The organism is Capnocytophaga granulosa ATCC 51502 (genome assembly GCF_000411115.1).
Classification (GTDB): Bacteria; Bacteroidota; Bacteroidia; order Flavobacteriales; family Flavobacteriaceae; genus Capnocytophaga; species Capnocytophaga granulosa.
Window position 1 is genome coordinate 173,015 of record NZ_KE150256.1, and the last position, 85,525, is coordinate 258,539.

90 protein-coding genes, 1 tRNA gene and 1 other RNA gene (1 of these 92 only partly in view) are annotated in these 85,525 nt (G+C 42.2%); 39 read left to right on the forward strand and 53 right to left on the reverse strand.

What is annotated here, in order from left to right:
• Nucleotides 1-888: the beginning of a suppressor of fused domain protein gene (locus HMPREF9331_RS09690; protein WP_016420773.1), read on the reverse strand. Its footprint begins 1,236 nt before the window's first position; the window shows 888 of its 2,124 coding nt (coding positions 1-888); the start codon lies at nt 886-888; the stop codon falls past the left edge of the window.
• Between the two features lie 53 nt (nt 889-941).
• Nucleotides 942-1,040: signal recognition particle sRNA small type (gene ffs / locus HMPREF9331_RS12855), an RNA gene on the reverse strand.
• A gap of 149 nt (nt 1,041-1,189) precedes the next feature.
• On the opposite strand from ffs, the gene HMPREF9331_RS09695 reads away from it, so the two are divergent.
• Entirely contained in the window at nt 1,190-1,612 is a 423-nt protein-coding gene (locus HMPREF9331_RS09695; RefSeq protein WP_009640703.1) for a nucleoside-diphosphate kinase, read from the forward strand.
• 211 nt (nt 1,613-1,823) lie between these two features.
• Here HMPREF9331_RS09695 and HMPREF9331_RS09700 read toward each other — a convergent pair whose 3' ends face one another.
• From HMPREF9331_RS09700 to HMPREF9331_RS09710, 3 genes are all read right to left on the reverse strand, one after another.
• The gene (locus tag HMPREF9331_RS09700; RefSeq protein WP_016420774.1) at nt 1,824-2,873 is read right to left on the reverse strand and encodes an endonuclease/exonuclease/phosphatase family protein; all 1,050 of its coding nucleotides are present in this window, start codon (nt 2,871-2,873) and stop codon (nt 1,824-1,826) included.
• 237 nt (nt 2,874-3,110) lie between these two features.
• Nucleotides 3,111-3,419, reverse strand: a complete 309-nt coding sequence (locus HMPREF9331_RS09705) for a hypothetical protein (protein ID WP_016420776.1) — start codon at nt 3,417-3,419, stop codon at nt 3,111-3,113.
• A gap of 68 nt (nt 3,420-3,487) precedes the next feature.
• Complete coding sequence (locus HMPREF9331_RS09710) at nt 3,488-4,243, reverse strand: hypothetical protein (protein WP_244911723.1); 756 nt, start codon at nt 4,241-4,243, stop codon at nt 3,488-3,490.
• Between the two features lie 119 nt (nt 4,244-4,362).
• On the opposite strand from HMPREF9331_RS09710, the gene ettA reads away from it, so the two are divergent.
• Nucleotides 4,363-6,054: an energy-dependent translational throttle protein EttA gene (ettA, locus tag HMPREF9331_RS09715; RefSeq protein ID WP_016420778.1), complete on the forward strand. Its 1,692-nt coding sequence runs from the start codon at nt 4,363-4,365 to the stop codon at nt 6,052-6,054.
• Nucleotides 6,055-6,120: 66 nt separating this feature from the next.
• Here ettA and HMPREF9331_RS09720 read toward each other — a convergent pair whose 3' ends face one another.
• From HMPREF9331_RS09720 to HMPREF9331_RS09745, 6 genes are all read right to left on the reverse strand, one after another.
• Complete coding sequence (locus HMPREF9331_RS09720; protein ID WP_016420779.1) at nt 6,121-7,242, reverse strand: hypothetical protein; 1,122 nt, start codon at nt 7,240-7,242, stop codon at nt 6,121-6,123.
• A 101-nt stretch (nt 7,243-7,343) separates the two neighbouring features.
• Nucleotides 7,344-7,784 carry a hypothetical protein gene (locus HMPREF9331_RS09725; protein ID WP_016420780.1) on the reverse strand — a complete coding sequence of 147 codons (441 nt, stop codon included), beginning with the start codon at nt 7,782-7,784 and terminating at the stop codon, nt 7,344-7,346.
• A complete protein-coding gene (locus HMPREF9331_RS09730) occupies nt 7,778-8,143 on the reverse strand; it encodes an ApeI family dehydratase (protein ID WP_016420781.1) in 366 nt (121 codons plus the stop codon). The genes HMPREF9331_RS09725 and HMPREF9331_RS09730 overlap by 7 nt, the downstream gene beginning before the upstream one ends.
• 13 nt (nt 8,144-8,156) lie before the next feature.
• On the reverse strand, nt 8,157-8,762 hold the full coding sequence (gene lolB2 / locus HMPREF9331_RS09735; protein ID WP_016420782.1) for a flexirubin biosynthesis protein LolB2: 606 nt from the start codon (nt 8,760-8,762) through the stop codon (nt 8,157-8,159).
• Nucleotides 8,740-9,357, reverse strand: a complete 618-nt coding sequence (lolA2, locus tag HMPREF9331_RS09740) for a flexirubin biosynthesis/transport protein LolA2 (RefSeq protein ID WP_016420783.1) — start codon at nt 9,355-9,357, stop codon at nt 8,740-8,742. The genes lolB2 and lolA2 overlap by 23 nt, the downstream gene beginning before the upstream one ends.
• 31 nt (nt 9,358-9,388) lie before the next feature.
• Nucleotides 9,389-10,363 carry an alpha/beta fold hydrolase gene (locus HMPREF9331_RS09745; protein ID WP_016420784.1) on the reverse strand — a complete coding sequence of 325 codons (975 nt, stop codon included), beginning with the start codon at nt 10,361-10,363 and terminating at the stop codon, nt 9,389-9,391.
• Nucleotides 10,364-10,525: 162 nt separating this feature from the next.
• Between HMPREF9331_RS09745 and HMPREF9331_RS09750 the strand changes: the two genes are divergently transcribed.
• The 10 genes from HMPREF9331_RS09750 (at nt 10,526) to HMPREF9331_RS12860 (ending at nt 17,165) form a co-directional block, all read left to right on the forward strand.
• On the forward strand, nt 10,526-11,002 hold the full coding sequence (locus HMPREF9331_RS09750; RefSeq protein WP_016420785.1) for a hypothetical protein: 477 nt from the start codon (nt 10,526-10,528) through the stop codon (nt 11,000-11,002).
• Nucleotides 11,003-11,303: 301 nt separating this feature from the next.
• On the forward strand, nt 11,304-11,927 hold the full coding sequence (locus HMPREF9331_RS09755) for a hypothetical protein (RefSeq protein ID WP_016420786.1): 624 nt from the start codon (nt 11,304-11,306) through the stop codon (nt 11,925-11,927).
• A gap of 4 nt (nt 11,928-11,931) precedes the next feature.
• Nucleotides 11,932-12,681, forward strand: coding sequence for a hypothetical protein (locus HMPREF9331_RS09760; RefSeq protein ID WP_016420787.1), 750 nt, complete (start codon nt 11,932-11,934; stop codon nt 12,679-12,681).
• Nucleotides 12,682-12,691: 10 nt separating this feature from the next.
• A complete protein-coding gene (locus HMPREF9331_RS09765; protein ID WP_016420788.1) occupies nt 12,692-13,000 on the forward strand; it encodes a winged helix-turn-helix domain-containing protein in 309 nt (102 codons plus the stop codon).
• Nucleotides 13,001-13,193: 193 nt separating this feature from the next.
• Nucleotides 13,194-14,567: a cell envelope integrity protein CreD gene (gene creD, locus HMPREF9331_RS09770; RefSeq protein WP_016420789.1), complete on the forward strand. Its 1,374-nt coding sequence runs from the start codon at nt 13,194-13,196 to the stop codon at nt 14,565-14,567.
• 165 nt (nt 14,568-14,732) lie between these two features.
• The gene (locus HMPREF9331_RS09775) at nt 14,733-15,260 is read left to right on the forward strand and encodes a DUF4199 domain-containing protein (RefSeq protein WP_016420790.1); all 528 of its coding nucleotides are present in this window, start codon (nt 14,733-14,735) and stop codon (nt 15,258-15,260) included.
• 90 nt (nt 15,261-15,350) lie between these two features.
• Nucleotides 15,351-16,130, forward strand: a complete 780-nt coding sequence (gene surE / locus HMPREF9331_RS09780; RefSeq protein ID WP_009640740.1) for a 5'/3'-nucleotidase SurE — start codon at nt 15,351-15,353, stop codon at nt 16,128-16,130.
• Entirely contained in the window at nt 16,117-16,410 is a 294-nt protein-coding gene (locus HMPREF9331_RS09785) for a hypothetical protein (protein ID WP_016420791.1), read from the forward strand. Before surE ends, HMPREF9331_RS09785 begins: the two co-directional genes overlap by 14 nt.
• 18 nt (nt 16,411-16,428) lie before the next feature.
• Nucleotides 16,429-16,833, forward strand: a complete 405-nt coding sequence (locus HMPREF9331_RS09790) for a hypothetical protein (RefSeq protein ID WP_016420792.1) — start codon at nt 16,429-16,431, stop codon at nt 16,831-16,833.
• A 17-nt stretch (nt 16,834-16,850) separates the two neighbouring features.
• Entirely contained in the window at nt 16,851-17,165 is a 315-nt protein-coding gene (locus HMPREF9331_RS12860; RefSeq protein WP_262482231.1) for a type II toxin-antitoxin system PemK/MazF family toxin, read from the forward strand.
• Nucleotides 17,166-17,668: 503 nt separating this feature from the next.
• On the opposite strand, the gene HMPREF9331_RS09795 is transcribed toward HMPREF9331_RS12860, so the two are convergent.
• The 9 genes from HMPREF9331_RS09795 to HMPREF9331_RS09835 all read right to left on the reverse strand — a co-directional run bounded on the left by HMPREF9331_RS09795 (nt 17,669) and on the right by HMPREF9331_RS09835 (nt 28,477).
• Nucleotides 17,669-20,713, reverse strand: a complete 3,045-nt coding sequence (locus HMPREF9331_RS09795; RefSeq protein ID WP_016420793.1) for a tellurite resistance TerB family protein — start codon at nt 20,711-20,713, stop codon at nt 17,669-17,671.
• A gap of 459 nt (nt 20,714-21,172) precedes the next feature.
• Nucleotides 21,173-22,369: a hypothetical protein gene (locus HMPREF9331_RS09800; RefSeq protein ID WP_144267033.1), complete on the reverse strand. Its 1,197-nt coding sequence runs from the start codon at nt 22,367-22,369 to the stop codon at nt 21,173-21,175.
• Between the two features lie 209 nt (nt 22,370-22,578).
• Nucleotides 22,579-24,195, reverse strand: coding sequence for a DUF4139 domain-containing protein (locus tag HMPREF9331_RS09805; protein WP_016420795.1), 1,617 nt, complete (start codon nt 24,193-24,195; stop codon nt 22,579-22,581).
• A gap of 45 nt (nt 24,196-24,240) precedes the next feature.
• A complete protein-coding gene (locus HMPREF9331_RS09810) occupies nt 24,241-24,648 on the reverse strand; it encodes an META domain-containing protein (protein ID WP_016420796.1) in 408 nt (135 codons plus the stop codon).
• Nucleotides 24,649-24,699: 51 nt separating this feature from the next.
• The gene (locus HMPREF9331_RS09815) at nt 24,700-25,173 is read right to left on the reverse strand and encodes an META domain-containing protein (protein WP_016420797.1); all 474 of its coding nucleotides are present in this window, start codon (nt 25,171-25,173) and stop codon (nt 24,700-24,702) included.
• 14 nt (nt 25,174-25,187) lie between these two features.
• Complete coding sequence (locus tag HMPREF9331_RS09820; protein ID WP_016420798.1) at nt 25,188-25,535, reverse strand: DUF4298 domain-containing protein; 348 nt, start codon at nt 25,533-25,535, stop codon at nt 25,188-25,190.
• A 328-nt stretch (nt 25,536-25,863) separates the two neighbouring features.
• Nucleotides 25,864-26,082 (reverse strand): hypothetical protein, encoded by a 219-nt coding sequence (locus tag HMPREF9331_RS09825; RefSeq protein WP_016420799.1) that lies wholly within the window; start codon nt 26,080-26,082, stop codon nt 25,864-25,866.
• Between the two features lie 23 nt (nt 26,083-26,105).
• Nucleotides 26,106-27,323 (reverse strand): ABC transporter permease, encoded by a 1,218-nt coding sequence (locus HMPREF9331_RS09830; RefSeq protein WP_016420800.1) that lies wholly within the window; start codon nt 27,321-27,323, stop codon nt 26,106-26,108.
• Entirely contained in the window at nt 27,320-28,477 is a 1,158-nt protein-coding gene (locus tag HMPREF9331_RS09835; protein WP_016420801.1) for a cysteine desulfurase family protein, read from the reverse strand. The genes HMPREF9331_RS09830 and HMPREF9331_RS09835 overlap by 4 nt, the downstream gene beginning before the upstream one ends.
• A 119-nt stretch (nt 28,478-28,596) precedes the next feature.
• Here HMPREF9331_RS09835 and HMPREF9331_RS09840 point away from each other — a divergent pair, with 119 nt between their 5' ends.
• Nucleotides 28,597-29,103, forward strand: coding sequence for a hypothetical protein (locus HMPREF9331_RS09840; protein WP_016420802.1), 507 nt, complete (start codon nt 28,597-28,599; stop codon nt 29,101-29,103).
• On the opposite strand, the gene HMPREF9331_RS09845 is transcribed toward HMPREF9331_RS09840, so the two are convergent.
• Nucleotides 29,100-29,492, reverse strand: coding sequence for a Cif family virulence factor (locus HMPREF9331_RS09845; protein ID WP_016420803.1), 393 nt, complete (start codon nt 29,490-29,492; stop codon nt 29,100-29,102). The genes HMPREF9331_RS09840 and HMPREF9331_RS09845 overlap by 4 nt on opposite strands.
• 150 nt (nt 29,493-29,642) lie before the next feature.
• Here HMPREF9331_RS09845 and HMPREF9331_RS09850 point away from each other — a divergent pair, with 150 nt between their 5' ends.
• On the forward strand, nt 29,643-32,006 hold the full coding sequence (locus tag HMPREF9331_RS09850) for a TonB-dependent receptor (RefSeq protein WP_016420804.1): 2,364 nt from the start codon (nt 29,643-29,645) through the stop codon (nt 32,004-32,006).
• A gap of 45 nt (nt 32,007-32,051) precedes the next feature.
• A complete protein-coding gene (locus HMPREF9331_RS09855; RefSeq protein WP_234945877.1) occupies nt 32,052-32,861 on the forward strand; it encodes a DUF4249 domain-containing protein in 810 nt (269 codons plus the stop codon).
• On the opposite strand, the gene HMPREF9331_RS09860 is transcribed toward HMPREF9331_RS09855, so the two are convergent.
• Nucleotides 32,854-33,180: a rhodanese-like domain-containing protein gene (locus tag HMPREF9331_RS09860; RefSeq protein ID WP_009640734.1), complete on the reverse strand. Its 327-nt coding sequence runs from the start codon at nt 33,178-33,180 to the stop codon at nt 32,854-32,856. The genes HMPREF9331_RS09855 and HMPREF9331_RS09860 overlap by 8 nt on opposite strands.
• Nucleotides 33,181-33,190: 10 nt before the next feature.
• Entirely contained in the window at nt 33,191-34,381 is a 1,191-nt protein-coding gene (locus HMPREF9331_RS09865) for a pyridoxal phosphate-dependent aminotransferase (RefSeq protein ID WP_016420806.1), read from the reverse strand.
• A 135-nt stretch (nt 34,382-34,516) separates the two neighbouring features.
• Here HMPREF9331_RS09865 and HMPREF9331_RS09870 point away from each other — a divergent pair, with 135 nt between their 5' ends.
• The 5 genes from HMPREF9331_RS09870 (at nt 34,517) to HMPREF9331_RS09890 (ending at nt 40,911) form a co-directional block, all read left to right on the forward strand.
• Nucleotides 34,517-35,314: an SDR family oxidoreductase gene (locus HMPREF9331_RS09870; protein ID WP_016420807.1), complete on the forward strand. Its 798-nt coding sequence runs from the start codon at nt 34,517-34,519 to the stop codon at nt 35,312-35,314.
• 103 nt (nt 35,315-35,417) lie between these two features.
• The gene (locus HMPREF9331_RS09875; RefSeq protein ID WP_040357434.1) at nt 35,418-35,735 is read left to right on the forward strand and encodes a hypothetical protein; all 318 of its coding nucleotides are present in this window, start codon (nt 35,418-35,420) and stop codon (nt 35,733-35,735) included.
• Complete coding sequence (locus tag HMPREF9331_RS09880) at nt 35,732-36,712, forward strand: NAD-dependent epimerase/dehydratase family protein (protein ID WP_016420809.1); 981 nt, start codon at nt 35,732-35,734, stop codon at nt 36,710-36,712. Before HMPREF9331_RS09875 ends, HMPREF9331_RS09880 begins: the two co-directional genes overlap by 4 nt.
• Nucleotides 36,713-36,764: 52 nt before the next feature.
• The gene (locus HMPREF9331_RS09885; RefSeq protein WP_040357403.1) at nt 36,765-39,293 is read left to right on the forward strand and encodes a DUF5686 and carboxypeptidase-like regulatory domain-containing protein; all 2,529 of its coding nucleotides are present in this window, start codon (nt 36,765-36,767) and stop codon (nt 39,291-39,293) included.
• Nucleotides 39,294-39,429: 136 nt separating this feature from the next.
• Nucleotides 39,430-40,911, forward strand: a complete 1,482-nt coding sequence (locus tag HMPREF9331_RS09890) for an ankyrin repeat domain-containing protein (protein WP_040357406.1) — start codon at nt 39,430-39,432, stop codon at nt 40,909-40,911.
• Nucleotides 40,912-40,972: 61 nt separating this feature from the next.
• On the opposite strand, the gene HMPREF9331_RS09895 is transcribed toward HMPREF9331_RS09890, so the two are convergent.
• Nucleotides 40,973-41,914, reverse strand: a complete 942-nt coding sequence (locus tag HMPREF9331_RS09895) for a hypothetical protein (protein WP_016420812.1) — start codon at nt 41,912-41,914, stop codon at nt 40,973-40,975.
• A 144-nt stretch (nt 41,915-42,058) separates the two neighbouring features.
• On the opposite strand from HMPREF9331_RS09895, the gene capB reads away from it, so the two are divergent.
• The 3 genes from capB to HMPREF9331_RS09910 all read left to right on the forward strand — a co-directional run bounded on the left by capB (nt 42,059) and on the right by HMPREF9331_RS09910 (nt 45,253).
• Nucleotides 42,059-43,324 carry a cysteate-C-fatty acyltransferase gene (capB, locus tag HMPREF9331_RS09900; RefSeq protein ID WP_016420813.1) on the forward strand — a complete coding sequence of 422 codons (1,266 nt, stop codon included), beginning with the start codon at nt 42,059-42,061 and terminating at the stop codon, nt 43,322-43,324.
• Between the two features lie 9 nt (nt 43,325-43,333).
• Nucleotides 43,334-43,879 carry an RBBP9/YdeN family alpha/beta hydrolase gene (locus HMPREF9331_RS09905; RefSeq protein WP_009642281.1) on the forward strand — a complete coding sequence of 182 codons (546 nt, stop codon included), beginning with the start codon at nt 43,334-43,336 and terminating at the stop codon, nt 43,877-43,879.
• An 87-nt stretch (nt 43,880-43,966) separates the two neighbouring features.
• Entirely contained in the window at nt 43,967-45,253 is a 1,287-nt protein-coding gene (locus HMPREF9331_RS09910) for a replication-associated recombination protein A (protein WP_016420814.1), read from the forward strand.
• Here HMPREF9331_RS09910 and HMPREF9331_RS09915 read toward each other — a convergent pair.
• The 4 genes from HMPREF9331_RS09915 to HMPREF9331_RS09930 all read right to left on the reverse strand — a co-directional run bounded on the left by HMPREF9331_RS09915 (nt 45,247) and on the right by HMPREF9331_RS09930 (nt 49,676).
• A complete protein-coding gene (locus tag HMPREF9331_RS09915; RefSeq protein ID WP_016420815.1) occupies nt 45,247-45,771 on the reverse strand; it encodes an acyl-CoA thioesterase in 525 nt (174 codons plus the stop codon). The genes HMPREF9331_RS09910 and HMPREF9331_RS09915 overlap by 7 nt on opposite strands.
• Nucleotides 45,772-46,173: 402 nt before the next feature.
• Nucleotides 46,174-47,307 (reverse strand): acyl-CoA dehydrogenase family protein, encoded by a 1,134-nt coding sequence (locus HMPREF9331_RS09920; RefSeq protein ID WP_172539823.1) that lies wholly within the window; start codon nt 47,305-47,307, stop codon nt 46,174-46,176.
• A gap of 23 nt (nt 47,308-47,330) precedes the next feature.
• Complete coding sequence (locus HMPREF9331_RS09925; protein WP_016420817.1) at nt 47,331-48,326, reverse strand: PLP-dependent cysteine synthase family protein; 996 nt, start codon at nt 48,324-48,326, stop codon at nt 47,331-47,333.
• Between the two features lie 6 nt (nt 48,327-48,332).
• A complete protein-coding gene (locus HMPREF9331_RS09930) occupies nt 48,333-49,676 on the reverse strand; it encodes a lytic transglycosylase domain-containing protein (RefSeq protein WP_016420818.1) in 1,344 nt (447 codons plus the stop codon).
• Nucleotides 49,677-49,890: 214 nt separating this feature from the next.
• Here HMPREF9331_RS09930 and HMPREF9331_RS09935 point away from each other — a divergent pair, with 214 nt between their 5' ends.
• Together HMPREF9331_RS09935 and HMPREF9331_RS09940 are read left to right on the forward strand one after the other, a co-directional pair.
• Nucleotides 49,891-50,835, forward strand: coding sequence for a mevalonate kinase family protein (locus HMPREF9331_RS09935; RefSeq protein WP_016420819.1), 945 nt, complete (start codon nt 49,891-49,893; stop codon nt 50,833-50,835).
• A 3-nt stretch (nt 50,836-50,838) separates the two neighbouring features.
• On the forward strand, nt 50,839-51,375 hold the full coding sequence (locus HMPREF9331_RS09940) for a TrmH family RNA methyltransferase (protein WP_009642253.1): 537 nt from the start codon (nt 50,839-50,841) through the stop codon (nt 51,373-51,375).
• 5 nt (nt 51,376-51,380) lie between these two features.
• Here the strand turns inward: HMPREF9331_RS09940 and HMPREF9331_RS09945 are convergent, their stop codons facing one another.
• Nucleotides 51,381-51,737, reverse strand: a complete 357-nt coding sequence (locus HMPREF9331_RS09945) for a hypothetical protein (RefSeq protein ID WP_016420820.1) — start codon at nt 51,735-51,737, stop codon at nt 51,381-51,383.
• Between the two features lie 10 nt (nt 51,738-51,747).
• Nucleotides 51,748-52,164 carry a tRNA (adenosine(37)-N6)-threonylcarbamoyltransferase complex ATPase subunit type 1 TsaE gene (gene tsaE / locus HMPREF9331_RS09950; protein WP_016420821.1) on the reverse strand — a complete coding sequence of 139 codons (417 nt, stop codon included), beginning with the start codon at nt 52,162-52,164 and terminating at the stop codon, nt 51,748-51,750.
• A 113-nt stretch (nt 52,165-52,277) separates the two neighbouring features.
• Between tsaE and HMPREF9331_RS09955 the strand changes: the two genes are divergently transcribed.
• The 8 genes from HMPREF9331_RS09955 to HMPREF9331_RS09990 all read left to right on the forward strand — a co-directional run bounded on the left by HMPREF9331_RS09955 (nt 52,278) and on the right by HMPREF9331_RS09990 (nt 61,923).
• Nucleotides 52,278-52,910 carry a DUF4290 domain-containing protein gene (locus HMPREF9331_RS09955; protein WP_016420822.1) on the forward strand — a complete coding sequence of 211 codons (633 nt, stop codon included), beginning with the start codon at nt 52,278-52,280 and terminating at the stop codon, nt 52,908-52,910.
• 3 nt (nt 52,911-52,913) lie between these two features.
• Nucleotides 52,914-54,224, forward strand: a complete 1,311-nt coding sequence (murA, locus tag HMPREF9331_RS09960; protein WP_016420823.1) for a UDP-N-acetylglucosamine 1-carboxyvinyltransferase — start codon at nt 52,914-52,916, stop codon at nt 54,222-54,224.
• A gap of 123 nt (nt 54,225-54,347) precedes the next feature.
• Nucleotides 54,348-54,421 (forward strand) — tRNA-Arg (locus tag HMPREF9331_RS09965).
• Nucleotides 54,422-54,726: 305 nt separating this feature from the next.
• Nucleotides 54,727-56,484 (forward strand): 30S ribosomal protein S1, encoded by a 1,758-nt coding sequence (gene rpsA / locus HMPREF9331_RS09970; RefSeq protein WP_016420824.1) that lies wholly within the window; start codon nt 54,727-54,729, stop codon nt 56,482-56,484.
• An 87-nt stretch (nt 56,485-56,571) separates the two neighbouring features.
• Nucleotides 56,572-58,509, forward strand: coding sequence for an LTA synthase family protein (locus HMPREF9331_RS09975; RefSeq protein ID WP_016420825.1), 1,938 nt, complete (start codon nt 56,572-56,574; stop codon nt 58,507-58,509).
• Nucleotides 58,510-58,593: 84 nt separating this feature from the next.
• Entirely contained in the window at nt 58,594-59,055 is a 462-nt protein-coding gene (locus HMPREF9331_RS09980; RefSeq protein ID WP_009642261.1) for a Fur family transcriptional regulator, read from the forward strand.
• Nucleotides 59,056-59,067: 12 nt separating this feature from the next.
• Nucleotides 59,068-60,339 carry an adenylosuccinate synthase gene (locus HMPREF9331_RS09985; protein WP_016420826.1) on the forward strand — a complete coding sequence of 424 codons (1,272 nt, stop codon included), beginning with the start codon at nt 59,068-59,070 and terminating at the stop codon, nt 60,337-60,339.
• 15 nt (nt 60,340-60,354) lie between these two features.
• Nucleotides 60,355-61,923, forward strand: a complete 1,569-nt coding sequence (locus tag HMPREF9331_RS09990; protein ID WP_016420827.1) for a DUF4270 domain-containing protein — start codon at nt 60,355-60,357, stop codon at nt 61,921-61,923.
• A 3-nt stretch (nt 61,924-61,926) separates the two neighbouring features.
• Here HMPREF9331_RS09990 and HMPREF9331_RS09995 read toward each other — a convergent pair whose 3' ends face one another.
• The 8 genes from HMPREF9331_RS09995 to HMPREF9331_RS10030 form a co-directional block, all read right to left on the reverse strand.
• Nucleotides 61,927-62,658: a polysaccharide deacetylase family protein gene (locus HMPREF9331_RS09995; protein WP_016420828.1), complete on the reverse strand. Its 732-nt coding sequence runs from the start codon at nt 62,656-62,658 to the stop codon at nt 61,927-61,929.
• Between the two features lies 1 nt (nt 62,659).
• Nucleotides 62,660-64,825, reverse strand: a complete 2,166-nt coding sequence (locus tag HMPREF9331_RS10000) for a PepSY domain-containing protein (protein WP_234945878.1) — start codon at nt 64,823-64,825, stop codon at nt 62,660-62,662.
• A gap of 94 nt (nt 64,826-64,919) precedes the next feature.
• Nucleotides 64,920-66,242: a DUF58 domain-containing protein gene (locus HMPREF9331_RS10005; protein WP_016420830.1), complete on the reverse strand. Its 1,323-nt coding sequence runs from the start codon at nt 66,240-66,242 to the stop codon at nt 64,920-64,922.
• Nucleotides 66,239-67,225 carry an AAA family ATPase gene (locus HMPREF9331_RS10010; RefSeq protein ID WP_016420831.1) on the reverse strand — a complete coding sequence of 329 codons (987 nt, stop codon included), beginning with the start codon at nt 67,223-67,225 and terminating at the stop codon, nt 66,239-66,241. Before HMPREF9331_RS10010 ends, HMPREF9331_RS10005 begins: the two co-directional genes overlap by 4 nt.
• Nucleotides 67,226-67,235: 10 nt before the next feature.
• Nucleotides 67,236-68,417: a hypothetical protein gene (locus HMPREF9331_RS10015; RefSeq protein WP_016420832.1), complete on the reverse strand. Its 1,182-nt coding sequence runs from the start codon at nt 68,415-68,417 to the stop codon at nt 67,236-67,238.
• Nucleotides 68,418-69,209, reverse strand: coding sequence for a DUF4129 domain-containing protein (locus HMPREF9331_RS10020; protein WP_016420833.1), 792 nt, complete (start codon nt 69,207-69,209; stop codon nt 68,418-68,420).
• Entirely contained in the window at nt 69,193-70,083 is an 891-nt protein-coding gene (locus HMPREF9331_RS10025) for a hypothetical protein (RefSeq protein WP_016420834.1), read from the reverse strand. Before HMPREF9331_RS10025 ends, HMPREF9331_RS10020 begins: the two co-directional genes overlap by 17 nt.
• Complete coding sequence (locus HMPREF9331_RS10030; protein ID WP_016420835.1) at nt 70,076-71,050, reverse strand: stage II sporulation protein M; 975 nt, start codon at nt 71,048-71,050, stop codon at nt 70,076-70,078. The genes HMPREF9331_RS10025 and HMPREF9331_RS10030 overlap by 8 nt, the downstream gene beginning before the upstream one ends.
• A gap of 24 nt (nt 71,051-71,074) precedes the next feature.
• Here HMPREF9331_RS10030 and HMPREF9331_RS10035 point away from each other — a divergent pair, with 24 nt between their 5' ends.
• Nucleotides 71,075-71,815, forward strand: coding sequence for an RDD family protein (locus tag HMPREF9331_RS10035; protein WP_016420836.1), 741 nt, complete (start codon nt 71,075-71,077; stop codon nt 71,813-71,815).
• An 854-nt stretch (nt 71,816-72,669) separates the two neighbouring features.
• On the opposite strand, the gene arsB is transcribed toward HMPREF9331_RS10035, so the two are convergent.
• The 9 genes from arsB to HMPREF9331_RS10080 form a co-directional block, all read right to left on the reverse strand.
• Entirely contained in the window at nt 72,670-73,710 is a 1,041-nt protein-coding gene (gene arsB / locus HMPREF9331_RS10040) for an ACR3 family arsenite efflux transporter (RefSeq protein WP_016420837.1), read from the reverse strand.
• A gap of 11 nt (nt 73,711-73,721) precedes the next feature.
• Nucleotides 73,722-74,522 carry a cation efflux transmembrane domain-containing protein gene (locus tag HMPREF9331_RS10045; protein WP_016420838.1) on the reverse strand — a complete coding sequence of 267 codons (801 nt, stop codon included), beginning with the start codon at nt 74,520-74,522 and terminating at the stop codon, nt 73,722-73,724.
• Nucleotides 74,522-74,950, reverse strand: a complete 429-nt coding sequence (locus HMPREF9331_RS10050; protein ID WP_016420839.1) for an arsenate reductase ArsC — start codon at nt 74,948-74,950, stop codon at nt 74,522-74,524. Before HMPREF9331_RS10050 ends, HMPREF9331_RS10045 begins: the two co-directional genes overlap by 1 nt.
• Before the next feature lie 72 nt (nt 74,951-75,022).
• Nucleotides 75,023-75,991: a permease gene (locus HMPREF9331_RS10055; RefSeq protein WP_016420840.1), complete on the reverse strand. Its 969-nt coding sequence runs from the start codon at nt 75,989-75,991 to the stop codon at nt 75,023-75,025.
• Nucleotides 75,992-76,096: 105 nt separating this feature from the next.
• On the reverse strand, nt 76,097-76,330 hold the full coding sequence (locus HMPREF9331_RS10060; RefSeq protein WP_016420841.1) for a thioredoxin family protein: 234 nt from the start codon (nt 76,328-76,330) through the stop codon (nt 76,097-76,099).
• Between the two features lie 33 nt (nt 76,331-76,363).
• A complete protein-coding gene (locus HMPREF9331_RS10065) occupies nt 76,364-77,071 on the reverse strand; it encodes an aromatic aminobenezylarsenical efflux permease ArsG family transporter (RefSeq protein ID WP_016420842.1) in 708 nt (235 codons plus the stop codon).
• Nucleotide 77,072: 1 nt separating this feature from the next.
• Nucleotides 77,073-77,516 carry a nitrophenyl compound nitroreductase subunit ArsF family protein gene (locus HMPREF9331_RS10070; RefSeq protein WP_009388535.1) on the reverse strand — a complete coding sequence of 148 codons (444 nt, stop codon included), beginning with the start codon at nt 77,514-77,516 and terminating at the stop codon, nt 77,073-77,075.
• A 9-nt stretch (nt 77,517-77,525) separates the two neighbouring features.
• Entirely contained in the window at nt 77,526-77,759 is a 234-nt protein-coding gene (locus HMPREF9331_RS10075; RefSeq protein WP_016420843.1) for a thioredoxin family protein, read from the reverse strand.
• A 77-nt stretch (nt 77,760-77,836) separates the two neighbouring features.
• The gene (locus HMPREF9331_RS10080) at nt 77,837-78,235 is read right to left on the reverse strand and encodes an ArsR/SmtB family transcription factor (protein ID WP_016420844.1); all 399 of its coding nucleotides are present in this window, start codon (nt 78,233-78,235) and stop codon (nt 77,837-77,839) included.
• Between the two features lie 578 nt (nt 78,236-78,813).
• Here HMPREF9331_RS10080 and azu point away from each other — a divergent pair.
• The gene (gene azu / locus HMPREF9331_RS10085; protein WP_016420845.1) at nt 78,814-79,308 is read left to right on the forward strand and encodes an azurin; all 495 of its coding nucleotides are present in this window, start codon (nt 78,814-78,816) and stop codon (nt 79,306-79,308) included.
• A 62-nt stretch (nt 79,309-79,370) separates the two neighbouring features.
• Here the strand turns inward: azu and HMPREF9331_RS10090 are convergent, their stop codons facing one another.
• Nucleotides 79,371-79,949, reverse strand: coding sequence for a fumarylacetoacetate hydrolase family protein (locus tag HMPREF9331_RS10090; RefSeq protein WP_016420846.1), 579 nt, complete (start codon nt 79,947-79,949; stop codon nt 79,371-79,373).
• A gap of 58 nt (nt 79,950-80,007) precedes the next feature.
• On the opposite strand from HMPREF9331_RS10090, the gene HMPREF9331_RS10095 reads away from it, so the two are divergent.
• Nucleotides 80,008-80,547, forward strand: coding sequence for an RsmD family RNA methyltransferase (locus HMPREF9331_RS10095; protein WP_016420847.1), 540 nt, complete (start codon nt 80,008-80,010; stop codon nt 80,545-80,547).
• Nucleotides 80,548-80,599: 52 nt separating this feature from the next.
• On the opposite strand, the gene HMPREF9331_RS10100 is transcribed toward HMPREF9331_RS10095, so the two are convergent.
• Nucleotides 80,600-81,067, reverse strand: a complete 468-nt coding sequence (locus HMPREF9331_RS10100) for a DinB family protein (protein ID WP_016420848.1) — start codon at nt 81,065-81,067, stop codon at nt 80,600-80,602.
• Between the two features lie 11 nt (nt 81,068-81,078).
• On the reverse strand, nt 81,079-81,645 hold the full coding sequence (gene purN, locus HMPREF9331_RS10105; RefSeq protein WP_009642258.1) for a phosphoribosylglycinamide formyltransferase: 567 nt from the start codon (nt 81,643-81,645) through the stop codon (nt 81,079-81,081).
• 107 nt (nt 81,646-81,752) lie between these two features.
• Between purN and coaD the strand changes: the two genes are divergently transcribed.
• Both coaD and HMPREF9331_RS10115 read left to right on the forward strand, forming a co-directional pair.
• Nucleotides 81,753-82,232 carry a pantetheine-phosphate adenylyltransferase gene (gene coaD, locus HMPREF9331_RS10110; protein WP_016420849.1) on the forward strand — a complete coding sequence of 160 codons (480 nt, stop codon included), beginning with the start codon at nt 81,753-81,755 and terminating at the stop codon, nt 82,230-82,232.
• Nucleotides 82,232-83,446: a bifunctional folylpolyglutamate synthase/dihydrofolate synthase gene (locus HMPREF9331_RS10115; RefSeq protein WP_016420850.1), complete on the forward strand. Its 1,215-nt coding sequence runs from the start codon at nt 82,232-82,234 to the stop codon at nt 83,444-83,446. The genes coaD and HMPREF9331_RS10115 overlap by 1 nt, the downstream gene beginning before the upstream one ends.
• A gap of 9 nt (nt 83,447-83,455) precedes the next feature.
• Here HMPREF9331_RS10115 and HMPREF9331_RS10120 read toward each other — a convergent pair whose 3' ends face one another.
• Entirely contained in the window at nt 83,456-83,686 is a 231-nt protein-coding gene (locus HMPREF9331_RS10120; RefSeq protein ID WP_009642252.1) for a ferredoxin, read from the reverse strand.
• A 101-nt stretch (nt 83,687-83,787) separates the two neighbouring features.
• On the opposite strand from HMPREF9331_RS10120, the gene HMPREF9331_RS10125 reads away from it, so the two are divergent.
• Entirely contained in the window at nt 83,788-84,357 is a 570-nt protein-coding gene (locus HMPREF9331_RS10125; protein ID WP_016420851.1) for a DUF3109 family protein, read from the forward strand.
• A 75-nt stretch (nt 84,358-84,432) separates the two neighbouring features.
• Here HMPREF9331_RS10125 and HMPREF9331_RS10130 read toward each other — a convergent pair whose 3' ends face one another.
• Both HMPREF9331_RS10130 and HMPREF9331_RS10135 read right to left on the reverse strand, forming a co-directional pair.
• Complete coding sequence (locus tag HMPREF9331_RS10130; RefSeq protein WP_394359934.1) at nt 84,433-84,999, reverse strand: 1-acyl-sn-glycerol-3-phosphate acyltransferase; 567 nt, start codon at nt 84,997-84,999, stop codon at nt 84,433-84,435.
• Between the two features lie 323 nt (nt 85,000-85,322).
• Nucleotides 85,323-85,525 (reverse strand): T9SS type B sorting domain-containing protein (locus HMPREF9331_RS10135; RefSeq protein WP_016420647.1); only part of this gene is annotated, 203 nt, incomplete at its 5' end.

The window sequence follows — 85,525 nt, forward strand, 5'->3', positions numbered from 1 at the left end:
ATGAGGGGTTACCCCTATGAGTTGCCCGAAGATACCATCCTCATCATTATCAAAATCAAAGCACAAGTAGCTATCCTTTTCTCCCTCTATATGCTGCATCATAAAAGGCACCCATTTGCGGTTAAAGAGCTGATTCTTCACCTCTCCTTCGTCAACGAACTCTTCCTCTGGGATTTGTTTGGTCTGCCAATCTCCTCCAAAGTGGTTCTCTAAGAAAGCGACGATATTTCTTTGGGCTTCTTCTATTTGGTCAAGATTTAAAAAGCGCTGTCCTACTCCAAAGAAAGGCCCATCACCCTGTTGCCCGCTAAAGGTTCTATGTAGCTGCTTGAACTCCTCAGGCAGCTCAAAACCTAAGCGCTGTTCGAAGCGCTCTATCTGCTGCTCTGTAGCGGGAGCACCTAGGCGTGATGCCATTGGGGGGGCATATTCCTTAAGGGTTTTTACAAAGTCCTCCAAGATATATTCCACCTCACCACGGCCACCCTTGACCGCCTCACGAAGTGAGATGCCTTTCTCATCGGCCAAGGCTATATAGTGTAGCAATTCTTGTGTACCAGAAAGTGAAGGGGCACGTTCTAAGTATTTGCGGGCATTGTCTATATCATTGAGATAGAAGTAAGAATAGCCAATACGGTAATTCCAACTTTCGGTATCTCCTATTTCTTCCTCCAGATATTTGAACACCTCCACCGCACGGCGCAAGTATTTTTCGTTCTCCTCAGAGGGATCTAACCAATACAAATTATTATAGGCACGTCCTAACTCACTGAGTACTTCAGTGGTTTTACTCTCATCGGGGAGCTTCTCTATGAAATCGATGATGGCCTGTATATGGTCATCTTCGTTCCATTTGTCTATTTTTTTTAGGATTTGTTGCTCTGTCATAATTTTTATTTATTTATCTATGAAGTAGTTATGATAAAGTATAGGCAAAAAAAAAGTGGCAAGCTACCTACATCGCACCGCTACAACCTTATACCTTTGCTGCGTTCCCACCCTGGAGGATTCTAAGGGAGCTGGTCGTGTAGGACTTGCCGAGTGCAAAGGTACAAAAAAATTTATAACTTCCAACTCCTATCACGAATTTTTTTTGTACTTTTACACAAAAATTTTCACCCCTTGCTCTTCTATTCAAAAACAGATTAGCAAAACACTGAAATACAGCAACTTATTTAATCTTTACCTTATGATAACCAACCAAACATTCACCATGATTAAGCCCAATGCCGTAGAAAAAGGGCATACAGGAGCTATTATTGACCAAATTATTAAAGGAGGCTATCGCATTTTAGCCCTCAAATATGTTTGGCTAAGCCAAAGAGAAGCTGAAGCGTTCTATGAAGTGCACAAGGAACGTCCCTTCTTTGGGGAGTTGGTCGCTTTCATGTCGCGCAGTCCTATTGTCGCCATAGCTTTGGAAAAGGACAATGCTGTGGAAGCCTTCCGCACCTTCATCGGAGCTACCGATCCTGCCAAGGCTGAAGCAGGCACTATTCGTGCCAAATACGGGGAAAGCGTAGGAGAAAATGCCATACATGGCTCCGACTCCAACGAAAACGCCCAAAGAGAAATAGCATTTTTCTTTTCTGGACGCGAGATATATAAGTGAAAAGTGACTAATGACTAATGACTAATGACTAATGACTAATGACTAATGACTAATGACTAATGACTAATGACTAATGACTAATGACTAATGACTAGTGACTAGTGATAAGTAAAAAGTGAAGAGTGGGTAACTATTGTTACTATTCACTCTTCACTCTTCACTTTTAGTTATTCACTTAATTCTCTTTTCGTTATTCACTCTTCACTTTTCGTTATTCACTTAATTTAATCAGGAAGAGATACACAGGGAAGTGGTCGGAATAACCACCTGTATAGCTACCATTGGCATAGCTGCGGAAAGGATAGCCTGCAAACCGTCCTGAAGGATTGGCTAGCTCTGGGCTATTGAATACGCCTGCTTTCCAATATTTGTACCCTTCCACCTGCTTACCTATATAGCCATAAGTAAGAACAAATTGGTCAAAAAGGCTCCAGCTATCGCGATAAGCCAAAGTACCCACCCCTTTCTTGAAGAGGTTTTCCATAGGATTGTACAAGTCGCCTTGGCTTACTTTTTCCTTATTTGCCTTAGTCTTGAGTACTTTCTTAAAAGCTGAGTTGGTAGGATCATCATTGAAGTCGCCCATACTGATGACCTTTGCCTTGGGATTGATAGCGGTTAAGGAATCAAAAATGTGCTTGTTCAGAGCCGCTGCTGCTTCCCTAAAGGGACGAGAGGCCGCTTCTCCTCCTGAGCGTGAAGGCCAGTGATTGATGATAAAGTGTAGCTCCTCCCCTTCCATCTGTCCTGAGACAAGAATTTGGTCGCGTGTATAGCGGGGCTTGCCTGTAGAAGGGTCTTTGATATCCAAAAAGTGCTTGGAGGTATGGGTAGGGGTGAATACATCTTTCTTGTACATAAAGGCCACATCTATCCCACGGGCATCAGGAGAATCATAATGTACGATGCCGTAATTGTAATCCTTGAGGGCTTCGCTATGGGCTAAATCCTCCACCACACTGCGGTTCTCTACCTCCGCAAGTCCCACAAAATCAGGCGCTGTACTTGTAACATCTCGTCCTATCTTGGCGATAGTGGAAGCTATCTTATGGATATGATCAAAGTAGTTGGCACTTGTCCAGTGGTCTTTGCCCTCAGGAGTACGCTCGTCATCAAACTTCTTCGGGTCATTGATGGTATCGAACAAATTCTCCACATTGTAGAAAGCCACCGTGCGGACTTTATACTGCTTGGTCTGCGCCTGCAAGGATAAGCTAATGAATATCAATGAGATTGATAATAATAAATAGATTTTTTTCATGTAAGTTTCTTTTATACAAAGATACGTTTTTTTCTTGAGATGAAACACTTTTATTTTTTAAGAGAAATAAATTCACCCACACATCTGAAACATTAGATACCCCTTTACACTATTTAGAGCGTATTATAGCCTTTTAAAATGCTTTTCTCTATAATGGGTAAAGGAAAATAAAGGTTTAGTTCTTTTATATTGTATTGATTAGCAAGTTGTTGAAATTTCAACAACACATCTGATACATTACCATAATTCTTCTCCATAAGTTTCTTTATAAAATATATTAAATAAAATAAAGAATTGAATAAGAGCTTCCTCTTCTGTTTTAAATATATAGAGAAGTATATCAGCCCAGCCTCTACTATCATTCATATTATATCTTTTACGTAACCATTCATAAAAGTCTGTGTATAAAATATCTGCCTTTACATCTTCATCTTCATCACGATAGTACCAACCATCAATAAATACTTCGAGGTTAAATATACTATGTTTTCTGATAAATAATATAGGAAAGGGTTTAATAAGTTTTATAAGTTCTATTATTGTCATAGTAAAAAAATATTAAAATTTAGTTTTTGTCTCTGTATACGTCACCCCCCCGCTAGGATTAAGCACTTTTATTTATAATGAAAAAGGAGTGCTTTTATAATTTCTTCATCAGGAACTTCTTCCTCATCAAATCTTTCTCCGTGTCCTCCATAAATTAACTCCCCTCCATCAATTAATTTATCAATTGCAACTTCTTTAGTTTCATCTTTAATAACTATAAATCGTTTTTTATTATTTTCCTTTTCCTCCTTTGGAAAAAATGATAGTATGTAAGCCTTAGGACAATCGGGATGCTCCTTATAAATCACACGTTTAAAATCAAGATTAGAAGGATTCGTAGGAACTTTGTGTTCTAAATCTACATTAAATTTTTCTCTACATAAAGCTACTATTTCTTCCAAAGGTGTAGAAAAATCAGCTTCATAATCTATGATACTCTCTACCTTACCCTCTTTTGTATAGGTGATTTCTTTGCCAATAGGAGTATCTCCTAACGCTGTTTTCTTGGTATATATGGTACCTGTATCTAGATAGTACCCACGATATACTTGATATCTGTTATAAGAGTTAAACCAATACAAACCTGCGTATTTATCACCTTTCCCAAATCTGTATACGTTTCCTTTTCCATCAGGATACTGCATTACATAATGCCTTCTCTTTCTTTTCCCTTCTGCTATAATCGTATCTACAAGTGTCTCTATTTCATCCAGACGAAGGAAAACGTCTCCCTTATACTCTCCGTTTTGATCAAACATGCCCTTTTCTGTGGGGTGAGTGGTATTCTTCTGTGCTGAACAAGAGAACGAGATGAGCAAAGTCATCCCTAAAATAATGGAGACTAAGAGAGATTTATGACATATATGGCACATGCTTGAATCCTATTTTTGCCGACAAATATACAAAATAATTCGTATATTTGCCCTTAATTTTTCACTTTATTATGGCAGACGATCAAAAGATTATCTTTTCCATGAATAAGGTCAGTAAGACCTATTCATCTACCAACAAACAGGTGCTTAAGGATATCTATCTGAGTTTCTTCTATGGGGCTAAGATTGGTATTCTGGGGCTTAATGGGGCGGGTAAGTCGTCCCTACTGAAGATCATCGCTGGGATAGACAAGAACTATCAGGGCGAAGTGGTCTTTGCCCCTGGCTATACAGTGGGTTACTTAGAGCAAGAACCCAAATTAGACGAGGAAAAAACGGTTATTGAGGTCGTTCGCGAGGGAGTAGCCGAGACGGTGAAGCTCTTGGACGAGTTCAACCATATCAATGACCTCTTTGGACTAGAGGAGAACTACTCCGATCCAGAGAAGATGCAAAAACTCATGGACAAGCAGGCGGAGTTACAAGACAGGATAGATGCGCTGAATGCTTGGGAGCTTGACAATCAGCTGGAAGTAGCTATGGATGCCCTCCGTACTCCTGACCCTGATACCCCTATCAAGGTACTCTCAGGAGGAGAACGCCGCCGAGTAGCCCTCTGCCGTCTCCTATTGCAACAGCCCGATGTACTACTCTTGGACGAGCCTACCAACCACCTTGATGCCGAATCTGTCCTATGGCTTGAGCAGCATCTCCAACAGTATGCAGGTACAGTGATTGCTGTCACCCACGACCGTTATTTCTTGGACAATGTAGCGGGCTGGATCTTAGAGCTTGACCGTGGGGAGGGAATCCCATGGAAGGGCAACTACTCCTCTTGGCTGGATCAAAAGGCCAAACGCCTTGCCCAAGAGCAAAAAGCAGAAACTAAGCGACAAAAGGTACTCGAACGTGAGCTTGAGTGGGTACGACAAGGCGCCAAAGGGCGTCAAGCCAAACAGAAAGCGCGCTTGCAGAACTATGACCGCCTACTGAGTGAAGACCAAAAACAATTGGAGGAAAAGCTCGAAATCTATATCCCTAATGGGCCTCGCTTGGGTACCAATGTGATAGAGGCGCGCCATGTAAGCAAGGCTTTCGGTGATAAGCTCCTCTATGATGACCTGAACTTTGTCCTCCCACAAGCGGGTATCGTAGGGGTGATAGGCCCCAATGGTGCAGGGAAATCCACTATCTTCCGTATGATTATGGGAGAAGAAAAGCCCGATAGCGGGGAGTTCCTCGTAGGAGATACGGTAAAAATCGCCTATGTGGATCAGACTCATAAGAATATAGACCCCGAAAAGAGCATTTGGGAAAACTTCTCCGACGGACAAGACCTCATTCTCATGGGCGGTCGCCAAGTGAACTCCCGTGCCTACCTGAGCCGCTTTAACTTCTCTGGTAGTGACCAAAACAAAAAGGTAGCCACCCTTTCTGGAGGAGAGCGCAACCGCCTGCATCTGGCCATGACTCTCAAGGAAGAAGGCAACGTGCTCCTCTTGGACGAGCCTACCAACGACCTGGATGTCAATACCCTACGTGCCTTAGAAGAAGGTTTGGAGAACTTCGCTGGTTGTGCGGTAGTGATCTCCCACGACCGCTGGTTCTTAGACCGTATCTGTACTCATATCTTGGCCTTTGAGGGGGATTCTCAGGTGTATTTCTTCGAGGGCAGCTTCTCAGAATATGAGGAAAACAAGAAAAAACGCCTCGGCAAGGAGGTTACTCCCACCCGTATCAAATACAAGAAACTCACCCGATAAAGTAAAAAGGTATCGCCCGAAAGCGATACCTTTTCTTGTCAAATAAAAAAAACAATAAACTCAATTTTAAAACTCTACTTTGATAATCACTACTCCATTAGCCCCTTTTTCCTTAAAGTCGGTAGTACGTGGAGCGCCTTTTTTGAAAACCGTAGTGGAAACGATTTTACTGATTTTGGCCAACTCACTCTGTGGGTAGTCCATCACATCTTTGTAATTGATAAGCACTAACGGATAGGCCTCTGTGCGTTTTTGGTTTTTCTTGATATAGGCTTGATAGTCGCGTAGGGACTTCTTTATCTTGGTCTTTAGGTTTTCGTCCAAGAGTTTTTCTCCGCCTTGTAGCGCCTCAGTGGACGTACCGCTACCTGTTTCGGCCAACTCTGTATTTACCACACGCTGACCGGTACGGAACTCCTCGGATTTGCGTTTTCTCTCCTCCTCTTTTGCTTTTCTTTCGGCCTCTTTCTTAGCGTTGTACTCAGCTACCTCGCGGGCATACTTTTGTTTGGCTTCCTCTTCAGCTTTTTTCTTGGCCTCCTCTTCAGCCTTACGCTTTTCTGCCTCTTTCTGCAAAGCAAGTTTGCGTTCTAGCTCCGCCTTTTCTTTCTCTGCTTTTTCCTTTTCCAGGCGCGCTTTTTCCTTTTCATATTCTGCATTTTTCTTAGCTATAGCCTCTTTTTCCTTAGCTTTTTTCTCTGCTTTTTCCTTCTCTGCTTTTTGCTGAGCGGCAAGTACCTCCTCATAATTAGCATCAAAGATAGGTTTACCTTCTGCCTTTCCAAAGTTATAGTTGAAATAGAAGATAGGGCGGCTATCCTTGGTTGGTTTTCCTTTTCCGAAATAAGCACACCAAGATGGATTTATCCTAAGATAATAGCCCCAGCCGTCGAAATAGCGGGTATAAGTATAGTTTTTGAAGTCAAATAACTTAGTGGCAAGGTTGTAAGTACCTACCTTAAAAGTTGGGCTACTGGTTTCTATATATTTGATTTTGTTACTCTTATCCACTCCCAAGAAATAATCTACCTTATTCACCGTTGTTTTTTCCTTTCTTAGGAAACCAAGGGGCGTTTCTAAGGTTTCGTTCAAGTGGTTATCCTTCCAAGAATCTTCCAACTTGGGTTGGGCAAAGCTAAAAAAAGCGGTACAGAAACACAGGGCTGTTAAAAAATACGATACTTTCATTTGTCTAATAATATAAAATTTTTGATTAAAACTAATTGTGGGGGCAAATATACAAAAAAAAGTAAAATAAAAAAACAAAAAAATCAAGAATTGGTCTCTTGTTACTTGTCCTTAAAATAGTTTTCTATATACTTTTTCAGTGGTTGTGGTTGCTGGGCAATATGTTCGTGAATATACTTTCTATCCTCTTCTATATCAGAACGGTACGGCACTATCTTAGGAAGATGTTCCTGCACACTGAGTCGTACCATACGAAGTTCTATATTTTCAGGTTCTTTCTCTATTGCGCTCTCTATGAGTGCTTTACCTTCTTTGAGAGACTGTCGGAGCCTACCCGATTGCTTGGCGTACATCATCAGGGCAGCCCCCTTATAAGCCTGCAAAAGGGGCGTATTTGTACTCACTCCTTGCATCAGTTGGTAGAACTGTGCTGTATGTTCTTTAGTAGAGGAAGCAGAAGTATAGGCCTTGCGTATCTCCTCCACTGATTGTCCATGTACAAAAAGTGGTATAAGGCAACACAACAAACAAAATCTTAGCATATCTTATAGGTATTGGTTAGTTTTAGGGCTATGGTATCACCAAAGGAAGTAATATTCTTTACTACAATCGTCTCTGGTTGCTCTATAAGTTCCATCTGTAGGGAGAGTTCGCCCGCTGTATGAGGATTGATCAGGGTCATAAACTTCACTTGGGAGGTCTTACTCAAGAAAAGTTTCTTTTGAGTGATCTTTTCTGTGAGTTCCTTGATAATCTGGAGCATACACACCCCAGGAGTAATGGGATTACCAGGGAAATGACCTGCAAAAATCGGGTGAGCAGGATTGAGAGTAATACGACAAATGTATTTCCCCTCGCCCTGAGGTGCTATCTGGTTGAGTGTATAAAAGTCGTCTAACATAAGGTATTTATTTTTAAGGCAATACGTCCAAAGTCATCTTCACAGGCAAGGTGTGATGCTCGATTACGATCTGTGAGAGTTCGCCCGTCTGCCTATAGTGAGCGGTAAAAGTAGTATAGGGTTTTGACTTTTTTGTATTGAGTTGCTGATATATTTTTTTATTTTGATTTTCAAACAGATACACCTTTCTTTTTCCCTCTGTTACTACATAAGCTACCTCTTGATTATGGATATATTTGTCCCCATACCTATCTGCTTCCAATAAATCCTCAAAATCCCGCTGGAGGAGCTTAATAAGTGGCTTCCTATCCAAAGGATCGGCTATATATTCCACTCGCCAGCCTTCTCCTCTTTTATAATAGAATTTTAAAAGTGTATTACCAAAATCGGTAGTTAGGGCAACTATATGAAAGTAAGTAGCGGTTTTTATGGCCAACACCCCATTGAAGCTATGTCCATAGGCCTCAATAGTAGCTCTTAGCTGGTATTCGCCTATGCCAAAATAGGGATTGGCTATATACTCCCCTGTCTTTTCCTTCTGGTAAGTATCAGGCAAGCGGTAGGAAGTGCCACAACTGAGGCATAGGAAAAAGATACTATAGTGTAAAAGCCGCTTCATCAATAGGGGTATTGAGTTGTTGGTGTGTAAAAGTGATTTCGGTATAGTCGTCGGTAGGTTCTATGAGCTTGACACGCCCTACAGTGGCATCAGGGGAGAAAAACAAATGTATTTCCTTAATGTACTTGAGCAAGGTCTTGTCCTTGGGCCGCAGTTGCGCCTTGGTATCTTTCCCTTCACTATATAAGGTGACAGCAAACTCTTTTTGGTCAAACATATTGCCACTTACCGTGCTTACAATCAGGCTATTAATCTTTTTGAAAATCTTATTATCCGCCTTCATTTGGGAAACCTTCCCCGCATCATTGACCTTGATTTGATCCTTTTGAAAGACAATCTGATACTGATAGGGGGTTGTATATTGCCAATTAAGCCTATCAGGAGCCGAAAAAAACATCTTCCCTTTGGTTTCTATATCGTTGGACATAAACTCCAAATGCTTCTTTTGAGTGAAAGCCGCTTGCATGGTCTTGATTGTCTTATTTTTTGCCATCACCTTCTCCTTGAAAGCCGTAGCTTGTGTCTGGGAAAGTGGTTGCTGCCCCCACAACACTGTAGAGACTAGTAGGAACAAAAGAAAGTATATCGCTCTCATAAATAGTTTTTTGTAGATCCTCTTGCAATAACTATGCCACAACGTCACCAAGACAAGGGCGAATAAAGCTATCTAGCTGGTCAAACTCTATCAAAAAGGCATCATGCCCATGTATGGAGTGTATCTCATGGTAAGTTACTTCCTTACCCATTTGCTTTAAAGCTTGGTAAGTAAGCCTATTTTCCTGAGGTACAAAATACAAATCGGTATCAGTGGCTATGATATGTATCTGGGTCGTTACAGGTACCATTACCTGCTCAAATCCTCCCCTATCTTTGCAAATGTCTATCGTTTTAACCAACTGATTCATTAGCTTATAAGCCTCAAGGGTAAATCGGTTTTGGAGTTTCTCTCCGTGATGGAGCAGCCAAGTTTCCGTATTGAAGAGGTTGCGTTCTATATTGACACTACGGTCAAATTTTTCCTTAAGCGAAGCAGGAGTTCGATAGCAGAGCATAGCGTGCATACGGGCATCGTGCAAGGGATTGTTGCCCTCCAAGAGTCGTTCTTGGACAAGACAGTTGGCTATTACCCAGTCCGTGGTTTTCCAGTCGGTAGCCACCGCAAAGAAGTGGGTTATATATTGGGGTGCCAAGGCCAGCATCTCCCAAGCAATACCGCCCCCTAAGGAACTCCCCGAAAGGATATCCACATGCTCCACTCCCAGTTGTTGCAAGCCCAAGAGGAAGATCCGCGCCACATCGCGGGCTGTCCATAGCTTATAGTCAGCAATCAGCGCCCCATTGCGATAGCCATTACCAGGGATATTAAAGCAAATCACCGTATGGGTAAGCGTATCAAAAGGCTTCCCCTCCCCTACCGTTTGGTTCCACCAGCCCTCCTTACCGATGACCTGAGAGTTTCCTGTAAGGGCATGATTCACTACAATTACAGGAGCCTCCCCCAAAGGCTGCCCAAAAAGTTGATAGGTCAGTTCCAAGCAAGGATATTCTTTCCCCAATAGGGTAGTAAAGTTATTGATTTCTATACACTTAAGTTCGTCCATAGTACTATCTTCTGTCTTTGCGAGAAGTATATTATACTTCTTTTTATATTTGAGCGCAAAATTAGGTTTTTATAAGGAGATAAACAAATTTTTATAGTTTTAAATCGGGTGTCAAAAAATGATATTTTACTTACCTTATCTTTGCCGAAAAACATTGAGCTTATGAAACCCTTATTACATTTAGATATGTTCAGCACCCCTAACCGACTTCTTGATGATCTCATAAAAGAAAGTTTAGAGGCAAGGCTTTCCTCCTTAGAACGGCTTCTTAAGGAGGCACAACTACCCATCATCAGGATAACTTGCTACAAATACAATCGATTGGAAGCCAATTGTCTTATTGCTCTAAGCCAAACTCTTGATTTATTTCTCTATACCCACATAAGAAAAGTACTTGAACGAAAAGCCATGATAATAAGTTTTCCTCCTTCCGCTACCGATATCCGAGAGATGTTTGTCCGATTACGTCATATTCACTTTCCTCCTAACTATGAAAATAGTGTGCAAGAAACACTTTACCAACCCCGAGAAGGAAATGTCTTTATCCGTAAAAGTACTTCTATAGTAAATGCCACGCTACTAACTCCCTCGTATGTTGAGGAAGAACTCCAAAGAATCGCCTCAAATTTCGATAAATAACGTGAGTTCGATATAACGAAAGCTCCCACAGATTTTCACGGATTTCACAGATTTTCTATATTTGTGTAATTGTGCTGTTGCGATTTACACAGATTTTTATAAGGCCTTTGGCCTTATTTATCCGTGGAAATTAAAGAGTTATACTTAGTTGTTGTGTTATTCTCTCTGTGAAAATCCGTGGAATCTGTGGGAGAAGAAATATAATTTTGCTTATGTCGAACTCACGTTAAATAAAAAAATCCAAAAAACATTTGGTTATATCAATTATTTATCGTTACTTTGCAGCTCAAAGTACTTTCTTATGGAAGAGCATAAATACTTAGATGATCTGAAGGAAATACGCCAGATGATGCGTCGCTCCACCCAATTTCTCTCCTTGAGCGGACTCTCTGGGGTATTGGCAGGAGTGTATGCACTTATTGGGGCTGGTTCTGCTTTTAAGATTTTGGAAGCACACCACCTGCAGGAGTCTTATGTGATTTTGGAGAGCTACACCTTTAAGAAATTGATAGCGATTGCCTTGGGGGTACTTATCGCTTCCATAGTTACCGCTTATTTGTTTTCCGCCTACAAGGCCAAACGCAATGGGGAAACTCTGGTCAATACCACTTCCAAGCGTGCCTTATATAACTTTGCTCTTCCGCTGCTCACTGGAGGCGTACTCTGTGTGCTGCTTCTAAGGAATGGCCATTATGGTTTGCTTGCTCCTATGACCCTGATATTCTATGGATTGGCGTGCGTGAATGTAAGCAAATACACCTTTGGTGATGTGCATTACCTTGGGATTACTGAAATCGTATTAGGTTTATTAGCTGCATATTTCCCTGGTTATGGACTTTTGTTCTGGACTTTAGGTTTTGGCCTATGCCATATCCTTTATGGAGGTATTATGCACTTCAAATACGAACGCAATAGAAAGAAATAAAGTAATGACAGAAGTTTTAAAGCGCTATATTGATGCTTCTAATGCTTTTCGCAAAGCAACAGACTATCATGAAGGAGCAATAGCTCTTTATGACTTGTTGTATGACTTGCAAGCCAAAGAAGAACGCACCTTAGAAGAGGAACGTATCCTTACTGATACTTACTCTTTACTAGGATACCATCTATCGGCTTATGAGACTCTCTTACGCATTGCTGACCCTACCAATTATAAGGAGAAAAGCAAGTTAGTCGTCTTGGAAGACAAAGCAAAATCACACAAAGATACTTTTTGTATCAAGGATATTCGCAAATTGAGAGTCAAACGAGCACAAAAACCTTTTAAGAAAGAGGATTTTGTTATAAAAGAAAAAACAACTTTCGGACATCAGTATAAGATACAGCGTGAAAAAATACTCATTTTCAATAAAGAGTTAGAAGGTAACAGATTTGAGTTATTTATTCATTCCAAAATTACCTTTGAAGAATGTTTTTCGAAAATAAAAGAATACTTAGAGTGGTTCGCTACCGCTAAAGAAGTTATTATCAATAGCTTTAACTATGAATTTAAAGACTATGATGTTTTCCCTAAAGCTGACGATAATTGGTATGACACCCTAGAAGTATATCGTATGAGAGTAGAAGTAGGGGAAAAAGGCATCTTTGCCAATGTGGAAGCAGCTGATATTTACACTGACCACTTGCTAATAATAGAATTTGAAGAAAAAGAAATCACCCATATGTGGTTAGACGGATAATTGAGACATTTTGAAAACGCTTTTAGCACATATCAATAAAGCCTTTGACCATCGTATTCGCTTGGCAATCATGTCAGTACTGATGGTCAATGAAAGTGCCGACTTTAACACCCTCAAGGAACTCTTGGGCGTTACAGACGGCAACTTGGCCAGCCATACCCGTGCTCTTGAGAATGAGGAGTATATCACCGTGGAGAAGACTTTTATCGGTCGCAAAACCAATACCCGTTACAAAGCCACTGCCAAAGGCCGCCAAGCCTTCCAAGAACACTTAGAAGCCCTTGAGAAAATCATTGTAGTGACCAGTGATAGTGACTAACGACGAGTGATTAGTGACGAACTGCTCCTATTATTTTTTTAGGTTTTTACTTTGAAATACAAAGCGCTTTTTAATAACGACTAACGACTAACGACTAACGACTAACGACTAATGACTAATGACTAATGACTAATGACTAATGACTAATGACTTGTCACTCGTAACTTGTAACTAACTAAAATTCTTTATAAAAATGAACACTCAGAAATCAACTTTTGCAAACCTATTGCAATCCAACACCTTCCGTATGTTCCTTGTTGGAACCTTAGCCCTCTTATTACTCATTCCACTATCCTTTGTCAAGGACTTGGTGCGAGAGAGAAACGACCGCCAAGAGCGTGTCATAGAGGAAATTGACGAAAAATGGGGCGGTGCGATCTACTTCTATGGGCCTATCCTAAAGGTTCCCTACAAGGCCTATTTGGATGCAAAACACACTACCTACACCACTTCCTATGCCTACTTCTTCCCTGAAGAACTCAAGAGCCACGCTCAGGTAAAAACCGAAGTGAAGAAGCGTAATAACTATGAATCCTCGGTTTTCAATGCTACTATGGATTTTACTGGTCGCTATGTGGCTCCTGATTTTTCCTCCAAAGGAATCGCTCAGGAGGATATAGAGTGGGACAAAGCTACCATTCTTATTCGCACAACTAACCTAAGTAGTATCAAGAACATCGTAACGATCACCTTGGCGGGAAAGCCTTATCCCTTTGAGCCTATCTATGACCAAGAGAACCCTGAACACTACCTTTGGAGAAACTCCATGTCCTACCGAGGAGATGACAACGAGTACTACGAAGGCCAAAGTAGTCGTATCTCCTCCTTACAGACCGCCTTTATTTCTATGGGAGAGTTAGACAAACCATTAGATTTCTCGCTTTCTATCACCTATGATGGTAGTAAGCACATCGCTATTGCCCCTATAGGCAAGACTACCGAAGGAACTATCTCGTCCAATTGGCAGAATCCGAGTTTTGTAGGAAACTTCCTTCCCTATGAGAAGCAGATCACGTCCCAAGGCTTTAGTGCTTCTTGGCGTGTACTATATCTGAACCGTCCCTTCTCCCAGCAGGCTTTCGGAGAGCTACCCCAAATCAGCGAATATGCCTATCAGGTAAATTTTGTAATCCCTGTTGATGAGTACCAGCAGAATGAGCGAGCTGCCAAGTATGGTTTCTTAGTCATAGGGCTAACCTTCCTTATCTTCTTCTTATTGCAGAGTATCAGCAAGATAAAGATTCATATTTTCCAATATGCGATGATAGGCCTAGCCTTAGTGCTTTTCTATACCTTACTCATCTCCTTTACCGAACATAGTAGTTTCGCCTTGGCGTACCTCATCTCTTCGGTGATGACCATCGGGCTTATCTCTCTGTATTCGGTAGCGATTCTCAAGAATAAGAGGTTTCCAGCCTTCATTGGTATTTCTTTAGCCGCCTTGTACGGATTTATCTATGTGATTATCCAGCTAGAAAACTATGCCTTATTGGTAGGTAGTTTAGGGCTTTTTGCTATCCTGGCGGTAGTAATGTATGCCTCTAGAAAAATAGACTGGAACCAATAATTAATGGTTAATGATTAATTACTTAAGTTTCGCAAGTTAAGTAACTATTTAGGTTATAGGACTTACGAAACTTGAGTTAATTAGTATTAATTATCAAACTTTATTCATGACATTATTTGGTATTCAAAAATAATTCGTATATTTGTGCTGTAAAATTTATAATTTATGGATACAGCATTCAAAAACATCGTTATCAAAAATGGGCTTTTCTTAGGTGCTGCCTTAATCGCCTTTGAGCTTATCAAGTATGCCACAAGGATTCTCTATACAAGCAATACAGGCTTGAGTATCCTCTTATGGCTGGTCAGTGTAGCTATTTATGCCTATTTTATCTTTGTGGCAGTAGGCCAATACAAAGCCTCTAACAACGACCAACTCACTGTAGTTGATGGTCTAAAAGTAGGAGCTGTTGTAGGAGTTATTGCAGGGGTACTACTAGGTATCTACAATGTTCTCTATACCACTGTCATTGCTCCTGATTACTATGAACAAGTAATGGCTTTAGCTACTGAGAAGTTAGGCCCAATGCTTGAGAACATGTCTGAAGATCAGGTAGCTATCATGCACGAAGAGATGCTTAAGGCAAAACCCTCTGTAGTGGCAACTTTCATCTATAGTATTATTGGTGGCGCTATAGGAGGCCTGATCGTTGGGGCTATTATAGGGTTTGTAAAGAAAAGCAAAAACAACTAAGGGCAATGACCTATGATAAAAATTAATCATTAATCATTATTGGCATTAAACATTAATTTTGTACTTTTGCACCATTATTTTTAAGATGATATGCAAAAGCCCTTAATTCTTATCACCAATGACGATGGCATTACTGCCCCTGGTATCCGTGCCCTTATTCAGGTGATGCTTCCTTTAGGAGAGGTAGTAGTAGTAGCACCCGACTCACCACAGAGTGGTATGGGACATGCTATTACAACTACCTCTGCCCTATTCTGCGAACAGGTACATACCCAAAGTGGCGCTCCTTTAGAATACCGTTGTAGTGGTACCCCTGTGGATTGTGTGAAGATAGCCAAGCACGAACTGCTTAAGCGTACCCCCGATCTATGCGTCAGTGGCATCAATCATGGTTCAAACTCCTCTATCAATGTGATCTACTCTGGCACCATGAGTGCAGCGGTAGAGGCAGGCGTGGGGGGGATTCCCGCCATTGGCTTCTCCCTATTGGACATGAATTGGAATGCAGATTTCTCCCAATGTACTGATTTTGTACGCGATATTACCCTAAATGTACTCCAAAATGGCCTGCCTCATGGGGTAGTGCTCAATGTAAATATTCCCAAGCTCAAGCGTGAAGAGATCAAGGGAGTGAAGGTATGCCGCCAAGCGCGTGCCCACTGGGAAGAGCGCTTTGACCATCGCGTCAGTCCGCATGGCCGTAATTATTATTGGCTTACGGGCAAGTTCGTCTGCGAAGACGAAGGCACTGACACTGATGTATGGGCACTGGATCACGGCTACATCTCAGTTGTACCCATTCATGCCGACCTTACCCATTACCCTACTGTAGAACAACTTAACACATGGAAACTCAATGAAATATCATAGAAGCCAGAAAGATGTCCTCATCGGTATTGCTGTAGGACTGATTGTCAATATCTTAGGGATGCTCCTTTGGTGGCTATTCTTCTCCAAATCGGACTTAGAGTCCACTTTTGTCTATGCCTATGAGGAAGGTATGCTAGGGGCTATCATAGGTTTGGGAGCTATTTTGAACCTTTTAGCCTTCTTTGCTTTTATCCGCCTAAGACAAGATTCCCGTGCCAAGGGTGTGCTGATCGCCACTTTTATCAGCGCCTTTATCATACTCTTTTTGAAATTTTGGTAATGTAAAAAATAGAACACCATGGTAACCACTATAAAAACTCATTTTTTTGATATCTTTGGTGCGATCAATACTTTTTCTCATCATAATTTCGCTTGGAGTCCCTACAAGGACTATGCCATACCCCGTATCATCAATTTCACCAAGGTTATACAACAGGCTGAAAAACAACGAAAATCCTTAACAATAGAACAACTCCAAGAAGAATTACAATTTGTTGAAGATTATCTTTTTCAACTTTCTGAAACAGAAGAACTGCTACAACATACCCAAGAGAATAACATAAAACATATAGCCTTAGATTTTATTGCAGCTGTAAGGCGTTACCAATCTGCCTTAGAAGACGAATTAGAGAACAAAGTCTTTTTCTATAATGCAAGACTCAATCAAGCACCTATTATCGCTAAATATTTAGAAGAACAATAAAATACCAACAAAGAGATATTGTAGAGATAAATTTTCTATTCCCGAATGGAGAATTTAAGCCCCATCCTGCTCTCATCATTTCTAATAACTACTTACAAGAAATAGAAGAAGGCTGTGTTTATTTGGTTCTGATTACCTCTAAGAGCTACAATGAAGAGTTCTGTTATCACCTTACAGAAGAGATGTTAAGTTTTAAAATGCTTAAACAGAGTTATGTGAAGTGTCATATCATTTCAGGAAATACTACCAGAGATATAGTCCGCAAATTAGGTTTTGTAAAACAACCTTATTTTGAGGAAATTAAAAACAAAGTCATTCTATCTATCTTTTAAAGAAATCTATATTTCTAATATAACGTGAGTTCGACGTAAGCAAAATTGTATTTTTTCTCCCACAGATTCCACGGATTTTCACGGAGAGAATGATACAACAACTAAGCGTAACTCTGTAACTTCCATGGATAAATAAGAGCTTTGGTTTTATAAAAATCTGTGGAATCCGTGTTTCACATACCCAGTTATGGACTCTCGCTGGCTTTGTGGAAACTTTCGTTATATCAAACTCACGTTAAGTAAGATCTCTCATTTATGCAAAAATGCCATTTCGTATAAATGACACCTTTCTCATTTATGCAAAAACCCTATTTCGTATAAATGACACCTTTCTCATTTATGCAAAAACATGATTTCGTATAAATGATAAAACTAACATGGAAAAAAATGCTATTTTTTTTCCATATTAAAAATTAGTCGTCAGTGGTTAATACTCACTGACGACTAATCTATATAAGGGCGAATTGTCTCACCTACTCTGCTTTCGCGGACTTTATCCCTGACTACCCCTTGTACTTCTCCTCTAATTCTGCAACTCTTTTGTCAGAGAGTTTTAAGAATCCTGCTAAGCGACTAAGTATACGGCGATCACGTTCATTCAAAACACCATCGCATAGAGCCGCCTTATATTCATTGACATATTCTTGTTCTTCAGGGGTAAGAGTACTGCTAGCCATTGCTTGCTCTTCTAGCTCCTTAGCTCGCGCCTGAGAGATACCAAAACGAGTGCGATAACGTTCCAATATATCCCGTTCTTTGTTATCTATCATGCCATCGTCTTGGAGCATGAAGTGTACTTCTTCCAAGTAGCGTCTTTCCTCGTCCGAAAGGGCACTTTGAGAAGCGGTGTAAGGTGCGGCCTTTGGTTCAGGTGCTGGGGCTGTCTCTGTATAAGGAATGTCTTGAGCGAAAGCATTCATTGGCTTAAAGGTTACATGAATACGTACAGCGTAGTCCCTATTCTTTTTTATCTTGCTTTCGCTGCGATAGCTACTGCTTGACTTTCGTGAAGAAGCCTCACTATGCCCCGCAGTACTGCTTTTATCCTCATTGTAGCTAGCCTTAAAGCCAAACTTTCCTATTCCTAACTTTCCACTAATGTCAAAGTGAGCATTGTTACTAGACACTTCCTCAAAGAGGTTATCCAATTCCTCATTGATAGAGGCTATTTCGGAGACACTGAGGGTTTCACTTTGGGAAGAAGAAAGGGTCTCGCTATGGCTGAGCATATTTCCATTAAGGCGCTGTTGGGCAATACGTTGCCAAGTATATTCGTTAGGATACCATATTAGGTCGTTAGGTACATAAGGTTTTTGCAACGGATCAAAGGTCTGGTTACGCCCCATTCTTAGGAAATTCCTAAGCGAAGAGTTCATCACGGCCTCTTGACTTTGGTCTTGCTGATAACCTCCTTCTCCATAGTTGCTACCGCTATTAGCATGGCTGGAGCTACCGCCTACTTCAGCATTGACAAATCCCAAATTAACTCCTGCACTCCCTCCGTATTGGTTATTATTGCTTCGTTCGTTATAGTTGCTATTTCGATTGTTCTGCCCATGGCTTTGTTGGCTACGAGAAGCCTGCTGGCTACTTTCGTCCTCCACTACTTCATAGGAGATAGAGGTAGCCCCTAAGCACTGTAGGAAGTAGAAAAACTCATTGAGACGGTCGTTCAATAGCTCATAGTCATAGTTTTCTATAGGTAGATAGCTATCCGTTTTGTAAGGGTGAACAATATAGGAATGGTTAATCTTAGGGTGCGACATAGGGAAATGCACCTGTGGGAGATTATCATAATTGAGCAAGGTCAGGTGATCGCTCTTAAAGAGCCTATCCGTTTTTGCTATGGTAATGATATTTCTGTCCTTTACTGGGATTTCCATAAAATGTGTCAGGAAGTTTTGGTAGTTTTCCTTTTGCCTGTCACGGTATCGTTCTACTATTTCAGGACGTTCTTTTTCTTTTTCTATAGCCACTACTTGTTCGTTATCTTGTGCCGCTAAGTAATATTGTTTGTCTAAAGTGTAGATAAGGGATCTTGCTTTAAGGAAAGCTCCTAGACAACTTTCTTGCTCTGATTCTTCAGCTTTTTCGATATATTCTTGAAAACGTTCGAACTCTCTAAAAGCATTTTCTCTTTGATTAAGTCCAACAAACGCACTGATTCTTAAAAAATAGTAATCAGACATTGCATATAGAGAAAGTAAATCTTCTTTTTGTATCCTTTCAAGAGTGTTTAATAACCTTTGATATTCTTTTTGTACAAAATATTGTTCAGCTTCTTCTCTATATGTATTTAATCTTCTTTCTTTTTCAAGTTTTTCTGGATTTACAATATAATCAATAAAGAAGTCTGTATAGAAACTAGCAAAATATAGAATAGGAATAATAACATCATTTTGTTTTTTGCACCTAAATAAATAAGCTCCTGTCTCTTCTGTCAAAGTAAAGGTAGGATCTTTTTCTAAAAGACCTGCTTGTTCTTTATTTATATTATTAACTGTAAAAACTCTTGCTATATCATCCCAATAAAGAGTATAATAAGAACAATAGTCTGTTTCTTTTCCATTAATTTCATCAATTCCACAAAAAGATATAAAATCACTTGTAATACAAGTAGAAAAACTATCCTTATAAGGACTTCCGTTATTAGTTTTGCCTTCATTACACTGATAATATATCGTATAGATAGGATAGTCCTGACTTAAATAGTGCCATTTACGCACTTTCTGTTCCAATTCTATAGGCATAGGGACTCCAAAACCATCTCTTAATACACCATCTAAGTTAGTATATATATTTTGCTCATTGGGATTATCTTCAAAAAACTCTCCCATTTGATTCATTCCTCGTATCTCTATAAGATTTCTTATAAACGCCTCTCTTTTCCTATTTCTCTCTGTACTTCTATAAAGAAGCTCAAAGGCAGGTTTGGGAGTTCTTAGTAACCCCCAACCAAACTGAGCAACTTCCTTGTTGATTATACTATTTAGAAAATCTGAAGCCCCATACCTCGCAAAATAGACTATAGGAATATTCAAAGACCAATTACTCCTGGTATAAAATGAAATACCATCACACTCATCGCATAACTGAAAAGCAGGATCATTATACATATTATTACTACCATTCTCGTATAATGTATTATCTTTTGCCTCTATTAGTGATTCTCTTCTGAGAAAATAAAATTCTCCTCTTTCTACTTCCTGCCCTCTTCTTTCTATCGTTGCTCTAAAAGAAAGTATATCTCTTGTCAAACAAGAGAAAAAGTGAAAATAGCCACTATCTCCATTATCCCACTCAACAGGATGTTTTCTATGAAAAATCACATAAGGAGTTGTGTCAAGATCTGTATCTCTTATTCTTTCTCTATTCCAATTACGGATTCTATTTTCTATGTTTTTAGGGATCGGATTTCCTTTTCTATCTCTTAGAGTACCATCTAAGTTGGTATAAATATAATCGTCCTCATTATCTGACTCCCATTTATCCACGCCATAAGCCTGAATATTAAGCCTAATAATTTCTTCCATTGAATAATTTGCCATTATTGTAAAGTTTAAAGATTTGTCTATTATAACTTCCTTTAACTCCTCCAGCACTTCAGCAATCGTATATAAACATAAAAAAGCGTAAACATTCCTTTTTATGCTTTTGTTATAGAAGCCCGACCAAAGGCTAACACCAAAAAGCAAAAGGAATGCCCACGCTAAAGGTAGGCATTTCCACTTTTACTCTCCCTGGTGTTTTTAAAAATTGGTCGTTTTCAGAAATCAGGAATTTGTAAAGCGAAACGCTATATGTCGTTTAAGTTATTGTATTTTATTTTCTATAATTTTATCTTATTTTTGAGATACAAAAGTACAACTATTTTTGTAAATTTACAATTTTTAAAAATGAATATTTATGTTTGTCCTTGTTAAAAAATATAATATCCACAGATACAATACTATAAGGTTTGACACTCTCTGGCTTTCCTTCTCTAAAGCATAGGCATCTACATAAGTCTATTGATTAGAGAACTGACTGACTATATCATTCAAAAAATCATATATTTGGTAAGTAAGGAGAGCAAAGTAAGGAGGCGTAATTATAACTTCCTCCCCTGCCTTGAGAAAGAAAATATTTGCAGGTACTTCTGCTTCTCTCCATATAATAAAAGTAGGATCATCTAACAAGAGATTAATATTGTCTTTCTGTACTCCCTCAAGAACTTTTATTTCCTTGATAGCATCCCAAGAAAGTCTATAGAAGGGAGAAAAAACTGTATCTTGTTCCCCATTTACTTCAAATATAGCTCTAAAAGAAATTGCTTCAGTTGTGATACAAGTAGAGAAATTAATGATAATTTCTTTATTTTCCGATTGAAAACAATAACTAAATACTACATAAGAAGGAACATAAGGGGCTAAGCAATGCCAATCATACAAGCGATTTACTTCTTGTAGGGGCATTGTATTTCCCTGATTATCCTTTAGCTCCCCATCTAAGTTTGTATATAGATTGCTATTTTCTAAGACAATATACTTATCAAGATTGTGTTTTTCAATACATTCTTTTATAATGGTTTCCCTTATCTTATTGGTTTCTTCTACATATTCTTGCTTAGGTATAGGTGTGCTTTTACTACCCCATTCTACAGAAAAATTTTCCTTATTGATAATACTATTGAGAAAGCCTTTTGCATTAAATCTTGAAAAATAAATTGTAGGAACATTCAGTCTTCTATCTTTGGTATAGAATAATGTCCCATCAGAATTTTTGTATAGCAAAAAAACAGGATCATCCTGCATATTATAAGGATCTCCTTTGCATACTTCAGTCTCTTCTACCCCTATGAGTTCTTCCCATGTAAAATAATAAAAAGTTCCCCGTTTTACTTCTCGTTCATTTTTATCTATTGCTACTCTAAAAGAAATTGTTTTTTCTGTTAGGCAAGTAGAAAAATGACAAAAACCAGTCCCTCCATCTTGGTAAGTCACAGATTTCTTTTTATAGAATAGGACATAAGGAATTGTAGTTGTATCCTGCAAAATATCTTTATGCCATTGGCAGACTCTAACCTCTAATTCTTCAGGGATTAGCTCACCCTTTACATCTTTTAGACTCCCATCTAAGTTGGTATAAATACAATCATTTTCATCATCCGTCTCCCATCTATTAACATTATAGTTCTTTATATTAGTCCTAATAATTTCTTCCATTGAATAATTCCCCATTTTTTCATTTTTTTAGTTGTCAATAATTAGTTATGCAAATCAATTAAAAACTTATATTCCCTATTTCATTAAGACACAATAAATTGCGTCTCTACGGATGACTATGCTCATCAGAAGTTGTCTTAGCCAGCGTTAGGGTAGAGACGCAATTTATTGCGTCTTAGAAAGTTAGCAACTAATATTTTAACTAACCCCTAATTCACTATCATATCCTTAGGGTATTTTAGCTTATAGCTGATTCGGAAAGTTTTGGTCTCGTTGGGCTTGAGAGAGACCTCCCAAGTGAGGATATGGGTTTCTTCAGCTACAGAAGCATGAGAACTTTCTAAAAGTTCTACCTCTATACTCTTTTCAATAGAAACTGGATATTGGTCTTTGAGAACAAGATTTACAGGCTCTTTCTTGTTGTTGCGCAAGATAATATCATAGGTAAATATCTGTTCTTTGTTGGCTGAAATAAATTTCGTCTGAGACTTATCCACTACTTTTTCACGTTTTACACTAATCTTCTTGTCATTACCCATGGTTATATTGAGTGTTTCAGTAGTTTGGTTAGGATCTATATAGGTTTTTCCTACATATAAGCCCTCAAAGACAATATTTGCCTCCCCTGGCAAGAGATTATACTTAGAATAATCCTCTATCGCAGCCACTAGATACACTTCCTTATCCACTCGTGGGGCAGTATAGTACTTATAGGCAGCTTTGAGCTGTAACTCTTGTAGGGAGATACTATGTACCTTACCATTGGAAAGGATATCGTAAGGCGTATCTATATCAAAGGAAATATTGAGTTGGTTTTCTGAAAGTGCTGTATAGTGTGCCATAGTGGATTCTTCCATATTAACCTCTTCATCTTTGGCAATTTTCTTTCTAGAGAGGTCAGCCAAAGGAGCCGCATTAGAGCGCAATTCCATTCTAGCATTACTGAAATCACGAGGACGTCCAGTCTGTACAAACCAAGTTTTCAGTATAGGAAATTGGTTGCTTTTGTTAGGGTTGCCGCTGGAGAGGGAGAGCTTGATCCCTTTCCAATCTACCCCTGTGTTTTGGGCGATTTGCCCTTTGTAGAGCAGGTGAATAGGCTCGGCGAGCTTTTCTCCACGTAGTTCATAGGACGGATACCAAGTAGCCTGTGTAGAGATATAGCTCACTTGGAAATCAGCCTTTTGTGCCACAGGCGACATCAGCTGGAGAATAATCTTCCCATTGGAGAGATGCTCTTGCTTGGAGAGATTGGTATCCAACTTGGCATTGAGCTTAGTTATGGCAGCTGAGAGTGTTTCTTCCTTTGTCTTGATTTCATCTATGCTATTGAGCAGCTCTATACGCTTGGAGGTATAGTAGTCCATCACTTTGGGAATATCAGAGAGAGCAATACCATCTAGATGACCTTGTAGGGCATTATTATCGTCCAAGAAACTAATGGTCTTCTCCTTGGAATAGCGTTCGTTACGACATTTTTTAAGTTGGTTATCTAGGAGGGTCAAGCTATCTTGTACCCGCCTGAGGGCAGGAGCGTATCTTTCGGTATCGTATTCCTCCATATATTGGTTGGTAAATTGTGCGGAGAGTACCGTTACGCTGGAGGGCGCCAATACACGGATCGTCTCTTCCGAGAGCGTGTTGGCAACATTCTTAATCACCAATTCACTCGTTCCTTTAGGAATATTAGCCGAAGCGGTATGGGTAAGTGCTGCCCCAGTGAAATAGACTGTTGCCTGCTTTATCTTCGCTTGGGTAAAGGTTGGTTTCTCCTGCGCTATTATAGGCAAGGAAAGGGCTATTACAGCCAAGAATAATCTTTTCATCTGTTATTTTGTTCGTTATCCGCTGTTTAACGGTATTAATCTTTATTATTTTTTAATCATCTTTACGACTTCCTCGCCTTGTTTGTTGAGCAACGATAGGGAATTTTCCTGTATTTTATAGGTAGCTACTTCTTGTAGGGTTTGGAAGTAAGCATTTTCTATATTATCCGATAGGCAGAGTATTCGAGTAGCTCCAATTGCTGAAAAGGAAAGTGTCGTAGAGGAGCAACTCTCTAAGGAAGCAAAATAGTTATTACAGCCACTATTACCTGTGATACGATTTTCCTTAAGATCTATCTCCAGCGTGGGCAAGGGAATAGAAGTAGCTGGGGCTACTCCTCGTAGTGTCTGTAACGTCCATTCCCCTTGTAATTGTAAGGGTGTATCTGGCTTCTCTTCTATTTGCTGTGTAGCAGTACAAGAGAATAAAAGTAGTGGTAATAGGTATTTCATAAGTAATCAGTGATGAGTAGTCAGTGGTCAGTTCCCAACCACTGACTGTTGTTATGGTCTTGTTCCTTTGTCAAGGATTAAGAGCTTCTCTCCTTGTTTGTCAAATAGGTGTAGGTGTTCTCCATCTAACTTATAGGTGGCTACTTCGCGCAAGGCAGATTGGAAAGCTTCTTGGTATTCTATCTCTGGGCAGTATCTAAGAGTAGAGGCTATCTCTCCGAAAGAAAGCTGCTTATCGGTAAGGGTCGCTATAGGAGCTGAAAGGAGGTTACAGCTATCACTTCCTGATATAGTTTTTTTATTCAAATCAATATTCAGATAGATACTTTGGGTATTCTCTATAAGTTTTACTCCCTTGATATAGTCGGCCTTCCACTGTCCATCAAGGGGTGGAATAGGTGCAGGTCGTTCTGCTGAAACAGCAGGTTCGGCTGAGGCATCTTGGCTTTTTTGAGAGGTTTGGTTTCCGCAGGCTTGCATCATAATAGCAGCAATAATAAGTAGACCTAATTTCTTTTTATTCATATGTTTTTTTAAGTTTATTCTTTCCATTTTTTATCATCAATGGCTTGTATAAGTTCTTTATAGCCATCAGCTAAGTCAAACTCGGTACCTATAGCGCCGAAGATAGCATCTTGGGTCAGCACCCATTGGGGTACCTCATCGGGTATTTTCCCATCATTGCTGTCAAAATAATCGTCTCGCCATAGGGGGCTATCATAGTAGGTTACCAAGGTTTTGAAATCGTCCTGTAAGGCCTTCCATTCCTCCAGGAGAGTTTCAGCCTTGGTAAGGGTCTGTTCCACTCGGCTAAGTATCTCACCCATACGGCGAATATGTTCGTAACGTTCTTCTGGGTGTTGCTTATAATAAGTTGATAAATCCATGTTTTAATTGTCAATTATCAATTGTTAATTGTTATTCTTCTCTTACAATCCAATTTTCAGCAGCTTAAGTTTCGCAAGCTCTGTAATCAACTGATTCTCAAAACATCCCCCCTACCCCCCCTCAAGGGGGGAGTTAGTAAGTAGTAGAGGTTCAATAAGTTATAAAAGGGAAATTTTCTAATTTAATAAACAAATTAGACTATTTCAACGCCCTTAAAGCTCCCCCTTTGGAGGGGGGTTGGGGGGAGGTTTTTACAAATAATTGTTTATCAGTTACTTGCAATTTTAATAGCAACCTAAAAACGACTTGCGAAACTTAAATCAGCAGTTAGTCTTCAAATCTTGTGGTTTTATCATCAGGAAAAGCACCAAAGAGATTAAAGAATTCCGTGTCTTCTTTTGCCTTTTTATCTTCTTTATGTGCTGCTCTATCTTCCTCCTTAAGAGATAAGGTAATCCGCTCAATAAGTTCTAATCGGGCAAACCTACTAAGTCCCTCAAACAAACGAGCATAGGTATTTACTATATTTTGTTCTACAGTTGTCATTAGTCATTAGTCATTTGTCATTATCACTCGTATCTTAGTGCTGTAATTGGTTCCAAATCAGAGGCTTTGCGGGCTGGATACCAACCAAAGAATACCCCTGTAATGGTACAAACCAAAAAGGATAGTACTATAGAGTAAAAAGTGATACTCACAGGCCAGCCGATAAAGGTATTCACTACATAGGTAGCTAAAAGCCCAATCACTACTCCTACTACCCCTCCTGTGATGCTAATCAGTACAGACTCTATCAAAAACTGCGCCAAAATATCCTTCCCCTTAGCGCCAATGGCCATGCGCAAACCTATCTCCTTGGTACGCTCTTTGACCGATACATACATGATATTCATAATTCCTATCCCTCCTACAATCAGCGAAATACTTGCTATAGCCACAAGGAGTATGGTAAGCATCTCAGAAGTTGAGGAAAAGGTTGAAATGAGCTCCTGTTGGGAGAATACATTGAAATTATTTTCCTGGTCAGCAGCAATATTATGGGTGCGCTCCAGTATAGTCTTTACTTGATTAACGGCATTTTCAGCTTGGTCTTCTGTAATTACTGAGGCGACGATAGACTGTAAATAGGTCTGAGCCAAAACACGCTTCTGTACTGTTGTATAGGGAGCGATGATGATATCGTCTTGGTCTTGACCAAAGTTGCTTTCGCCCTTAGCGGCCAATATCCCTATGATTTTGAAAGGAATATTCTTAAAACGAATCGTCTGCCCAATAGGTGAATCCCCTTCAGGAAAGAGATTTTTCTGGATCGTACGTCCTATAACTACTACCTTCGATAGGTTGTCTATCTCATCTTGGCCAAACATAGCGCCTTCCTCCACTGCCCACTCTCGGATAGGGAGATATTCCGTATTGACCCCATAGATAGAAGTTGGCCAGTTATTTGCCCCTACAATGGCCTGCCCATTACCACTGACCACAGGGGTAATATACTTAAGTAGCGTGGCTTCATTCCTTAGGGCTAAGTAGTCGGTCATCTTGAGTGACTGCATATCGGTATTGTTGCGTACCCCGCCAAACATACCCGCTCCTGGACGTATATTGAGCATGTTGGTGCCCATTTTGGAGATATTCTCTTTGATGCTCTTCTTTGAACCCTCTCCTATGGCAAGCATGGTAATTACTGAACCCACCCCGATGATAATCCCCAACATAGTGAGCAAGGTACGGGTCTTGTTCAGCAATATAGCTCGCCAAGCGATGCGAAATAAATTATTCAAATTCATGCTAAGAATTCTTTGAGTGTTTCTATTACATAATCTACCTCTTCCTTGGTGTTATAGATAGAGAAAGAAAAGCGTATATGTGCCTCTGGCCACTGCTCTTCGGGGAGTATCGCCCTGAGTACATGGGAACCCTGAGCACTACCACTTTGGCAGGCACTGCCCTGACTACAAGCAATCCCTCGCATATCCAAAAAAAGCATCAGTACCTCGGTCTTCTTCAGCTCTATCGGAAAAGAAATATTCACTATCGCATAAGAACTTTCCTGTAAGTTGGCACTCAGGCCATTGAAATGTACTTGAGGAATCTCTTGGGTAATCTGCTGTATGAAATACTTCTTAATCCCCTCCACATAGGCGCGTTCCTTATCCATATGCTGATAGGCCAAAGAGAAAGCCTCCTCCATACCCACTATATTATGGATACATTCGGTACCTGCACGTCGGCCGCGTTCTTGTTCGCCTCCAAAGAGTAATGACTTGACATTCACCCCCTTGCGAATAAAAGCAAATCCTACTCCCTTAGGCCCATAGAACTTATGAGCTGAGACCGAAATAAAGTCTATCGGAACAGAAGAGAGGTCTATAGGGAAGTGTCCTACCGCTTGTACCGTATCACAGTGAAAATATGCTTTATGCTTCTTGCATATCTCGGCTACCTTGGCCACAGGGAGTATATTGCCGATCTCATTATTGACGTACATGAGGGAAACCAGCACTTTCTCATCAGGAAGGAACTGAGAGAGGAGCTTGTTCAAGTCCTCTATATCTGGGGTACCACTAGGCTCCAGCTCCACCATGGAGACCTGTATACCATATTCGTTTTCAATAGATTGCACTGTATGCAATACCGCATGATGCTCCGTAGGGGAAGTGATAATCTGGGTGATGCCCAAGTCTCGTACGGCTCCCTTGAGAATCATATTAATAGCCTCCGTACCGCTAGAGGTAAAGATAATTTCTGAGGCTGTAACGCCCAATTCCTTAGCTATATTCTTGCGTGCTTTTTCAATAAGTACCTTGCTGGCACGGCCGAAACTATGTATAGAGGACGGATTTCCAAAGCTGTCAAGCGATGCCATCATTGCCTGCTTGACCTCTTCTCGCATAGGAGTTGTGGCCGCATTGTCAAAATAGACTTTTTTTTCTCCACTCATGCTGTGATTTTTTAGGCACAAATGTACGAATTAATTTTTATTACGACGAAAATATTCCCACATCATTTAGAAAAAAATCATTATTTATTTGTACCTTTGCCGCATATTTTGAAGAAAACATGCGCACTTATCTCTTATTTATATCCCTCTGTTTAGGGCTACTTATAGGCTGCAATGACGGCGATTATACAGTAGAACGTATCACTTTCACTGGTACAGAGGCTCACTCTTGTACCCAAGATACCACCACTACTTTCCTCTATAAGACTCAAGGAAATGAAGCTCTTATCCTACAGTTCAGAGCCAACCTACTGAAGAACAAGGTAGATTCTATCTCTGGCAACATAGGCAATGGCTATACACTACTATACCGTACCTTTGATAGTGCTCCTACAGCCACCTACTTCTGTACCTCTCCCCCACAGACAACCCCTAAGGTTACCTCAGAGATACAAGCCCAAGGCGGTACGGTGATTATCACCACCCGCCAGGTGAGAGATACTGTTGCTGGAACGGTCAAGTACAACCATCTAATTCGTATTCGCGACCTTGTACTCACCAACGAGAATGGTGAGCGATTGGTAGATCAGAATTTTAACTTCGGTACTTACCAAACCTCTCGCTAAGGCTGGGTCGGAACTGCTTCTTGTAGGTCTAGCGTAACCTTCCACTGCCCTTCTATTTGGCGTACCTTGAGTTGCTTATAGGTCTCCTCAGCAGAGATACTATAGGTTACTATGGCACTCTGCGGGTCGGTAGGGGTTACTTCTATGACCTTAAAGTCTATTTTAGGATTTTGAGGGATTTCCCCTTTATACACTCCTAGCATCTCTTCTATTTGGGTCATTCGGGCAATGACAGTACTATCACCATAAAGCTTGGCTTGGGCAAAATCATTCTTATTCACCGCTGTAATAAATCCTTCTACAGCAGCCTCTGGGCTGTTCTGCTGCTTGTGATTACAGCCTATCAAGGCAAAAACCAGACTTGCGGTTGCATACAAATAATATTTCATAAGCTTAATCTGCTAATTAGTTGTGCAAAAATACGATATTTTCAAGGCAAAGTCAAGAATAATCTATTAAGAGATAAAAACTTTTCTCTTTCCACGCTTCTCTCTTTAATTTTTTGTATCTTTGTACCTTGAGATACAACCTTTTGCTTGATGAATAAACACCTCCTCTTACTCCTGTGTGTGCTCTGCCTCTCCCCCCTATGGGCACAGCGCAAATATACCCTCAGTGGTACTATCACCGATAGCGCCAGCGGGGAAAAACTCCTTGGAGTGAATGTTATTGTAAAAGGCACCCAAATGGGTGCCACTACCAATGCCTATGGCTTCTACTCCCTGACCTTGCCCCAAGGGGACTATACCCTACAAGTGGCGTATTTGGGTTTCAAGACCATAGAAGAAACCCTACACCTAAAGGGCAACCTGCGTCGCAACTACAAGCTCTTGGAGGAAGATATAGCCCTTGAGGGAATAGAAATCACCGCCCATAGTACCCCAAAGGTAGATATCCGCACCCCCCAGATGAGTGTAGCCAGTATCCCCATACAGACCATCAAGAAACTGCCCGTGCTAGTGGGTGAAGTGGATATCATCAAGTCCTTACAACAGCTCCCAGGGGTAAGCAATGCAGGGGAAGCCTCTTCGGGCTTCAATGTACGTGGAGGTGCCGCTGACCAGAACCTTATCATGCTGGATCAGGCCACTATCTTCAACGCTTCTCACCTCTTTGGTTTCTTAAGTATCTACAATGCCGATGCTATTCGTGATATGAAGCTCTACAAGGGGGGCATGCCTGCTCGCTATGGCGGACGTATTTCCTCGGTTTTGGACGTATATCAGAAAGATGGAAATAATACTCAGTTTCATGCCACAGGAGGGATAGGGGCACTCTCCTCCCGCCTTTTGGCCGAAGGGCCTATTGTAAAAGATAAGTCCTCTTTCCTTATTGGCGGACGTGCTTCCTATGCACATCTGTTCTTGAAACTAACAGATAATAACAACTCTGCCTACTTCTATGATCTCAATACCAAGCTCAACACCAAGATAGATGACCAAAATAGCCTCTACCTTTCGGGCTACTTCGGAAGAGATGTCTTTGACCTATCGCAGACCATTAGTAATAGCTATGGGAATGCGCTGGTAAATCTCAGATGGAATCACCTATTCTCTGACCAACTTTTTTCCAACTTATCACTTATCTATAGTGACTATTATTATGGGCTAAATGTACCCCTTTCAGGCTTTAAATGGGATTCTTGGGTGAGGAATCTGAACCTAATGTATGACTTCAAGCATTATTTCTCTGACCGCTTTAAGGTAGGTTATGGCCTGCAAGGTACTTATTACGATTTTAACCCCGGCAAGATCACCCCTATAGGCGAATCTACTATTAGTTATAAGGCCTTAGCACACAAATACGCTGTAGAATTGGGACTTTATGCGGAGGCCGAACACAAACTCAGCGAGCCACTGACGCTCTCCTATGGCCTTCGCTGGAGTAACTTCTACCACTTAGGCAAGCGCACTATGGACAAGTATTACGCTGACCAAGCGGTGATATTCAATCCTTTACAGCGTATCTATGAGCGCGGCATTCCTATAGGACAAAAGAGCTACAAGGCCGGTGAACTGATAGATGTATATGCACACCTCGAACCACGCCTAAGTCTTGCTTATGCCTTCGATGACCATCGTTCTATCAAGGCTAGCTATGCCCGTATGACACAATACCTGCACCTGATTTCCAACACTGCCTCCCCTACCCCCTTGGACATATGGACTCCCAGCGATCGCTATCTCAAGCCTCAATATTCTGACCAAGTAGCCTTGGGCTACACTACCAACCTCAAGGACGGTGATTATAGCCTAGAGACTGAAGTCTTTTACAAGACAGTACAAAACCGCTTGGATTATATAGATGGTGCCAACCTTGTTGCCAACGAATCCATAGAGCGGGAAGTGCTTGCAGGACATACGCGTGCTTATGGCTGGGAAGTCCTACTGAGAAAGAACACGGGCAAATTCACCGGTTGGCTCTCCTATACCTATTCCAAATCTCAGCAACTGACTCCAGGAAGAACTGATTATGAAACAGGTATCAACAATGGCCAGTGGTATGCCTCTGCTTATGACAAGCCTCATAACCTATCGCTTACGGGCACCTATACTTTCAATAAGAAATGGAATGCAAGTGCTGTATTCACCCTACAATCGGGGATTCCTGCCAATTTTCCCATAGGTAAATACAGCTATTTTGGTGTATCCATCTCCAATTATAGCGCCCGCAATGCTTATCGCCTGCCTGTATATCACCGCTTAGATGTATCGCTCTCCTATACCCCTCACCCTGAAAGAAAATGGAAATCGGAATGGGTATTCGGCGTATATAACCTATACAACCGCTACAATGCTGCCTCTATTTATTTTAGAAACAACCGAGAAACCCAACAGAGCGAAGCCGTTAAGCTCTCTATCTTTGGTATAGTCCCAAGTCTCACCTATAATTTTTCTTTTTAAACGATGAAAAAAGCAACTTTACTTTACTCTATATCATTCCTTATTATGGCATTTCCCCTTTTCACCGCCTGTGAAAAGGTAATAGAACTGGATTTAGACACCCAAGAAAAAGAGTTGGTGATTGATGCCCATATTGATTGGGAGAAAGGCGCTACAGGGCAAGAGCAGACTATTCTGCTGAGCTATACCCAACCTTATTATAGCCAAGAAGCTCCTGAAGGTGCTTCAGGAGCTACTGTATTAGTGGCTGATAACCAAGGAAATATCTTCCCATTTGTAGAGCATATAGCAGGCACTTACAAAAATCTCAACTTCACCCCAGCATTAGGAAGAAGGTATGCACTTATGGTACAATATCAAGGGAAAGAATATGTCGCTTCGGATATCCTAAAGGAAGTACCTCAACTGACTGAGGATAATATCACGCAAAGCAATGATGGAGGACTCACTGGTGATCAGATCATGCTCACCCTCCGCTTTGATGCCAATCCCAATGAGCGAAATAATTTTGTTTTACGTATCAAGGCCTCTTCCGATGGCGTAACTCGCATCTATGGGTTTAATGATCGCTATTTTCCTGACGGTCGTTTCTCTAGCAAAATCCTTAGCCGTAGTAACAAGGAAGAGGAGAAATTCAAGCCAGGTGATACTGTTGAAATTACCCTCTTCCGTGTGAGTGAAACCTATATGAACTATATTCGGGTACTCTCGAACAACACCTCCAACAATGCAGGTCTGTTTAGCATACCCAACCGCGTAAGAGGCAACATTGTCAATCGTGCCAACCCTCAGGAAAATCCCTTAGGTGCTTTCAGAGTAGCTCAATACTCTAAAATCATTTATGTAATCAAATAGCACTGTATACGGGGAGACCTGCGGCTTCCCATGCTTTTATTCCTCCATCTAGATTAAGTAGGTCATCATAGCCTTTACTCTGAAGAAAAGCTATAGCCTTTTGGCTGCGCCCGCCCGAAAGACAAGCTATAATAAGTTTTTGTCCTACAGGTAGTTGACCATATGTTTCGGCCAACTTGGAAAGAGGGAGATGTAGGTAGTGAGCTACCTCATAGCGTTTTTGAGCCACTTCATCGGCCTCACGTACATCTACCAATAAGACCCCTTGCTGACTAAGGGCAAAAGCCTCCTTAGGAGCAACATGTATTATTTCTGCCATATATAATTGATTAACAAGTTACTGCCTCCTTGATTCGGCGCAAGGCCTCACGAAGCGCCTCCTCACTGGTGGCATAGGAAAGGCGGATACAATTCTTATTACCAAAAGCTTCTCCTGTTACTGTCGCCACATGGGCTTCTTCTAAGAGATAGAGGGAAAGGTCGCTGGCTGTTTCTATCTTTTTCCCACGGAGTGTCTTTCCAAAATAGTAGGACACATCGGGGAAGAAGTAGAATGCTCCCTCAGGGAGATTGGTCTTAAAACCTTCTATCTGGGTGAGCAGTTCATGCACAAGGTCTCTACGCTTGCGATAGGCATCGAACATATATTGTATCTGGCTCAAAGGGGCTCTTAGTGCAGTGATACTTGCTCGCTGTGCGATGGTATTGGCTCCACTGGTGATTTGCCCTTGCATTTTGCTGCAAGCCTTGGTAATCCATTCAGGAGCTCCCATATAGCCCATACGCCAGCCTGGCATCGCAAAAGCCTTTGATAGTCCATTGACAGTGATGGTACGCTCATACATTCCCTCTATAGAGGCCATGGAGGTATGTTTGCCTACGTAATTGATATGCTCGTATATCTCATCGGCGAGGAAGAAGATATTAGGGTGCCTTCTCAAGACCTCTGCCAGCGCTTCCAATTCTTCTTTGGAATAGATCATACCACTGGGGTTACCAGGGTTACTTAGCCATATCATTTTGGTACGTGGGGTAATGGCTTTTTCTAACTGCTCTGGAGTAATCTTAAAATTCGTTTCTAGCGAAGTAGGTAGTTCCACTGGCACCCCTCCTGCAATCTTAGTAATATCGGAATAGCTTACCCAATAGGGAGTGGGAAGGATTACCTCATCGCCAGGGTTGAGCATCACCAGGGCTACATTGGACAAGCACTGCTTAGCCCCTGTGGAGACAATCACCTGAGAGGGTGTATAGGTCAGTCCATTATCCTTCTTGAATTTCTCACAGATGGCCTCTTTCAGTTCCAAATAACCGTCCACAGGAGAATATTTGTTATAATTCTGCTCAATAGCCTCAATGGCTGCTTTCTTTACAAAGTCAGGTACAGCAAAATCAGGTTCGCCCAAGCTCAAGCTAATAATATCCTTGCCTTGTGCCTTTAGCTCGCGTGCTTTGGCAGCCATAGCCAAAGTAGCAGAAAGTGCCATATTATTGACACGATCAGAGAGATGTATATTCATATTGTTTTACAATTTTTTATCTTTATAATATCGTACAAAATTACGACTTTTCACGGAGAAAGTAAAGAGAAAAAAGAAAAAAGTTTGCATATCTACCTATTAAACCTTATTTTTGCAGTCCTTAAATATCCCTTTATGAAAGATGTGGTTCTCATCACAGGTGCTACTTCAGGCATCGGCCGTGCCACGGCTGAACTTTTATCCCAAAAAGGCTATAGGGTATATGGCACTGCCCGCCATATACAAGCTCAGCCCGAAGGCTATACCCTACTTACGATGGACGTAAGGGACACGGCTTCCGTCGCCCAAGCAGTGGAGCAGATCATCACTCTAGAAAAACGTATAGATGTGCTTATCAACAACGCAGGAGTGGGCATCACAGGTGCTATAGAGGAAACCCCAATAGAGGCCTTGGAGAACGCTTTTCAGACCAATGTGTTTGGAGCTATACGCGTCATCCAAGCGGTACTACCACACATGCGCGCCCAGCAAAAAGGCAAGGTTATCAATATCACCTCTGTGGCGGCCTATATGGGATTGCCCTTTAGGGGGGGCTATTCGGCAAGCAAGGGTGCCTTACAGTTACTCTCAGAGAGCCTACGCATGGAGACCGAGCAGTTTGGTATCTGTTTTTGCACCTTAGCCCCCGGTGATGTAGCTACCGACATAGCCTCACGGCGCTTCCACACCCCTGCCCTTGAGGGATCTCCCTACAAGCAATACGCCGAAGCCCTCCCTCTTATGAACGCCGATGTGGATAATGGCCTGCCTGCCCAAGAGTTAGCCCAAGCTATCTACTCTCTTTTGCAAAAAGAGCACCCCAAGGTACATTATATAAAGGGAAAAGCCCTCGAACGCCTGTCAGTATTCCTAAAAAAAATACTCCCTAGTAAGTGCTTTGAGCGACTGCTCAAAAGGCATTATCGCTTGTAATGCACTATAGAAGACAAGGAAAAACTGTTTTTACCAAAAATTGTTAATAACTTATTTTGCCTTTCTCTTTCATATGTCACAGAAAAGCCTTAATTTTGCCCTTGTGAAAATCATAGGAACTTCAAAATATTATACTATCTATCAAAAACCAGGAGATCGCAGGTTTTATGTAGAGATGCCCGAACAGACTTTGGAGCTTCGCTTCTGTGAGTTGCTAGAGTTTCGCGGCAAAGTACAAGCCATAGACCTCACCTCCCATTTTGATTACTCCGAACCTGGTATAGAGATTCTTACCTTCTGCGGGGGCAAGTACCTATGTGTCTTTACAACGGTGCAAATCGTTGATCTTCAAAAACTACTTTTTGAAATCTTTGAGGGCGTTTCCGAAAAAGAAATCTTTACCAAATACGTATTGCTATGATTGTTGTTACAGGAGGCACAGGGCTTGTGGGGGCACACCTGCTCTACCAGCTGCTTTGTCATACCTCTGACACGATCCGCGCCCTCTACCGCCGAGAGGATACTTCCCTCTTAGAACGCCTTTTCCAAATCTATAACCCTAGTGAAGGAGACCTCCTCTCTCGTATAGAGTGGGTCAAGGCTGATATTTTGGACATACCAGCTCTTGAGGAGGCTTTCAGAGATGCTACACATGTTTATCATTGTGCGGCCAAAGTTTCCTTTACCCCTGGTGAAGCAGAATTACTACTAAAAACCAATATAGAGGGTACGGCCAATGTTGTGAATATGGCCTTACACTTAGGTGTCAAAAAGCTTTGTTATGTAAGCAGTATTGCCACTTTCTCTCCCAAGGAAGGGGCAGAAGTCAGTGAGCAGACTGAGCAGGAGCCAAGTCGTGATCGGGACAACGAATATGCCCTGAGTAAGTATAGTGCTGAGATGGAAGTTTGGCGCGGCGTACAAGAAGGTCTTCCTGCTGTGGTAGTCTATCCATCGGTCATCATAGGCGTAGGGGTAGAGTCGCACCCTGCTATGAACGTAAAACAGCTCTGCCGAAGCCCTTATGTAACCTCTGGCGGCACAGGCTTTGTCGCTGCCCAAGATGTAGCAAGGGCTATGCAATTGCTTATGGAATCTCCCATTGAGAATGAAGGCTTTATACTCAATGGTGCAAACCTGAGTTATGCCGAGTTCTTCGAATGCTTACGAAAGAGCCATCCTACACTCCCTAAAAAGAAACTTATCTCCCCCACTGCTCTACGTATGCTAAGCTATGGAGAAGCCTTACTCTCCCTCTTTGGCAAAAGAAGACTCCTAACTGGCAAGATGTTGCACACCCTACAGCATAGAACCTATTATAATGGCAGCAAGATTACCCACACACTGCCTTTTTCTTACACTCCTATAGAAAATACACTCGAAAAATTATCCTTATGATAAGTATTTTTCATAAAAATTGTTTATCTTTGCTCCCTGAGAAATATACTAAATGATGGAGTTATTCAAAAGGCTATGTATGCTCTCACTACTTTTTATAAGCAGTTGGAGCTATGCCCAAACACGTGTATCGGGACAAGTAGTAGACGAACAAGGGGAACCAGTTCCCTTTGCTAGTGTCCTTTTCAAAAACACCAAAGTAGGTACTGCCTGCGACGAAAATGGTAAGTTTTCCCTCTACACTCAGAAGAACTACAACACGCTGGAAGTCTCCTCCGTTGGCTTCACAACCAAGGAAATTACGCTACTCAAGCGAGAAAGTACCGGCCTTAAGATCGTCCTTACCGAAGGGGAAATGCTTGATGAAGTGGTCATCGTACAAAAACCCACCAAGTTCCTTTCCAAAAAAGAGAATCCTGCCTATCCTATTCTGCAAAAAATATGGGCTAACAAACACAAAAATAGTCTTACCACTTCCAAATCCTACGAATACAAACGCTATGAGTCTGTGGAAATGGGGCTGAACAACCTAGATACGGTCTTCCTCAAGAAATCCATGAAGAAAGAATATGGGAATATACGTGAGCTACTCTCCTCCAGAGAGATAGGTGACCACTACTCACTACCTATGTTCCTTAGAGAAGAAGTCTCAAAGGTATATGGGGACAACACCCATTCGCTTACCCGTACCGATATAGAGGGCGAACGCACTCAAGGGGTGATGCAGACAGGCTTCGGTATGGAACGCTTCACCCGCAACTTTCGGGATTTTGATATCTATGACAACTCGTTCTATTTCTTGGACAAGGCTTTTGTAAGTCCGCTGTCCGAATATGGTTATGGAGTATATGCCTATGTGCTCAACGACTCTATAGTACGCGACGGTCGCAAGCTCTATTCTATTTACTTCTTCCCAAAGGAAGACCAAGATTTGCTCTTCAAAGGGAACTTCTCAGTGGATAGCCAAACCTATGCTATCGCCTCTATACAGATGTTCACCATCAAGGAAGCCTCTCTGAACTTTGTACGCAATCTCTCCATTGAAAAGAACTTTACCGTTAACGATAGCCTTATCTTACCTAAGAGCGACTATTACGAAGGTGACTTTACTGTCTTGAGTAAGAGTGACGAAGAAAAGGGACTTTATGTAAAAAAACGGATTCTCTATTCGGATTTTGTACTTGACCAGCCCAAGGAGGAGGCTTTTTACCTGACGAAGATAGAGAAATACAAGTCTAACCAATTTGCCCAAGACAAACCCTATTGGGACGACCTCTCCCAGACGCATTCCTCCCTTGGTGAAACCCAAGAACTGATTAAGAAAGTCAGTGATAACAAGCGTATTAAAGGGATTTCCAATGGGCTAAATATACTCTCCTCTGGCTATATTCCTGTAGGGCGCTACTTCCAGATAGGTTCCATATGGGAATCTTTCTCTAACAATGATATAGAGGGCAACCGTTTTCGCCGAATGGGAGCACGCTCCTTTATGAGCAATGATGACCGCTTCCGTACCTATCTCTATGGAGCGTATGGAATCAAAGATAAGAAATTCAAAGGAGGTATCAGCGGGCAATACTTGGTCATTCCTAAGATACGCATGACTATAGGAGGTTTATACCAAGACGACTATGTGCAATTAGGCACCTATCTCCAGAGCAATGAGGCCGAAATGGATCTAAAAAACGCCTCCAACTTCCTTTTCTCCAGAGGGGAAAACTACTTTGTAACCCGTAACAAACGAGTATTAGGTATGGTAGATTTCGGCCTTATGAAGAGCAACCTACACCTAACGCTTTCTGGCAGCTACCAACAGATGAAATCGGCCGACCCTGAACGCTTTTCTATTGGTTATCGCATGCCTTCGGGTGAGGTTCTCCACCAATATTCCGATGCCTATGCCTCCCTCTCGATTACCTATACCCCCAGACGAAACGTCTATGGCTACGGAGTAGAACAGTTCTTCGGGAAAAATATATTCCCTACCTATCGTATCAAATACACCCAAGCCTTCTCTGGCATTCGCAACAGTATCTTCGACTATAGCCGTCTGGAGGCTTTCGTACACCACCCTATCCCCTTGTGGAACATAGGAATTTTCCACCCTATGATAGAGGTCGGAAAGGTATTCGGCACTGTGCCCCTACCCTTCCTAACCCCTACCCCTGCCAATCAGGCCTATGGGACTTCCCGATTTGCGCTCAATAGAACCTTCCAACTACTCAACTACTACGACTTCGTTACCGATGCTTATATGAATGTGTATTTGGAACACCATTTTAACGGACTGATATTCAACCGAATTCCCCTGCTGAAAAAGACCAAATGGCGTAGCCTTATCTTAGCCAGAATGGCCTATGGTACGCTCAGCGAAGAGAATAGAGCCGTTAGCGCATCCAATATTGCTTATAACCCACCTGAAAAAATATATTGGGAATATGGCTTTGGTATAGAAAACATTGGTATCAAGAACCTCCGCCCTATCCGTGTGGATTTCATCTGGCGCAACGCTTTCTCTTCACATAACGGACTAGACAACCCGTATTTCGGGGTGAGATTCGCTGTAAGACCAGAGTTTTAATTCTCAATGGTTAATGCCAGCAATGATTAATGATTCATTGTTGGCATTAATTGTTAAAAATAGTGTTATTTAGATGCATTCTAATTATTTTTATTATCTTTGCACTTTAGTATTTTTCACTATTAACTTTTCACTTATGAAAAAACTATTCTCTGTCATAACACTTCTGGCAAGCATATCCGCCATGAGCCAGCAAAATGTATTCTTTGACCGTAGTTTTTGGAATGAAAACACCTCTGTTAGCCAAGTAAAAACCGCTATAGAGGCAGGCAATAGTCCTTCAGCGCTCAATGAGTCTGCCTTTGATGCGCCTTCTTTGGCCATTTTGGGCAATGTACCTACCCCAACGGCTATCTACTTGATAGAACAAGAGGGGAATAGCATCACCAAAACCACCCATGACGGACGCACTTACCTCTTTTGGGCTGCAAGTAGTGGAAATGTAGCTCTTATCCACTACCTATTAGAGCAAGGCAGTGATATCTATGCCAAGGACACCAAGGGCTATATCCCTGTCACCTTTGCCGCTCTCTTTGGCAATACCAATCCCAAAGTGTATGAGGCTTTCTTCCGTGCAGGCATAGACCCTAAGGCTACCTATGACCAAGGGGAGAGTCTCCTTCTCAAGACCATCGCCTTCGATAGCGAGCAACTACCACTTACCCAATACTTTATCAGCAAGGGACTCAAGCTCAAGCAGACGAGCCTTAGTGGCGCTACCGCCTTTGACTATGCTTCCCGAAAGGGCAATGTAAACCTGCTCAAGACCTTGCGCAAGAAAGTAAAACCTACCCACCAAGCCTTGCCTATGGCCGCCGAAGGGGTAATACGACAGCCCAACAATCCTATAGAGGTATATCAATACCTGATTGAAAACCAGAAGATCCCCGCCACTGCCACCGACTACAAAGGGGGTACCGCCTTGCACTACTTAGCGCGTCGCCAAGACCTGCCCGCTGCCCAGTATCTTATAGAGAAAGGAGCTAACATAGAGGCTACAGACAAGGACGGCAACACCTGCCTGATGAACGCTTGCTATGGGAACAACTTAGAGCTGGTAAAACTCTTGCTTAAGGGCAAAGAACACATCAACAAGGCCAATGGAAAAGGAGAAACTGCCCTGCTTATCGCCCTACAACGCAGCAGTAGTGAAGTAGTTGCACTATTATTAGCTCAAGGGGCTGATACTCGTGCGATAAGTAAGAAAGGGGTCAATGTGATAGAAGCGCTTCTTGCCAGCTATAATCCCCGAAAGAAGGGTAATGATGAAGATTTTGATCAAAAAGCCGCCCTCTTGAAACAGTATTTGGTTGCACTACAAGGTGCTAATGCTCACGGAGATACTGCCCTACATATGGCTGTGGTAAAGGGAAACCTTAAGCTTGTAGAGAAAATATGCTCTTGGCCGTCTATAGATATCAATGCACAGAACGAAGAGGGGGAAACGCCCCTTATCAAAGCGGCTCTTACTGCCAAAGACACCTCCCTACTAAAGCTCCTTATAGACAAAGGTGCCAACAAAGCGCTTACTACTTCCTTAGGGGAGACCACCTATGAGCTAGCTAAGGAAAACGAAAACCTACAGAAAAGCGGAGCAGATCTCAGCTTCCTTAAATAAGTGAAAAATAAAAAGTGAAGAGTGAATAACTACTTTTTACTCTTTACTTTTCACTCTTCACTTACATAGCGATTCTCTCAAAGAACGCCCACGCCACTACCTGATAGAACTCCACTACATAGGCCATCGGAATAAGTTCAGGCTCATAAGGAGGGTTATTAAGCTCTGGCAGGGGATCTGGCATGAGTTCTAAGAAGCCTTTTTGCTTACTGCGCTTGACGATTTTCACCGTGCGAATTTGATTTTTGGTAATCACCCCATAGAGTTCGTTGGTCGGAAAGTAGGTTTGCCAGTCCTCTATACGTTTCAGCCCTATAACAGAACCACTACGGATACGTCGGGAGATGGAGTTCCCTATGAGGTTACAAGCGAAATCAGCCCTATCAAAGTCAGGCGAGCTGATGATAAAGGAGGGTTTAGACTGTGAGAAAAGCTCTTCTGTAGACCAGCCCCCTGCGAAATCCACATCATAATAAGGCACTTTCACCGAGGAAGAGACTACTTCTGTCTTTAGAATTGGAATATTTAGATCCTCATCATCTTGACTTTCGTACTCATAGGCCACTTGGTCAAAATAGATTTCCAAGAGAGCACGGGTTCTATCGGGCATCTCTTCCTCGTGCATCTCATAGGCCTTGAGCTTTCTCACTGGGATATGGGTATGCTCGTATATATCCGTTAGGGTAAGTCCATATTTCTCTCGTTCTGCCTTGAGAAACGCGCCCCCATCCTCATAGTCTCCTTCCACAAGCATCTCGCCACGACCTGAGAGCATCCATTCCTTGTCTATTTCAGGAAAGGCCGCTACTACTTTTTTGACTACCCCTTCGGTCATGTACTTCTCATTACCGTTGAGGGCAGCCGAGAGGTTGCTGCGAGGTTCCTTAATCTTCTGAGCGAAAAGGGTTTGGGTAACATATTCTGTATTTTTTCGTATGTACAAGAATACTTCATTAAGCCTTCGGGACATAGCGGCTTTGCTGGTATCAAACTGTTCTTCCATAACTTACAAAAGTTAAACATATGATATGTGGCAAAAGTACAACAAAAGATTGGGATATACAAACAAAAACAAAGATTTTTTCAAAAAAAGTATATTAACCCAAAATAATTGCGTATTTTTGTACCGTCTTTAAGAACTAAAAAAATGAAGGATTTATTTGATCACATAAAGACCAACAAAGGCAATATAGGCCGCTGGGCTTCGCATGCTGAAGGTTATTATGTTTTCCCAAAATTAGAAGGTGCTCTTGGCCCTCATATGAAATTCCAAGGGAAGGAAGTGCTCAACTGGAGCATTAATGATTATTTGGGGCTGGCCAACCATCCTGAGGTACGCAAGGCCGATGCCGATGCTGCGGCTGAGTATGGGGCAGCTTATCCTATGGGCGCCCGTATGATGAGTGGGCACACCACCCTACATGAGGAATTGGAACAACGCTTGGCCAAGTTTGTCCACAAAGAGGCAGCTTACCTACTTAATTTCGGTTATCAAGGAATGGTTTCTATCATTGACGCTTTGGTTACCAAAAATGATATTATTGTATATGATGCCGATTGCCATGCTTGTATCATTGATGGGGTACGCCTACACTTTGGAAAGCGATTCACTTACCAACACAATGATATAGAGAGTTTTGCTAAGAATATAGAACGTGCCAAGCGTCTGGCGGAAACCACTGGCGGAGGTATTTTGGTCATCACCGAAGGCGTATTCGGTATGCGCGGCCAGCAAGGTAAGCTCAAGGAAATCCTCGCCTACAAAGAGCAATATGGGTTCCGCTTATTGGTAGATGATGCCCACGGCTTTGGTATGCTTGGTAAGACAGGTGCTGGTACTGGCGAAGAACAAGGTGTACAAGACCAGATAGACCTATACTTCTCCACCTTTGCCAAATCCATGGCTGGCATCGGTGCCTTTGTAGCTGGTGATAAGGAGATCATAGAATACCTCAAGTACAACCTACGCTCCCAGATGTTTGCCAAATCCCTCCCTATGATCTTTGTCAAAGGAGGTCTCAAGCGCTTGGAGATGTTACAGAACATGCCAGAGCTAAGAAAAAAACTCTGGGACAATGTACATGCCCTACAGAATGGCCTTTGCTCCAGAGGGTTCAACATAGGTAGCACCAACACCTGTGTAACCCCTGTCTTCCTAGAAGGAAGTATCCCTGAAGCTATGGCTATGGTCAATGACTTACGCGAACATTACGGTATATTCCTCTCCATAGTGGTCTATCCTGTAATTCCTAAGGGTATGATACTCTTGCGCATTATCCCTACTGCCTCCCACTCCATGGAGGATATAGAGCGTACGCTGGAGGCTTTCTCAGCCATCCGAAGCAAGCTCGAAGGAGGGGTATATCGCGCTCAAAATGCTGCTCTTGAAGCAGAAATGGGTGACGAAAAATAACCATATATCATGAAAGTTTACATAGTACACGGACTTAATTCCGCTTTGGATAAGCACTGGTTTGCTTATCTTGTGGGAGAATTAGCCAAGAGAAATATCTCTTGTTTTTGCTTGCCAATGCCCAACCCTACTGCCCCCAAGGCTGAGGAGTGGTTGGAGTTCCTCAAGAAGGAAATTCATATGGATGACCAAACGGTACTCATAGGCCATAGTGTAGGGTGTGTCTCCGTACTCACCTACTTGGCCAACACAGGTGCTAAGGCCTTAGGTACGATCTTGGTATCAGGCTTTGATGAGCCGCTCAAGCGCTTGCCACAGCTTGACCCCTTCATCACACTATACAAGGCACAGCCCTCTATCGCACCACTGGAAAACTCCTATGTATTTGCTGCCTTGGATGACCAAAGCGTTCCTTACCAGATGATAGATGACCTCTCCCGCCATTTGGATAGTGTACTGATACGCTACCCTCACGGAGGGCACTTCAAGGAAGAGGACGGTTTCCATACCTTCCCTGCCCTACTGCACAAGGTAGAAGAAATTTTTAAAAAATAATTTTAAATGAGTAAAAAGGTAATAGGTAAAATGCTCTTATAAGTTTTACCTATTACCTTTTACTTTTTATCTTTTACTCTAAATTAGATGTTTGACTCTCGCCCACTTGCCGAGCGTATGCGTCCTGTACGCCTTGCCGATTATATCAGCCAATCTCACCTTGTAGGAGAGAAAGGTGCTCTACGCATGCAAATAGAAAAGGGAATTACCCCTTCGCTCATCTTCTGGGGGCCTCCTGGCACCGGAAAGACTACCTTGGCTTACATCATTGCCAAGGAGAGCCAGCGTGCTTTTTTCTCTCTTAGTGCTATCAGTAGTGGAATCAAGGAGGTTAGGGATATTATAGAGAAATCCAAGCGTGAACAAGGCCTTTTCACCGCTCGCAACCCCATCATCTTCATTGATGAAATTCATAGGTTCAACAAGACCCAACAGGATTCTCTTTTGGAGGCAGTAGAGCGGGGCTGGGTAACCCTTATTGGGGCTACAACGGAAAACCCTAGTTTTGAAGTGATTCCTGCACTGCTGTCCCGCTGTCAGGTATATACCCTCAAGCCTTTTGAGAAAGAAGACCTCTTGGCGCTGCTCGATCGCGCTATAAAGCAGGATGTAGAACTAAAACAAAAACACATCACCCTCAAAGAAACCGAAGCGCTGCTAAGGCTTTCCGATGGTGATGGACGCAAATTACTCAATACTTTCGAGCTGATTGTCAACACTTTTGCCCAGGGAGAAGAAATCGTTATTACCAACGACAAGGTTTTGGAGATTGTACAGCAGAACACGGTACTCTATGACAAAACAGGCGAGCAACATTACGACATTATCTCAGCCTTTATTAAGTCCATACGGGGTAGCGATCCCAATGCAGCCGTTTATTGGCTTGCCCGTATGATCGAGGGCGGAGAAGACGTCAAGTTCATCGCAAGGCGTATGCTTATCTTGGCCAGTGAGGACATAGGCAATGCCAACCCTATGGCGCTGGTTTTGGCCAATAATACGTTCCAAGCGGTAACTGTCATTGGCTATCCTGAATCTCGGATTATTCTAAGCCAATGTGCCATCTACTTGGCCTCATCGCCTAAGAGTAATGCTTCCTATAAGGCTATTGGCAAGGCGCAACAATTAGTCAAGCAGCAAGGCAACCTACCTGTGCCCTTACACCTGCGCAATGCTCCCACTACACTGATGAAAGAGCTATCCTATGGCAAAGACTACAAGTATGCCCACGACTACCCTTATAACTTTGTTTTCCAAGACTTTATGCCCGACGCGCTCCAGGGTATGACCCTATACGAACCTTGTGATAACCCCAAAGAAAACGCCCTAAAGGCTTATTTAAAATCCTTATGGGGCGATCGCTATGGTTATTGATTCTCTAATTCTTGGAAAAGTGCTTGGAGTTCTGTGGCATCGTGTGGCTTGATACGTCCTGCTAGCACAAGGCTCAATTGCTTACGCCTAAGGGCACCCTCATAGCGCTCTTTCTCCAAAGGTGTCTCTGGTATTACCTCTGGTACAGCCACGGGTTTGCCTTCTGCGTTGAGGGCAACAAAGGTATAGATAGCCTCATTGGACTTGACACGCTCCCCACTGACGGAGTCCTCCACCCAGACATCTATATACACCTCCATGGACGAGGTAAAAGCGCGGGAAAGGGAAGCCTCTACCGTAACCATGCTACCCTGAGGAATGATTTTATTGAAAGAAACGGAATTGACCGCGGCCGTTACGACTACACAGCCCGAATGGCGTACAGCGGCTATAGTACCTACTCTGTCCATACGTGCCAAAAGTTCCCCCCCAAACATATTACCATAATGGTTGGTCTCATTGGGTAATACCAAGTCGGTAGACACCGAACGAGACGCTGCTACAGTCTTTGCTTTCATATTATTATAAGTTGTTAGTAATCAATGGCTAATGGTTAATGGTTAATGATTAATGGTTAATGATTTAAGTTTCGCAAGTCATTTTTAGGTTATAATTAGGTTTATAATTGATTAATAATCAATATATTGCAAAGAAAACCTCCCCCTTGCCCCCTCCGAGAGGGGGAATAAATTCATTGAAAAAGATAAAAATAGTCTATCAATCTGGAAAATGTCCTTTCTATAACTCCTTGAGAATCATAAACTATCTTATTCCCCCTTTGGAGGGGGTAGGGGGAGGTTTTGAATATCAATAAGTTACAGAACTTGCGAAACTTAAATTAATGATTAATTACTACTGGCATTAATCATTAGTGACATTAATCATTAGTGACATTAATCATTAGTGGCATTAATCATTAATTACAGTTTTCTACTAATCACGAGTTTAAGGATCTCAGAAGTACCCTCGCCTATGGTACATAGTTTCGCATCACGGTAGAATTTCTCTACAGGATAGTCGGTTGTGTAGCCATAACCTCCATGTATTTGTATAGCTTCGTTGCCCGCCTTTACACAGAGTTCAGAAGCATAGAGCTTGGCCATGGCTGCTTGCTGGGTAACAGGCTGATGGGTTTGTTTCAGATGTGCTGCCTTATGTAGCATGAGCTCCGCCGCTTCTATCTCCGTGGAGAGTTCCGCGAGCTTAAAGCCAATCGCTTGGAAAGCAATAATCGGCTTGCCAAACTGGGTGCGCTCCTTGGCATACTGTATGGCTGCCTTTACCGCCCCTTTAGCCGTTCCTAAAGAAAGCGCCCCGATAGAGATACGTCCTCCGTCAAGTATTTTCATTGCTTGAATAAAGCCCTCTCCTACTTCTCCTAAGCGGTTTTCGTCAGGAATACGGCAATCTTGGAACACAAGCTCCGCAGTCTCGCTGGCACGCATCCCCATCTTGTCTATTTTCTTCCCATTGGTAAAGCCTGGGGTACCTCTCTCTACTACGAAAGCTGTCATCCCATGTTTGTCCCCCTTCTCTCCTGTACGAGCGATAACCACCACTACATTGGCTGAAATGGCATGAGTGATAAAGTTTTTCGTTCCATTAAGTACCCATTCTGCACCGTCCTTAACGGCCGTAGTGAGCATACCTCCCGCATCAGAACCTGTATTGTGTTCGGTAATCCCCCATGCCCCTATATGCTCTCCTGTGGCGAGCTTGGGAAGCCAGCGTTGTTTTTGTTTCTCGTTGGCAAAGGTAAGTATATGATTCACACACAAGGAATTATGTGCGGCTATAGAAAGCCCTATGGCGGGATCCACTTGGGAGATTTCATCTACTATGGTTATATATTCGTGGTAGCCCAAGCCTGAGCCACCGTACTGTTCAGGGACAAGAATCCCCATGAAACCCAATTCGCCTGCCTTGCGGAAAACCTCCACTGGAAACTCTTGGGTTTTGTCCCACTCACTACGGTAAGGCAATATATATTGTTTGGCAAAGGCCGCAGCCGTTTGCGTGATCATCTCTAATTCTTTAGCATAAGAGAAGTTCATCATGGTCATAATATAAAAATTGATTAATTAATATCGAGCTTTTCCTTGAGCCACTTGTCACTATAGATCTTGTTCATATAGCGAGAACCATGGTCAGGGAAGACAACTACCACTACACTCTCAGGGGAGAAAGGGCTGTCTTGGTTATATTTTTGGGTAGCAACCCAAGCCGATCCAGAGGTATACCCACAGAAGATTCCTGTCCTACGGCTAATCTCACGTGCAGCCAAGGCACTTTCCTTGTCATTGACCTTGATAAAGGTATCTATAACACTGGTATCCAATGCCCCTGGAATCATATTCTTACCCAAGCCCTCTATATAATAAGGGTGTAGTTCTCCCTTGTCTATCTCTCCTGTATCAAAGTATTTTTTGATGAGCGAGCCATCGGCATCCACTCCTATGACTTGTACCTTTGGATTTTGCTCCTTAAGATAGCGCGCTATTCCTGAGATGGTACCTCCTGTACCACTACATGCTACCAAGTGTGTAATCTCCCCTGCGGTCTGTTCCCAAATCTCCCTTCCTGTACTTAGGTAGTGAGCCTCGGTATTCAGCGGATTGAAATACTGATTGATATAGATAGAATTAGGCGTTTCCTTGTGGATACGCTTGGCTACTTCATAATAAGAACGTGGATCATCAGCCGCTACCGAAGCAGGGCATACATGTACCTCGGCTCCAAGGGCACGTAGCATATCTATCTTGTCCTGTGAGGACTTATCCGTTACGGCCAGTATACAGCGATAACCACGAATGGCCGCAATCATGGCCAAGCTATAGCCTGTATTACCAGAGGTTGTCTCTACGATCACTCCCCCAGGAGAGAGTAAGCCTTTTTCCTCTGCATCTTTTATGATATGTAGGGCTGTACGGTCTTTGGCCGAATGCCCTGGGTTGAAGGCTTCTACCTTAGCAAAAAAGCGTCCTTGCATAGGTGCAGCTATCTTCTCAAGAGAGACCAAGGGGGTATGCCCCACAAGGTCAAGTATATTTTCTATATATTGTATTTTTTTCATACCTTATTATCGGTGAATCACTATACGCTGGCCTGTTTTGACACTATTGCCCCGGATCTTATTCCATTTTTTCAGCTGATTGACTGTTACTCCATAGCGGGAGGCAATACGGCCGAGGGTCTCCCCTTTCTTCACTTTATGCGTTATCTTATTATTTGCTTTTGCTTGAGCGGCGGATACCACTTCAGGAAGCGGTTTCTCACGCTTGGAAGCCTCTTGATCTAGATAGGCATAGATGATATCTTCATTATTGACAAACTTGCCTATAGCCTCCACAGGCAAGCGCAAGCCGTAGTTCTTTCCTTCTATATAAGGAACGATATTTAGCGAATAAGAAGGGTTGAAGAACTCTATTTCTTGCTCTGTCATCCCCACTACTTCACCTACATCCTTGAAAGAAATATTGCGTTTTACCTGTACTGTATCGGTCTCAAAGAATACTTTTTCGCGTTTTTCTACCTGAAAACCATGTTCTTTGGCATATTCGAAGATATAGAGCGTAGCCAAGAAAGCAGGCACATAACCCGCTGTCTCATTAGGCAGATAAGGGCGCAGATTCCAGTAGTTAGTTTTTCCTCCAGAGCGACGCATAGCTTTGGTTACATTGCCAGGGCCTGAGTTGTAGGCGGCAAGTACCAAATCCCAATCGTTGAACACACTATAGAGTTTCTTAAGGTACTCTGCTGCCGCTTGGGTAGAGCGTTCGGGGTCTGAGCGCTCATCTACATAGTTATTTACCTCAAGATTGTAAATCTTGCCTGTGTAGTACATGAATTGCCACAATCCTTTGGCTCCCATACGTGAGGTAGCCTTAGGGTTCAGTGCCGATTCTACTATAGCTAAGTATTTGATTTCTTTAGGTACTTGGTTTTTGATGAGTTCTCTCTCAAATAAGGGAAAGTAGTACTGACTGATGTTCATCAATCGTTGCAGAGAAGAGCGGCGATTTTTGAGAAAATTCTTAATCACATTCTCTAAAATCGGATTGTATTCTATATGAAAGGGAGTTTTTTGGTCTAAGCGTGCCAAACGTTCTTTGAGTACTTCAGTAGGTAGTTCATCATAGGAGACTGTCCCCGTTGGGGTACTCTCCACATCACTCTGCATAAGGGGAAAGAGTGAACGATTGGAGAGTTCGTCTAACCATTTCTTATCATACTTCAGGACTTTGTTATCGTCCCTGAGTTGCAGCAGCCCCTCTCGCAATGGCGTATTCACCGAAAGGCTATCGGGCGGTGCTACGCGTTGGGAAATAGACTTTTGAGGTTTTATACTATCTATGACATGTCTCGCCTGGGTATCCCCCATATAAGAAAGGCATACGAGGGCTAATAGTTGTATTTTTTTCATGGAAAATATTTAGTCAGGTGTTACAAGGGGCAAAGATACAAAAAAATAATATCAAATACCCAAAGGAAAACATTTTTTTAATTTGTCAATGGGTAAGTTAGCAAATTTGCTCATTGAATCTTTGACAAATTAAATTAACAAATTTGCCAATTAACGCATTTGCTAATTAATTTTTTTGTATCTTTGCCCTCCGAAAGCCGTATTTTTTAACTCAATGAATTCAACGCTCTTCTATTCAAAAATACTCCTCTTTGGAGAGTATGGCATTATCAAGGATTCCAAGGGATTGGCCATTCCCTACAACTCCTACAATGGTACGCTAAAGAAAACCTCCCCCAGCGATATGGGTGAGGTAGAGCGACAATCCAACCTTTCTTTGAGCCAATATTTTGATTATCTCAAGGAAATCTCTCAGCGAGAAGACACTCCTGTACGATTTGATTTAGAGCGTATGCAGCAGGATATAGCCGAGGGTATGTACTTTGACAGCAGTATTCCACAAGGTTATGGAGTAGGCAGTAGCGGTGCCCTTGTGGCCGCCCTTTATGATACCTATGCGATAGACAAGATAGCAACGTCTTCCTCTCTTAACAGAGAAAAATTATTGAAACTCAAGGAGATTTTCTCTCTTATGGAATCTTTCTTCCATGGAAAATCCTCTGGCTTAGACCCTCTCAATAGTTACTTGAGTATCCCCATTCTCATCAACTCCTCTTCTATGATTGAGACTACAGGGATTCCTTCCCCCTTGGAAGAAGGCAAAGGAGCCGTATTCCTTTTGGATAGCGGTATGATAGGAGAGACAGCTCCTATGGTTGAGATTTTCATGGAAAAGATGAAAAATGAGGGCTTTCGCAATATGCTCAAAACACAATTTGCTAAATATACCGACGAATGCATCGAGAATTTCCTACAAGGTAACTTCAAAACACTGATTGTCAATGTGAAAAAACTCTCACGCGTCGTCCTCAACCACTTTAAACCCATGATCCCCAAGCAGTTCCATAGCCTTTGGCAACAGGGCATAGATTCTGGTGATTACTACCTAAAGCTATGTGGCTCTGGAGGGGGGGGCTATATATTGGGCTTTACCCCTGACTATGAGCGTGCTAAGAAGGCTCTCAATGACCACAAATTGGAATTGGTATATCGTTTTTAAGGCATGAGAAAATTAGCCAATGAAGAACTACACCGCCTAAGTGTACAAGCCTACAAAGAGGCCGAGAAGATTCCTGTGATTGTAATCTTGGACAACGTTCGCAGTCTCAACAATGTAGGCTCTGTATTTCGCACTGCTGATGCCTTCAGGATAGAGAAGATCTACCTCTGTGGTATCACTGCCTGTCCGCCTCATAAGGAGATACACAAAACCGCCTTGGGAGCAACCGAGAGTGTGGCATGGGAATACGCCCCCGATGTATGTGCCTTACTCGCTGACTTACACTCTCAGCAGGTACAGACCATAGCCATAGAACAGATAGAAGGAGCCACCTCCTTAGAATGCTTTGTCCCAGAAAAGGGGGTACAATATGCTCTTATATTTGGTAATGAAGTAGATGGCGTACAACAAGAAGCGGTATCCCTGAGCAAACATGCCATAGAAATACCCCAATACGGTACCAAGCATTCGCTCAATATTGCCGTAAGTGTAGGTATTGTCCTATGGGAGATAGGGCATAAGATACGAGAAATGGCCTAAGGCTCTTATTGCAAAGGCTTAATTGCTGTTATGGTTGCTTTTTTAGCACAACTCTGCACGGTAATTTCCATAGGTGTATGTGCGGTGTCTTCACCTTTTATAATATAGGTACGACAGGCCGAATGGGTATCACTACGGGAGAAGTCTATATCTCCATCGTGAAAAAGAGGTGTGAGTTGCTCCAACGAGTAATCCTTCAAGGATTCGGCAAGCGTCAAGGGTTTAGAGCGCAAGTCTTTCAGTACCCTACAGTTGGGCAAATAGCAGAACTCTGTCCCCTTGCGCTGAAAGAAGAACATCACAAAAACACTGCCTATAGCAAGGCCAAAAAAGAAAAAAAGAAAGCGCCTGAGTAGATTCATATAACGTTCATTAATTATGCTGTACCACCGTAAGACTACGGGTAGTTTCATCTATCACTGTGAGTTGTACCTCCGTATAGTGTAAGGGAAGTAATGAGGGAATACGCTCCGCCCATTCGACAAAGCACCAAGCCCCTAAGTCCCAATACTCCTCTATCCCAAAGTCAAGTGCTTCCTGCTCCTCTTCTATACGATAGAGATCAAAGTGAAAGACTTTCCCTTCATGGGCTTGATATTCATTGACTAAGGAAAAGGTAGGACTGCTCACTCGATCACCAACCCCTAGGCTTCGGCATAGCGCCTTGATAAAGGTCGTTTTACCTGCTCCCATAGCCCCTTGGAATAGTAACACCTTCTGTGAGTGAGGGAGTACCTCTTTTACAAAGGTATCTGCTATGCTATCTATCTGAGAGAGTGTGTATTGCATATCTGTGATTTACAAAGGCAAAAATACAAAAATAATGACAAACGACAAACGACTAATGATAAATATTCGTTATCAGTTATTTGTCTCTTGTCATTAGTCATTAATTAAGTAGTATGGAACAAAATTTATTAGAGTACAACACCGAGCGCAATGAGCTTATCATCCCTGAGTATGGGAGACATATACAGAAGATGGTAGAAAAGGCCGTGAAAATAGCCGACCGTACTGAGCGCAACAACACTGCCAAGGCCATCATCGCCGTGATGGGCAACATGAACCCTCACTTGAGAGACGTGCCTGATTTCCAACACAAACTCTGGGATCAGCTTTTCAAAATGTCTGATTTCCAGATAGATGTAGATTCCCCCTTCGAGCGGCCTACGCGTGAATCTACCACCCCAAAACCTGAGCAATTGGCTCTCCCTCAGCACCGTCTCAAATATCGTTTTTACGGGAACAACATACTGAAAATGATTCAGATATGTAATCAGTGGGAAGAGGGTGACCTGAAAACAGCCTTGAAATTCTCTATCGCCAACCATATGAAAAAGTGCTTCCTTACTTGGAATAAAGAAGACGTAGAGGATACGATCATCTTTGACCACCTCTATGAGCTAAGCGATGGAAAGATAGACTTAGGAAGTACACGAGAAAATCTCAATTCCAAACCTACCCATTACCAAAAGAAAAACAACCTCCCTATTGCGGCTAAGAAAAACACTTATCCCAAGGGAAAAAAGAAATAAGCCATGGAAAGTTTTAAAATAGAGGGGGGACACCCCCTGCATGGAGAGATTACTCCACAAGGCGCAAAGAATGAGGCCTTACAGGTGCTCTGCCTAGTACTACTGACCGATGAAAAGGTAACCATTCACAACCTTCCTGATATACTGGATGTGAACAAACTCATCCAACTATTGGAGAACCTAGGTGTGAAGATTCAGAAATTGGCCAAAGGCTCCTATACCTTTCAGGCCGATGATATCAATATGGACTACCTATCCAGCCCAGAATTTGCCAAACAAAGCCAAAGCCTACGTGGCTCTATCCTGATTCTAGGACCGCTCTTAGCACGCTTTGGCTATGGGGGTATTCCCAAGCCCGGAGGTGACAAAATCGGTCGTCGTCGCTTGGATACCCACTTTGATGGTTTTGTGAAACTAGGGGCTACCTTTACCTATTCTGAGCACGAACATTATTACTCTGTTTCTGCTCCCAATGGTCTGAAAGGCAACTATATTCTCCTTGATGAGGCCTCTGTTACAGGTACAGCCAATATCATCATGGCAGCTTCCTTAGCCGAGGGTACCACTACCCTATACAATGCCGCTTGCGAACCCTATCTACAACAGGTATGCCATATGCTGGTGCGCATGGGTGCTAAGATAGAGGGCATCGGCTCCAACCTACTGACCATTCATGGTGTTAAGCAACTCAGTGGCTGTACCCATAGTGTCCTACCCGATATGATTGAGATTGGTAGCTGGATAGGTATGGCCGCTATGACAAAGAGCGAACTGACCATTAAGAATGTGGGTTGGGAGCACTTAGGCCTTATCCCTTCCATATTCGAACGCTTAGGCATCAGCTTAGAGCGCCGTGCCGATGATATCTATATCCCTGCTCATACCAATGGCTACGAGATCCAGAGTTTTATTGACGGCTCTATCCTTACCGTATATGATGCCCCTTGGCCTGGCTTTACCCCCGACCTGTTGAGTATTATTTTGGTAACTGCTATTCAGGCACGAGGTGAAGTGCTCATCCACCAGAAGATGTTTGAGAGCCGCTTGTTCTTCGTGGATAAGCTCATTGACATGGGGGCTAAGATTATCCTCTGTGATCCTCACCGTGCTGTAGTGATAGGCAACGACTTCAGATCCCGACTAAGAGCCACCACCATGACCTCTCCCGATATTCGTGCAGGAATCGCCCTACTTATCGCTGCTCTTTCTGCCAAAGGCACCTCCACCATCCACAACATAGAGCAGATAGACCGCGGTTATGAGCGCATAGAAGAACGCCTCAAGGCCATTGGCGCTAAGATTACCCGTGTATAATCAGTAAAAAATTAATTTGCAACAAACTAATTATCAGCTAATTGTAAAAAACATAAAAAATATTTCGCAAAATCGCTTGCTATTTCAAAAAAAAGCTGTACCTTTGCACCCGAAATAAGAATTGGCCTCGTGGCGCAACTGAATAGCGCATCTGATTACGGCTCAGAAGGTTACAGGTTTGAATCCTGTCGAGGTCACAACACAACGCCCTGATAGTCAGGGCGTTATTTTTTATAAGCCTTTTACCCCCTATTTTAAACGACAAGGTAAACGGCAAACTTACTTGAGGGCCGGTACTACAACTTCACAAATACCTTATAATAATGAGGTAAAAAAATATTCAGAAACACTATGTCATTCCAAAATAAATTCGTACTTTTGCAAAATCTTTGAGCTACGCAAGGGAAAGATGATTTTCAATGAAATATGTATCACTAAAACTATGTGATTTGCAGCTCCTTAGCCCTTGACCTATTACATAGCTAATCCTTATTTATCAGCAATGGCTGAAATTACTAAAGAACAACAAGAACAGTTGGATAACTTCAACTGGACTAAGTACGAACAAGGCATTGACCAAGTAGACCAAAACAAATTGGACGAATTCGAACGCCTTGTTAAAGAAAACTTCGTGGATACCCAAGCCGATGAGCTTGTGATCGGTACTGTAACTCACCTTACTGACCGTGAAGCGATCATTGACATCAACGCTAAGAGCGAAGGGGTAATCTCCCTCAATGAGTTCCGCTACAACCCTAACCTAAAGGTTGGTGACAAGGTAGAGGTATTGGTTGATATCCGTGAAGACAAAACTGGACAACTCGTTCTCTCTCACAAGAAAGCGCGTACTATCAAAGCATGGGACAGAGTCAATGCTGCCTTTGAAAGTGGCGAAATCGTAAATGGTTTCGTAAAATGCAGAACCAAAGGAGGTATGATTGTAGATGTATTCGGTATTGAGGCTTTCTTACCTGGTTCTCAAATCGATGTAAAACCTATCCGCGACTACGACCAATTTGTCAATAAGACTATGGAGTTCAAGGTTGTGAAAATCAACCATGAGTTCAAGAACGTTGTGGTATCTCACAAAGCGCTTATCGAAGCGGATATTGAAGAGCAAAAACGAGAAATCATCGGACAGCTCGAAAAAGGACAAGTACTCGAAGGGGTTGTGAAGAATATCACTTCTTACGGAGTATTCGTTGATCTTGGCGGTGTAGACGGACTTATCCATATTACCGACCTTTCTTGGTCTCGTATCAACCACCCTACCGAAGTATTAGAGCTTGACCAAAAAATCAATGTGGTTATCCTTGACTTCGATGACAACAAGTCTCGTATCCAATTAGGATTGAAACAACTTCAAAAACACCCATGGGAAGCCCTTTCTGATGACCTTAAAGTAGGTGATAAAGTAAAAGGTAAAGTAGTGGTAATCGCTGACTACGGTGCTTTTGTAGAGGTAGCCGATGGCGTAGAAGGTCTTATCCACGTTTCCGAAATGTCTTGGAGTACTCACTTGCGTTCTGCTCAGGACTTCGTAAATATAGGTGATGAAGTAGAAGCTGTAATCCTTACTCTTGACAGAGACGAAAGAAAAATGTCCTTGGGTATCAAACAACTTACTACCGATCCTTGGACTGACATCACTGCTAAATATCCTGTAGGATCTAAGCATACTGGTACCGTACGTAACTTCACCAACTTCGGTGTATTTGTAGAATTGGAAGAAGGTATTGACGGATTGGTATATATCTCTGACCTTTCTTGGACTAAGAAAATCAAACATCCATCTGAATTCTGCTCTGTAGGAGATAAAATGGACGTAGTAGTTCTCGAACTTGATGTAAATACCCGTAAGCTCGCTCTTGGTCACAAGCAATTGGAACCTAATCCTTGGGACAAATACGAAAACGAGTTTGCTGTAGGTACTATCCACCAAGGTACTATCTCCAAAATCACTGACAAAGGAGCAACTGTTCCTTTCAATGAGGATATTCTTGCTTTCGTTCCTTCTCGCCACTTAGAGACTGAATCTGGCAAGAAATTAGGCAAGGGAGATACTGCTGATTTCAAGATCATTGAGTTCAGCAAAGAATTCAAGCGTGTCGTAGCTTCTCATACAGCTATCTTCAAGGAAGAAGAAGAAAAGAATGTAAAAGAAGCCGCAGCTCAGCCTGCACAACAAGTAGAGAAATCTACTTTAGGGGACTTGGACGTACTCCAAGAGCTCAAAGACAAGATGGAAAAAGAACAATAGTGGTTTAGTTTTTTTCATAATTTTTGTTTTAGGGTACTACTTTGTTCTAAAGTAGTACCTTTTTTTACTTTTTTAATCCCTTTTCTTATGAAGTCTGTTCGCATCAACGAATATTTGGTATTTTTATATCGCATTTTCCTCATTTATTTCTTCTATGCGATAGCTCGTGGCTTATTTATCTATTTCAATCACGATGTCATGAGTGATTATCGTGGCTTTGACCTATTTTATTATGGCTTAGCTTTTGATAATTGCGCTATTATGTATGTGAATTTGCTCTTTATACTACTGAGTTTGCTCCCGCTGTGGTACAATAAGCATCCTAAGTTTCAAAAGATAGTCTTTTGGGTATATTTTATACCAAATATCATTGCTTATGCCACCAATTTTATTGATATGGCATACTACCCCTTTAGCAAATCACGACTTACTACCGCTTCTTTTGCTGTGATAGAACACGAAAAGAATATAGCTAAGCTGATTGTTCCTTTCTTAGGCGATTATTGGTATTTATTCCTTTGGTTTTTCTTCCTAATAGGCCTTTGGATCTTCTTGTATAAGCGTGTAAAGGTGCAGCCAGCACCTATTACAAGCAAGAAAATCTACTACAGCAGCTCCGTCCTCTGCTTCTTAGGCTTTGGCACCCTTATTATGATGGCTATTCGAGGAGGAGGATTCACTACCGATACGCGCCCTATCAATATGCTCGATGCTAGCCGACATGTCAATATCTCTGCCCAAGCCGATGCTATTCTCAACACGCCTTTCTGCCTTATCCGCAGCTTAGGAAAGAACAAGGGATTCAAGGAATACCACTTTGTAACCGAGGATTATATCAACGAAGCCCTTAAACCAATCAAGCAATACACTCGTGAGGTTAAGCAAAAGCCCAATATAGTGCTCTTTATCTTAGAGAGTTTCGGTAAGGAGTATTGGGGTTGTATGAATACCAAGGGGGATATCCCCAATTTCAAGTCCTACACTCCTTTCTTGGATTCGCTCTCCCAGCATTCCTTTGTTTTGGACAATGCCTATTGTACAGGGCGCCAGTCTATTCATGGCATGTCCTCCATGCTTGCTGGTATTCCTTCCTTTCAGGTAGCTTATACCTCTTCCCCTTATGTGAAACAGCCTACTCAGTCTTTGGTTTCCATTGCCAAGGAGATGGGCTATGATACCTCTTTCTTCCACTCGGCTCCCAATGGCTCTATGGGATTCTTAGGTTTTTCCAATATCTTGGGCTTTGATCATTATTATGGAAAGACAGAGTATAACAACGATGCCGATGACGACGGCCGCTGGGGTATCTGGGACGAACCTTTCTTCCAGTATATGTGTCGCACTTTATCGGAGAAAAAACAGCCTTTCTTAGGCAATATCTTTACACTCTCCTCTCATCATCCTTTCCAGATTCCCAAGCAATACGAGGGAAAATTTGACAAAGGTACCTTGGAGATTCACCAGTGTATTGGCTATACAGATTATTCGCTCAAGCAGTTTTTTGCTTGTGCCAAGAAGCAACCTTGGTTTGAGAATACGATCTTTGTTTTTGTCAATGACCACCCCAACCAGACCTATTACGAGCGTTACAAACAGGCGATTACCAATATGGGAGCAGCCATTATGTTCTATAGTCCTAATCCTGACTTGGTGCCTACCAAGCGTTATAGTGAGATTAGCCAGCAGATAGATATCTACCCCTCTTTAGTGGATCTGATGGGCTATCAGAAGCCTTTCCGCTCATGGGGACGTAGTGTCTTTGCCGACAAGCCCGATGAGACCCCCCGTGCCTTTATCTCCAACGCTCTGATGTACCAAATGAAGCAAGGCAACTACATCTATATCCTTGACGAAAATGGCCAAGTCAATGGGATTTATAAGAAAGAAGATGAGGCGCTCAAGCACAACCTATCGGGCAAAGAGGATAATGCCGAAATACAAAAGGGCATAAAAGACCTACAAGCCTTCGTACAGGATTATATGGATAGGGTGATACATCACAAATTGGACCCTAACAAAAATTGATAATCAACGCTTTAGAAAATAAAAAGTATTTATTTGTTCTTATCTAATTATTTTTGTAAATTTGTCGCCTAATAAGTATTTTATATGGGAACCAGTGCAGAAAATCAAGAAATTGTTAAAAAAGTTTTTACCAAATATTTAGAGGAACATGCCCATCGCAAAACACCTGAGCGCTATGCCGTTTTGCAGGAGATTTACGACAGCAACGAACACTTTGATATAGAGTCTCTTTATATCAAAATGAAAAACAAAAACTATAGAGTAAGTCGTGCCACCCTCTACAACACCATAGAAATCCTCTTGGATTGTGGACTGGTACGTCGCCACCAATTTGGGCAAAACCAAGCCCACTACGAGAAGTCTTATTTCGACCGCCAGCACGACCATGTAATCCTTACCGATACAGGAGAAGTAGTGGAGTTCTGTGACCCTCGTATCCAAGCTATTAAGCAGACCATAGAGGAGGTTTTTGACATCACCATTGACAACCATTCCCTCTATTTCTATGGTCGTCGCAATAAAAAAGAAAATACTAACGAAGCTTAAAACCAATTTATAATGGCAGTAGATTTACTACTCGGTCTCCAATGGGGAGACGAGGGAAAAGGAAAAATTGTAGATGTCCTTACGCCCAAATATGATATTATCGCACGTTTCCAAGGAGGTCCTAATGCGGGACATACCCTTGAGTTCGAAGGTATTAAGCATGTTTTGCACACTATCCCCTCTGGCATTTTCCGCCCCAATGTGGTCAATGTCATCGGCAATGGGGTCGTGATTGACCCTATCATCTTGAAAAAGGAAATCGACGCACTTGCTCCCTTTGGTATCAACATAAAAGAGCGCTTGCTTATCTCTCGCAAGGCGCACCTGATTCTCCCTACCCACCGCCTGCTTGATCAGGCTTCCGAACTCTCCAAGGGAAAAGCTAAAATCGGCTCTACCCTGAAGGGGATTGGCCCTTGTTATATGGATAAAACAGGACGTAATGGCTTGAGAATCGGGGATATAGAGAACAAAGACTTCCTTTCGCTCTACCGTAACCTAACCGACAAACACCTCTCCATGATTGGTTTCTATGGGGTTACACTTGAGTATGACCTTCCTGCGCTCGAAAAAGAGTTCTTTGAGGCTATTGACCTTATCAAGTCTCTTACTTTTATTGATAGTGAGGACTTTTTCTACCATGCTCAAAAGCAAGGCAAAAAGATCTTAGCCGAGGGGGCACAAGGCTCTATGCTGGATATAGATTTTGGTACTTATCCCTTTGTTACCTCTTCCAATACTACTGCCTCTGGGGCTTGTACTGGGCTGGGTATTGCTCCGAACCAGATTAAGAATGTAATGGGTATCTTCAAGGCTTATACTACCCGTGTAGGTAGCGGCTCTTTCCCTACCGAACTCTTTGACGAAGTAGGTGAGAAAATCGGTCAGATAGGGCGCGAAGTAGGTGCTACCACTGGTCGCAAGCGCCGTTGTGGTTGGTTGGACTTAGTGGCGCTTCGCTATGCTATTCATCTAAGTGGTGTTACCCAACTGATGATGATGAAGGCCGATGTCCTCAGTGGTTTTGAGACCTTAAAAGTATGTACAGCCTATCGCTACAAGGGTGAGGTGATTCAGCACTTCCCTTATGGCACTGAAACCGAAGAAATCACTCCCATCTATACCGAACTAAAGGGCTGGAATACCGACCTTTCAACACTTAAGAACTCCCATGACCTCCCTAAAGAACTCTTGGACTATATCCGCTTTATCGAGAAGGAAGTGGAGGTTCCTATTACCCTAGTATCGGTAGGGGCTGACCGTACACAAACCATTGTTTTCTAAATCAACCCGCTGAGAATGAAGCATATATACCTATCTTTCCTATCCCTTACCGCTCTTGTGCTGACTACTTCCTGCAATACTGATGGGGAGATCCGCCAAGTAGAGGGGAACATATTGGGAACACCGCTCTTTACACCTAAAAAGGACTCTATTGCACTGGAGTTCAACAATATAAAAGTTAGTGCTATACAGACCAATAGCCAAAACAACCCGATCCTTGGCCAGCTTACCCAGGGAAGTCTCGGTACGACCAATGTGGCCTTGGTAACCCAAGCCTTACTCTCTAGTGCCAACCCTACCTTTGGGGAGAAAACCCAAGAGCAAGAGGCCTCTTCCTACAATGAGAATGAGACCGTGGAAAAGGTGTACCTCTATTTGCCTTTCTTTTCTACTGAGAAGAATATACAAGACCCCTCCGATGCTAAAAAGACTATCAAAACTTATACCCTAGACTCTATCTATGGGGGAAAAGAGGCGTCTTTTACCATGAAGGTCGAACAACTCAACCATCACCTAAGGGATATCAATAGCCAACTGGAATCACAGGTATATTACTCTAACGAAGTATTCCCTACTGCCGCAACCTTGGCCGAGGTCACCGTAGCGGGAGCCAGCAACAATCCTATTGTACGCTATCAGTTTGACGACCCTACTACCCAGACCAATGAGGCAACTAAGGAGAAAGACCGCCTTGCTCCTGGTTATCGTATAGAACTCTCCCCTACCCTCTTCCAAAGTCTGCTCTTGGACAAGGAAGGTGATAGCTCGCTTAGTAGTAACGACAGCTTCCGCCAAGCTCTCAATGGCTTGGTGATTTCTACGGCCAACTTCTCCTCTGGACTATTGGCACTTATCAATCTGAAAAATGCTAAGATTGAGGTAGTGTATAACTATCAGTTCCAAAAGGACAACAACACTTATACCAAGAAGAAGTCCTACGAACTCTCCTTAGGCGGTATCAGTTTTAACCAATACACCATTTCCGATAATATGGTTTCTCCCTCTCAAGATGCTATCTACCTCAAGGGCGGACAGGGCTATGTAGCCGAACTGACCATACCTGAGAGCAACCCTGTTTTCCAGATGCTTAAGGCTAAAAAACCGATCATCAATCAGGCTGATTTGTACTTATATGTGGATAAAACTAAGGTAGATCTCACCCAACAACCTCCCTATGTACTCATATACAATGCTACCAAAGGCCTGCCTCTATATGACTATAGTGCTGAGATTTCTGGCAATACCTCCAGCAACGATATTGTCTCTATTGGGCGCCTGACGAAAGATAATAAGGGAGATTATTACTATCATTTTTACCTAACCGACCACCTTACAAGCCTTGTAAAGAATGGTTCTGACAATGTGAAGATAGGTTTGGCCGTCTCCACTCACCTCTCCCAAGACACTAAGAGTACCATTTCGGCTATGAGAAGTATCTCTTATAAGAATAGTGCTAATGAGGTTAAGAAAACCGTCTTAGGAAATGCTGAAAACACGCTCTATACAGTAGTTTATGGCAATGGCAGCCAAGTTCCTGAAGGTAAAAAACTAAAACTTATGGTATATTACACTCTTACAGAGTAACAATTACAAATCCAAAACCACCTGATAATCATTTGCTTTGAGATATTTCAAAAGCTGCTCCAATACATGGAGGGTACGCTCAGAAGTATCGTGCATGAGAATGATATTCCCTTGGGTTAACTTAGAGACAACTCGGCTGTGGAGCCGAGTTTCGTCTTTTATAACCGTATCCAGTGAACGTATATCCCATCCTATGACCCTCTTTCCTGTACGCCTCGCAGCGCTGGCTATATGTGGATTGGTAACCCCATAAGGAGGACGGAAATAAGGGGTTACTATCCCCAATTGTGCTAAAAGAGCATCGGTTTGTTGTATCTCTTGGGTCATAGCAGCCGTGGAGGCAAAGCAGTTTTTGGGGGTATGGCTATAGGTATGATTGCCTATCAGGTGTCCCTCCTCCTTAATTCGCTGGACTATCTGTGGGTATTGCGCTATTTGTCGGCCTATACAGAAGAAAATAGCCTTAACCTCATATCGGTTGAGTAAGTCCAAAAATAGCGGCGTTAGCTCCGTAGGCCCATCGTCAAAGGTAAGTACCACCTGCCGCTTTTGCTTATTTTTCAAACGACAAAGAGTAGGCACAAAATAGCCTAAACGGATATCAAACACCCCCCAAGAGAGCAACCCCACAAAGAGTAACCCCAAGGCAAGGTAATACCCCCAGCCCCATGTATAGCAAGAGCCTACTCCAATCCCAAGGGCTAAGAGTAGGCAGTTATAGTAATGCTTGGTCATTTTAGTAACAATCAGCTAATAGTTGTCCGTTGGCCTTGTAATAATCCGCTGAGAAGGGCGTGAGTTCTCCCAGCCATGTGGTAACGTCCTTATACATATCCAAAGAACCACAGATCATCACCACCCCATCACTGGTTAGTACCTCTGTAAGTAGTGTGGCATCTCTCTTAAGCAAGTCGGTTACATAGCCTCCATCGGTCTCCCGTGAGTAGATCAGAGAGAACTGCTTGATCTTTCCTTTCTGTTGTTGTGCTTCAAAGAAGCGACGATACTCGGCAGCCGTAGCATCATTATGTCTTAGTCCCAGATATACATAGACTTCCGTTTGCTTGTTTTGGTCGGCCATACCCAAGAAAGGTGCTACCCCTGTTCCGTTGGCTACAAGCACTACCTTTTTGGCTTTCTTAGGAAAATGGAAAGATGGGTTAGGGACGATTCGCGCTAAGAAAGTCTCCCCCTTCTTGAGCTGGTAGAGATAGCCTGAGCCTAATCCGTGTACATGTCGCTTAACGGTTAGTTGCAACTTGCCCCCTACTTTCCCTATAGAATAAAGGCGTTCTTGCTTGCCATCGGGATAGATAGCTAAGAGGTCTCCAGAGGTAAAACGTCGCTTTGTCTGTAGTACCAAGGAGAATGTCTCCTCAGGAGCTGTTTCCTTAGCCGCTTCCACTACTTTTATCTTTGTCAGTGCAGCTCTTTCTCCCTCATAGTAGGACGGAGTAGTCTCCAAGGCAAGTTCACTCAGCCCATTCCATGCGGCTACCCATGCTACAAACTCCGCCGAGGATTGATCATTGACCGTATGCACAGGTAGCAGAGAAGTCGCCCAAGAGGTTTCTTTGAGTGCTTCCTCTATAGCAAAAGCAAAAGCACAATAATCAGGATAGAGCTTAGAGCCAAATCCTACTATACTACAAGACAAAGCTCCTTGTGGAGTTGTACGCAATAGAGATAGGAACTGATCGGCATTGCTCGGAGGATTCCCTACCCCATAGGTTGAGGTAAATATAAGCAAATGACTGCCCTTAGGATAGGTTTGGTAACTATTGAGTGGTGCCAAGTAGGCTTTCTTTCCCAAGGCTTGTAGTTGGACTAAGACCTTTTGAGCTACCGAAAGGGTATTGCCGCCTTCTGAACCGTAGAGTAGGATATATTCCGCCTCGGCGGGAGTGCAGGTGTTGCGTACCTTTACCGACTTGCGGGAGAAGGTTATGACAAAACCTGTATAGATGAAAAAGAGCATCCCCACACAAGCAACAACCAAAATAGCTGCCCACCATACGCTGGTACGTCCTGTATGTAAGTCCTTACAAAAGCGGGCAAAAACCTGAGTTTTAGGATAGACCACCTCGCTCAGCACATGACCTGTAAACTGGCTTACCACTAGTTCTCTATCCTTGAGCTTTACCAAATAGGCATCCTCATAAGTGGTGTCAAAAGGGAACTCTACACTCACCACCTTGTCCAAGGTGATTTGGTTAAGTACGGCTATTTGCTGTACCTCCATAGGGTCTTCCCCATCGTAGGATTCTTCTACAGAGTAATCTACCTCGTATTTTTCCTTTGGTTTCTCGCCCAAAAAGCGGTTATATACCAGATAAGTACCAGTAAGACCTAAGATAAGCAGTGGAATAAGTAGCCACTTACCCAAAACAGTATGATAATAGCGAGAGAAACCGTCCTTTATCGTCTTCTTAAAGAAGTTTCTCGCTCCGTTTTGTTTTTTAAAGATTAGCATAAGCCCTGAAAGCACACTAAAGACCAAGCAAAGTGCAATAAAGCCCATAATGATGCGACCCACATTCTTTAGCTCCAAAGAGCGATGTAGGGAAATCATGAATTTGACAAAAGCCGAGCGCTCCTCTACCTTACCCAAGACCTTGCCTGTGAGTGGGTCTATATGGGCATTAACTTCTTTCCCTTCCTTGTCTGTTGCCTTGATTACGGCAAAGCCACGCGGGTCTATGGTAAGGGAATTAACTTCCTGATAAGCCTCCTTGACTCCAGCTATGGATTGAGCTAAAGTAATTTGGTCAAGATGTTCCGCCCTATAGGAGGGATATTGTCTGTCTATATTATTTAGGCCTATAATAGCCCCTGTTACCGCGGCCAAGGCAAAGAATAAAGAGGCTATAATAGCCAGAGTTAAATGGATATAACGCATCATTTCAGTGAATAATGAATAATGAATAATGAATAATGAATAACGAAAAATGAATAGTGAACGCATGAAGAGTTTTTTTTCACTTTTCACTCTTCACTTATATCATTCCCCTTGCTTTAAGCTCCAGATATTTATTGATACTCTGTAGCGTGAGTTGCTGGGGAGGGGTCAGTAGGCACTGAATTCCGTGGCGGGTCAGTTCCTGAACAATAAGCCGTTTCTCAAAGGAAAATTTCTCGGCGATAACCTTGTCATACACCTCTTGGATATGCTCGGAAGGCTTATGCAGGAGGTGTTCCAGTTCTGTATTTTGGAAAAATATCACCACCAAAAGGTGCTTTTTGGCTATGGCCTTTAGAAAGGGCAATTGCCGATATAGGCTATTAGGAGTCTCAAAATTGGTATAGAGCATCAGCAAACTGCGTTGCTTAATGGTAGTATTGATATCCGAATAGAGCCTACCGAAATCCGTCTCCTTGAAATCTGTCTCTATACGATAGAGCTTTTCCATGATACGCTGCATTTGGTCGGATTTTCGATCGGCCACTACCCTATCCTCTACCTTGTGGGAGAAGGTGAAAATTCCTGCCTTATCCTGCTTTTTGAGAATGATATTGGTCAGTGCCAAGGAGGTATTAATCGCATAATCCAAGAGCGAAAGCCCTTCAAAGGGCATATACATACTGCGTCCCTTGTCTATAAGGGTATATACATGTTGCGCCTTCTCATCTTGGTACTGATTGACCATCAGCTGTGCGCGCTTGGAGGAGGCTTTCCAGTTGATTGTTCGCATATCATCACCCTGTACATAGTCACGTATATGCTCGAACTCCATGGTGTGGCCTATCTTGCGTATCTTCTTGATTCCATAGTCAAAAAGGCGTTGGGAGAATGCAATCAGCTCAAACTTCTTCATCTGGATAAAGGACGGATAAGTGGCCACCATAGCATGCTCACAGGAGACATAGCGCTTTATAAACAGCCGTAAAGGAGTATAGACAAAGGCATTGAGCTTCCCAAAACTATACTCCCCTCGCTCGGTAGGGCGCAGGTAGTACTGGAATACCTGCTCTTGCCCTCCCCTGAAGTAGAGGGTGTATTCGAAATCTCGCTTTTGGAACTGAAAGGGAATCTCATCCACCAGTTGCATATACATAGGAAAGGGATAGAGACTCTTGATATGTACCTCTATAAGGTTCTCATCGCTATTGGAGAGCCTCTCTGGCAATACCCGCTGGGCTTCAATCCCTTTTTTAGTGGTGAAAACCAGAAGAAAATCCAAAAAACACACCAAAGCAAATACATACAGAGCCCCCTGCGCTATGGGAGTGAGACCCACCCAAAAGAAAGAGAGGGTATAGAGTCCCATAAGGCAGAGCAACCAGATGAAAAAGCCTGTATGTAAGTATATTTTTCTCATCGGGGTATGGCTACACTTTCTATGATTTGTTGGATAATCTGTTCCGAGCGAATGCCTTCCATTTCCTTTTCAGGGGCAAGGATTACCCTATGCCCCAGTACGGGATAGGCGGCTTGTTTGATATCCTCTGGGGTTACAAAGTCTCGCCCTGCAAGGGCTGCAAAGCCTTTAGCAGCATTGAGCATCGCCAAGGACGCACGTGGAGAAGCCCCTAAGTAGAGGAAGCTGTTCTCACGAGTGTTTTGGGTAATTTTGGCTATATATTCTATCAGTTGCGGCTCTACAAGTATATTCTTAACCATAGCCTGATAACGCACTAAGTCCTCAGCCGAAAGCACCTTGCTCACTGTAGCGGTCTTGTCCTGTGCCTTGGCCTCATGCTCGCGGGTAATAATCTGAATTTCATCTTCCAACGAAGGGTAGTCAATCACAATCTTAAAGAGAAAACGGTCTAGCTGGGCTTCAGGCAGGCGATAGGTACCTTCTTGTTCTATTGGATTTTGGGTAGCAATCACCAAGAAAGGGGGCTGCATCTTAAAGCGTAAACCGTCTATAGTGATTTGTCGCTCTTCCATCACTTCAAAGAGCGCCGCTTGGGTCTTGGCGGGAGCTCGGTTGATCTCGTCAATAAGTATCAGGTTGGAGAAGATAGGCCCTTTCTTGAACTCAAATTCTGATTTCTTGAGGTCAAATACGGAAGTTCCCAACACGTCCGACGGCATAAGATCAGGAGTGAACTGTATACGGCTAAAGCCTATATCCAAGGCCTTGGAAAGGAGCTTTACCGTAATAGTCTTGGCTATCCCTGGTACGCCTTCCAAGAGTACATGACCGTTGCTTAGCAGAGCTACCAGTAGGTAGTCTATCATCTTCTCTTGTCCTACGATGACCTTCTGAAGCTCGGAGCGCACCTGAGCCAATTGTTTTTGCAACAGGCCAAGGTCAAGGCGAGAGGCAAATTCTAATTTATTATTTTCGTCCATAGGTATATCTTTAATGTATGTTCCAAAATTCGTCTATCCATTTGTCCAACTGGGTAAGAGTTTCCTCTTGGGCTTGTTGGGTTTGCTCAAAGTGTATAATGGTGCCAACTATCTGTTGTACTAAGTCCCTATCCTTGCCTGATTTGTTAGCTAACTTAGTGGCAAAATCCTCATTGATTTGCTGGGTATCGAGGTAGTATCTTTGTCTTACTTGGTCTAAGAAATAGGTAATCTTCTTACGTACCATATCGGTAGCATCGCGCTCTTGGTAGTAGAGCGAACTGATGCTTTGGGCAAACTCAATAGTGGTATTTTTTGGCTTTTCTATCACAGGAATAGTTCGTTGCTGGCGCTTCCCCTTAAAGAGCAGATACAGCACAAAGCCCAAAAGCATCAAGTGCCAGGCTGTACGCAGCTGTGGCTGACTCATGATAAAGCTCAAAGTATCTTCTCCTTGAGTAGGAGGGACAAACCAAACCGTTGGCCTATCCTCTGGCAAATAGGAGAGCACTGTAGCGACATAGGAGCGTGCCTCTTGACTCTCTTTGAGAAAGTAGTTGGTAAAGGCCATTGGGGGGCCTAAGTAGAGGAAGAACTTCCCCTTGCCATAAGGTACTTCTACAAAGTTGATTTTTTTTCTTATTTTTCTACCATCAGAGAAAAACACATAGCCCAAGGCCTTGTCCCGCTCCTTATCCAACTGGGTAAAGTAATTGACCCTCAGATAGGCCCTTTCTGGGTTGATATAGATCTGCTTATCATAAGAGGTACTATTGAGTTGCAGATTGATATCTTCTACGGTTAGCTCATAGTCTATATCTATCTTCAGTGTATCCATTAGCCCATAATCTTGATTGAGAAAAAGCGCTTGGCTACCTGCCCTCACATCGGAAAGTATTTTTTTGAGAGATACCTCATCTATTCCTTCTGTGGTAAAAATATAATTATAATTTTCTTTTTGCTGATTTCTCCTAAGGTATTCGTAAGGGGTATAGGATATTTTATCTATCTTTTTAGAGAAAAAGTGCTTGAGCTGCTCACCAAAGATATAAAGCCCATAAGGCTGCTTACTATTGGCATCATAGGTCTGCTCCCAATCCACCTTTCTATCGGCCGATGAGAAGACAGTTAGTGCCATGACAATAACCACTACACTCAAAAGAATCAGATAATTACGTATTGCCTTTCCCATTTACTTCTTTTTTTGAGTGTTTATATACCCTTGATAATCAGCCTTTGCCTCTTGGTATTGGACATCACTGATAGAGAACTCTCCATACCATATATAGTTATACACCTTGGAGAGATAGACAAAGCGTGCCTTCTGGGTTGGGTCTTTGATTTCTCGCTCATAGTCAGAGTTTGTTTTTCTCTCCTCCCAAGCTATTTGTCCTTTGTCAGAAAGTACCTTCAGTAGCCATAGATAATATAGGCGAATACTCTGGCGGGTATCATTCTGTTGTTCTGCTTTTTGTATCAGTGTAGGAAAATCGGCTTGATGGAGGTGCTTCTCTATGGCGTCCATAGGAATATCCGAAAGTTTTTCCTTACTCCTATCGGTTAGCCAGCGACCTTTGCGGCCAAGTGCCCAGCGTACCACAAAGAAAATAACGACCAATACCAGTACAAAGCCCAATAGTTGTAGCATATGTTGTGCCCCATTCCCTTGTAAGTTTTTTCCATAGATAAACTCAAGTATCTTATATATGATGCGTACCAATACGTCCCAAAACCCTGAGAGAAAAGCATCATTCTGCCCAGAGGTGTCTGAGTAATCAAAATCAGCAGTGTTGTATTGCTCTGGTACCCCCTCAAAGGAACGCAGCGCATCGGGAGGGGTTTGCCTTACAGGAATCTGATAGGTAAGGCTGTCTTTTCCATGAGTAGCAGGAGCTTCTGTTTGTGCATACAAAGGCACTCCTATACACAGAAAGTATAGGAGTAGTCCGTATAATTGTATTTTTCGCCTATTCTTCTTTAGCATTTTGACCTATAAGATCTATTTCATCGGTATATTCCCCGTCTTTTTCTCCAAAGTGAATGAGTATTTGCAAGAATGTCTGAAAATTGGATGCTACAAAAACAACTGTAATGATAATAAGCAGCAATATAAAGACCAAAATCGTATTGCTTATAGTAGCTTCAAAGCCTGAGAGTCCTCCTAAGACTACCAGATAAACAACCATAGGCACAATAATTCCTGCTGTCGTTATAGCATAAATGATGAGGCTCATTACAAAAGTAGCCCCAAATTTGTCCCAAAAACCTACTTTTAACTGATTGAACACCTTACCCAAGGCAGGGAAATAATCCATTTTATCTTTGATATATATAAGCATAAATTGTTGCAAAAAGAGAACCATAAAAGTACTCATAAAAGCACTGACCAGCTGAAGCAAGACAGGTTCTTCATCGAACAATTTGATAGTCCACAGCAAAATAAACCCAAAAGGAATTCCTATGACAAAGAAAGAGATAAACCCAAAAGCAAAAGCTCGGGGAAGCATCACTCTGATCCTATCAAAAATCTCCTTAGCACTTATATCCGTCCTATAAGGTGCCTCCTCCAGCAGTTGCGTATAAGCAATAGGGAAACAAATGACAAACAATACTAAAAAGACAGACAACAGCAGCAAAACCAAAACCAACAAGGCCGTTGGTCCAAAACCAATAGAGGATCGAGAAGAAGCATAAAGAGCAAACATAGCTACTGCAATAATACCCACCGCTGCAAATATAGCACCATTGACTATTAAGTAATTAGAGAAGAAATTCCTCGCATACTTCTTAAAGAAAGTAAACGTATCTCCAATGAGGGCACTAAAGCCTCTTTTCTTGTAGAAAATAAAATCATTCATATTTTTGACTATTTGATTTATAATGTTTTACTATAGGATATATCAAAAAATAATAGGTAATCACCGCAAGTGTCCCCAGTATGATTGTAAGGTTCAACCACAGGGGCATATCATAATAATAGCGCGTAATAAAGCCCTCTATAAAGCCTGCGGCTATAAAGAAAGGCACCGTTCCAAAGAGCAGAGACACACCTTCCTTGAAAGCAATCTTAAAGGAAAGCATACGCGAATAAGTTTTGGGGAAGAGAATCCCCCCTGTAAGGACAAAGCCGGCCGCTATAGCTATGATAATACTAAAAATTTCCATGGCTCCATGCAGCCACAAGGCCCTAAGGGCTGCATCTATCACGCCCATATCATAACAAAAATACGTGAAAGCCCCCAACATAACTGCATTCTGTAACGCCATAAGGAAAGTTACTGTCCCAGCGGTAATCCCACAGAGGAAGCAGTAAAAAGCCACCTTGATATTATTGAAAGTAATCGCTATAGCCGTAGCCCAATTGCTCCCTTGCTTATATATAGCCATAGGGTCGCCCCTCTCTATATGCTCCAAGGTCTTGTTTATATAGGTATCCCCCATAATGACCCTTACATAGCGCGGCTCGTAATAGGCCGAAAGTGTCCCCACCAAAGCGAAGAAGAAGAATAGGATAAAACTAAAATAAATAAGCTTTCGGTACTTATAGGCAAGCATGGGTACATAGTCGGTGAAAAAAAATTTCAATCTATTTTTTTCAATTCGCTTGGTTTTGTAAATTTTTTGGTATATTTGCGTGACCAAAAAATTGAGATATGTAACTGTATTACTCTTTGGGTAATAGGTCTGGGCAAAAGACAAGTCACCCAATAGCTGGACGTAATAATCCGCCATTTGGTCAGGGGAAATAGGCTTTCGCTCATTTAGGACAGCCTCCACCTCCAACCATTTGTCTTTATTTTGCTTGATAAAGGCTACTTCTCTCATACAAGGTGCTAAATTAGAAAAAATATGTCAAAGATACAAATAAAAACTACACAAAATATTCTGCTCGCTTTTGAGCCAGCTTCCATTGGAGAGCGTATGGGTGCCTTTGCTATTGATTTTGTCCTTATTATGGGTTATGGATACCTTGTCAATGCAATCATGAAGCTTTTTTACTATAGCGCTATCAGCAATCCTTGGGAGTTTTTTGCGACCTATTTGGTACTGATGCTGCCTGCGGTCTTCTATCCCTTGGTAGCGGAATCCCTTATGCAAGGACAGACTGTGGGTAAGCGCATCATGAAAATCAGGGTACTCAAGATTGATGGGTATCAGGCCTCCTTTGGCGATTTTTTTATCCGTTGGCTATTTACTTTGGTAGAAGTGGATCTTTTTATGGGTTCGGCAGCACTTATCAGTATTATTTCTTCCAAGTACTCCCAGCGCTTAGGCGACTTTGCCGCAGGGACTGCCGTTATCACCGAACGCAACAAGATGAACATCTCTCATACCATCTTGGAAGAACTCTCCTATACCTATCAGCCGCTCTTCACCCAAGCCGAGGTGTTACTCTTTTCAGATCAAGATGCTCAAACAATCAAGAACTACCTCGCCCTAGCCCTAAAAAGCAAAAACGGGCATCTCACCATAGCGCGCTTAGCGGACAAGATCACCGAAATCTCCAAGCGTGAACACACCTTTTTTACCAAAAAAGCCGATTTCGTCCAGCAATTCCTTAAAGATTACAGCTTTTATACGGGCAAGTAATAAGGTTTTGGTTACGCAACGGTTACGCAAATTTATTTCTAAAAACATTCTGATAATCAATGTTTTAAATAAAAATATACTTGTTTTTTGAAAAATTACGAATAAAAAGCAAAACTACAAAAAATAATATAATTAGCTCATACAAAGAGGATTATCTTTTTGACAGGAAGATAAGAGAAGACAGGAGCTTAGATGCTTTAGATAGTTTTTTCAAAATTAGGTATAATGGACAAAAATGTTGCTTCTTACAGATTGTTTTTTGAAACGAATGCCGCTTTTCCTCCCATTGTCGAATAAAAAATTTCAAACTATGTAGCTACCTAATTACGTTTTTACCTTCGTACATACTTGCTTGCTTTGATGTGTAAATGCAAAGTAATGTACAAATATACATATAGCTTTACATAGAATTATAAATAACTTTCTAAGTAAGTGATTGATTAAATATATTCCTAATATGCCTTAAATCACTTTATGTGCTTATAGTGTTTATCTTATTTTCTTATGGTTAATTAAAATTTGACCTTTAGGAAAAATTTTCTGTTCACAGGAACAGAGCAAGTTGTGTTTTGAGGCACGCATTAGGCGTATAGGCACTCAAAACAACTTGCCCTTGCAGGGAGCTTAAAACTCACTCCGAAGTCGTGGTTTTTTACTTTTATATTTTTATTGCATTAAACTAAACAACAAAAAAAGGGGCTGTCTAAAAAGTTTTGATTTGTGAGGGCGAATTGCCTTTCGCCCCTACAAGGGAACCAAAAGTTATTGATTGTTAGTCTAATCATTTTACTAAAGTCTTAGACTTTTTCAAAATGTGAGAGGCAATCATACTTTTGAAGACTTTTTGGACAGCCTCATGCCGGAAACCAGCTTCGTGTGTTATTAGCAATCCTTACTAACATCAACATCACCGGAACTTCGACCAGCACGCCCACCACCGTAGCCAATGCAGCCCCGGATTGTAAACCAAAAAGAGAAATAGCCACAGCAACCGCCAATTCAAAGAAATTACTTGCCCCAATCATTCCGGCAGGTGCGGCAACATCATGGGGTAGTTTCCACCATTTCGCCCAACCGTAAGCAACGAAGAATATCAGAACCGTTTGCAACACAAGCGGAACTGCAATCAATAAGATATGCAGGGGATTGTTCAGTATCGTTTCTCCTTGAAATGAAAACAGGATAATAAGCGTTAATAGCAACCCACCTACCATGTAATTATTAAATTTCTCAATAAATATATTGTTGAAATACTCCACACCTTTGCGGCGGATAACCATTATTCGAGTAATGACCCCAGCCGCAAGTGGTATCACAATAAAGAGCCCTACGGATAGCAACAGAGTGTCCCATGGGATAGATACGCCGCCAACTCCCAGCAAGAAAGCAACGATAGGTGCAAACGCTACCAATATGATTAAATCGTTCACTGCCACTTGTACCAGTGTATAAGCGGCATCCCCTTTAGTAAGATAACTCCACACGAACACCATAGCTGTACAAGGTGCAGCCCCCAATAATACCGCCCCGGCTAGATATTCTTCGGCTAATCCGGCAGGTATAAAGGCTTTGAAAACCACATAGAAGAACAAATAAGCTATTCCGAACATGGTAAATGGCTTTATCAGCCAATTTGTAACACAAGTGACTATAATTCCTTTCGGACGCTTGCCGACATTCTTAACACTTTGAAAATCTACTTTTAGCATCATCGGATAAATCATTAACCAAATCAGGATTGCCACGGGTATAGACACGTTGGCATATTCAAATTTGCTTAATGTTTGCGGAATTGCCGGGAGCCATTGTCCCACGGCAATTCCAATAATGATGCACAAGGCAACCCAGATAGTCAGGTATTTTTCAAAAAATCCAATTCCTTGTTTCTTTTCCATATGTTATAGTTTTACTTTGAGAGTTTCAGTATGCGTATCGCGCCTCTAATGACGATGAGAAAGACAATGATGCCTATGATCAAATCAGGGGCGTTGCTGTTCAATAGTCCAACCAACAGCCCTGCAACGATGACTCCTATATTGACAATGACATCGTTGGCTGAGAAAATAACACTGGCTTGTATGTGGGCCTCCTTGCTCTTTGTGCGCTGCAACAACCATAGAGAGGCTGTATTGGCGATTAGTGCAATGAACGAGATGACAATCATAACTAAAAAGTCTGGGGGCGTTTCGAGGCCTATAAAGCGTTTGATAACTTCGATGAGCCCCAATACAGCCAGTGAAATTTGAAGGTAGCCACTGAGTTTTGCTACTTTTTGCTGACGGGCTATAGTTGTTCCAACAGCCATCAGACTCATGCCGTAAACCAAAGCATCTGCCAACATATCCAAACTGTCTGCGACCAAGCCCATCGACTGGGAGATGATGCCTGTTGTGGCTTCTATGATGAAACATAGAAAGTTGATGACGAGCACCCAACACAACACCCGTCTCTGAACTTTGGAGGTGGTTTCAGACTTTGCTTCATCGCAGAGAGAAGATGCTGTTAGCTTGGCACCGAGGTTTAATGTTTCTAGCTGTTCCTGAATCGACTTCACTTCCCCGTGATGGATGACAACTAAGGTTCTTTCCGCCAAGTCGAAATCGAGACGCTCCACTAAGGGACTATTGCCTAATTTCAGACGGATTAAATTTTCCTCGCATGGGCAATCCATCTTTGGAACATTGAACTTAGAGATATATTGGTGCATTATTCTTGTTTTCCTTGGATATGGTCGATGTAGAACTGATAGAAGCGGGCTTTTATTTCATCCCGTACCCGATGAAACTCACTGTTGATAAACTCGGGACTTCCGGCTGCTTCCGAGGGATCGTCAAACCCTATATGCAGCCTGTTTCTTACTTTAGCTGTAAACATAGAACAACTTTCGTTTGCACCACCGCGAACGGTTATTACGTAATCCCATTCCTTGTCAAGATAGGTATTAACAGGTGTTGGGACATGTGAGGTAATGTCTATTCCAGCTTCTTTCATTACTTCCACCGCCTTGGCGTTTACCTGTTTCGCTGGTACCGTTCCACCAGAATACACTTCTATATTTTTGTCGAATGACTGTAGAAAGCCATGAGCCATTTGGCTACGGCAGCTGTTTCCTATACAAAGAATCAATACTTTCATCTTTTTATTTTTAAATTTGGAGATTTGACTTACTACATTGTTTGAATGCTTTTTGGAGGAAGCTTCTACATATTATAGAATATAATTAAACAGATAGCCGGACAAGATGATGAAAAACGTCACAGTGCCGAAGAATATGCCGATAAGTCTCCATGTCATTACTTTCTTGAGCAGTGTTGCCTCTGGCAAGGAAAGACCAACGACAGCCATCATGAAGGCTATCGCCGTTCCGATGGGAATGCCTTTCGCCACAAATACCTCGATTACTGGGACGATACCTGCGGCATTGGCATACATCGGTACGGCAAGTATAACAGACAAAGGAACTGCATACCAGTTGTCTTTTGACATGTATTGCTCAAAGAATCCTTCAGGGACAAAGCCATGCATGAAAGCACCGATACCTATACCTATCAGAATATATATAAGTACACCACTGACAATTTTCCATGCATCACGGATAATAGTGGGAAGCCTCTTGGTAAAGGAGGTATGGTCTTTTTCCCATTCCCCTGTCTGAGCGGATGAATTTGCCTGCATCTGCTTTACCCAGTCACTCAGATAAGGAGCAAGGCGCATGCGACCGAGTACTATACCGCCTATTACTCCTAACAGAATGCCGCTGATGACGTAGATAAGAGTCACCTTCAATCCGAAGGAGGCAAGGAACATGGCAACAGCCACCTCGTTTACCAACGGTGATGTAATAAGAAATGCGAATGTTACGCCCAAAGGAATGCCGCCCTTTACAAATCCGATAAACAGAGGAATGGAAGAACATGAACAGAAAGGAGTGACCGCTCCGAATATGGAAGCCAGCAAGTACTGCAATCCGTACATATTGTGTGTAACCAGATATTTTCTCAAACGTTCAATTGGGAAGTAGGCGTTGATAATTCCCATCAATACGCTGATGAAGAACAAAAGTATAAGTATTTTTATCGTATCATAAAAGAAAAAGTTTACGGCAATTCCTATCGGTGTGTCGGCACTTAGTCCGAACAGTCCGTAAACAAGCTTGTCTGCAAATTCTTGTATCATAGAAGTCTTTTTTGTTCGCTTAAATACGAACAGTATTTTTTTAAAAAAAGCGGCAGATACCATGACGGTTGTTTCTGCCGCTCGTGGTTAAACATATTCTGTCAATCAGATGCCCAGAAGTTCCTTTACTTCACTTTCTGTCGGTACCTTCCCCCTCAATTTTACCACTTCGTCAATGACAACGGCTGGCGATGTCATGATATTGTAATTCATCATTTCCATGATGTCGTCCACCTTGGTGAGTTTTGCATCGATGTCGTTCTCTTTAAGTACCTTTTCAATTACATTGTAGGTTGATTTACATTTGGCACAACCCGGCCCTAAAACTTTTATTTCCATATTAGTAAAAACATTATTGTTATTAAATTCATTTTACAAATACATTATCCAGCAATAATATATGCCGATGATGATGAATACCACGCCTACAATAAGGTTCGCCCATTTTTGCACTTTCTGTATCTTTCCGTAAAAATTCCCCATTTGTTGTACGCTGAAGGCGAGAACCCATGCAACAGCAAGTACCGGTATAGCCGTAGCGACAGCAAATATTATGGGTAGAAGATAGCCTGCCGAGGTCGTGGCAGACATCGGTATCAGCATACCGAAGTAGAACACGCCACTGGTGGGACAGAAAGCAAGGGCAAATAAAATACCCAATAGCATAGCCCCCCAACCGCCTTTACTCCTCTTTTTCAAGCTTTCACCGCCGATATTGATTTTCGGCAGGTTGAGTTTTATTACATCGAGCATAAATATTCCAATGATGATTAACGCCGGAGCAATCAGCATTTCCCCGTACTTGCTTACGGCTTTTTGAACCATAAACATACTTGCTCCCTCACGGAGAATAGGAATAAGGATAAAGCCAAGAACCGTATAGCTTACTATTCTGCCGAAAGTATAAAGCAATCCGTTTATAAATATCCGGTGATGGTTTTCTATGTCCTTACTAATAAATCCTATTGCTGTTATGTTGGTCGCTAACGGACACGGGCTGACCGCCGTTAAAATCCCCAATATAAAAGCTGTAATAGCAGGAATAGAACTGTTATCTAATAGCGATTGAAGAAAATCCATCTTACAACTGTTTTAACAATTCGTCAATCTTGCTTTTAATTCCCTCTTTAAACTTGTCCGGTGTATTTTTCGCATTGGAAAAGCTAAACTCGGTCATATTGTTTACATTCTCTTTGCCGTCTTTCCAGCCGTTAACAAACAAAGACGACCATGTAACTTCGTACTTGTCTGCAATCGCTTCATTTTCTTTCTTTGAAATATCTATCACTTTATAGATAATTTTACCGTCTGCTTTTTCTTTTGAATAAAGGCTATCCAAAAGGGCTTCTGTATTTGTTTCTATCGCCCGGCAAGTGATACACCGTTGCGCTCCATGAAAATAAAGAACCTCTATGCGGTTAGACTGTATTTCTTCCGCTTGATTTTCTCCGGTCTTTTTCTTTGAATCGTTACCACAGGAAACTAAGACCAGCGTTGCAATCAGTAGATAAAATAATTTTCTCATAGTTCATTTTTATTTGGTTATCAACTCTTTCACTTCTGCAAGGGATAACTTTTTCCCAGCTGATACGACTTTCTCGTCAATCACCAAAGCCGGAAGCCCTAAAATGTTATACTCCATGATTTTCAATAAATCTTCCTCTTTGATAAGGGTTGCATCGCAACCTAATTCTGAAATAGCTTGTTTGGTAGTTTCGTACAAGGCTTTACAGCTTGAACACCCAGTTCCTAATACTTTAATTTTCATTGTCATTTTACTTTAAAGTTAATATAATAATCGTAGTTCGTAGAAATACGAACGTTTATTCCAAAAAAAAGGTACTGCTATTCACAGCACGATGTATCTTTACATTTACAGTCCCCTAAAAAAGCTGCAAACAATTTTCGGGCAAGTTCCCAGTTCTCCCGGTTTATACAATACCGGACTTTGGGCGTTTCTATTTCCCCCTGAATTAAGCCAGCTTCTTTCAATTCTTTCAAATGCTGCGAAACGGTTGCTTTAGCAATAGGTAGTTCTTCGTGAATATCACCGAAGAAGCAACTATCTTGTTTTGCCAAGAAAGCAAGAATAGCCATCCGTGCTGGATGTCCCATTGCTTTGGCAAAGCGAGCAATCTGTTCCTGCTCTGTCGTGTACTGTTTCTCTTTCACTCCAATTCTCCTTTCTTCTTTGTTGTTCGCAAAGGTACGAACAATATTTTGAATAGCCAAATAATACGGCATATTTTTTCTATTTTTAGTGTAAACCTATTTTAGGATATGACACTATAAAAGAGGCTGCCAAAAAAAGTTTAAAACAAACTTTTTAGACAGCCTCAGCAACGCACGTTTGTGGGTGCAAAGGTAATTTTTTTTTGGTTATATTGTCAAGATGTTGTACCTTTGCACCTAGAAGTTACTGAGAAAATAGGTATAATCAAATGAAATAAGAACTATTACTAAATCATTACCTAATCTTCTTGTAATTCCTGTATCTTCTTTATTTAAAATAGATTATATAAGTAGTTTCAATTTTCTGACAAAAACAAGGTTTTGGTTACGCAACGGTTACGCAAATTTATTTCTACAAACATTCTGATAATCAATGTTTTAAATAAAAATACCCTTATTTTTTCGTAGAAAAATAAGGTTTTGGTTACGCAACGGTTACGCAAATTAGTCGCTAAGAACTCACAATTCAAAAATATCTCAAACCCTAATTTAAAAATATTCTAAATAACTTGCGGTATTAGATTTTTATTTGTACTTTTGCGGCACGTTTATATCTAAATCATACCGATATGAAAAAAACATTGTTTTTGATGGCTACTGTTGCCCTAATGGTAGCTTCTTGTGGAAATAACAAGAAACCTGAAGAGGCTGCACAAACTACAGAACAGCCTGCTGCTACTGAAGCGCCTGCTACAAACCAAGACGCAGAAGCTGCTAATGTAACCTTGGAGGCTACTGACCAAATGACTTTCAACCTTAAGGAAATCAAAGTAAAAGCTGGACAAACCGTTAATCTTACCCTCAAGCACGTAGGACAAATGGATAAGAAGGTGATGGGACACAACTTTGTTCTCCTTAAAAAAGGTACTGACCTTTCCGCTTTCGGAGAAGCTGCTGTAGCAGCTGGTCCTGCCAACGAGTATATCCCTAATGGGGGAGCTGATGTGATTGCTCATACCAAACTTATTGGTGGTGGAGAGAGTGATACCATCTCTTTCAAAGCTCCTGAAGCTGGTACTTACGACTTTATCTGTTCCTTCCCTGGTCATCTTGCCCTTATGAAAGGAACTTTCATTGTAGAATAAGTTGTTCTAGTTATTATTCTTTTCTATAGAAACAGAGGTCTCACCTGTGGCGAGACCTCTGTCTATTTTACTGTTATGGAGAACAATAATTCGGTTTGTACACTTGCCTGCCAAGTGGTGTCGGCTCTGATAGCGTAAAGAGTATTGGTCAAGGGGAGCGCTACCAAATCGCCTGTGCGAAGGGTCATATTCTCTGATACTGTTCTTAAGGCAAGCGGGAGCAACTGTAAGGCAGGTTGCAAAGGAAGTTCCTCTAGCACCTGACCATCTTGGCTTAGTATGGTTGTGTTTTCTTGTTGTAGGCGTTCTGTAGGCAGGAAGTGACCTACTACCATAGAACTGTCAAAGGAGGTGGCCAGCTCCCAAGGCTTAGCTGTGGCTTGAAGCTGTTGTTGCCTGTCATAAGCCGTTAGAGCAAGCCCTAAAGAGACTTGTTCGTAGTACTTTGGAGCAAATTTTTCTAAGATACATTTACCTTGTTTGCTAAGTTTGGCCATTAGTACCACTTGTGCGCGGAGATCCGCAGTAAAGTCGGGTATATAGAGAGGAAGTTCTCTATTATGTACAGCCGTATCGGGCTTTATATAGAGCAGTGGCTGCTCCTGCGCTGTGGTGGGTAGTTGTATATATACTATTTTCAAAGAAAAAACTTTTTTTATCGTTATAAAATCCGTATTTTTGCCCTTTATTTGAACTTATATGCGTATTATCTCTGGCACCCATCGTGGCAAGCAACTCATCGCTCCCAAAACCCTCCCTGTACGTCCTACTACGGACTTTGCCAAGGAGTCGCTTTTTAATATCCTCAACAACTATTTTTTCTTAGATAGTATCAAAGTGCTAGACCTTTTCGCTGGCACGGGCAATATCAGCTACGAGTTCGGCAGTCGGGGTTGTCCTGAGATTACGGCCGTAGATAGTCACCCTGCCTGCGTACAGTATATCCGCAAGACAGCCGAGGCGCTCGCCTACCCTATTGAAGTAGTCAAAAGTGATGTCTTTACCTACTTAGACCGCAGTCTGAGCCAGTACGATGTCATCTTTGCCGATCCTCCTTATGATATAGAACCCGATAGCCTCGAACGATTGATCGAGACTGTCTTTGAGCGCAACCTCCTCAGCGAAGATGGCCTGCTGATTGTTGAGCACTCCTCCAAAGTCCATTTAGAAGAAGACCCGCATTTTCAAGAAGAAAGACGCTACGGCGGGACGACTTTTAGTATCTTTAATAATGACTAATGACTAGTGACTAATGCAATAGGATTGGTCACTAGTCACTTGTCATTTGTCATTAAACTAAGTATTTAATCCCAATCACCAACCCTAAGTGCATACCTTCGTGGGTGTTATTAAAGTAAATAGCATCTTCCACACAGCTAAGGGGATAGTTAAGCCCTGTAAGGTAGTCGGTATAGGTGGTAAAAATACCCTTTTGGTAATCCTCTTCCAGCTGTTGTTGGGTGGAGAGGAGCAACCCTTTGAGGGTATCTACTTCTTCTTGAGTAGGGACATGTCCGTCAGGTACGGTACCCTTACGATAGGCAGCTATAAAGTCCTCTGGCACATACATAGGTAGCCCACTATTGTAGTAGCAATAAAGCTGTTGGGTTACAATCGCATGAGAGATGTTCCACAACAAGTTATTGCGAAAACCCTGAGGGATCACGGCTAATTGTTCCAAGGTAAAACCTTCTAGATATTGTAAGTATCGCTCTCTGATACACTTGTGTAAAGAGAACACAGATTTATCTAATTTCATGTTTTTATAGATTAATTTTGTAATATTTGCTTGATAATAAGTGGAAAAGCACGATATTCCAACTCATGTACCTTCTGAGCAAGGCTTTCAGGAGTATCGGTTGGTGCAATCACCACACGCTCTTGGTAGATGATTGCCCCCTCATCATAGTGCTCATTGATGTAATGAATAGTGATACCACTCTCTTTTTCACCTGCGGCGATCACAGCCTCATGTACGTGCATGCCATACATGCCCTTGCCCCCATATTTGGGCAGTAGAGAGGGGTGTATATTGATAATTCTATTGGGAAAACGAGCGATAATATTCTCAGGACATTTCCAAAGGAAGCCTGCCAAGACAATTAAGTCGGGTTGTTCGCGCTCCAAGAGATCCAGTATATAGGATGTCTCATAGAAATCCTTCCTGTCAAAGAGCATACAAGGCACATCCAACCGCTGAGCACGGTCTATGACGCCTGCTTTGGGATTGTTGGTCAATATAAAAGCTACCTCTGCCAAGCCATTCTCTCTGAAATAAGTTACAATACGCTCGGCATTGGAACCATTGCCCGAAGCCAATAGAATGAGTTTTTTCATCAGTCAAGAAATTTGTGCAAATTTACGCATTTTTTTTCGGGTTAGCCAGAAAAAAACAACTTCTTTTTCTTACCTTTGCCCCACGAAATAACTGATGACAACAACCTATGAAAAAGGCCATTTTCCCTGGCTCCTTTGACCCAATTACTCTGGGGCATTACGACATTATTTGCAGAGCTACAGAACTCTTTGACGAAATTATAGTAGCCGTAGGAGAAAATGCCGACAAGCGCTATATGTTCTCCGTAGAAGAACGCAAGGCCTTTATTACCAAGGCTTTCGTTGACCATCCGAAGGTGAAAGTAGTTAGCTACCAAGGCCTTACGGTAGATTTCTGCAAGAGCCTACAAATCCCCTTCATTCTCAGGGGCTTACGCAACCCTGCCGACTTCGAGTTCGAGCGAGCCATTGCCCATACCAATAGGGACTTGGCTGGAGTGGAGACCGTATTTTTGCTCACTGCTGTGAAGACCTCCCATATCTCCTCCTCCATAGTGCGCGATGTAATCCGCAACCGAGGTGATTATACCCTCTTAGTTCCTGAGAGTGTGCGTATTGAAAACATTGAAAAATACTATATACACTGATGACTTACACAGAAAGCATAGATTGGTTATGGGCGCACCTGCCTATGTACCAAGAAAAAGGACGCTCCGCCTTCCGAGGCAAATTGGACAATATCCTCCTTTTGTGCGACCATTTAGGCAATCCACAAGAACAATTCCCTACCCTACATATAGCGGGCACCAATGGCAAAGGCTCCTCTTCCCATGCCTTAGCTTCTGTATTACAGGAAGCTGGTTATAAGGTAGGACTCTATACCTCCCCACACCTGAAGGACTTTCGCGAACGTATCAAAATTAATGGAGAAGACATCTCTCAAGAGGCGGTATGTCAGTTTGTTGAAAAGAACAAAGACTTTATAGAAGGAGAAAATTTCTCCTTTTTTGAGGTTACCGTAGGTATGGCTTTTGATTATTTTGCTTACCAAAAGGTAGATATAGCTGTCATAGAAGTAGGCTTGGGCGGCCGATTGGACTCAACCAATATCATCAACCCCGTTGTTTCGCTCATTACCAATATAGGCAAGGATCACACTGAGATTCTAGGAAATACCTTAGAAGAAATCGCCTATGAGAAAGCAGGTATTATCAAGCCTCATACTCCTGTGGTAATCAGCGAGTTTCACCCTCTGACAGCTCCTGTGTTCAAGCAAGTAGCCGCCAAGCGGGAAGCTCCTATCTACTTTGCCGACAGCCTTGAGGTGCCTTATACTATGGATCTCAAAGGGGGCTATCAGGCCAAGAATATCAAGGGAATCGTACAAACCTTACGTATTTTACAAGAAAAAGGTTGGGCTATTTCTGAAGAAAATATACAGCAAGGACTCTCTCATATTGTTGCTAATACGCACCTTATGGGGCGCTGGCAGCTCTTGAGCGAACACCCCAAAACAATCTGTGATACCGCACACAATGCCCATGGGTTCGCGGAGATTTTCGCCCAACTTGGTCAGGAGAAATACAATACCCTACACATGGTACTAGGCTTTGTCAAGGAAAAGGACTTGGATGCGATCCTACCGATGTTCCCAAAGCAAGCGCATTACTATTTCTGTACGCCTAAGATAGACCGCGGCTTGAGTGCGACCCTCTTGCAAGAGAAAGCCGCCAGCTATGGCCTCCGTGGTGATGCCTTTCCTTCGGTGGAGAGTGCTTTAGCACAGGCACAAGAACAAGCCCATACAGATGATTTCATCTATATAGGCGGCAGTACCTTCGTCGTGGCGGAGGTAGTGTAAGCCAAAGGGCTAAATCTTTTTGGTGGTGATAATCTTGACAGGACATGCCTTTTGGGCGTTTTCACAAGCCTCAAAGATGCTATCATCGTAGGATTTGAGGGTGAAGAAGCCTTTTTTCTCTGTGGAGCGCAGCAGAACACTCTTGCCATCCTTCTTACTCATCTGGAACTGTTCTGGCGCCATCTCCACACAATAATTACAGCCTATACACTTATCACGCTGGAGGGTTACTATGACCACAAATATAATGATTAATGACCAATGATTAATGACTAATGACTAGTGACTAATGATTAATGACTGGCACTAACAACTGACCACTAATCACTAACAACTGACCAATGATTGAAATAGATAATACCTTAATCTCGGAAGAGATTTTAGAAAATGACTTTGTCTGCAACCTCGATGCTTGCAAGGGAGCTTGCTGTGTGGAGGGGGATGCGGGAGCACCTGTGGAGGATGAGGAGGTGGAAATCCTCGAACGTATCTACCATAAGGTGGCTCCTTACCTAAGTGAGCAAGGCCGCAAGGCTATTGAAGCACAGGGTACCGCGGTACGCGGCAGCGATGGCGAATGGGAAACACCGCTTATCAATGGAGGCGAATGTGCCTATGTCGTCCGAGACGAAAAAGGCATCGTTCTCTGCGGAATCGAACAGGCTTACCGCGAGGGCAAAATAGACTGGAAAAAGCCTATTTCCTGCCATCTCTACCCTATTCGCCTCAAGAGCTATCCATCCTTCATTGCGGTGAATTATGAGCGCTGGAGTATCTGCAAAGATGCCTGTATCTTAGGCCGCAAACTCCAAGTGCCTATCTATAAGTTTGTTCGCGAAGCTCTTATCCGAAAATTTGGAGAAGAATGGTACGAACAATTAGAAGCAGCAGAAGCAATGATTAATGTTTAATGATTAATGTTTAATTTCTATTAGTGTTATTAATCATTACTGGAATTGATCATTGATCATTATTGGCATTAATCATTAGTGAAAGTTTGGATTCCACTGCTGGGGGTATTTAGGATTTTTGTCCCTATAATACTCCCTAATTTCGCTCATAATACTCTCCAAAGAGCGGGTTTGTAAATCCTTAAGAGAAATAGTCTTTCCTATATAAATAATCTTCTTTTTGAAATCACCTGCCCCCAATACTATCGGTACTTGGGCAGAAAGGGCTATATGATAGAAGCCCATACGCCACTTATCCACTCGAGAGCGAGTACCCTCAGGGGTTACTACTAAGCTAAAATTCTCCTTCTTATACAATTCGGTTACCCACTCCACTACATGATTGCGCTGGGAACGATCTATACCCAAGCCTCCTAAAGCACGTACTAAGGCTCCATACCAAGCCTTGGTATGACTGTCCTTGATAATGAGCTTGATGGGCTTTTCTAACTTCCAATAGGCCAATATCCCTATCACAAACTCCCAATTGGTGGTATGAGGAGCCACTACCAACACACAACGGTCAAGGGTATTCATATCTCCTTGTAGTTCTATCTTCCAGCCCGCAAGCCATAAGGCAAAACTACCTATCCATTTCTTGATTTTCATAGGTAAAATTTTGAGGGCAAAGATACAAATTTTTAATGATTAATACCAATAATGATTAATGATTAATGACAAATGACTAGTGACAAATGACTAGTGAGAAATGACTAGTGAGAAATGACTAGTGACAAATGACTAGTGAGAAATGACTAGTGACTAGTTATCGGGTGTCAGGCATCGTAGCGTACGTTTTTCCCCTTCGGGGGAAAGAGGGATAAAAGAGAGAGACTTCCCATCCCTGGAAAGTCTCTCTTCTCTAGTTATTGTTATATCCTTCTTCAGGTATTCTTTACTATTCATTCTTCATTCTTCACTATTCACTAACGATAAAGGGTAAAGTGTCCTTTGAAGGTTCTGTTGTCATCAGGTTCGTTAAGGCGTAGGATAAACCAGTAGTCACCTGTTGGAAGGGCTTCGCCTCCGTAGGTACCATCCCACTCTTCTTTGTTGTTGAGGGTGGCTATCTTTCGTCCATAACGATCGTAGATCACAGTCTCTGCATTCGGATAGCTGGCTAAGTTTA

Excerpts from the sequence above, each read along its gene's own strand:
- HMPREF9331_RS09880 (WP_016420809.1), top strand. The coding sequence starts at position 35,732 with ATGATTGTTGTTACAGGAGGCACAGGGCTTGTGGGGGCACACCTGCTC.
- lolB2 (WP_016420782.1), bottom strand. The coding sequence starts at position 8,762 with ATGAAGCGGCTTTTACACTATAGTATCTTTTTCCTATGCCTCAGTTGT.
- HMPREF9331_RS09705 (WP_016420776.1), bottom strand. The coding sequence starts at position 3,419 with ATGACAATAATAGAACTTATAAAACTTATTAAACCCTTTCCTATATTA.
- HMPREF9331_RS09785 (WP_016420791.1), top strand. The coding sequence starts at position 16,117 with ATGAAATATCATAGAAGCCAGAAAGATGTCCTCATCGGTATTGCTGTA.
- HMPREF9331_RS09955 (WP_016420822.1), top strand. The coding sequence starts at position 52,278 with ATGGAACAAAATTTATTAGAGTACAACACCGAGCGCAATGAGCTTATC.
- purN (WP_009642258.1), bottom strand. The coding sequence starts at position 81,645 with ATGAAAAAACTCATTCTATTGGCTTCGGGCAATGGTTCCAATGCCGAG.
- HMPREF9331_RS09885 (WP_040357403.1), top strand. The coding sequence starts at position 36,765 with ATGATGGAGTTATTCAAAAGGCTATGTATGCTCTCACTACTTTTTATA.
- HMPREF9331_RS10005 (WP_016420830.1), bottom strand. The coding sequence starts at position 66,242 with ATGAGAAAAATATACTTACATACAGGCTTTTTCATCTGGTTGCTCTGC.
- HMPREF9331_RS09790 (WP_016420792.1), top strand. The coding sequence starts at position 16,429 with ATGGTAACCACTATAAAAACTCATTTTTTTGATATCTTTGGTGCGATC.
- HMPREF9331_RS09905 (WP_009642281.1), top strand. The coding sequence starts at position 43,334 with ATGAAAGTTTACATAGTACACGGACTTAATTCCGCTTTGGATAAGCAC.
- HMPREF9331_RS09745 (WP_016420784.1), bottom strand. The coding sequence starts at position 10,363 with ATGGACGAACTTAAGTGTATAGAAATCAATAACTTTACTACCCTATTG.
- HMPREF9331_RS10000 (WP_234945878.1), bottom strand. The coding sequence starts at position 64,825 with ATGATGCGTTATATCCATTTAACTCTGGCTATTATAGCCTCTTTATTC.
- HMPREF9331_RS10030 (WP_016420835.1), bottom strand. The coding sequence starts at position 71,050 with ATGAGAGAAGTAGCCTTTATCAAGCAAAATAAAGACAAATGGTTGGAG.
- HMPREF9331_RS09995 (WP_016420828.1), bottom strand. The coding sequence starts at position 62,658 with ATGACCAAGCATTACTATAACTGCCTACTCTTAGCCCTTGGGATTGGA.
- rpsA (WP_016420824.1), top strand. The coding sequence starts at position 54,727 with ATGGCTGAAATTACTAAAGAACAACAAGAACAGTTGGATAACTTCAAC.
- HMPREF9331_RS09865 (WP_016420806.1), bottom strand. The coding sequence starts at position 34,381 with ATGAATATACATCTCTCTGATCGTGTCAATAATATGGCACTTTCTGCT.
- HMPREF9331_RS10080 (WP_016420844.1), bottom strand. The coding sequence starts at position 78,235 with ATGCCGTATTATTTGGCTATTCAAAATATTGTTCGTACCTTTGCGAAC.
- HMPREF9331_RS09935 (WP_016420819.1), top strand. The coding sequence starts at position 49,891 with ATGAATTCAACGCTCTTCTATTCAAAAATACTCCTCTTTGGAGAGTAT.
- HMPREF9331_RS10020 (WP_016420833.1), bottom strand. The coding sequence starts at position 69,209 with ATGCTAAAGAAGAATAGGCGAAAAATACAATTATACGGACTACTCCTA.
- azu (WP_016420845.1), top strand. The coding sequence starts at position 78,814 with ATGGCTACTGTTGCCCTAATGGTAGCTTCTTGTGGAAATAACAAGAAA.
- HMPREF9331_RS10100 (WP_016420848.1), bottom strand. The coding sequence starts at position 81,067 with ATGAAATTAGATAAATCTGTGTTCTCTTTACACAAGTGTATCAGAGAG.
- HMPREF9331_RS09760 (WP_016420787.1), top strand. The coding sequence starts at position 11,932 with ATGACAGAAGTTTTAAAGCGCTATATTGATGCTTCTAATGCTTTTCGC.
- HMPREF9331_RS10050 (WP_016420839.1), bottom strand. The coding sequence starts at position 74,950 with ATGAAAGTATTGATTCTTTGTATAGGAAACAGCTGCCGTAGCCAAATG.
- HMPREF9331_RS09940 (WP_009642253.1), top strand. The coding sequence starts at position 50,839 with ATGAGAAAATTAGCCAATGAAGAACTACACCGCCTAAGTGTACAAGCC.
- HMPREF9331_RS10035 (WP_016420836.1), top strand. The coding sequence starts at position 71,075 with ATGTCAAAGATACAAATAAAAACTACACAAAATATTCTGCTCGCTTTT.
- capB (WP_016420813.1), top strand. The coding sequence starts at position 42,059 with ATGAAGGATTTATTTGATCACATAAAGACCAACAAAGGCAATATAGGC.
- murA (WP_016420823.1), top strand. The coding sequence starts at position 52,914 with ATGGAAAGTTTTAAAATAGAGGGGGGACACCCCCTGCATGGAGAGATT.
- HMPREF9331_RS09975 (WP_016420825.1), top strand. The coding sequence starts at position 56,572 with ATGAAGTCTGTTCGCATCAACGAATATTTGGTATTTTTATATCGCATT.
- lolA2 (WP_016420783.1), bottom strand. The coding sequence starts at position 9,357 with ATGAGAGCGATATACTTTCTTTTGTTCCTACTAGTCTCTACAGTGTTG.
- HMPREF9331_RS09930 (WP_016420818.1), bottom strand. The coding sequence starts at position 49,676 with ATGAAAAAAATACAACTATTAGCCCTCGTATGCCTTTCTTATATGGGG.
- HMPREF9331_RS09920 (WP_172539823.1), bottom strand. The coding sequence starts at position 47,307 with ATGAACTTCTCTTATGCTAAAGAATTAGAGATGATCACGCAAACGGCT.
- HMPREF9331_RS09825 (WP_016420799.1), bottom strand. The coding sequence starts at position 26,082 with ATGACAACTGTAGAACAAAATATAGTAAATACCTATGCTCGTTTGTTT.
- HMPREF9331_RS09840 (WP_016420802.1), top strand. The coding sequence starts at position 28,597 with ATGCGCACTTATCTCTTATTTATATCCCTCTGTTTAGGGCTACTTATA.
- coaD (WP_016420849.1), top strand. The coding sequence starts at position 81,753 with ATGAAAAAGGCCATTTTCCCTGGCTCCTTTGACCCAATTACTCTGGGG.
- HMPREF9331_RS09695 (WP_009640703.1), top strand. The coding sequence starts at position 1,190 with ATGATAACCAACCAAACATTCACCATGATTAAGCCCAATGCCGTAGAA.
- tsaE (WP_016420821.1), bottom strand. The coding sequence starts at position 52,164 with ATGCAATACACACTCTCTCAGATAGATAGCATAGCAGATACCTTTGTA.
- HMPREF9331_RS09870 (WP_016420807.1), top strand. The coding sequence starts at position 34,517 with ATGAAAGATGTGGTTCTCATCACAGGTGCTACTTCAGGCATCGGCCGT.
- HMPREF9331_RS09860 (WP_009640734.1), bottom strand. The coding sequence starts at position 33,180 with ATGGCAGAAATAATACATGTTGCTCCTAAGGAGGCTTTTGCCCTTAGT.
- HMPREF9331_RS09915 (WP_016420815.1), bottom strand. The coding sequence starts at position 45,771 with ATGAAAGCAAAGACTGTAGCAGCGTCTCGTTCGGTGTCTACCGACTTG.
- HMPREF9331_RS09755 (WP_016420786.1), top strand. The coding sequence starts at position 11,304 with ATGGAAGAGCATAAATACTTAGATGATCTGAAGGAAATACGCCAGATG.
- HMPREF9331_RS09725 (WP_016420780.1), bottom strand. The coding sequence starts at position 7,784 with ATGCTAAGATTTTGTTTGTTGTGTTGCCTTATACCACTTTTTGTACAT.
- HMPREF9331_RS10115 (WP_016420850.1), top strand. The coding sequence starts at position 82,232 with ATGACTTACACAGAAAGCATAGATTGGTTATGGGCGCACCTGCCTATG.
- HMPREF9331_RS10065 (WP_016420842.1), bottom strand. The coding sequence starts at position 77,071 with ATGGATTTTCTTCAATCGCTATTAGATAACAGTTCTATTCCTGCTATT.
- HMPREF9331_RS09845 (WP_016420803.1), bottom strand. The coding sequence starts at position 29,492 with ATGAAATATTATTTGTATGCAACCGCAAGTCTGGTTTTTGCCTTGATA.
- HMPREF9331_RS10025 (WP_016420834.1), bottom strand. The coding sequence starts at position 70,083 with ATGAATGATTTTATTTTCTACAAGAAAAGAGGCTTTAGTGCCCTCATT.
- HMPREF9331_RS10075 (WP_016420843.1), bottom strand. The coding sequence starts at position 77,759 with ATGAAAATTAAAGTATTAGGAACTGGGTGTTCAAGCTGTAAAGCCTTG.
- HMPREF9331_RS10095 (WP_016420847.1), top strand. The coding sequence starts at position 80,008 with ATGCGTATTATCTCTGGCACCCATCGTGGCAAGCAACTCATCGCTCCC.
- HMPREF9331_RS10045 (WP_016420838.1), bottom strand. The coding sequence starts at position 74,522 with ATGCACCAATATATCTCTAAGTTCAATGTTCCAAAGATGGATTGCCCA.
- HMPREF9331_RS09830 (WP_016420800.1), bottom strand. The coding sequence starts at position 27,323 with ATGAATTTGAATAATTTATTTCGCATCGCTTGGCGAGCTATATTGCTG.
- HMPREF9331_RS09710 (WP_244911723.1), bottom strand. The coding sequence starts at position 4,243 with ATGACTTTGCTCATCTCGTTCTCTTGTTCAGCACAGAAGAATACCACT.
- HMPREF9331_RS10010 (WP_016420831.1), bottom strand. The coding sequence starts at position 67,225 with ATGGACGAAAATAATAAATTAGAATTTGCCTCTCGCCTTGACCTTGGC.
- HMPREF9331_RS09895 (WP_016420812.1), bottom strand. The coding sequence starts at position 41,914 with ATGGAAGAACAGTTTGATACCAGCAAAGCCGCTATGTCCCGAAGGCTT.
- HMPREF9331_RS10125 (WP_016420851.1), top strand. The coding sequence starts at position 83,788 with ATGATTGAAATAGATAATACCTTAATCTCGGAAGAGATTTTAGAAAAT.
- HMPREF9331_RS09800 (WP_144267033.1), bottom strand. The coding sequence starts at position 22,369 with ATGGAAGAAATTATTAGGACTAATATAAAGAACTATAATGTTAATAGA.
- creD (WP_016420789.1), top strand. The coding sequence starts at position 13,194 with ATGAACACTCAGAAATCAACTTTTGCAAACCTATTGCAATCCAACACC.
- HMPREF9331_RS09795 (WP_016420793.1), bottom strand. The coding sequence starts at position 20,713 with ATGGCAAATTATTCAATGGAAGAAATTATTAGGCTTAATATTCAGGCT.
- arsB (WP_016420837.1), bottom strand. The coding sequence starts at position 73,710 with ATGGAAAAGAAACAAGGAATTGGATTTTTTGAAAAATACCTGACTATC.
- HMPREF9331_RS09890 (WP_040357406.1), top strand. The coding sequence starts at position 39,430 with ATGAAAAAACTATTCTCTGTCATAACACTTCTGGCAAGCATATCCGCC.
- HMPREF9331_RS09850 (WP_016420804.1), top strand. The coding sequence starts at position 29,643 with ATGAATAAACACCTCCTCTTACTCCTGTGTGTGCTCTGCCTCTCCCCC.
- HMPREF9331_RS09775 (WP_016420790.1), top strand. The coding sequence starts at position 14,733 with ATGGATACAGCATTCAAAAACATCGTTATCAAAAATGGGCTTTTCTTA.
- HMPREF9331_RS09815 (WP_016420797.1), bottom strand. The coding sequence starts at position 25,173 with ATGAATAAAAAGAAATTAGGTCTACTTATTATTGCTGCTATTATGATG.
- HMPREF9331_RS09985 (WP_016420826.1), top strand. The coding sequence starts at position 59,068 with ATGGCAGTAGATTTACTACTCGGTCTCCAATGGGGAGACGAGGGAAAA.
- HMPREF9331_RS10055 (WP_016420840.1), bottom strand. The coding sequence starts at position 75,991 with ATGATACAAGAATTTGCAGACAAGCTTGTTTACGGACTGTTCGGACTA.
- HMPREF9331_RS09820 (WP_016420798.1), bottom strand. The coding sequence starts at position 25,535 with ATGGATTTATCAACTTATTATAAGCAACACCCAGAAGAACGTTACGAA.
- HMPREF9331_RS09990 (WP_016420827.1), top strand. The coding sequence starts at position 60,355 with ATGAAGCATATATACCTATCTTTCCTATCCCTTACCGCTCTTGTGCTG.
- HMPREF9331_RS09980 (WP_009642261.1), top strand. The coding sequence starts at position 58,594 with ATGGGAACCAGTGCAGAAAATCAAGAAATTGTTAAAAAAGTTTTTACC.
- HMPREF9331_RS09835 (WP_016420801.1), bottom strand. The coding sequence starts at position 28,477 with ATGAGTGGAGAAAAAAAAGTCTATTTTGACAATGCGGCCACAACTCCT.
- surE (WP_009640740.1), top strand. The coding sequence starts at position 15,351 with ATGCAAAAGCCCTTAATTCTTATCACCAATGACGATGGCATTACTGCC.
- HMPREF9331_RS10070 (WP_009388535.1), bottom strand. The coding sequence starts at position 77,516 with ATGAGAAAATTATTTTATCTACTGATTGCAACGCTGGTCTTAGTTTCC.
- HMPREF9331_RS09750 (WP_016420785.1), top strand. The coding sequence starts at position 10,526 with ATGAAACCCTTATTACATTTAGATATGTTCAGCACCCCTAACCGACTT.
- HMPREF9331_RS09910 (WP_016420814.1), top strand. The coding sequence starts at position 43,967 with ATGTTTGACTCTCGCCCACTTGCCGAGCGTATGCGTCCTGTACGCCTT.
- HMPREF9331_RS10060 (WP_016420841.1), bottom strand. The coding sequence starts at position 76,330 with ATGGAAATAAAAGTTTTAGGGCCGGGTTGTGCCAAATGTAAATCAACC.
- HMPREF9331_RS10015 (WP_016420832.1), bottom strand. The coding sequence starts at position 68,417 with ATGGGAAAGGCAATACGTAATTATCTGATTCTTTTGAGTGTAGTGGTT.
- HMPREF9331_RS09810 (WP_016420796.1), bottom strand. The coding sequence starts at position 24,648 with ATGAAATACCTATTACCACTACTTTTATTCTCTTGTACTGCTACACAG.
- HMPREF9331_RS09855 (WP_234945877.1), top strand. The coding sequence starts at position 32,052 with ATGGCATTTCCCCTTTTCACCGCCTGTGAAAAGGTAATAGAACTGGAT.
- HMPREF9331_RS09700 (WP_016420774.1), bottom strand. The coding sequence starts at position 2,873 with ATGAAAAAAATCTATTTATTATTATCAATCTCATTGATATTCATTAGC.
- HMPREF9331_RS09945 (WP_016420820.1), bottom strand. The coding sequence starts at position 51,737 with ATGAATCTACTCAGGCGCTTTCTTTTTTTCTTTTTTGGCCTTGCTATA.
- HMPREF9331_RS09720 (WP_016420779.1), bottom strand. The coding sequence starts at position 7,242 with ATGAAAGTATCGTATTTTTTAACAGCCCTGTGTTTCTGTACCGCTTTT.
- ettA (WP_016420778.1), top strand. The coding sequence starts at position 4,363 with ATGGCAGACGATCAAAAGATTATCTTTTCCATGAATAAGGTCAGTAAG.
- HMPREF9331_RS09805 (WP_016420795.1), bottom strand. The coding sequence starts at position 24,195 with ATGAAAAGATTATTCTTGGCTGTAATAGCCCTTTCCTTGCCTATAATA.
- HMPREF9331_RS09730 (WP_016420781.1), bottom strand. The coding sequence starts at position 8,143 with ATGTTAGACGACTTTTATACACTCAACCAGATAGCACCTCAGGGCGAG.
- HMPREF9331_RS09925 (WP_016420817.1), bottom strand. The coding sequence starts at position 48,326 with ATGAAAAAAATACAATATATAGAAAATATACTTGACCTTGTGGGGCAT.